This window comes from Streptomyces sp. 7R007 (assembly GCF_054850255.1).
The window spans coordinates 56,244-170,524 of record NZ_JBTWMV010000014.1; the positions used below are offsets into that span (position 1 = coordinate 56,244).

Here is a 114,281-nt window from a genome sequence, read left to right on the forward strand (position 1 = left end):
GCGCGCCGGGCTCGGCCGGCCAGGTCGGACGCACGAACTGCGGCTCGGTCTGGAAGGACAGGCCCGTGCCGCCCTCCGGCGGCGCGATCATCACCCAGTCCGGTTCCGACTCGCGCACCTCCCAGCCGAACAGACGACGGTAGAACGCCGCCAACTCGTGCGGGTCGGGGCAGTCGAGGACGGCCGCGGACAGGCTGTAGCGGGGGCGTGTGTCCATCCCACCAGGCTAGTGCTCCAATGCGGTTCGTGATCTATCCAGCAGGTTCGCCGGCGGACCGCCGTTTGTGGTGACTGCGTCGGGCTGTCGCCCGGCGGGGTCTGCGCCAGGTGCACCAGTGCAGCAGCCTGGTCGCTGACAGGGCCGGCGGGGTGAGGACGGCTGCGAGCAGATGATGGATCTCCGGGACGGTCAATTTGATCGGGTCGTGGCGGGCGGGGTGGCGCGGTTCGACGGACGTGGCTCTTCCGCTCCGCCTCCGACAGCAGCCCGGACAGATAGGCACGGGCACTCGCCCTCGGCTCGACTCGGCCGAACCGTCCCGCGATCCGGGCCATGACCTGGTCGAACACCTCCCGCCGGCGGGCAGGGCCTACGCCATGGCCCGCGGCCACCGCGCGATCTTCGTTTGTTCACACACCAACCGATGATCACGCGGTGGCCGCACCCGTTCCCAGCCGGGTCCACGACAAGATCGCGAAGTCACACTGGAGAGCCAACGGTGCAGCAGACCGTATCGACATGGCGGTTGACCTGCGTGGACGTGGTTTTCGGCACACACGGCCGGGAACCGTTCGAAACGCAGCCACCCGCCGTTGTACATGGTCCCGTGCAGGTCATGTGCTCCCAGACGGATCGTTGGGCGCACTCACCGCGTTCGTGACTCGGACACCGACTGTGTCATCACGAGGCGATGGTGCTCTGGGCGACGCTCCTTGTCACCAGTCGCCGACTGACACAGACGCTGCCGAGCGGAAACGGAAACCCGAGGCCAGCTCAGGTTGTGATGATGAGCTTGCCGCCCTTGGAACCGGTGCGGCGCTCGAACTCTGCAAGGGCCGGGATGGCACTGCCGAGCGGCACCACGCTGGCAATCGGAATCCGAAGGACTCCCTCTTCGGCGGCCCGCACCATCTGCTCGACATCGGCCCGGTCCGGGTTGGCGACCAGCACCTCGTAGGGCCCTGGCAGGGCGGCTCGCACGAACTTCGCCGGCGCGGGCCGGATGTCGACGATGTGGCCGCCGGGCTTGACCATCGTTTTTGCCGATTTGAGCGGCAACTGGCCAGAGGTGTCGAGGATGACGTCGAACCGCCGGGCGTAACGGCTCGAATCGAAGTCGAACTCGACGATCGGAGAGAGCCCGAGGTCGTGAGCCTCCTGCACGGCGGTGTCACGGCAGCTGCCGCCGACCGAGGCACCCATCATCATGGCGAGTTGGACGGCCGACCGGCCGACCGCGCCGAGCGCGCCGGCGACGAAGACAGACTGCCCAGCCTTCAGCTTGCCTTTCTTGGCCAGCGCCAGGTACGCGGTGATGGCGGGCGTCGGGAGTGCGGCGGCCTCATCCCATGACAGGTTCCTCGGTTTCCGCACGACCGACTTCTCCTCGACGAGAACCATCTCGGCGAACGCTCCGGCCGCCTTGATGCCCGCCGCCCCGATGACCTCGTCACCGGGGCGAACCTGGGTGACATCGTCGCCGACCAGCTCGACGATGCCGGCGAAGTCGTGCCCGAGTGCCCGAGGGAACTTGCGGCCAGTGACCATTTTCAGTCTGCCCTGGCGGATGCCGATGTCCATCGGGTTGAGGGCCGCCGCTTTGACACGGACCAGGACCTCGCCCCTGCCGGGCCGAGCCGGCGTGAACTCCTCCAGTCGCAGGACTTCGGGGCCGCCGTACTCGTGGTACTGGATGCGCTTCATGTCGCCGTCCTCCACTGTTGATGTCTCCCAGTGACATCAACTTAGCGGGAAGGGTGCGCCATGAACATCCCCAACGGGGTGATTAATGTCTCTGAGAGACATGGTTAGTGCGTGACGTTGAGTGCACGTAGCGCGGCCGTTGTCTCGGCGATGATCAGCGGCAGGGACCGCGACTCGCCGTCGGCCAGCCACTGCGTGAACGCCGTCCTGAAGATGAGGACGCCGGACTCGGCCGCGAGGGTGGCCGCGAGGTCGGCAACGCCCCGTGCCCGCATCGCGTCGCCGACGCTGCGGGCGAGGACGGCGAACTTCTGGCGCTCCCGCTCCAGCAACGCCGGCTCCGCATCGATGATCGCCTGGCGCGCCCGCGCCTGCTCTCTGGGCACATGCGCCAAGGTGTCGGCCGCGCGGGCCAGCGCCAGCCCGACGAGCCCCATCGGTGACTCGCCGGGGGGCGCCTCGGTCACCCCGGCGACCAGATCGGCTTCGATCTGGTCCTGACCGGCGAAGAAAACGTCCCTTTTGTCGGGGAAATGCCGGAAGAAAGTCCGGCGATTCAGTCCGACAGCTTCCGCGATCTCCGCTGCCGTCGTCCGCTCGAATCCCTGCCGAGTGACCAGTTCCAGCGCTGCGTTCTGCAGGCGCGCCTGTGCGTCAGGTTCCCATCGAGCCACGCGTTCCTCCACCCCGACCTTGATGGCACTCCGAGACATCGTACGTCGGATCAGGATGACCGCAGGTGAGGGCGTGCGGCACGCCATGAGGCTGGCCGTGCTTGCCCCGCGTTGATCCTTGTCGGAGGCCGCCGCGGGCAAGCTGCCCGGGCGCGGATCAGCACCCGGCCGCGGACCCGCCCGCCGACGCGGAGAACGATCGAGCGGAGGACGATGGAGTCGTGGGCGAGCAGCACGAGGATCAGGAGCACGGCGCCGAGCCGGCGCGGCCGCTACCGACCGAGGCGTGCCCGGAAGATGGCGGCCGGGCTGCACGAGGCGATGGACGACGTCCCGCTTCTGTGCATGGGGTATGACCTGCACAACACGCGGCGCGGCGACTGGTGGGACGAGGAGGGGCCTGAGATCAGTCGGCAGGAGTGGAAGTCCGCCGTTGCCGCCGGCCCCGATCTGGTCGTGCAGCCCATCCCCGAGGGCCGGCCTGCTGACGCCCTCTCCTCGGCTTTGATGACAACGCGACCGGACCGGAAGGACGGGATCGAGGTGCTGGACTGGGACGAGGGCCTGGTGAGCGCCAAGAACGCGGGTGACGTGTTGATCGCCAAGATGTGCGAACTCGCCAAGCGCTAACGTTCGACCGAGCCATGGCGGGGATTGCCGGCCGGTTCCGCCGGGTCGAGGCATGGGCGACGGCTCGCGACTACCTGCTGGGACTACTCTCCAGCGTCGAGCGCAAGAAATGCTGGCGGCCGGCCGAGCAGGCCGGCCACGCCCGCCCCGGGCCGATGCAGCGCCCGCTGTGAACCGCACGTTGGAGTGCCGATGACGTCCGCGACGACGTCGGTGCCGTCGGCGGGGGGCCGGTGGCGTGTGCTGCTCCGCTTGGACCTTGCGCACCGGTTCGACGACGTCCCGTGTGCCCGCTTGACGTTGCTGGGCGATAAGAAACCCGCGGGTTGGGGCGCCGTCACGAGCGCCGCGATACCGCCGCCCGCACCAGCGGAACCTCCCAGGACCCGAATCCACATACTGAGGACCCCGTTCCGGTTCCAGGCCGAAGTAAGGTGGAATCCCGTGTCGCGAACGCGCCGAGCACCAGGAGGCGGAATGTTCGCCAACTCGTCGGCGCTGGCGGCCGGAAGGCGTCATTCGGTCGGACGGCGCTGGGATGGAACCGTCCTCGCCGTGGGCAATACTGCAGCCGGCGAATGTCTTGTCGAGCGATGGGAAGACGTCGTCGCGGTGGCGGCCGGCAACGTCCATACCGCGACGAACACGGGCAGGTCTCATACGGTGGGACTCCGGTCGGACGGCACGGTGCTGGCGACGGGGTGGAATGGCGATGGGCAGTGTGATGTCGCCGGATGGCGAGGCGTCACGGCCGTGGCCGCGGGCTGGCGCCGCACGCTCGGGCTACTCGCGGATGGCCGCGTGCTGGCGGTTGGCCGGAGTTCGGAAGGACAGTGCGACGTGCGGTCCTGGCGGGAGATGGTCGTCCTCTCGTGTGGTGACTGGCACTCGGTCGGCATCCGGTCGGACGGTTCTGCACTGGCCACGGGGAACAACCGACGAGGGCAGTGTGCCGTTGAGGGGTGGCGTGGGCTTGTCGCGATTTCGGCCGGGTATCTGCATACCGTCGGTCTCAGAGCCGACGGGCGGGCGGTAGCGACCGGGGAACGGGCAACCGGGGCGTGCGAGGTCGGCGAGTGGGAAGACGTGGTGGCGATCGGCGCCGGCAGTTACCACACCGTCGGGGTCACAGCGTCAGGACGTGTCCTCGCAGCGGGAGACAACAGCTACGGACAGTGTGAAGTCAGCGATTGGCGCGAGATGGTCGCCGTGGCGGCCGGTTCGACGCACACCCTTGGCCTGCGTGCCAACGGCACAGTCGTGACCGCAGGGAACAATGCCGACAGACAGTGTGAAGCAGATACCTGGTCCGGAGTCCGGATTCCCTAGGCCCCAGGCCGCGCCAGCGCGACCTGACACGCCGTCATTCCCGGTTCCCTGCTGACGGATTCGCGAGGGCGGTTTGCCGCTGGGGGGCGCAAGAGTGCCGCACACACTCGGATGAGAATTGAGCGTTTGCCATCCGCTACCGCTGGGCCCCCTGGAATGTCCGGCTGAAACGGTCGAAACCTGACAGGGCGTACAACGCCACACGCCTCCGAATTCCGGACCGCGACGTGTTTGCGTTAGAGCGCACATCAACTCCTAGGTTCGGCAGCATGCGATACGTCAAACTCGGGAAGACCGGCCTGGAAGTCTCCGCCATCGCCCTCGGTTGTATGAGCTTCGGCGAGCCGGACCGGGGCGGCGAGCCCTGGTCGCTGGGCGCGGACGCCAGCCGGGACATCATCAAGCAGGCCCTTGAGGGCGGCGTCAACTTCCTCGACACGGCCAATGGGTACAGCGCCGGAAGCAGCGAGGAGATCGTCGGCCAGGCGGTCAGGGACTTCACCCGCCGCGAGGAGGTCGTTCTCTCCACCAAGGTCTGGATGCGGATGCGCCCCGGCCCGAACGGCGCCGGGCTGTCCCGCAAGGCGATCTTCGCCGAGCTCGACGCCTCCCTGAAGCGACTGGGGACCGACTACATCGACCTGTACCAGATCCACCGCTGGGACTACGACACCCCGATCGAGGAAACCCTCGAGGCGCTGCACGACGCGGTCAAGTCCGGGAAGGTCCGCTACATCGGGGCCTCTTCCATGTACGCCTGGCAGTTCGCCAAGGCCCTGTACCTGGCCGACCTGAACGGCTGGACCCGGTTCGTGTCGATGCAGGACCACTACAACCTCATCCACCGGGAAGCGGAGCGGGAGATGATCCCTCTCTGCGCCGACCAGGGCATCGGCATGATCCCGTGGAGCCCGCTGGCGCGGGGCAGGCTGACGCGGGCCCGGAACACCGCCACGGCGCGTGCCGGGACCGACGCGGGCGGCAAGATCCTCTACCGCGACGAGGACCAGGCGGTGGCCGACCGCGTCCATGAGATCGCGGGCAAGCGGGGCCTGTCCCCGGCCCAGGTCGCCCTGGCCTGGGTCATGCGCAACCCGGTGGTGACCTCGCCCATCGTCGGGGTCACCAAGGCGGCCCAGCTGGCCGACGCGCTGGCCGCGGTGGACGTCGAACTCGACGAGGACGAGGCCGCCTACTTGGAGGAGCCCTACCAGCCGCACGAGGCCGCCTACTTGGAGGAGTCCTTCTACAAGCGGCATCCTGTGGCGGGCTCCCGGTAGTCCCGGCCACCGCCGGGCTTGCGACTCTGTCGGGCGGCCGACCTACGCCGAGTCCGTCGTCCGCACTGTCGGGGAGAAGCATGACGAGCAGATTCACCGAGCTGACCGTTGACTGCCATGATCCGGAAAGGCTCGCGGCCTTCTGGTGCGAGGTCCTGGACTTCAAGGTGATCGACCGGAGCGAGGACAAGGTCGAGATCGGCTCCTGGGTGCCGACCGTGGAGGAGGTCCGGGCCCGCCAGATGCCGCCCACCCTGATGTTCATCCGTGTGCGTGAGGGCAAGACCGTCAAGAACCGGCTTCACCTCGACGTCAGCCCGATCGACAGCAGCACCGAGGAGGAGGTGACCAGACTGCTCGGTCTCGGCGCCGTCAAGGTGGACGTGGGCCAGGGCCCGGACCGGAACTGGGTGGTCATGGCCGACCCCGAGGGCAACGAGTTCGACGTGTTGCGCAGCTTGGCACCGCAGGATGCGGAGTCTTGAGGGTTCACGTCGTGAACGTTGGCCGTCGCCGGAAGCGGCAACAGCCGTTGTTGCCGAGGGGATGGGCGGAGCTCGTGTAGCCGGGCGGGGCGGGCGTGTTGTTCTGTTGACGCGGCGAAACGTGCGTGTAAAGCTCATGGGAGCGCTCTCCTGAGTCGCCGTAAGAGTTCGGGGAGCGGTGTGTTCTGCATCCGTATCGGGCTGCCGAGGCCGGCGTATTGTCGCCTCGGGTCGTCAACGGGGGATTGAGCGCTGTCATGGCCTTACCCGCACGCCAGGAACACCACGAAATCCACGCAATCCACGAGATGCATGACGTCCGCGCGTGTCACCACCGATCGCGGGCGGGCTCCTTTCCGGTACTCCCCTCGCGTGGCGGCCTGACCGCGATCGCCGGCAGAGCGATGCCACGCCACACAGACGCGTCCGTTCACGCGATCTGACGTTCAGCGGCGAGACCCCGACGCCCGCCTCCAAGAGCGCCGTCGAGAGGTCCTCGCATGCGCCTTCACGGTTTTGGTGCCCCCACGAACTCCCGGATCTGCCGGAAGGGTCGGTCAACTTGTCAGGCTTACCTGTCATTCGCTGTGCGGTCATCGGTACCGGCCGCAGGATCGTGGACGACTACATACCGGCGCTCGCCGGCCTGTCCTCCCGTGTCGAACTGGTCGCGGCATGCGACGTGGCCCCGTCGGCGGAAGCACGCCTGATGGAGGCCGTGGCGGACCACGGGTACGGCACGCGCCCGCGGTTCTTCACCGATCATATGTCCTTGCTGGACTCGGTGGACGTGGACCTCGCCGTCGTCGCCACGCCCCACCACACGCACCGCGAGATCACTCTGCAACTGTGCCAGCGCGGCATCCCGGTGCTGAAGGAGAAGCCGTTCGCGCTGTCGCTGGCCGAGGCCCGCGAACTGACGGCAGCCGTGCGCGAGCACGGCGGCCATCTGCGGCTGTGCGTGCAGCGGCGCTACCACCCGCTGTACCGGCGCGCGAGGGAAGCGCTGCAACGCATCGGCGACGTCCGGCATTTCGACGCCTGCTATCAACTCAGCACGGACGCCTACCGGGCCGGATGGCGGGCCAGCGCCAAGACGTCGGGCGGCGGGGCGATCATCGACATGGGGTACCACCTCATCGATCTGCTCCACTGGTTCTTCGGAATGCCGTCGCTCGTGTACGCGAGCGCGGCGCCCAAACTGATCCCAAGCGCCGACTACGACATCGAAGAGACAACGCTGTCGACGCTGAGCTATCCCAACGGTGTCACCGGAACCCTGCGTCTTTCGCTGTGTGAGTCGAAGAAGAGCGAACTGATCCGCGTCTACGGTTCCGGCGGATACCTCGAACTCACCCGGGACCGCCTCGAACGCTACGACCGCTCGAACCACCTGGTCGAGCGGGTGACCGGCGACCGTTCCTGGGACTCGGCGTCCGGCGTGCTCGAAAGCACCCTGGACCACCTGTCCGACCCGCACGTCACCGCACGCGAACTCGAGGACGGCGTGCAGGTCACCGCCACCATCGAGGCGCTCTACCGCTCCATTTCCCAGCAGACCTCCGTACGACCGCTGCACGAGGAGACTGAGGATGCCCGCTTCGGATCTGGCCATCGACGGGGGACAGCCGGTACTGGACCGGCCGACGGCGTATCCATGGCCGAAGCGGCGCTCGGAGTGGTCTGAGCGCGTCCTGAGGCAGCTGGAGAGCGGCAAGCTGTCACTGTACGACCGCTCGGGTGTGGTGGCGGAGTTCGAGGACGCCTGGTCGGCCGCCCACGACCTCCCCTACAGCCTGGTCACCAACTCCGGTACGGCCGCGCTGCATTCGGCGTTCTACGGCATCGGGCTCGGCCCCGGTGACGAGGTGCTCTGCCCGTCGTACACCTTCTTCGCCACCGCCGCCTCGCTGTTCCAGCTGGGTGCCCTGCCGGTGCTGACGGACTGCCGGCCCGACGGCTCGTTCGACCCGCAGGCCGCGGCGCCGCTGGTCACCGCACGCACGAAGGCGGTCGTGATCACCCACATGTGGGGGTTGCCGTGCGACATGGCCGCCGTGGTGGCGTTCGCCGAGGAGCACGGGCTGGACCTGGTCGAGGACTGCTCGCACGCGCACGGCGCGACCTACCGGGGGCGCCCGGTGGGAACCTTCGGCGCGGCGGCGGCCTGGAGCCTGCAGACGCAGAAGCTGGTGGCCGCCGGCGAGGGCGGGGTGCTGGCCACCCGCAGCCGCGAGGTCTACGACCGGGCCCAGCTGCTGGGGCACTTCAACAAGCGGGCGATGAAGGAGATGGACCCGCAGGGACCGCTGTATCCGTACGCGGTGACCGGGCTGGGTCTGAAGTACCGGGCGCATCCGCTGGGGGTGGCGTTCGCGGTGGGGCAGATCGCCGAGCTGCCGTCCTGGATCAAGGGCAAGCAGGCGTTCGCCGAAGAGATCGCGGAGCTGTTCACGCGGATCGAGGGGGTCACGGCGCTGACGCTGTCGACGCCGGAGCGGACCTCCGCGCACTACGCGCTGCTGTTCGACGCCGATCCGGACCGGGTCCCGGGCGGGCGGGACCGGCTGGTGGCGGCGTGCAACGCGGAGGGGCTGGAGGACGTGGACATCCCCAAGGCGACGTCGCCGCTGCACACGTTGCACTTGTTCCGGCATCCGATCTCGCCGGTGACCACCTACGAACGTCCGTGTGTGCGCACGGAGTTCCCCGTCGCCGAGCGGCTGGCGGCGCGCACCTTCAAGATCTCGGTGCCGTGTGCCCCGGCGGGCTTCGAGGAGGAGGACGAGCGATACATGGACGCCGTACGGGCCGTCGCCGGGAAGGTCGCCGACCGGCTGGCGTCCGGGGCACGGGTATCCGGGGCGTCCGCGTCCGAGACGCGCCGGGAGTCCCGGTGAGCGCCCTCTCGGCGGGCGGTGGTCTCAAGGACGCCTCGGCGTCCGCGCGGGTCATCGGCTCGACCACGCGCAAACGCGCCGGGGCGGTCCTGGACGCCGGCGAGATCGCGGGCATCGTCGCCGACTACGTCGCGGGCCGCGTCCCGGACTACCAGATGGCGGCCTGGCTGGCGACGGTCGCCTGCCGTGGGCTGTCGACGGCGGAACTCGTGGCGCTGACGCGGGCGTACACGGCCGGCGGCGGGCGGCTGGACCTGAGCCGGGTGGACGGACCGGTGGTGGACAAGCACAGCACGGGCGGTGTCGGGGACACCACGACGCTGATCGTGGTGCCGGTGGTCGCTGCCTGCGGTGTGCCGGTGGCGAAGATGACCGGCCGGGCGCTCGGCTTCACCGGGGGCACGCTGGACAAGCTGGAGTCGATCGCGGGGCTGCGGACCACGATCCCGGTGGCGGAGATCGTGCCGATGCTCAGTGCGGTCGGCATGGTCCTGACGGGCCAGAGCGCGGATCTCACCCCGGGCGACGGCGCGACGTACGCGCTGCGCGACGTCACCGGCACGGTGGAGAGCATCCCGCTGATCGCGGCGAGCATCATCAGCAAGAAGGTGGCCGTACGAGCCGACGGGCTGGTCCTGGACGTCAAGACGGGCGCCGGGGCGCTGATCCAGGACCGGGATCGCGCGGCCGAGTTGGTGCGCACGATGCTGGCGCTGGCGGCGGAGTTCGGGCTGAGCGCGCGGGCCGTGCTGAGCGACATGAGCCAGCCGCTCGGACCGGCGGTGGGCAACGCGCTGGAGATCCGCCAGGCGCTGGCCGTCCTGCGCGGCGAGCGGGTTCGGGGGCTGTGGGACCTGTGCGCGGTGGTGTGCCGGCTGATGCTGCAGAGCGTGGACCCCGCGCTGAGCGACGAGCAGGCCCAGCCGAGGATCGACCGGGTGCTCGACGACGGATCGGCGTACGAGATGTTCGTGCGGTGGGCCGTCGCGCAGGGAGCGGACGCCGCGGCCCTGGAGGCGGAGCGGCTGCCGTCGGCCGGACGCCGGCTGGAGGTGACGGCGCCCGAGCCGGGCTGGGTGACCGGGATCGAGCCGCGGTCCGTGGGGCAGGCGAGCCTGCTGCTGGGCGCCGGGCGGCTGACGTACGACGCGCCCCTGGACCACGGCGCCGGCGTGCTGCTGCACAAGCGGGTCGGGGACCGTGTCGGCCGGGGCGACGTCCTCGCGGAGCTGTGCTACGACGGCGGGGATGTCGCCGGGGCGCGGGCGCTGCTGGAGTCGGCCTTCCGGATCGGTGACACGGCGGTCGAGGCGCCGCCTGCCGTCCACGAGGTCTTCGCGCCGGATGCGCGGCAGGTCCTGGCGTCGGGGACGGCCTGAGATGCGCGGAGGTGCCCGATGGGGGGCCGCCTGACCGGCCGCGGGCGGGCGGCGCTCCGCGAGGGGCAGGCGGCGCTGCGGCGGAGCGCGCGGGGGCGGCAGATCGGCGAACTGCGGCAGATCGTGGGGCTGTTGCCGGCTGCCGGGCGTGGACCGGTGGCGGCGACGGTGGTGTGCAACGTGCTGCTGGGCGTGCTGCCCGTGGTGTTCGTGGTCGGCAGCAGCGTGATGGTGGGCCGGGTGCCCGGCGCCGTGGCCGACGGGGCCGGTACGGCACGGTGGTCGGGGGTGCTGGGGGCGTTCCTGGTGGCGTCGGCCGCGTTCACGGCGCAGCAGATGCTGGCCCCGGTGCAGAGCGCGCTGGGCGAGCTGGTCGCGCGGCGGGTGGACGGGGCGCTGTTCGGCCGGATCATCGAGGCGTCCCTGCGCGGGCCGGGCATCGGGCCGCTGGAGGACCCCCGCCTGCTGGAGCGGCTCGGCGAGGCGCGGCGGGAGCTGGAGAGCGGCGGTGACAGCCCCGGGAAGGCCTGCGCCGGCCTGCTGCACCTGCTGACCCGGGTGGTCCAACTGGCGGGCTGCGCGCTGGTCGTGGGGTTGTGCTTCTCGTGGGTCGCCGCGGTGGCGGTCTGCGTGGTCGTGCTGGCGATGCGGCACGGGCTGCGACGCGGACTGCGGGGACACATGGCCAGCTGGGCGTCGCTGACCGGGCGCCGCCGGGAGGAACGCTATCTGCGGGAGCTGGCCACGAGCACCGCCGCGGCCAAGGAGATCCGCGTCTTCGGGCTGGCGGGCTGGCTGCGCGACCGGCATCGTGCGGTGGCGCTGGAGTGGATGGCGCCGGCCTGGGCGGAGCGCCGCCGGCTGCTGCTGTGGCCGTATCTGCGCTACACCGCCTTCGGCCTGGCCGTCACGGCGGCGGTGCTGGCGGCGGTCGCGGCCGCGGGAGCGGAGGGCGTCACGCCGACCGGGCTGGCGCTGGCGACGCAGTCCGTGCTGATCGCGGTCCGGCTCGCGGAGTTCTACCCCGAGTCCGACATGCAGATGATCCTCGGCATGAACGCCCATCACGCGCTGACCCGGTTCGAAGAGGGCCTGCCCCCTCCTCCGGCGCGGCGGCAGCCCGCCGGCGGCGCACCGGCGAAGCCGCTCGTGCCGCGACGGGAGATCGTCTTCTCCCAGGTCGGCTTCGGCTACCCCGGTCAGCAGCGGCGCGTCTTCGACGGACTGGACCTGCGGATCGAGGCCGGCAAGTGCACGGCGATCGTCGGCGCCAACGGGGCCGGGAAGACCACGCTGATCAAACTGCTGACCCGGCTGTACGAGCCCGGCGAGGGCCGGATCACGGTGGACGGCACGCCACTGGAGCGCTGCCCGGTCGAGGTGTGGCGCTCGGGGATCGCGGTCGTCTTCCAGGACTTCAACCGGTACGAGACCGACGCCTGGGACAATGTGGGCTACGGCGCCGTCGCCCACAAGGACTCCGCCGCGGCGCGGGAGGAGATCCGTACGGCGGCGCGGGAGGCCGGCGTGGCGGACGCCCTCGAGGCGCTGCCCGGCGGCTTCACCACCCCGCTGGCCGGGCATCTGACCGGCGGCACCGGGCTGTCCGGCGGCCAGTGGCAGCGGGTGGCGCTGGCCCGTGCCCTGTTCCGGCTGCGGCACGGCGCCGGAGTCCTCGTCCTCGACGAACCGACGGCCAGCCTGGACGTACGCGCCGAGGCCCGTTTCTTCGAGGAGTTCGTACGTCCCGGGGTGACCACGGTGCTGATCTCGCACCGTTTCGCCACCGTACGGCACGCCGACCACATCGTCGTCCTGTCCGGCGGCAGGGTGAGCGAGCAGGGCACGCACGACCAACTGATGCGCGCGGACGGCCAGTACGCCCGCATGTTCCGGCTCCAGGCCCACCGTTTCGCCGACGAGCGCCCCCCGTCCGCCGTGCCGGGGGCGCGGTGACGAGCACCGGCCTGTACCGGGCCTCCGCCGACCTGCTGCGCATGTGCTGGCGGCACAGCCCCGCCAGGACACTGACCGCGCTCGGGCTGATGCTGGCCGGCGGTGTCGCGATGCCGCTGGCCGGGCTGGGGCTGCGCGGGCTGTTCGACGCGGCCCAGCGGGGCGCGACCGGGCAGGCGGTGGCCCTCGGGGCACTGGTCGCCGTCCTGCTCCTGGCGGCGCTGACCTGCCGGCACTTCGCGCACATCGCCTACTTCGAACTGGCCGAGCTGAACATGCTCCACTACGGCGACGAGTTGATCTTCCTCGCCAACGGCACCGCCGGCCTGGACGCGCACGAATCCCCGCGCCGCGCCGACCTGTTCACCGTGCTGGAACGGGAGGTCGCCCAGACCCGCAACACCCTGCAGGCGCTGCTGTCGCTCGCCGGACTGGGCTGCGGGCTGCTGCTCACCGTGGTCGTGCTGGCGCTGCTGCATCCGCTGCTGCTGCTCCTGCCGCTGGCCGCCGTACCGCCCCTGCTTGCCGGACGGTATGCCGAGCGGCTCATGGACGACGCCAGGAGCCGCGCCGCCGAACCCGCCCGGCGGGCGCTGGGACTGGTGCGGCTGGCGACCGGCGCCTCCTGCGCGAAGGAACTGCTCGCCTACGGGCTGCAGGAGGAGGTGGGCCGCAGCCACGCGGTGCTGTGGGAGCGGGCCGGTGGCGTCCTCGGGCGGGCGGAGGGGCGGGCGGCCGCGCTGCGCGCGGTGAGCCAGCTGGTGTTCGCCGTCTGCTACGTGGGCGCGGTGCTGCTGGTGCTGCGTCAGGCGGTCGCGGGACGGCAGACGGTGGGGGACGTGGTGCTGGTGGTCGTGCTCGCGGCACAGGCCAACACCCAGGTCGCGCAGACCGTGGGACTGGTGCCGGATCTGCAGCGGCTCACGGGCGTGGACCGGCGGCTGCGCGCGTTGCGGGAGGGCGTGCAGGCCGGGCCGTCGGAGGCGACGGCGGCGCGGGAACGGCCGGCGCACGACATCGTGCCCGCGCCGCGGCGATTGCGGGACGGCATCACGCTGAGCGGAGTGTCGTTCGCCTACCCGGGCGCCGTCCGCCCGTCCCTGCGGGACGTCGATCTGCGGCTGCCGGCCGGCTGCGTCGTCGCGGTCGTCGGCGAGAACGGAGCGGGCAAGTCGACGCTGGTGAAGCTGTTGTGCGGGCTGTACCGGCCGACCACCGGGAGCGTCCTCGTGGACGGCGTCGACCTGCGGCTGATCTCTCCGATGGAGTGGCGGGCCCGTACGGCGGCGGCCTTCCAGGACTTCGTCCGGTACGAGTTCACGGTGCGGGAGGCCGTCGGGGTGGGCGACCTGCCGCGCATCGACTCGGAGGAGGCCGTGGGCACGGCCCTGGGGCGGGCGCGCGCGGCCGGTGTGCTGCGGGCGCTGCCCGACGGGCTGGCCACCCACCTCGGCCGAAGCCACGCCGACGGCACGGAGCTCTCCGGCGGCCAGTGGCAGAAACTGGCGCTGGGCCGGGCGTTCATGCGGGACGGGCCTTTGCTGACGGTTCTGGACGAGCCGGCCTCCGCTCTGGATGCCGAGGCGGAGCACGCGCTTTTCCAGCGTTATGCCGCTCAGGCCGAAAGGTCGGCGGCGGACGGCGGGATCACCCTGCTGGTTTCCCACCGTTTCTCCACCGTGGGAATGGCGGATCTCATTGTGGTGGTCGCGGACGGCCGGATCGCGGAAGCCGGGGACCATACGACGCTGCTGAAACGCGGTGGTCTGTACGCGGAGCTGTACACGCTTCAGGAACGCGGCTACCGATGAATATGACCGGAACCGATCCCTGGTGCGCACCGGGAAAATGTGGTGTGATTTCCGGGTGTCTGACGAAGAGATACTCATCACACGCCTTCATGAGGCGGGATACGCGGCCGAATCGGTGGAGAAGGCCACCGGCGGAGTGGTCGCCATTGCCGGACTGGTGACTTTGGAGGACGATTCCCAGCTCTTCGCGAAAACGCTTCTCGGGCCGGACCGGGACATTTTTCCCGTGGAAGCCGCCGGCCTGGCGGAGCTGCGCGAGACCGGCGGAGTGCTCACCCCGCCGGTGCTGCACGCCTCCTCCCGGTTGCTGGTGCTGGAGAAGATGCAGCCACGCCCGGACGACGACGCGTTCTGGGAGCGGCTCGGCCGGGCGGTCGCCCACCTGCACACCTCGACGACCGCCGAGCGGTTCGGCTGGCACCGACCGGGCTGGCTGGGCCGGCTGCGCCAGGACAACACCTGGGACGCCGACGGATACGCGTTCCTCGCCGAGCGCCGCATCCTGCGCTGGCTGTCGGAGCCCCTGGTCGAGGAGGCGTTCGACGCCACCGAGCGCCAGGCCCTGGAGCGGCTCTGCGCGAGCCTGCCCGACCTCGTGCCGCAACGGCCCCCTTGTCTGACCCACGGGGACCTGTGGCAGGAGAACGTCGTCTCGACCGCCGCCGGAGAGCCGGTGCTGATCGACCCCGCGGTGTCCTACAACTGGCCCGAGACCGACCTCAGCATGCTGTGGTGCTCGCCGCGCCCGCCCGCCTCGGAGCGCTGCTTCGCCGTCTACCGGGAGATCACGGGGATCGACGACGGCTGGCGGGACCGGATGGAGATCTTCCACCTCAGGGAGCTGCTGAGCACCATCGCCCATGACGACGACGACTGGGGCGCCGCCGAGGCCGTACGCAGGATCATCGCCCCGTTCCGGCGCAGCGGTCAGCCGGCGCCGGTGTGAGCGCGGTCCGCCCGCTGCTCGCCCGCACGCCGCTTGGCCTCCCGGGCGGCGTCGTAGGCGCGGAATTGGCGCTTGAGCTCGGGGCCCGTGTCCTGCCAGCCGGGGTAGTCCGCGTAGGCGAGGGAGCAGGGTGCGAAGCGGAACCGGGGGTCGTCCACGTCGATCCTGCCGTCGTTGTCGTCCAGATGACCGAGGAAGCGCTGTGACTCGCCCACGATCGACCGGTGCACCAGGTGCCACTCGCCGGACGAGTAGGCCGCCACCCTTCTGGCCAGGCGGCGCCGTGCGGAGGCGGTCCACTTGAAGTGATGGACCTGGGCGTAGACGTCCTCGACGGGTGCTCCCCGGCCCGTCCAGGCGTAGTGCTGGCCCAGGTCGAGCTCGACCGTGCCCCGGCAAAGCGTGATCTTGGTCGGCCTGCCGTCCAGCAGGGCGAGAGTGAGCCGGCCGGCCAACGGATACTGGCGCCACAGCGGGGCGCCGCCGTGGGGCAGCGGGCCGGTGAGCAGGCCGTCGGCGCTGACCCGGTCGAGGAAGGCGCCTTCGACGAAGTCGTAGCCGTGCTCGTCGCAGAAGGCGGTGATGTCGGCCGGCGGCCGTTCGTAGACGTGGAATTCGTCGAGGTCGGCGACGCACCACCAGTCGTCGGGCCAGGCGCTCATCTGTTTCCGGATGAGGGCGGCATTGAGGTCCTCGTGCCAGGGGGCCACGCAGATGTCGGCGAATGCGAGCCCGGCCTGCCGCATCACGTCCACGGAAGGATCCAGGGCCGGATCGTCGAGGCTTTCCACATGCCGTATCACATGGAAGCTGTCGACTCCCAGCTCGCGGTAATGATCCAGGAAATAGGGCAGCAAAGACACATCGCCGCCCACCACGGAAACCAAGCGTAAAGTCACGTACATCACTTTCTGGCGGTCCGGGGCGCTCTGTCAAGAAGCCGCCGTACGATGCCGTGCGATGTGCGGTGAGGGGAACGCGTGAGCGCGATGACGCGAATAGGATGGTTTCTGGCGCACGAGGAATGGCAGCCGGAGGAGCTGGTACAGCAGGGAATACGTGCCGAATCCGCGGGTTTCGACGCGCTTTTGGTCTCCGACCATCTTCAGCCCTGGACGGACAGCGGCGGAGCGGCCGGGTTCAGCTGGGCGAGCCTGGGAGCGCTGGCCGCGTCCACCCGCACGGCGACGCTGATGACGGCGGCCGTGTGTCCGCTGTTCCGGATGCACCCGGTCCTCGTGGCGCAGGCGGCGGCGACCGTGGGCCGGATCTCCGGGGGCCGCTTCGAACTGGGGCTGGGGATGGGGCAGGCGGTCAACGAGCTGCCGCTGCTGCCCGCCGCCGCCCTGCCGCCGTACCGGGAGCGGCTGGCGCGCACCGAGGAGGCGCTGCGGCTGATGGACGCGCTGCTGGCAGGCGCCGAGGCGGACTCCGAGGGGCCCCATTACCCGGTGTCGGCCATGCGGCTGCACAGCCCCCCGCCCGCTCCGGTGCCGCTGCTGCTGGCCGCGTCGGGACCGAGGTCGGCGCAGGCCGCCGGACGGCTGGCGGACGGCGTGATCACGTCGGTGAAGGAGGTCGGCCACACCCGCCGGACGGTCGTGGACGTGGCCCGGCGGGCCGCCGCCGAGGCGGGCCGCCGGCCGCCCCGGATCGTTCTCACCTGCTTCCTCGTCCTCGCCCGCGACGACGAGGAGGCGTGGGAGGCGTTGCGGCCCTGGCGCGGCATGCGCACCCCGCGCCGGATGGAGGAGAGCAGCCCGCGCCGGCTGCGCGAGGACGCCGACGCGCTGGGCCGCGAAGGCGTCCTGCGGCGGTTTCCCCGCTACGGCGATGTGGCCGCGGTGGTGGAGCGGTGCCGGGAGATCATCGACGGCATCGCCCCCGACGTGCTGGCCCTCCAAGTGGCGGCCGTCGACGGGGGCGAGGCGGTGAAGCGGCTGAGCGAGGTGCCCGCCCGGCTGCGGAGCTGATGCGGTGATGGGCAGGGGCCCGACGGTGCGAGGGGCCCGGTTGCGGGGCTTGCGGCGGCTACTTGCCCAGGGCGGCGAGCAGTGCCTCTTCCGTCCGTTCGGCCATCTTCTGGAGGGTGAAGTGAGAGAGCACCTGTTCACGGGCCCGCTCGCCCGTACGGTGGCGCAGCGACTCGTCGGAGAGCAGCTCGACCAGGGCGCCGGCGAGGTGGGCGGGATCCGGGGACGGCACCAGACGGGCCGCCAGGGGGTCGCGCACCAGCTCGTCGATGCCGGGGAAGTCGCAGGTGAGCAGGGGCCGTCCGCAACTCATGGCCTCCAGCATCACCAGGCTCAGCCCTTCCCCCGAACTCGGCTGCGCGACGACGTCGGCGAGGGCCAGCACCTCCGGCATCCGGTGGAAGGTCACCCCGCTGTCGATGCGGACGACGTCGTCCAGGCCGAGCCGGCCGATCTCCTCCCGCAGCGTGAGGGGGTAGTCGCCGGAGGAGGAGCTGACGGCGCCGGCGATCAGCAGGCGCGTGCGGGGCAGCCGGGCGTGGACGGTGGAGAAGGCCCGGACGAGTTCCAGGATGCCCTTGCGCGGCTTGAGTTGGGCCGCGCACACGACGACGAGATCGTCCGGGCCGTACCCGTAGTGCCGGCGCAGCTGGTCCGTCTCCCGGTCCGGGCGGAATCTGCCGGTGTCCACGCCGTGCGGGATCAGCCGCGTGACGGCGGCCGATCCGTGCCGGCGGGCCCGGTCGGCGTAGTTCCCGGCGCAGGCGAGCACCAGCGAGGGGCGCAGGATCTCGTGGACGACGCGCAGCCGGGCGACGCCGAGGGCCTGTGCCTCGGGTTCGTGCTCGTGGAAGGTCGCCACCCACGGTATGTCCCGGTCCAGCGCGATCCACTTGCCGGGCAGGGCGGCGTCCAGCGTGTTGGTGAAGACCAGATCCGGCCCGAACTCCTCGGCGCAGGCGGCCAGTTCGGGCGCCAGCGAGAAGGCCATCTGCTCCCACAGCACCTTGCTGGGGTCGGCCAGCAGGTCCCGGTAGGCGGTGAGGCGGCGGACCGTCACCCCACGCGGGTCGCCCTCGACGGGCCGTCCGGAGGGGTCGTCCCGCGGTGCGTCGGTCACCAGCATGACGTCATGCCCCCGGGCGGCGAGCCCTTCCGAGATCACATGCGCGTAGGTCTCCGCACCCCCGGTCGTGGGATGGAAGCTGGAGGCGATCATCAACAGTCTCATGTCACTCCGTTACCACCGGTGTCGTCCCGCACCGAGCATGCCCCTCGCGCCACAACCTCACGCCGACTCACATCCCGTTCGCCATCGGGGAGTTGCCGTTCTCGGCCACGGCGCCACCACGCGCACGTGGTAGTGAGGTACGGGCCGCCGAGCGGCGTGTTTCTCCCCGTCCGTCCCGTACGAAGGCGAGGTCACCCTCGATGATCAGTGACGACCTTGACGCCGGCCGCGCCGCCGGTGCTTCCCTCACCCAGTGCCAGGAGTTGACCGGGGCGTTCCGGCGCCGCGCGAAGATGCCGGTCACCGCCGACGTCGCGCTGCTCGACGCGTGCGCCGAACTGGGGGAATTGAGCGGGGCGTACCTGAAGAACTGCGGTTACGCCCCTTCGGGAGGCGGCGTCCCCCCGTCGGACCAGGTGCGCGCGGAGTTCGGCGACGTGCTGTTCGCCCTGCTCGGCTTCGCGGACGCGGCCGGGCTGGACGCGGGGGCCGAGTTCGCCGCGACGCTTGAGCGGTACGAGAAGCGGTTCGCCGGCGGGGCGGGGGAGCGGCATGGGTGACTACCACGTCCATCTGCACCCGCACACGCCCCGCCCGGACAGCCCGCCACCGGGCGTCTATCCCAAGGGGCACGTCGACGCCTACGTCGAGCGGGCCCTGTCGCGGGGTGCGCGCGAGGTGGGCTTCACGGAGCACATGCACCGCTTCGTGGACCTGGAGCCGGTCGCCGCCGGGTTCTGGAACACGGGTGAGTCGGCCGATCTGTCCGAGCGGTCCCGGCGCTACTACTACGACGAACTCAACCTCCGTCTGGACCGCTACACCGAGGCCGTCCTCGGCGCCCGGGACCGCGGGCTGCCGGTGCTGCTCGGGCTGGAGGTGGACTTCCTGCCCGGGCGGATGGACAAGATCCTCGACATCCTCGCCGCCTACCCCTTCGACTACCTCATCGGGTCCGTGCACTGGATCGGTTCCTGGGCCGTGGACCACGACGGGATGACGGACGAGTTCGAACGGCGCGGCGTGCGGCGGTCGTACGAGGACTACTTCCGCCTGGTCGCGGACCTCGCCGAGTCGGGCATCGTGCAGGTGCTGGCCCATCCGGACGTGGTGAAGAAGTTCGGCCACCGCTGCGAGCAGGAGCCTGTGGACCTCTACCGCCGGGTCGTCGACGCCGCGCGGCGCGGCGGGGTGGCGTTCGAGGTGTCCAGCGCGGGGCTGCGGTACGAGGTGACGGAGCCGTACCCGGCGCCGACGCTGCTGCGCATGTGCCACGCGGCGGGAGTGCCGATCACCCTGGCCAGCGACGCGCACTACCCGGACCAGGCGGCGGACCGGTTCCGCACACTGGTCCGGTACGCCCGCGCCGCCGGCTACCGCGACCGGCTGAAGTTCGACACCGGGGGCGGGCGGGCACTGGTGCCGCTGCCCGACCCGGACGACGACGAGGACTGGCCGGGGGTGGAACGGGGCTGAAGGCGGGCCCGGTTGAGCGCGGGTGCGTCGGGGCCGTCGGACGGCAGCACCCTCCTGGACCACGGGGCGTCGTGGCGGGGGAACGTCACTGTGTAGCGGCCAGCCCCTGCCGTACGGCACGGCGCACCACGGGGGTCAGCACGGCGGCGGCCGTCGCGAACAGCGGGCGCGGTACGCGGTTGCGTAACGCGCCCAGCGCCATGGTGCCCACCGCGCGCCGTCCCACCCGGGTGTCCAGGCCCTCGCCCGACGGGGACGCGCCTGCCGCCGCGGCGCAGACGCCGAGTCCGAACGCCGCGATCCACAGCTCGGACAGCAGGTGATCGCCGATGAGCCGGCGCGCGTGCCCGGCATCCGGTTCGCGGCGCAGGGCGTTGCCGGCCAGACGCAGCACGTGGTCCGCGTCGTGACCGAGATCCGCGAGCGCCGTGAGGGCGGGCACCTTGCGCCAGCCTTCGTCCGCCGACGGGTCACGGAACCGGAAGTAGGCGCCCGGCTGGCCCCACCAGGACAGTACGGGCACCGCGTCGATGCCCGTGACCGCCCGCCGCAGGTCGACGCCGGCGAGGGAGGTGGCGCCCGCGGTCCAGGCGGTGGCGCAGCGCATGCCGTGACGGCCGTTGCCGGTCAGGCTGGCCCCGTCGCGGTGCTCCACCGCGTTCGGTACGGCGACCAGCGGGGTGACGCCGGCCGACTGCAGGCAGCGGCGCAGGGCGACATCGTCGGGTTCGTCCCCGGCGAGTGCCTCTGCCAGCCGTTCGCCGACGTCCTTCGCGAGGGCCACCGGCATGACGACGGCCTGTGTCGGCACGTAGTTGTCGACGACCTCGGCCCACCCCGCCCCGCACAGGGCCGCGACGCGGGCCACGGAGGCGGTCCACGACCCCCACTCCACGAAGAGGGACGCCACACCGTCCTGGCGGTGCTCGATCAACTGCTGTAACAGGTCGAGAAAGTTGGCGGTCAACCGCACGTCGTCCTGGAGCACCAGATGGTGGGTGGCCCAGGGTGCCGCCGCGGCCCACGCCTTGCGGGCCGACCGCAGCGAGCCACGCTCCCCCTGTGGTCCGCTGTCGCACACGATACGCAGGTCGAGGTAGGGGTGCTCGGCTCGTAGCCGCCGGGCCATGTCCAGCCGCAGCTCGTGGGTCATGACCGCGATGGAGATCCGCCAGTTCCGCTCGGGCACCTGTCCCGCCTTTCCACGAGTGAAGGACACCGGAAGGGCGACGAGTCAGCGACAGCCCACCACCCCACCCGGTTCTTCCATCCCCTGAACCACGGCAATCCCCGCCGTGGTGTCCGGGCCGGCACAGCCCGGTACGCGGACCTCGCCGCCCGCCCCACCGCACGCTGTGGGGCGGGTCGTCCCGGGAAAGCGGGCGGCCGGTGGTGACGCCGTGGCCGTCATGTCCGGTCCGTGTCGAGGTGGAGAGCCAGGTGGGGGCAGGCCGCGACTGCCCTGCGGGCGTGGGCGAGCAGGTGGTCGGGCACGTTCCGGTTCGTGATGACGGGATAGCCCCATTCGTCGAGGTGGATCAGCTCGGGGAGCAGCTCGCCGCACAGGCCCTGCCCGGTGCAGGCGATGCGGTCCACGCGCAGGGTCTTGGCGGGGGTCATCGCCAGGTCTCCGGGGGCATGGCGGGTGGTACGGCGATCAGCGGTGACCGGCGGCGTGCGGCAGGGCAGGCGCCGTGGGCGAGGTGGTGGCCGACGTCGTCGGCGAAGACGCGCAGGGCGGAGGCGGCCAGGCGGGCGGCACCGTCCGGGTGGCGGCAGGCACCCCGGTTGGGCAGCAGACCGGTGCGCCTGTGCAGCCGGGGCAGCAGGTCGGCCTCGGCCCGCCCGGCGGCCAGCGCGGCGAAGTCCTCGGCCACGGCGGGCAGTCCGAAGCGGCAGGGTCCGCACTGGCGGGCGCCGTGGGCGGCGAGGTAGGCGAGCATGTGCGCCGTCTCGCGCAGCCCGCACACCGAGTGCGGAAGCGCGATGAGCACGCCCGCACCGGGTGCGGCGCCCAACGGGGCCATGTCGCGCCGGGTGAAGGGGGTGTACGTGTGTTCCGCCGGGAGCCAGGTGCCGGCGAAGCCCCCGGTCAGGACCGCTCGCACGGGCTGGGTGGGACCTCCGGCGCGGTTGAGGATCTCGGCGACCGGGGTGCCGAGCGCGACCTCCTGCACGCCGGGCGTGGCGACGGCGCCGGAGACGGTGACGAGTGTGGTGCCGGGCTCGTGCTCGGTGCCCGCCTGCCGGAACCAGCCGGGGCCGTGGCGGGCGATGAGGGCGAGGTGGGCGAGGGTCTCGGCGTTGTGGACGAGGGTGGGGCGGCGGGCGACGCCGCGTTCGTGGGCGGGCGGCACGCTGCCCTGAGGGCGGGCGGGTCCCCCGTTGAGCCAGCGCATCAGCGAGGTCGACTCGCTGGATACGTAGGCGTGCGGAAGGGCGTGCAGGCGCAGTCGCACCCGGTCGAGGTGGGCGTGCCGTCGTTCCTCCAGGGCCGCGCTCAGCTGCCGGTACTGGACGGTTCGGGTGCGGGGCAGACACACGTGCACGGTGTCGGCGTCCACCGCGAGCGCGGCCAGGACGGCGCCGTCGAGGACGAGGTGGGGTGCGACGGCGAGCAGGAACTGGTCCTTGCGGCTGGCGGGTTCGCTCTCCATCGCGTTGACGACGACCACGGCCCGGCCACCTCCTCGTCTCGCCACAGCCCGCAGTTTGCGCGCCGTGGGGAAGCCGGCGCCGCCGCGGCCGGTGAGTCCGGCCGCCTCGACGGCGTCGACCAGTGGCATCGACGTACGGCGAGGGTGTGCCGCGACGGGTGCCGGTCCGTGGCGTCGGAGGTGATCGGCGAGGGTGGCGGGCGCCCCCGTTGCGCACCAGGCGGACAGCAGCCGGACCGGGGCAGCACCGTGCGGGTGGGGCGTGCGGTGCTCGGGCGCGAGGGGTACCGGGGCTGAGGAGTTCATCGTCCGCCTCCCAGGAGGATCGTCGTGGTGGCGGCACGCTGGGCCCAGCCCGGCTGCAGCGGCCCGGCGGCGAGGAACGCGGTCAGTACCACGGGTACGGCCGTCACGGCCGCGGCGGCCCCCAGGCGTGCGAGGACCCGTCCCGGACCGGCCGTCGCCAGTCGCCACCACACGGCGGCGACCGCCGACGCCAAGCAGGCGGCGTACAGCCACAGTTGGAGGGGGAGCCGGATGTCGGTGCCGGTCCCGACGCCGTGGAAGAGGGCGGCAGGCCAGGCGGCGTGGGCGAGCCGATGCACGGCCTTCCAGCGGCGCACCCCCATCCGCAGCCGCAGCACGCTGGTGACCAGCACCGCGAGCAACAGGTCGAGCGCGGCCGTACCCAGTCCGAGCCAGAGCGGCCGGTAGGAGGCCCCGAACGGCACCACGGACACCGCCCAGCTCAGGTGGACGAATGGATCGAGCACCGCTGTCAGCACGTGCACGGCGAGGAACACCAGGGTGAGCAGGGACAGGTTGCGGTGCAGCAGCCCGATCTCGAAGCGACCGATCCGCCGAGGCGTGGCCCGCCCACCGGACGCGATGCCGAGCACCACGGTGGCGGTGAGCAGGATCAGGGCGACACTGCCGCCCGCCCGGCTGGCGTACCACAGGGGGCTGCCGGTCACGGCGAGCGTCGTCATCGCGGGCCTGCCGGGGTGGTGGTCGTGCTGCCGGCCGGTGCGGGGGCGTGGGAGTCGGGCGGCCAGCCGCCGACGCGGACGACGGTGCCGTCGAATCCGGTCAGCCGGGCGGGCAGCGCGGTGTCCCGCAGCCAGTTCAGGGCCCGCTCACCGAGCACGATCACCGCCGTGCTGATGGCATTGGCGTCCACGCAGGTGGCGGCCGCGACGGTGACCGTGCGCCACACGGGTGCGGCACACTCGCCGGTGGCCGGGTCGACGATGTGGTGCAGGACCCGTCCGCCGCGCCGCCAGGTGCGCACCCGGATGCCCGAGGTCGCCAGCGCCCCTGCGGTCACCGCCACCGCGGCACCGCCTTGGGGAACGGGCCGGGCATGGTCGTCGGCGACAGCGATCCGCCAGCCGCCCTCAGGCGCCGGTCCCGCGGTCGCCAGGTCACCGCCGAGGCTGACCAGAACACCACAGCCGGTGACTGCGGCGGCCTGCCGGGCCGCACGGTCGGAGGCCATGGCCTTGGCGGTGGCGCCCAGGTCGAGGCGGGTGTCCGGGGGCAGGCGCAGCCTGCGGGTGCGGGGGTCGAACGCGATCTGCCGCCAGCCGGGCGCCGGTCGGGCCACGGGGACGGGGCGGGCGCCGGCGGACGACAGGGAGGCGAAGGTGCGGTCGTAGCCGAGCGCGATCACGGCGCTGCCCACGGTCGGGTCCACGGCACCATCGGTGAGACGGGCGGCCCGCAGCGCGGCCTGCAGGGCTTCGGCGAAGTAGGCGCTGACCGTCGTGGTGGCGCCCGCGCTCACATTGACCCGCGTGAGCTCGGAGTCGAGCCGGAAGCGGCTGCAGGCGCGGTCGACGGTGGCGAGTTCGGCACGCAGCGCCGCTTCCGCGGCCGGCAGGGCGCTCGCGTCGGTGACCAGCAGCGCGGCCGTTGTGCCGAGGGCCGGGAAGACGACCTGAGACGGGGGTACCGGGGTGCGCGGCGTCATGACGCCCCCGTCGTGGTCTGCGGCTGCTGCTGGGTCGCGGTGGGCGGCTGGGCCGGGGGCTGCGGAGCCGGCCGCGTGACCACAGCGCCGCCCTCCTCGTCGTCCTCCCCGTCGTCGTGCCCGTTCGGCTGCGCGCGTCCCTCATCGTCCTGGCCCACCGCGGTGGCGGTGGACGCCGCAGGGGCGTGCACCGGTGCGTTCGCCGGCGCGGGGGCCGCCGAACCGCCCGGCAGCACATGGGTGTAGACGCCGCCCAGGGCCGCCGCGCCGGCTGCGGCCGTGGCCGCGATCCACAGGGCGGTGCGGCGGCTGCGGCGCAGAGCGCGGTCGCGTGCGTGCGAGGAGAAAGCGGGGGCGGGTGTCGGCGGGAAGTCGTCGGGTGCGGCGGCCATGGCAGCGCTCCTGGAGATCGGCGGCCCGGATCGGCTGTGTCCCCTCCAGGCTGTCCTCAGGGCATCCTGGAACTTCCATGCGTGTCCTTCAGAACCGGTAAAGATCTCCGCGTCCCGCCTCGCTCGGGCCCGCTGTGTGGCCACGGGGGCAGATCCAGTACGACGGTCAGTCCGCCACCGGGGGAGTCTTCCAGGCGCGCGGTGCCGCCGTTGGCGGTGACCAACCGGTGCACGATGGCCAGCCCCAGGCCCGTGCCCCGGGCGTGCGGGTTGCCGAACCGGCGGAAGGCGACCGCCTTCGCCGTGTCCGTCATCCCCGGTCCGTCGTCCTGCACGGAGAGGCGGACCCGGTCGCCTGCCGCACGCCGGTCGACGGTCACGCTCCCGCCGACGGGCACGGCCTCCACGGCGTTGGCGATCAGGTTGTCGAGGATCTGCTCCAGGTGACCCGAGCCCAGCGCGACGGTCTGGGCCCGCCCCGCGGACACGGCGGTCAGCCGTACGTCACGTTCCTCGGCGACGGGCGACCAGGCGGCCACCCGCTCGGCCACCACGTCGTCGACGCGCACCGCGGTCGGGCGCGGGGTCGCCTGCTCGGCACGCGCCACTGCCAGCAGCCCGTCGACCAGCCGGGACAGTCGGGCGATCTCCTCCTGCGCGGCGGCCAGTTCCTGGGCGGTGTCGCCCTCGCTGCCCGCGGCCAGGACGTCAAGCCGCAGCCGCAGCGCGGCCAGTGGTGTGCGCAGCTGATGCGACACGTCGGCGATCACGGCCTGGTGTCCCTGCACCAGGGCTTCCGTGCGGGCCGCCATGGTGTTGAAACTGGTGGCCAGCCGGCGCACCTCGGGTGGTCCGGGCCCGACGTCGGCCCGCTCGTCGAGGGCGCCCTCACCCAGTCGGCGGGCGCTGGAGTCCAGCGTCGACAACGGACGGCAGACCCAGCGGGCCAGCCGCACGGACAACAGCGCGGAGGCGGCCAGCCCTGCGGCGCCGATGGCGGCCGACCAGCCCCAGATGGCGGCGATACGGGCGTTGAGCGGGTCGGCGGAGCGGGCCAGGACGACGGCTCCGGCGGGCCTGCGCACCTCACCGGCCGGTTCCGCGGCCAGCAGCCGTCCCTCGTTCTCCGGTGGCTCCGGCTCCTGCCCGCGCAGCACGTCCGTGACCAGTTCCTGCGCCTCCTCACCCTGGGCCGCGGTACACGGCGTACTGGCCACCACGCGCCCGCGGGCGTCGTACACCGCGGCGCAGTCCCCCGCCCGGGCCGCGCGGTCCAGCTCCCGGCGCATGACGGTCGGCGATTTGTCGTCGGAGAGGTGCTCCTCGGCCGCCGCGGCGATCACACGGGTGGCCGCCCGGGTGCTGTCGCGGTAGGCGACGCGCTCCCGCGCCGTCATCGACACCGCCAACGGGACCACCGCCAGCACCAGCAGCACGGACGTCAAGGCCAGCAGCGTCCAAGTGACCCGGCGCTTCACGACCGCTCCTGCGGCTCCTGCACCGCTCCCAGCCGGAACCCCTGCCCGTAGACCGTCTCGACCAACCCCGGCACGCCGAGCTTGCGGCGCAGTGCCGCCACGTGCACGTCCAGCACCTTCGTCGGCCCGTACCAGTGGGCGTCCCAGGCCCGCTCCAGGATCTGCTGCCGGGTCACCACCCGGCCCGGGTCTGCTGCCAGGCACTCCAGGATGCCGAACTCCTTCGGCGTCAGGGCCACTTGGCGCCCGCCGACCGAGACCTGCCGGGTCCGCAGATCCAGCGCCAGCGGCCCGTGCCGCAGGATCTCCGGTCCGGCCGGGCGCCGGCGACGCAGCACGGCCCGTATCCGCGCCAGCAGCTCGGCCAGCCCGAACGGCTTGACCAGGTAGTCGTCGGCGCCCTCGTCCAAGGCCACCACCCGGTCGGCCTCCTCACCCCGCGCGGTCACCGCGATGATCGCGGCATCCGACCGGGCGCGGAGCCTGCGGCACACCTCGACACCGTCGATGTCCGGCAGCCCGAGATCCAGCAGCACGACGTCGGGTGTGGGCGCGGTCAGGGCCGCCCGCCCGGTGCGGACGTCCTCGGCCGCGTATCCCGCCTGCCGCAGACCGCGCACCAGGGACTCCGCGATGCCGCGATCGTCCTCCACGACCAGCACGCGGTTCTCCCCGGCAGCCCCCTTGGTCTGGGCGTCCATGCGTACCGCCCCCCTCTCGGCTGAGGGGATCTGCTCCGCTGACTCTCCCAGGCTGCGTCGGCGCCCGGCGCCGACGGTAGGGGCCAACCGTCCCCCGTCGAGAGGAGCGTTGGGGTTGCGGTGCGTCCTGACGTTGGCAGGCGGTGGGGTCTCGCGACCAGCTCAGGCTGAGGTCACAGCAGTCGGTCGACCAGCCCGTCCACGTAGTCCGGGGTCAGCGGGCCCATGCCGAACAGGACTCGGATGTACATCGGAGCCAGTACGTGGTCCAGCACGCCGAACGCGTCGGGTGCGTGCTCGCCGCGTTCGCGGGCGCGGTCGAGCATGGACTGCAGTTGGCGGCCGCGTTCGGCGAGGAGGTCGTCGAGTGCCTGCATGCCCTGCTGGCCGTTGCTGGACAGCGCCACGGCCAGACGCAGCAGGGCCAGGCCGTCCGGTCCGGTGATCTCGCGGGCCACGTTGGCCGCGTAGGCGCGCAGGTCGCCGGCCAGACTGCCGGTGTCGGGCATCGGTGACCGTGCGTTGAGGCGGGTGAGCACCACGTCGGTGAGCAGGGTTTCCAGGCTGCCCCACCGGCGGTAGATGCTGCTGTCGGCCACGCCGGCGCGGGCCGCGACATCGCCGACGGTGAACTTGCCGTAGCCGCGTTCGCTGATCAGGTCGGTGACGGCCTGGTGCACCGCCGCGCCGACACGGGCGCCGCGCCCGCCGGGTCTCCGGGCTCGTTGTCGCTCCTCCACGCTCCCACCTTAACGCAGTTGGGGCTTGCGTTTACGTGGAGGGTCTCTTTACAGTCGCCTAACGCAGCCGAGAGCTGCGTTAGGCGTTCCTAGGACCTCCAGGCGAGAGGAATCCCCATGGCTGCATCGCCTGCGGCTGTAGACGGTCGATCACACCGGGCCGTGCTGCTCACGGTGACCTGCTTGGGCCAATTCATGGTGCTGCTCGACAACACGATCGTTGGAGCAGCGCTGCCCGACATGCAGGACCGGCTGCACACTCAACTGACCGGTCTGCAGTGGATCGTCGACGCGTACGTGCTGCTGGTCGCCATGCTGCTGTTGTCCGGCGGCGTGTTCGCCGACCGGTTCGGCCGCAAGCGGGTGTACCTGGCGGGCGCGGCGGTGTTCACCGCCGCATCGGCGCTGTGCAGCCTCGCGCCGTCGGTCGGCTGGCTGATCGCCGGCCGGATGCTGCAGGGCATCGGGGCATCGGCGCTGAGCCCCGCTTCGCTGGCCCTGCTCGCCGCCGCCTACCCCGCCGCCCAGGAACGCATCAAGGCGATCGGGCTGTGGGCCGGGTTCAGCGGAATCGGCCTGGCCGCCGGTCCCGTGGCCGGCGGGATACTGGCAGACGCCTTCGGCTGGCCCGCCATCTTCCTCGTCAATCTGCCCATCGGCGTGATCCTGCTGCTGCTCGGCCTGCGTCACCTGGACGAGTCCCGCAATCCGAGCGCCCCGGAGATCGACGTCCCGGGAACGGTGCTGTCCGTTCTGGCGGTGGGGGCACTGACCTACGGGCTGATCGAGGGCGGAGCTCGCGGCTGGACCTCACCGGTGATCCTGGGAAGCCTCGCCGCCGCGGCGATCCTCCTCGCCGCTTTCGTCGTCGTCGAAGCGCGTCGCCGCGCACCGATGCTGCCGCTCCGGCTGTGGCGGCAGAGGCTGTTCACCGTGTCCAACACCGCCATGATCGTGGTGGGGTTCGCGCTCATGGGCTCGTCGTTCTTCTTCTCCCAGTTCTTCGTGTCCGTCCAGGGCAGCTCGATCCTGCGTGCCGGCCTGCAGACGCTCCCCGTCTCCCTCGCGATGGTGGTCGTCAGCCCGTTCGCGGGCCGGCTCGCCGCCCGGTACGGCTTCCGCATCGTGGTCACCATCGGCCTGGCCCTGGCCGGAGGGGGGCTGCTGGGGCTGGGCATGGTGCACGCGGATACCGGTTACGGGAACGTGTGGTGGCGGCTGGGAGTCGTCGGCATCGGCTTCGCCCTGACCCTGTCCCCGCTGACCGGCGCCGCCATCCAAGCGGTCAGCCCGCAAGAAGGCGGCCTCGCCTCCGGCATCAGCAGCACCACCCGGCAGATCGGCGCGGTGCTCGGCGTGGCGGTACTCGGAGTCGTCGTCCGCGCCCGGCAATCCGACGGCGCCTCGTTCGAGACCGGCCTCGGCAGCGCCTTCGCCGCTGCCGGCATCGTCACTCTGGCCGCCGCGGTGTTCACCGGCCTGTGGCTGACGAGGTCCAAGCCCGCGCGCGCCTCGACGGCGCCGCACCGATCCAGCGATGCAGAAGCGGTCACCTCGACGAGCGAGGCGTCCTGAGATGGCTCGCTGCGCAAGGGCAGGCCATCGCGAACGGCTGCTGCCTCTCCGGGCCCGCTCATTACAGGGGCGATCCAGCTTCGGCCCCGAGCAGCGAGTGTTCGTTCAACGCCACCCAGGTGCCGGGTGCGGACACCGGTCGCAGTGACAACCGTCGGGCCAGTTGATCGGCCGATCCTCCGAATGCCGCGTGGTTCTGGACCCGACTGGTGTCGGAGCGAGGCACCGGCCGACGCCAGAGGGTCGGGCCGGCCAGGAAGAGCCGTCGAGGCGTGGAGTGGCAATCGTACGTGTGCGTTGCGCAGTTGGGGCGGCCGTACCAGTCAGGCCCGCGGAGCGTCACTGCCCGCGGGCCGGGAGGCGCCGGGCGCCAGCGGGTCCGGCGGGGGCACGGACGGCAGGCCCGCCGCGCCAGTGCGCAGCCGCTCGAAGACGAGGTCGAAGGTGAAGCCCGCGGTGAAGCCGAGCGGAATGGTGAAGAACAGCAGCCGTCGCACGTCCAGATGGTCGAGGAGGGTGGGGACGGTCAGCAGCTGGGAGGCGACGTAGAGAAGGACGCAGACCAGCCCGGCACCCAGCCCCCGTACCGCCGCGCGCCCCCAACGCACGTCGCTCTCGAAGGAGTTGCGCAGGATGGCGCCCGCGGCGGAGGCCACCAGCGGGGCGCCCACCAGGATCAGCAGATCCAGGGCGCCTGCCTGCTGCGCATTCCGGGCCGTCACCAGGGCCGCGAGGGAGGCCAGCATGCACACGGCGGCCACGGCGAGCCCCCTGGCCGACCGCCTGGCCGCCATGCGTTCGCCCCGCGCGCGTTCCGCGAGGGCGCGCAGTCTGCGTTCCCGCTGTCTGAGCAGGCAGGCGATCAACCGGGAGGCGGACGCCGAGGACCAGTTGTCGCCCATCAGGCGGATGTCGGAGTCGTCCGCGTCGTTGCGGACCTTGTCGAAGTTGATCCACACCTGGCCGGCTCCGCCGCCGAACGCGGCCACCGTCACCAGCGGCAGTCGCTGCGCCAGTGCGATGATCCCGGCCACCCGGGTGGACTGGCCGCCGCCCATCAGCAGTACGCCGTCACAGCTGAGCAGGGTGTGATAGAAGGCCACCTCCCACTCGCCGCTGCTGTCGCGAAGGATTTCCAGGCTGGCGTGGGCGTCTGGTGCCAGGCCGAAGTCGACGTCGCTGTGGCGTGGCGGGAAGGCCGCCACCCGGCCGGGCTCCGCCTCGGTGCAGGCGTCCGCGTACCCGGCGACGACATCGGTCTCGATGTACTCGGGGCTGCTGGAGAAGACGGCCAGATCGCAGCCGGCCCGGGCGAGTTCTCTGCCCAGTTGCCGACAGGCCTCGGGAGCGCGATCGGCGGCCTTGAGTGGGTGGGAGAAGGTGCGACCGGGATCGGTGCTGCCGATGACGGCGATGAGAGGACGCGCGGACGGCGGCGAAGTCATGTGCCAGTCTAGGCAGTTGCCCCTGATGTGTCTCGACTGGTTCTGCTGATGTGTCTCGACGGGTTCAGCGGGGTTTCGCCGTATTTCTTGGCGTTCGAGGTGTAGCCGAAGGCGTGCGGGGGGATGGGTGAGCCGACGGTGGGGAGAAGTGATGGCAGGCGTCAGCCGGATACCGGCCTACTTCAGTCACAGCTACTGGGCAGAGGACCGGGAGCTGAACGAGCACTTCTGGCACCTCTTCTGGAACGAGGGCTTCACCTTCGCGGTCGACCCGAAGACCAACCCCCTCTCGCCCACCCATCTGGAACTGATGATGGATCAGAGTGCCTGCTTCGTCGGGGTGGTGACGCACCGCCAGGAGGAACGCCGGTATCGCGCCTCGCCCTTCATGGTGCACGAGCACGATCTCGCGCTCCAGGCGCGGAAGCCCAGGCTCGTGTTCATGGAGACGGGCGTGTCGGCCGGTTTCTTCCCGGTGGCCGACGAGCAGCGCATCGTGTTCAACCGCCGCAAACTCCCCGACGCGGCCGAGGTGAAGCCCGCGATCGCCCGCCTCGCCGGCCGCAGCGGTCCCGCCGGAGGCGCCGCCAAAGGACTGCTCGGCACGGTCGGACTGATCCTGCCCGACGACCCCGCCTACCGGGCCGCCGAGCCGCTCATCCGGCGTGCGGTCGAGGATGTCGGATACCGCCCCCGCACGATCAGCCTCGAATTCGAGGACCTCTTCGAGTTCCTGCTCGCCGTCGACGGATGCGACTTCATCGTCGTCGACGTCGCCTCCCCGCACGCGGTGCCCTGGGTCTTCCCCGAGCTGAGCGGACGCTTCCGGCCGACCCTCAAACTCATCCACGATCCGCCCGACGGCCGGTACGTGCCGCAGCCGTCGAAACTGGTGAGCGGAGCCGCCCTCCGGGCGGCCGAGCCGGCGGACCGCATCACGGTGCACTGGAGCGATCCGCAGGAACTCGCCGACCGCCTCCAGGACTTGGTGGCCCGCTTCTACCAACCACGGCTGGAGTTCGAGACCTACGAGGAGGGCGTCGGATACTTCCGCAGCCTCGGCCGGGCACAGGGCAGCATCTTCCTCAGCAACGCCCGCGGCGACGACACGCTGGCTCAGCGCGTCGGCCGCAGCCTCGAACTGCACAACCTGTCGTACTTCCACTACCTGCGCCGCAACACCATCGAACTCGGCGCCGACTGGCGCAGCCAGCTGTACGCCAACGTGGCCGCGTGCCGGCTGTTCCTGCCGCTCATCAGCCGGCACTACTGGGAGAGCGAGTACTGCCGGGAGGAGTACGAGATCGCCGAACGTCTGCGCGCCGACGGCCGGTTGGTGATCCTGCCGTACTTCCTCGGCCCCGGAGTGGCACGCCAGGTCAGCTTCCAGGGCCGGGCCATCGGCCACCTCTCCCAGGACGAACAGGTCGCGGTCATCAGCCGTGACGTCGACAACGCGTTCGTCGAGCGCCGCCGACTGGAGGAGCACGGCGTCACAGCAGCCGAGCAGGGCGCCAGGGCCGGCACGCCCGCCCCGGGACGCCGCTGCGACATCGCGCTCGTCACGCTCCTGCCCGACGCCTTCGAGGCGCTGCGCCGCCATCTGGAGACCGCCGGTGCGCACACCGAGACCGCACTGCACGGCACCGGCTGCGCGTGGCTGCGCACCAGCGTTCAGGCCGTGGGCCGCAGCAGCGCCTACGAGGTGGTGGTGGCCCAGCCGTGCGGCGGCCGCGACGGGGTCGCCAACGCCGTCGCCGCCACGATCGAGGAGCACCAGCCCGAGACGGTGGTCTTCGTCGGGGCCTGCTGCGCCCTCGCCCCCGACCTCGTGCCCGGCGACGTGGTCATCTCCAACCGGTTGCACGGCTACACCTACGACGAACTGGAACGCAGCTGCCTGCCCCGCCCCGACCGCAGCCACCTGGCGCACGAAGGGGTGGCCGCGCTCGGCGACAGCATGCGCCTGAACTACACCTACTGGACGGAGAAGGTGTACGAGCAGCCACCCGGCGGTCCCCGCAGCACCGCACCGCGTGTCGTGGTCGGCCCGATCGCCTCGGGGGACGCGACCGTCGGCGGCAGCGGGGACCCGGCCCTGCGGCCGGTGACCGGCGCCTGGCCGGGGCTGGCCGCAGTCGAACTCGAAGGCGCGGACGCGGCAGCCGCCGTCACCCAGACCCGCCGGGGCGGCCGGACACACGTGTCGTTCTCGATGGTGTGCGCGGTGGCCGGCACCACCACCGACGGCATCTCCGCCAACTCGACGCGACCCGAGCAGGAGAAAGCCTGGAAGCACTACGCAGCCGACGTGGCCGCCACCCTGGTCCTGGAAGCGATCCGGTTGGCATGGCCCAGTCCGCCCAGGAGAGCCGGATGACACGACGGGACAGGCGGCAGCCGTGGACGCCCCCACCGCCCAGCACGGTGGACGTGAAGATCCCCGACAGCCTGCACGCCCTGATCGAGATCCTCGCCGAGGAAGCCCACAACAACTGGGCCCGGCAGCGGCTGTCGGAAGGCTGGCGGTACGGGCGCCGGCTGAGCCGGCGACGCAAGACGCACCCCCTGCTGGTCCCGTACTCCGCGCTCACCCACGAGCAGCAGGAGGCGGACCGGGTGGTCGCCATGGGGTCGGTGAAGGTCATCCTCCGCCACGGGTACACCCTCCAGGAGCCCGCCGACCGGTGAAAGGGGCGCTCCATGACGACCATCGCGGTGACCGGGCACATCGACCTGACGGCGAAGACCTCCGCCTTGGTGCGTACCGCCCTGGACGAACTGCTGCAGCGTTACGCCGCCGACGGGGAACTGGTCGGGGTCTCCTGTCTCGCCCGGGGCGCCGACTCGGTCTTCGCGGAGGCCGTACTCGCCGCCGGCGGCCGGCTGGCCGTCGTCATCCCCTCCCGGGACTACCGGCGCGCCCGGGTGCGGCCCGAACACGCGCCCGTGTTCGACCACCTGGTCCAGGCCGCCCACGACGTCGTCGTCCTGCCGATCGAGACCGCCGGCCGGCAGGCGTACGAGGCGGCGAACCGCGTCCTCGTGGAACGCGCCGACCGCCTCGTCGCCGTCTGGGACGGCACTCCGCCCACCGGCAGAGGAGGCGGCACCGCCGACACCGTCCTCGAGGCCCGGGCGGCGGGCGTCCCCGTCGACGTGGTCTGGCCCGCCGGAGCCGAACGTGCCCACCGGGAACACCGCGAGGGCGCCGACGGCGGGCGCGGGGCTTCAGGGCGCGTTGCGGAGGCGGACCACAGCTGGTCGGGCAAGAAGCTCTGACGCATTCACTCCTCGGCCACGACGTACGCGGGCCCTCGAATCGAGGGGGTTCGGAAAGACCGGGCTCAGCCTCGTCAACGCGGCAGGCAGGCACGTGCGCAACAGCGGCTCTGCTTACGCGGGTTGGTGAATCCACAGGCGTCGAAAGCGTTGTGCAGCGCGTGCCGCCGGCCCTCACCTGCCGTACGCCGCAAGGTGACGCGACGAGCTCTCGGCGAAGACGGCACAGTCGAGCCCTACCCCAGCTTCCGCAGCACTTGGGCGACGTTGTTCCGGTACGTCCGCAGTGCCTGCAACCCGGCGGCGTAGCGGTCACGGTGCCGGACGATGTCCGCGGCCTGTTTCCGTGCCCGGACGGCGTGCCAGAGTTCGACCGTATGGTGGCGGCGCTTGCAGATGACGTCGGCCGCGGCGGTGGCCCGCTCCCGCGGCGTATGCCGGGTGTTGCCGTCACTGCCCCGCTGCCAGGCGGTGTCCGTGTACGCGGCCACGGGGTCGCGATAGCGGGTGAACCCTTGCGCTGCCACGCAACGCGACCACACCTTCCACGCTGCACGCAGACGCGGATCGCGCTTGACGGCCTGGTTGATCTCGGTCGCCCGTGCAGGTCCGTACAGCCAGTCGCGCTTGACGTCGATGCCGCGCATCAGCCGTCGGCTCGCCTGCGCGCTGCAGGAGGGGAAGTCCGCATACTCGGCGGTGGTCATCCGGCGGCCCGTCGGTCGCGGAGTCCGGAACTTCGCCGGGTCCCAGCCGTAGCCCCAGCGGCGGGCGGCGGCGAGATCCAGGACACCGTAGTCGGTGCCGACCGCGGTGACGACGACGGGATCGCTGGGATAGCGCGGGTCGAGCGGGAAGTCCGGGTGGCCGTGCTCCGCCATGCACTGCCGGACCAGCAGCGCCGATGCCCGCTGCGATCGCTGGTGGTCCTGAGATGTGTAGTCGTAGCGGTCGGCCGGGAGGGGGCCTAGGTCCGACGTCGTACGGATGATCTCCGGCCGGCCTGAACCGGAGACACACATCGCTGCCAGCATCGCCACGACCGCAAGTCGCCACCCCCGCCTTGTCATGCGCACGGATGGTAGCGAACCGCGTGAAGGAGCCGACCAGGCCCCCGGTGTATTCAGCGGCGGTCGGTTGTGGCGGGACCGTGCCCCGACCGAAGCCCTGCGGTGGTGAAGCGGACCGCCGTACGAGCCCTCACGGGCGGACCGTGAGGCCGTCCAGGGTGAGGTCGAGCAGGCGCTCGGCTTGCTGTCGGTGTTCGGCGCCCGCGGAGGTGAGGGCGATGCCTTCCAGGGCGGCGCCGATGTCGGTGGGCTGGATATCCGTGCGGATCGCCCCGGCGGCGGTGCAGGCGTCCATGAGTGAGGTGATGGCGGCCTGGATCATTTCCCGGCTGTGACCATAAGGGTTGCTTCCCGTCGCGGCGATGGCGCGCAGGGCGTCGATCATGCCGTGCTTGGCGGTGACGTAGTCCAGGAAGAGGCGTGTCCACGCGCGCAGGGCCTGTGCCGGCGGCTTCTGCGCGAGGAGAGCGGGGGCGGCATCGCACAGGCGGGCCACCTCGTTGCGGTAGACCGCCTCGATCAGGGCCTCGCGGGTGGGGAAGTTGCGGTACAGGGTCGCACTGCCCACGCCTGCCTCCTTGGCGATGCGTTCCAGGTGCGCGTCCAGCCCCTCCGTCGTGAAGACGCGTACAGCGGCCGTGAGGATCTTCTCCCTGTTCCGCCGTGCGTCAGCCCGCAGCGGCCGAAGCGTTCCATCGGTCATCCGTGCTCGCCGTCCCCTCTTCGAAGCCCACCGAACTTGCTAACTGGAGGCGCCCCCACTTAGGGTGAGCGTAACTGGGGGCGCCTCCGGTTTTTCACTCTAGGTCACTGCACGGACCTGCGCGCCCTCCAAGAAAGGAAGCCGATCATGTCGGGTATCCAGGGCAAAGTCATCGCGATCACAGGTGCCAGCAGCGGCATCGGCGAGGCGACCGCGGCCTACCTCGCCGAAAAGGGCGCCCAGCTCGTGCTCGGAGCCCGGCGCGAGGACCGACTGAACGCCGTCGTGGACGGCATCACGGCGAAGGGCGGCACCGCCACCGGCGTCATCGTCGACGTCAGGCGCCGCGGAGATCTCCAGCGCCTGACGGATACGGCCCTCAGCCAGTTCGGTCGGCTCGACGTCCTCGTCTCCAACGCAGGCACGATGGCCGTCTCGCCGTTCGACGACCTGCGCCAGGATGACTGGGACGCCATGGTCTCCACCCACATCACCGGCCTGCTCAACGGCATCGGGGCCGCTCTGCCCGTCTTCCGCCGGCAGCGCTTCGGCCAGTTCGTCAACGTCGGCTCCACCGCGGCCTACGTCGTCAAGACCCCTCAGGGGGTCTACGCGGCCACCAAGACGGCGGTGAAGGTGCTGACCGAAGGACTGCGCCAGGAGTCGGGACCGGACCTGCGCGTCACCCTCGTCTCACCCGGCTTCACCCATACCGAAGGCATCGGCAAGGGAGCCGGCCCTGAGATCGCGGCCGCGATGACCCGGCAGCGCGACGAGATCGCCATGCCGCCCTCGGCGGTTGCCTCCGCCATCGGCTACGCCATCGAACAACCCGACGGCGTCGACGTCAGCGAGATCGTCGTCCGCCCGACCGTGCAAGCCTGAGAGCGGCGAGCCGGCGAGTTCATGGTGCAGTTCCTCGCCGCCGGCGAACTCCACACGAGCTGGACCTACGACGGACTGCGCACCGCCGACCCTGAGCCCGCCGAGCGCACCGCGTTCGACAGGGCGGCACCGTACGGCACGGCCAGGGCTGCACCCTGCGCGTCAGTGCCGCCGGGGGCGCCGTTCGGCGTGTGGGGGTCTGGCGCACGCCCCCTGAATGCGTCCGTGCGCCGCACCGCGGCGGCTGCGTACTGCGCCGTTCCGCTGCTCGCCACTTTCCGCCTCGCCTAGCGTGCAGGGACGTCTCCGGGGAATGGCGCGTCGGTGGCCCCGACGGAGACGGTTCATTGTCCGTGCGCGGGGGGAGCGACTGGTGACGCACGCCGAATTCGGCCCGGGAGAACGCAAAGAAGCCGCCGGAGGCGGTCCGGGCGGGCTGCGGGCCGACCGCTCGGTCATCTCTCCCGCGCTGTACGAGCGTATGGACGCGGGCGAGTCCGTCCTGAGAGTGATCTTCGATCTCAACCCTGACTACCCACGCGGACTGACCGGTGCGGCATCCGAGGTCGGCGTACTGCTCGGTCAGGCCGCCATCGAGTTCGGCAGGCTCGATCCCGAGGCACAGCCCCGTACACCGCACGACCTGGGCGGGCCGTACGTGGCCGCTCTGCTGTCGCCGACGGCGCTGCTGTGGGTCGTGCGCCGGGATCTGGAGCAGGCGGAGCGTGACGACTGGAGCCTGCGTGCGATCCGCAGAGTGTGGCCCGACTTCGAGGTCCATCCGTTGCTCGACCGGTCCCTGGCGACGATCAAGGCCGATGCCGCCCGGGCGGCCTTCGCGGCGGCCGGTGCGGGGATCACCTGGGCGGTCGTCGACTCCGGTATCGACCACAGGCATCCCCACTTCCGCACGTGGGGCAACCTCGACCTGCCGCCGCACGTGGAGCACGTCGACTTCACGGGCGAGCGTTCCCCGCTCACCGACGACGTGGGGGTCGGGCACGGCACGCCGGTGGCCGGCATCATCGGAGGCGAGGCACGCGGCGGACAGGGCGGTCCGCTGCGCATCCGGCGCACCCTGCTCGACGGCGACCGCGGCATCGACCCGAAGGCGGAGACGCTGGAGCACATCAGCGGCGTCGCGCCGCAGTGCAAGCTGGTCTCCTACAAGGTCTTCAGTCCTCGCACCCCGAGCAGTGTCAGCACGGTCCTGGCCGCGTTGGCACACATCCAGCGCGTCAACGACCAGGGCCGCAACCTCCGTATCCACGGCGTCAATCTGAGCCTCGGCTACCCCATCGACCCGGACTGGTTCGTCGGCAGCTACTCGCCCCTGTGCACCGAGGTGGACCGGCTCACCCGCTCCGGCGTCGTCGTGGTGGCCGCGGCCGGCAACACGGGCCTGGTCAGGCTGAACTCGGTCGGTGGTGGTGTGGCTGGCACACAGGGTGCCTTCGGAGCGCAGCTGACGATCACGGATCCGGGGAACGCGCGCTACGCCCTCACGGTCGGCTCCACGCATCGCGAGGCACCGCACACCTATGGTGTCTCCTGCTTCTCAGCGAAGGGCCCCACCGGCGACGGCCGGCTCAAACCCGACCTCGTCGCGCCGGGCGAGCGGGTGCTGTCCGCGGCGAGTCTGCGCCCCCAGCCCGACGAGAAGGACTGGAACGACCCCGCGTACACGGAGTTCAGCGGCACCAGTTTCGCGGCGCCCCACGTCTCGGGCGCCATCGCGGCCTTCCTGTCCGTGCGGCGGGAGTTCATCGGACAGGTCGACCGGGTGCGGGAGATCTTCACTGCTTCGGCGGTGGACCTGGGCCGGCTGCCGGAGTTCCAGGGGCACGGCCTGGTCGACCTGATGCGGGCGCTGCAGTCCGTATGAGCGTAAGCGATGCCCGAATGCGGGGGAGTGGGGTGGATGACGGGCGCACTGGGCGGTTTTCCCTATACGGCGCTACGGTTCGACGCCGCCGGAACCCTGGTGCCGGACGCCACCGGTCTCGGCGTCGACGGCCTGGCCGCGTGGCTGGCGGCGGGCGAGGCCACCGACGTGGTGGTGCTGTCACACGGCTGGCGCAACGACGCCCGCACCGCGCACCGGCTGTACGACTCCCTGGCGGCCTCCGCCCGGGCCGTGCTGCCCCGGGTGCCCGGGGCGCGGGAGCACCGTATCCACCTCGTCGGTGTGCACTGGCCCTCGCAGCGCTTCGCCCCGGTGACCGACGCGTTGACGCAGCCCGCGTCCGAGGCGTCGGCGGGATGGCTGCCGCGCAGCAGAGGGGCCCGTCCCGACGAGGTGCGCGCGGGATACGACCGGCTCATGGAGACGCTCGGCCCAGAGGCGCGGGCGGACGCGCCGGACGGCACGACGCTGGCCTCGGCGATCGAACGGTCGTCGTCGGCACGGGTACGCCTGGTGCGCTGGGTCCAGAGCCTGCTGCCGGGCGGGCAGGCACCGGATGGCACCAGGAACGGCGCGTGCGCGGCCGACGACGAGGACGGACGGCTGGCCGCAGCCGACCCCGAGGACGTGATGCGCAGGCTGTCCTGCGACGTCGTCGCGGCCGCCGACGAGGAGGCGGACGGCACGATCGGCCTCGGCGGCGGGGTGAGCGGCCGTCACGGACGCGCCGCCGTGCGGCTGCTGGACGTCGCCACCTACGCCGTCATGCGCGAGCGGGCCGGGCGCATCGGGGCCCGGGGGCTGGCGCCGGTGCTGGCCCGTCTCCACGACAGGGTGCCCGGCTGTGCCGTTCACCTCGTGGGGCACAGCTTCGGAGCACGGCTGGCCGCCGCGACGGCCCTGGCCACGGCCAACGGCGGGCAGGTGCGCTCCCTGTGCCTGCTCCAGGCCGCGTTCTCCCACTACGGACTGGCCCGTCGCTGGGACGGAAGCGCCGACGGGGCGTTTCGCGCGCTGGTCGGCCGGCGTCTGGTGGGCGGACCGATCCTGGTCACCCATACGGCCAACGACCGAGCCGTCGGCTACCCGTACGCGGTGGCCTCCCTCCTGCTGGGGCACGTCGGTGTCGGCTTCACCGGACCCGAGAGCACCTACGGAGCCCTCGGGCACAACGGCGCGCGGCGCACGCCGGAGGCCGACGACCTCACGCTGCTGGGGGTGGGCGAGCCGTACGCCTGGCGGCCGGGCCGAGTGCACAACCTGCGCGCCGACGCGTACGTCCGCGGTCACCACGACGTGTCGGGACACGAGGTGGCCCACGCCGTCCTGAGCGCGGTGACGGCATGACACGGCAGTGCGCCGTCCCGCTCTTCGTCAACTTCTACTCACCGGGGGGTCGGTGGTCTTGGCCGGTTTGTCGCAAGCGTTGGGGTCGGGGGAGGCGGGCGTGGTCAGCGGGCGCTGGGGCGGCCGCCCCGATCGGGCCGTCCTGGGAGGCCGGGTGATGGTCCTGCCCGGTGAGCGGCTGCATCTGGTCTCGCTGGGCATGCGCTCCGCCGAGTGCGAGGTGCAATGCCGTACGCAGGACAGGGCCGTGCTGCGTGTCATGGCCCGGCTCACCTTCCAGGTGGGGCGCAACGGTCAGGACGTGCTGGAGTTCTTCCGCAACTTCGGCGAGGACGGCGACACCCTGACGCCGCAGGTCGAAGCGGTCCTCACCCGGCAACTGCAGGCCGTGCTGGAGACGTTGTCAACCGAGCAGGCCGAGCTGGGCTCGGCCCTGATCACCGAGCGGGCGGGCGGGCTGATCGCCGCCGACTTCGCCTGTGTGGGGCTGCGCCTGGTGTCCCTGGGCGTGGACATCGTCCTCCCGGACGGCTACGAGAGCGCCCGCGCCCGGCAGTTGACGCTGCGGCAGCAGATCGAGACCACCCGCCTCGACATCCACCAGCAGGACCTGCTGCACGCGGCCCAGGTGGAGCGCGAGAAGCGCGAGGCGAAGGCCCGCGCGGATCAGTGGCGGTACGAGGAGCGCCAGCGCATCCAGACCTCGATCGAGCGGGTCGACGTGGACCGTCACCAGCGCGAGGCCGACCGGGAGCACCAGTCGGCGCAGGCGCGGCTCGCCGCCGAGCAGCTGCAGCAGGAGTACGCGGTGCGCAGCGAGTACGAGCAGATCATCCTGCGAGCCGAGCTCCTGAAGAAGCTGCCGCAGGTCCTGGAGGCGCAGGGCAAGCTTCTGCCCGAGTTGCGCACTTACATCGGCGGTTCCGACAAGGAGGGCCTGCCGGCGCTCATCAAGGGGCTTGCCTCGTACGGGCTGCCGATCATGGAGGAGGTCCGCAAGATCTTCGACCAGACCCCCGCCGGGCAGCGTCCGCTGGAGCAACGGCGCGAGGATGATGCGGAGCCGCCCGAGCGGAGCGGGGAGGATTGAGCAGTGATGCCGGGCTGTCTCGGCAACGACCCTGCGGGGCGTGCGAGGCGCGTCCGGCCGCGTGCGCCTGTCGAGGGCCGGGCGGCCCTACGAGGTGCCCGGCCATCGGCGCCCGCCCAACCTCCGTACGTGTAGGCGCCGTTGGGGTGCCGCGGCCGGTCGGTGCCGTCAGGCGGCCTGGGACGTCTCGTGCCGCCAGAAGCCCGAGAAGAAGATGCGCTCCTTCGGCAGGCCCAGCCGGCGCAGATGTCGGCGCCCTTCCGTGGCGAGCGTCGACTCGCCGACGACGAAGGCGTAGCCGGCCTCGTCCACGGTGGTGTGACGCAGCAGTTCGCCGAGGGCGCCGGTGCCGGGTACGGAGGTGCTGTCCTCGCGGACGATCCAGGTGACGGACATTCCGGCCGGTGCGTCCAGCGTGCGCCGGTCGCCGGCTGTGGGCACCTCCTGGATGAGGCGGCCGACGGTGTCGCGCGGCAGGGAGCGCAGGATGTTCGTGGTGGCGGGCAGTCCGGTCTCGTCGGCGACGACGAGGACCTCGGTGGCGTCCGCCGGGCAGTCGAACAGCACCCCTTGGTCCAGCAGGGCGAGCGCGTCGCCGGGCCGGGCGGCGCAGGCCCAGATGGCGGCCCCGCCCTGCGGTTCGCCCGAAGGGCCGTGGTGCACGACGAAGTCGATGTCCATCTCGGCCGCTTCCGGGCGGAAGTCGGCCACCGTGTAGTTCGCGCAGTGCGGGCGATCCCGCTCGGGGATGGCCAGATAGGGCTGCCACCACCGCGTTGCGGTGAACTGCGGTAGCCGCAGGACGTGTTGGTGCGGCAGTTGGAGGAAGAGCCGGAACCAGTGGTCGTAGCCCATCCATGCGAACTCCGCGAGTTCGTCGCCCGTGACGGTGACGCGGTGGATGGACGGGGAGGTTCGCTCGGTCCGTACGACCTCGGCCCGGAACATCCTCGGGGTGCGCGGCATCAGCCGGTGGATCTTCGCCATGCGGGAAGGTTCCTCACTTCGGTCAGACCCCCAGGCGTTGGAGGTGATTAGGTTAGGCTAACCTAATCTCGTGAGTTCTGGTGAAGAGACAACCGAGCCCTCCCGCTCCCGTGGCCACGCCCTGACCGCCCGGGGCGTGACCGTGTCGTACGACGGAACGGACGTCGTGCACGACGCGGCCCTCACGCTCCGGCCCGGACAGGTGACCGCGCTCGTCGGGCCCAACGGCAGCGGCAAGTCGACGCTGCTGCGCACCCTGGCCCGCTTGCAGCGCGCCCGCACCGCCACCCTCACCCTCGGCGACGAGAAAGCCGCCGCCACCGACGGACTCGCCCTGACGGCCCGGGAGTTCTCACGCCGGGTGGCGCTGCTGACGCAGGGGCGCCCCACCCCGAGCGGCCTGACCGTGCGGGACATCGTCGAGTTCGGCCGCTTCCCCTACCGCGGGCGCTTCGGCCGTACGGACGCCGACGGCGCGGCGGCCGTACGACGGGCCCTGGCCCTGACCGACCTCGAAGCTCTCGCCGAGCGCGGAGCGGAACACCTCTCGGGCGGCCAGCTCCAGCGCGTGTGGCTCGCCGGCTGCCTCGCCCAGGACACCGGAGTGCTTCTGCTCGACGAACCCACGACCTACCTCGACCTCCGCTACCAGGTCGAACTACTCGATCTGATAAGGGACTTGGCGGACGACCACGGCATCGCCGTCGGCGTCGTCCTGCACGACCTCGACCAGGCCGCCGCCGTCGCCGACCGGATCGCCCTGCTGCACGCCGGCCGCGTCGTCGCCGACGGACTGCCCGCGGACGTACTGACCGCCGAACGCCTCACCGCCGCCTACGGCATCCGCATCGACGTCGACACCGACCCCCTCACCGGCCGCCTGCGCACGCGTGCGATCGGCCGTCACCACGCACGCACCGAAAGGCTCAGCACCACCTCATGAGACGCTCCCTGATCACCCTCGCCGCGACCGTGTCCGCCGCCGTGACCCTGGCCGGCTGCGGCACGACCGAGCCCGCCGCCGACACCTCCACGCCGAGCGCCAAGCGCATCACCCTCACCGACGCCAGCGGCGCGAAGGTCACCCTCGACGGGCCCGCCGAGACGGTCGTCGGCACCGAATGGAACGTCGTCGAGAGCCTTCTCACCCTCGGGGTCGACCCGGTCGGCGTCGCCGACGTCAAGGGATACAAGACCTGGGACACCGCCGCCCCGCTGACCGGCACGCCCAAGGACATCGGCACCCGCGGCGAGCCCAGCATGGACACCATCGCCTCCCTCTCCCCGGACCTCATCGTCGCCACCACCGACCTGCCGGCCTCCGCCGTCAAGCAGCTGCGCACCATCGCTCCCGTCCTCCAGGTCCGTTCCGCCGACGCCTCCGACCAGATCGGGCAGATGGAGAAGAACCTGGACCTCATCGCCCAGGCCACCGGCACCACGGCCGAGGCCCAGAAGGCGGAGAAGTCCTTCGACGCCAAGGTCGCCGAGGGCAAGAAGGCACTCGCCGACGCCGGGCTCGACGGACAGGAGTTCGCCTTCGCCGATGGCTACGTCGCCTCCAACCAGGTCTCCATCCGCCCCTACACCAGCGGCTCCCTGGTCGGTGCCGTCAACGCGGCGATCGGGCTGAAGAACGCCTGGACGGTCAAGGGTGACGCCGACTACGGCCTGGCCACCACCGACGTCGAAGGCCTGTCCGGTCTCGGCGACGTGCAGTTCGCCTACATCGGCAACACCAGTGAGTCCGACCCCTTCGCGAAGGACCTCGCGAAGAACGCGGTCTGGAAGGGGCTGCCGTTCGTGAAGAAGGGCAACGTCCACCGACTGCCCGACGGCATCTGGATGTTTGGCGGCCCCCGGTCGATGGAGGCGTACATCGACGCCGTCGTCGACGCCCTGACGAAGTAGCGCCATGGCCGTCACCGCGCCAGCCCCCGCCACCGACTCGCCGGCCGCCGCCACCAGGACGGGCGCGGTCGCGGTGACGGCCGTGCTCGTGCTCCTGGTCGCCTCCCTCGCGGTCGTCGACATCACCCAAGGGACCGCGTCCGTCGACGCCGCCCAGGTCTGGCAGGCCCTCACCGGCCGTGCGGAGGCCGGCGACGCCTCCGTCGTGATCGCCTCACGCCTGCCCCGCATGACGGCCGGCCTGCTGGTCGGCGCCGCGCTCGGCATCGCCGGCGCGGCCCTGCAGGCCGTCAGCCGCAACGTGCTCGCCGCCCCCGACACCCTGGCCGTCAACGCCGGTTCCTATCTGGCCCTGGGCCTGCTCGGTGTCACGGGCGTCTCGCTGCCGCTGCTCGCCTCCTCCGGCGTCGCCTTCCTCGGCGCCCTCGCGGCCGCGGCCATCGTGCTGTCCCTGTCCGGCCTGGGCACCGGCACCGTCCGCCTCGTCCTCGCCGGCAGCGCCCTCACGCTCGGCCTGACCTCCGTCACCCAGGGGCTGCTTCTGCTCTTTCCCGAGCGGACGAACGGGCTCTACCAGTGGAGCCAGGGCAGCATCAGCCAGAACGGCTTCGACGGCGTCGTACAGATGGCGCCCGTCGTCACCGTCGCCCTCGCCGGACTGCTCCTGACCGCCCGCCGCGTGGACGCCCTCGCCCTCGGGGACGACGCCGCGTGCGGACTGGGCGTCCCGGTGCGCGCCACCCGGATCACGGTCGTGGTACTGGCCTCCCTGCTCGCCGCCGCGGCGGTCACCCTCGCCGGGCCCATCGGCTTCGTCGGCCTGTGCGCCCCCGCGCTCGTCCGGCCGCTGGCCCGCCGTGTCCGGCTCTTCGTGCGGCTGCGGGCGAGCCTGCCCGTGAGCGCACTGGTCGGCGCCGGTCTGGTGCTCGGCGCGGACGTCCTGCTGCGCGCGACGGTCCCGCCCGAATCGGCCGTCGCCGTGCCCACCGGCGTCGTCACCAGCATCGTCGGTGCGGTCTTCCTCGTCGTCATGGCACTGCGGGTGCGTGACTCGGCGGCGGCGAGCGCCCCGGAACGGCTGCGCATCCCGACCCGGGCGGTGTTCCTTACGACGGTGGCCGTGCTCACCTGCCTCCTGGGCGCGGTGATCATCTCCGGGGTGCTCCTGGGCGACACCAAGCTGCTGCTGGGGGACGTGGCGAACTGGGCGCGGGGCACGGCCGTGCAGTCCGTCTCCTTCGTCCTCGACACCCGCGTCCCCAGGGTTGCCGCCGCGCTCCTCGCGGGGGCCGCGCTGGCCCTGTCCGGCACCCTGGTCCAGGCCGTCACCCGCAACCCGCTCGCCGAACCGGGCGTCCTGGGCGTCTCCGGCGGAGCGGCTCTCGGCGCGGTCCTGCTCGTCACGACCGTCTCGTCCGCCGGTTCCTGGAGCGTGGCCGGCGCCGCCTTCGCGGGCGCCGCGCTCACCGCGGTCGTCGTGTTCGGCCTCGCCGCGCGGGGCGGGTTCGGGCAGCACCGGCTGGTCCTCGTGGGCGTCGGCGTGTCCGCCGCGACGAGCGCCCTCACCAGCCTGTTCATCGTGCTGACGGACCCGTTCAACGCGACGAAGGCCCTCACCTGGCTGTCCGGGTCCACCTACGGACGCACGCTGCCGGACGCCCTGCCCGTCGCGACCGCCCTCGCCCTGGGCATCGCCCTGGCCGTCGTACGACGCACCGAACTCGACCTGGTCTCCCTCGACGACGACACACCCGCGCTGCTCGGTCTGCGCCTGGCACCGGCCCGGCTGGGCTTCCTGGCCGTCGCCGTCCTGCTGAGCGCCACTGCGGTCGCCGCGGCGGGCACCATCGGCTTCGTCGGCCTGGTCGCCCCGCACGCGGCACGCGCCCTGGTTGGTCGCCGCCACGCACGGGTCGTCCCGGTGGCCCTGCTGCTGGGCGCGGCGCTCGTCGGCACCGCCGACCTCCTCGGCCGCACCGTGATCGCACCCGCCCAGCTCGGCGCCGGACTGATGACGGCCGTGATCGGCACGCCCTACTTCCTCCACCTCCTCCTCCGCACCCGCCGCTGACAACCGTGCCGGTCAGGACCGGGCCCAGCGACACTGCGGTCGTCGTATCGGACTCGCCTTCCGACTGATCGCCTCGCCTGCGCCTCGCCGCCGCATCACAAGCCGCGCCTTCGCACGTCATCGGCGATCGGATGGCCTGGGGCAGGGACGCTGACTCGGTCGACGGGTAAGGCGCCGACGTGCTCTCCCCGTTGCACGCGCGGACGTGTGGCCCCTCCGGTCCAGCAACTCGGTACGGCGCGGCCCGGTCAGCATGTCGGCGTGAAGACGCGGCCATAGGCGGGCTCCGTGAAGTCCGGTCTCCGTGGGGACATCACGCCGGGCGACGCGGTCCACAGGAGGGGCGTCAGGTCGGTCAACGCGGTCGGGGCCGAGTCGGCCGCGCGCACGTCGTGTCCCGCCCTGGGTGCGGATTACCGGGTAACAGAGGTCCGCCCGCCACTCTCCGGATGTGACGGTCGCAGGAAGCGGCGGACGGACCGGAACTCCGCAGGAGGAGCATCCATGGCCCACGATGACATATCCCGGATGCCGGACGGCACCGGCCGCGCCGTGACGTTCACGCTGCCGCGGGCGGCACGGGCGGTGTCGGTGATCAGCACCAGCGGTCTCGTCCTCGCCATCGCCGACGGTCGTTTCGCGCACAACACCGCCGGTTTGTGGGCGGTCGTCGTACTGGACGTCGCCGGCATGGCCTACGACTTGGTCGACCGGGCGCTGCGGCGGCGCTGAGCCGCGGCAGCGCCCAGGCCGTCATGGCCGGGCGGTCGCCACACCGAAGTCCGGCCGCACGGCCAGCCATTCCGCCACTGTGGGACGCCACACCGGGTCCCACAGTCGGGGCAGATAGGGAGCCCCCGCCGCTCCCGCCGTGCGTCGGATGTCCCCGGCTCGTCCCGGCAGGTCCCCCGCCGGGGCACCGAGAGACACCGCGGCGTCACCGGCAGCCACGGCGAGTGCCCACATGCGCGTGCCCAGCGCGTCGGGCCCGGAGCCCGGGCTGGTCTCGTCCAGGCTCCGGGCGGCGTGCACCCCGAACCGCACCCAGTCCTGAAGGGCGTCGCGGTTGCGGACCGACCAGTGCAGACGCAGGGAGGCCAACTGGCGGACGGCTCGCCGCTCGTGGGCGGCCCGTGTGGCGGCCCGACCCAAGCGGGGGCGGCGCACCATGGTCGGATCGAATACGTCGACGATCATGTCCGCCGGATCCAGGGCCTGTGCCAGGGGACTGAGCAACGCCTCACCCCGGAGCTTCCTTCTGCCCGGCTCCGGGGACGGCATCAGCCCGCCCCGTGCCACTGGCAAGGGCAGGGACGGGTGGTATGCGCGAAATCCCAACCCCTCCGACCCGGCTTCCCGAGGCCCTGGTTCCACCTCCACCCGTAGCAGCACTTCGCCGTCCGCGTCGTGCGTCCACCAGCTCACCGTGTTCTCCGCGGCGCTGAGCACCCGCGCCGGAACCTGCTCCCAGTCGACGCTGCCGATCCAGCGGCCGGCACCGGAGCGGGCGGTCTGGACCCGGACCTTGGGCAGTATCCGCTCCTCGGGGCAGGACATCCGAATCCCGGACTCCCGCAACGCCGCCTCCTCCTGGGCCAGTTCGAGCAGCCGTGCGTGATGCGGATGGCCGTCGAGCAGGCAGGCGGCCGCCAGCAGGGAGTCCATGACCGCCTCGGCGACCAGACCGTCCGACACCTGCTGCGGCGACCAGCGGCGCAGCAGTTCGACGAGTGGCAGCAGACGGTCGGCCGACCTGCGCAGGCATGACTCCGCCGCCGTGTGCGCGTCCGGAACGATTCCGTCGAGGTCCCACAGCAGACCTCCCGCCTCCAGGTCGAGGAGCGCCGGATCGAGTGGGTCGGGCGACCAGTTCGCCAGCCAGCGTGCGGTCGTCAGCCGCGCCACGGCCGTGTGGTGCGGTCCCGGAGTCCACGGCGTGTCGGCCGACCGGACGGTGAAGTCCACAGGGTCCTGTCGGGACACCGTCATGGCCTGTGCCCCGGCCAGTGCCATCCGCGCGGCGTCTACGGCCTGCGCACCGTAGACGCCCGTCAGCCAGTCGGCGGCCTCGGCGAGGTGGTCCACCTCCGCGTACGGCGGGGCGTCGGGAGCGAAGGGGTCGGTCACCAGAATCCCGCCGGCCAGCTCCAGGGGCGAGTAGAACGGCCGCTCCTGCAGGGGAGGACCGAGCCGTACGGTGCCGACCGTGTCGATGCGCACGGTCACTGTCGTGGTCATGGTTCCGGGTCCTCTTCTCGGTCCGACCAAAAGGTCTCGATGACGTCGCGGGCCTCTTCCACGGTGGGCCGTACCACCGGCCTGTCGCCGTCCGCCAGGGAGTCGGCGTAGGCCTGAAGCGCCTTGTGCCACCAGCTGCGGACGGCCTCGCCGCTCTGGCTGGTGAGGAACCAGCGGACCAGTCCGTAGGCGCCGCCGTCCGCCAACGAGGGGTCCGTGCCGATGTGGTGATCGAACACTGACAGGACCACATCCCGAAGGCGCAGGGTCTGAAGCGAGTCGTGGGTGGCCGTGGGGTCGCCTGCGGCGGGGTCCTCCAGCTCCCGTTCGCCGAGCCTGACCATCTCCGGCTCGTCGGGGGCGTGCCCACCGGAGCCGGCCTCGCTGACGAAGGAGCGGATCGCGCTGCCGACGAGGTCGATGCAGCGCTCGGGGGAAGCAGGCATCCTGCGGACTTCACCGGTGTGCAGCCTTGGCCACAGCCGGGGCACCACATGGACCGGGGCGGCTTCCAGTTCCTGGCGTGCGCGTCCATGCAGTCCACCCGGACGGCGCATGCTGTAGGCCATGAAGTCGTCCCTGACGATCGCGTCGATCAGCTTCTCCATGCGGCGAGGCAGCCGGTGCCCGGGTGACGGGCGCGCCGTCAGCCGCTCGTCGATGACGGATGTGTTGACCGCGTATGCCAACTGCACTCCCAGCGCGAACGCCGACCGCCGGTCGTCGCTGGACAGACCCAGCGGCTGACACATGCGTTCCGCTTCGGCCAGGGCGACGTCGAGTGTGGTGCTGCGGCGGAACTCCTCGCTCGCTTCCTCCGGGTTCCGGAAGACCGCGCTGCCGAGCCGCTGCCTCAGTGACCGATCGAGCGGGCGCGGCAGGGGCGCACCTCGGCCCGTGCGCCGCTCGGCCACACCCGGCCGGGGCGGGACGGCTGACTCCGAGAGCCCGGAGGCTTCGGCGTCGGTCAGCAGCCGCTCCCAGGGCCGGGTCTTGACGTAGGCCTCCCACAGTGCGTTCACGTCGCTGGTGACGTCGGAGTCGAGCAGTTCGTTCAGGGCGCGCTGGTGCGCCGGATCGGCTGTGCGCCCGGGGGTGGGCGTGTGCGGGGTCCAGTGATCGTCCACGACCGCGCGGAGCCGCTGGACCACGGCCGGGTCCGCCAGCAGCTTCTCCAGCACCGCGTACTTCGGGGGCGGCTGGTCGTGTGTGCCGGACAGCGGCATGACCGCACGGTCGCACTGCTCGGGGGTCGGGGGCCGGTCGCCGTCCCACTCCCTGGCCCATCGGTACAGCGTCTCCTCGTACCGCCAGACGGCCACGCCGGCCCGGCGGCAGGCCTCCCGCAAGCAGGGCAGGACCAGGCCGTCCTGCAGCACTTCGGGTAACAGCCCGCCCACGGCGTCGGCCGCTTGGTCCATCTCCCTCCGGTCCCCGGACTTCTCGCGCAGCACCGACCGCAGCTCGGGGTGCTTCTCCCTGAGCCGGGGCACCAAGTAGCTGCCCGCAAGGCGTTTGTTGACCACGCCCTTCGACACCCCGCCCAGCGGGTGGATCGCCTGACGTGCCTCGCGTGGCAGCCGCAGCCAGCCCCGGGTCAGCGCCTCGGCCAGACTCCCGGTCACGGCGTCCCCCTTCCGTCCCGGGCTCCCAGCCCGTTGAGTTCCAGTGCCGTCTCGGCCAGAGCTCGCAGGGCCCGCACGGTCGTGCGCACCTCGTTGAGGTACCTCGTCGGTGTGAACGGCTGGTGCAGGGCGGGCGCCCGGTCCGTCACGTCGCCGCCGACGGTCTCCACCTCCACGTCGTGCGGGAGGGCCAGCATCCGGATCGCGGTGAAGTGCTGCATCGGCTGGTAGATCGGCGTGGTGACGAGCAGCAGTCGCGCACCGGGCTTCAAAGAGGCCATCCGGCTGGCGAAGAACGCGTACGTCTCACCCGTGTGGGCGCGGCGTTCCGGGGCGGTGGAGGGTGCGGCGGCCACGCGTACCGACAGCCCCCCGGCGGTACGGTAGTGGCGCACTCCCCAGGTCAGGCCGGGAAGGCGGGCGGGGTCGGGGGAGGTCTCGCCTTCCTCGCGCTCCGGGTCGCCGAGGCCGAACGCAAGCCGGGTGCCGAGGTCGAGCGCCTGGTACTCCTCGGTCAGCTCAGGGTGACCGAGGCGTTCGGCGAGGACGGACTCCAACTCGTTGGGGTCCTTCGCCTCCTTGGCGAACGGCCGGTGGCCGCCCAGCGCGGTGACGGCCCCGGCGGTCACGGTTCCCTCGGAGATGAGCTGAGCGGCGTAGGCGGGGCGGTTGAAGCAGGCCCGGATCAGGCCGCCGAGCATGAGCACATGGTCGTACTCCCGGCGGCTGGGCGGCAGTGTGTCCCGCAGGCCGAGGGCGGTGACGGCGGCCAGGGTGGTGTCGGCCTGCTCGGGAGTCATCGGCAGTTCACCGGCCTGGTGGCGCTCCTCGTCCGCCAGACGGGTGTTGACGCTCCCGGTGAACTCGAAGAGCCGGTCGATGCGCTTCAACAGGGTGTCCGGCGTGCCGGCCAGGTCCGCGGGCTCGCCCCCGAAGGCGCCGACCAGCGCCCGCATGGCGTCGGAGGAGAGATAGGCGTCGATGTCGGACACCAGGTCCTTGCCGCTGCCGGGCAGGGTGGGCCGGGAGAATACCGAGGTCATGGGTGTTTCCTTTCCTGGGGTGCGGGGCCGAAGCGACCGTCGCCGGACTCTTTCCGGTAGACGCGGTAGAGCCTCTGGGAGGCGTCGGGCACACGTGTGGCGTCCCGGGCCAGCTGCTGGGCGTCGAGGCGGGCCAGGGCTGCCTTGGCCAGAATGTCCAGGCTCTTGAGGACGTTGCCCTCGACGGTGACCACCAGACTCTGCCGCACCTCCAGTGCCTCGCGGGCATGTCGCAGGGCGTCCATCAGGCACTGGACGCGTTCTGCGGGCGTGACGTCGTCCTGCAGCACGGCGCGGTAGAAGTTCACCAGCGCGAGGCCGTGGACGCAGGTGATCACTTCCTCCAGGTGCCGCGTGTGGTAGCGCAGTTGGCGGATGTTCAGGACGTCCTGGTAGTGGGCCTCGGCCGCGTCGAGGTGTGCGCGGGGTGGACCGTGGGGGTCCGCTTGCGCCAATGCGATCTCCAGGCCGGCGAGGTTGAAGCGGCTGCGGTCCACGTCGGGCGAGTCCTTCTCGGTGAGCTCGGCGCGTTCGTCCGCGCTGTGCCGCAGTAACCGCTCGGCCTCGCGGAGCAGTTCCAGCCGTTCGCGTGCCGGCAGGTCCTCGGCCCTGGCCCGCTTACGCAGCAGCAGGCCGTGCATCGCCTCGGCGCGGGAGGCGGCCAGCTGTTCGGGCCGGCCCGCCCCGGGGACGTCGCACAGGGTTTGCGCCTCGATGGTCCAGGCGATGGCCTCTTCGACCGTGCCCCACCTCGATGCGCCGTGGGCGTTGTGCACGGCCCGGGCTTTGCCGCGCAGACAGTCGGAGCGCATGATCCGCCACTCGGCGTCGGCGCCCGCCCCGCCGTCCGCGCCGGCATGCTCAAGGGCCTTGTGGAAGCAGTACGTTGCGGCGTCCGTGTCCTGCCGCTGCACCAGCACCCCGAGCGCGTGCAGGTTGCGCAAGGCGTCCCGCCCGAAGGGCGTGCCGGCCAGCAGGTCGGCGATGCGCTCGACCTCCCTCGTGACCAGGACCAGATCGAAGGGCGAGGCCAGGACGGTCCGTTCCGCCGGTGCCGGTCGGGCGGCGTGCGTCGCGGCGAAGAGGTTCCGGTACAGCGTGCCCACCAGTACCGCGGTTTCCGCGCCGGAGTGCCGCGCGGAGTGATCCTGGATCGCACCTCGAAAAAGCCGGTGCATGGTGGCCTGACCACCCGTGAAGTCGATCAGCCCGAGGTCGTGCAGCCGGTCCAGGGCGGCCCGCACCTCGTGCTGGGGACCGTCGCCCGCCTCGCCGCCTTCCATCGCCAGCGTCAGCAGCGCCGGGCTCAGTCCCGAGGACGGCAGCCAGGCCATGGCGGTCGCCAGCCGGCGCTCTGCGGACGCCGGGTCCCGCAGCGGTCCGCTCGCGGCGCCGTCCGCTCCAGCGATCACGGTGGACCAGATGGCCGCGGGCACCTCCTCGACCCTGGTGGGCAGCGTGGCGGCGGTCTTCCACCAGGCGAGGCCGGCGGTGCGCAGCAGGCGGGCGCTGGCCTCCAACAGCAGCGCCCGCCCGCCGATCAGATCCAGGGGAGCGTCCTCCGCGTCGAGGAGTTCCCTGGCGTCGTCCGCGTCCAGCGGGGCCACGTGGATGTGGACAGCGTGCGGGTTCGGCAGCGCGGAACCGGCTGTGTCGCCCCACTCCGGCCTGGTGGTGGTGACGACCACCAGCTGGCCTGCCGTGGTGGTCTGCGGGAGACGGAGATCCTTCGGTTCGACCTCCACGTTGTCCAGGACGACCACCCACGAGGCCTTGGTGGCGCGGAGTCGTTCCAGCGCCAGGGCCGCGTACCCCGAGCGGTCGCCGCTGTCGCGGTCCTGGGCGCTCAGTCCTCGCTCGTCGATCTCCGCGTCGCCGAGCGAGGCCGTCAGGGTCCGCTGGTCGACGGCGTCCAGGAACCATCCGCGCCCCTCACCGGCCCGCGCCGCAAGATGGTGGGCGAGCATGCTCTTGCCGACGCCCTGCGGCCCGTGCAGTACCACGGTTCCACCCTGCGCCGCGGCCTTGCGCAGGTCCTCGACGAGCGCACCGCGCCCGGGGAACTCAAGGAACGGCGGCCGGGGCGGGAGACGCCGATGGATCGCGGCCCTGGACTCGTCGCGAACCATCGGCAGGGGGTGCACGTTCTCGTCACCCTCGGCGTGCAGGGCCACGACGTCGACCATGCGGACGGTGTCGTGCTCCGCCTCCAGCAGCGTCGTGCCCCTCCTGCACGCTGTATCGAAGTCCGCGTTCTGGCCGTGACAGGCGTACACCGCGTCGACGGCTGTGCCGGCCGTAAGCCGCAGCCGTTGGCCGTAGGTGCGGAAGACGCCTCGCTCGTGGTCGGGGACCGGGGTCACCGGTGGCCGGGACATCTCGTCGTCCGCCGCCGCGGGGTCGGTGTGTACCAGCAGGATGGCGTGGCCCTCCAGGACCGTCACGTACGGCCGCAGACCGGCCGCCTCGCACATGGCGGCGAGCATGAGTGTCAGGTCCAGGCAGGTGCCCGAACTGCGGTCGACCTCGTGCGGGTCGCGGATGCGCTGTTGGGCGCGGGCGCTCCAAGGAGCGTTGTTGTAGGGGATGTTCTTGCGCTGCAAGCGCGTATAGAGCCGTTCGAGCAGCTCCAGTGGCCTGCCGTCCCAGCGGTGCGCCTCGTGCTCCAGCAGGTCGAGGTCCCACAGCGCCTGGACGCTGACGTAACGGGCGAGCAGGCGGTGGCTGTCCGGTGTGCTGTCCGGATGCCACTCCGGCCACTCGGTCACCGTCGGGATGGCACCCGCGGGCGTGGCGCCCTTCGGCATGGGTCCTCCCGCAGGTTGGTCCGGCGTCATGTTCTACTCCCTCCTCCGTTCCCAGACCTGCCGGGAGGATCAGTCCCGTGTCCTTCCCGGGGAACGGCGTCGCCGGGGCCAGATTTCCCCAAGGCCAGCCCGCTTCGGACGTCGGATCCGTACGCTCGTGTCACCATTTCTGTACGGGGGCCGAGGGGGACCGGTGACCTACACCAGGGAGGAACGCGAGCGGCTCAGAACCGCGTTGGAGGGCTGCCGGGCCGCGCTGGCCGCGGCCGGCCGGCCTTGTGGCGACAGTGCGCTCGCGGCTGCCCTCAACTACAAGCCGGAAACCGTGCGGAAGTACATGCTCGGCGACCGCATGCCCCCGCCCCGTTTCGTACGCGCGCTCGCGGAGTTCGCCGGAGTGAGCCCGGCGCGGGTGTTCGCGGACATCGGCTGGCTGCCCCGCCATGAGGCGCTGACGGCCGCACCGTACGAGCGGCCGTCCGAACTGGCGGCGGCGGTCTCTGCGATCAGTGGGGTCGAGGCGTATGTACGGCGTCTTCCGCAGGCCCGGCTCCCCGCTCCGCTGCGTGCCGTGGCAGCGCTCTACGACGACCGCCGGGCGGCCGTGCGGTTCCGAGCCGACGTGGCGCACGTCGTTTCCGGAGAGGACTACGCCTTGGCTACGGCTTTGGTGAGCGAGTTCCGGCTGACCGACGGTACTGAGCCGCTGTCGTGGGAGGACCTGAAGGAGCGCGCCCTGCGTGCCGGCTTCGCCGGCCGGTTGACGTACCACCCTTCGGACGCAGACCCCGGCGCCAGACACGGCCGGGTCCGTGCCGAGTTGGAGATCACCGTCGGTGAAGCGCTGCGTGCCGCGGGGGAGTACAGCTGGCAGGGCGAGCCGGGAACCTCTCTGTGGGCCCCCGTTGCCGCGCAGTGGCCAGGACACCTACTGGTCCAGAACTGTCTCAGCGACCTGCACCATCCCGCCGCCTCCCCTTGGCGGGGCGCCGATCGACGGCCGCTGGTCGTGATCGGCGCCGTCTGGTCCGCCGCGTACACCGCCGCTCTGGTCGCCGGCGCGCTGGGGTGGGAGTACGTTCCGGTCAGTTCGGCGACCGAAGTGCACAGCGGCCGGGTGGTGCAGGGCGATCCCCTCGACCGCAGGTCTGGCCGACTGCGCGGCTGGGCTGTGACGGCACGCCATATCGAGGAACTGCAGCGGCTCGGTCGTCCCTGGTCCGCGGTAATCCTGGTCCGGCCCTACGTGTTCGCCGAGGACCGGCACTACGGCCGCATCATGCTGGATCTGCTGCGGGACACGTGTGCACGGGTGCTGTACGTTCGCCCGTCACCCCGTTACCTCGACTGGTGGGCGGCGCGTCGGGAGCTCACAGCCGTCGACCGGACGCCGACCGGGGTGTGGCGGGCCGGTATCGATCGTGCCCTGCAGCGTGTCGAGGACGTCCTGGCCGTGCGACGCGGTGGCGCCGGGGTGGCGGGGGACGGTGACTTGCTGCTGGCGCTGCCCGATCCGCCATCCGATCCGTCCCCGGCGGACCCGCGGTTCCCGGGCCGGCTGGTGGACGATCAGTTTCGGTGTGCGTGGCGGACCTTGGAGTGGCTTGACCAAACCGCCAATCGGGGACGGCGGTCCCTCTTCGCCGAACTGCGCCCGTCAGCGCTGGGCGACCGAGCGGCTCAGGTGCAACGCGACCTCCTCGCCGTCCGCGATCTGCGCGCCCTGTGACGGGCCGACGGACCTCTTGCTGAGAAGGCGGCTTGCGGCGCTGCACTGGGACGGCATGCCGCGACGAGCGTCTCCAGTCCCGTCCGAACCCGTACGGTCACCGACTTGCCACCCCCGGACCGACTGCCTGCGCCAACCAGATCCGTTGCGTCTTCGCTCGCATCTCGAACACGCCTCAATGAACTGATAAGACGCTTGCTTTCGGGCTGTGGGAAAAAGCGTCATCCGGGTCTTCGGGGCCGATGGCGTCGTGTGGGGCGTGAGTGTCGTGCCGGCTGGTCTCGATCACGGTGATTCCCCCTTCTGGCCATTGATCGACCGGAACTTTAGGGCGCGTGGCGGACGAGCAGCCGGTAGATTGCACACGGATGCGGACAGTGCAATAAAGACCGTTGCATGGGGGCATTCTGTGGTAAACGCGGACCGCGGACGGCCGTACCGCGGTGCCACCCCACCGGCGAGCGGCTGCAGGCTCTCGGCGCGGCACCGCACGGCATGGCTGTTACGGGTCAACCGGCTGTACGGCGCCTGTGCTGAATGGGCGACCAGGGCCTACACCTTCGCCGCCGCCTTCCGCGGTGGATGCTGGCCGCACTGGGCCGATGCAAGCAAGATCTCCCGGTGGGAGACCGCGGTGACCGAGGTTCCCTACCTCGCCGTGCGCCGCTATGAGGAACTCTTGGCGTTGCCGCCCGATTATCTCAGCAGCGCCATCGACACCTTCAACCGCTATCTGTCCCCAGGCGTAGGCGCGGTGTCGACGCGCGTCTTGCTGGCGCGTCCGCCGCGGCACCTGGCCGCACTCGCCTCCCGGGTGGACGACGTGCTCGACGCGGTGACCGGCGACGACGCCGTAACCGGCGCCGACTGGGACGGGCTGACCGCCTTTCTCGCGGCCCGTCCCGGCCTGCGGCTGCGCTCCGGCGACTGGTCGGCCGTCACCCATCGCCTGCTCACCGAAACCGTCGTTTCAGACGGGCGCGCCTGGAGGCAGCGTTTCGAGGCGTTCAACCGCCTGCTGGAGCACCCCTCCGGCGGCCGGGCGGCCGTTGCGGCGCTTGCCGACTGGGCCGCCGACCCGACCAATCAGGCCTATATCGAGACGGTGTGCCTGCTCGACGGCAGCGCCCATCCCGACGCGGCCCGGTCGGTCCTGGCCCAACTGGCCGACCCCACCAACGACGACGCCCGTTACGGCGCCCTGCTGGCCTGCGTCCGCAAGCTCAGGTACGGCCACTTCCGGCCGGAACAGGTCGGGAAGGTCGCCGGGCACGCGGCCGAATTGCTCCGGGAGACCGGTGCGCGCTTCCACGACACCCGGGTCCTCGCGGGCTCCGTCCTCGATCTCGCGCGCTCATGTGACACAGGTGAGGTGCCGGACTCCCTGCGTGCCCCGGTGCGTGGTGTCCACGCCGGGGGCCCACCGCCGGAGCCCCTGGCGCCGGAGACTCGACGCCACCTGTCGGTGCTGGTTGCCCGGATCGCCGGTTCTGCCGTGTCACTGATGCCCCGACAGACGGACCGCTTCCACGACGCGACCCTGCCGGTCCTCCTGGAGGAGGCCCTCGCCGACCCGGTCTTCGACGTACGTTTGCACGCCCTGCTGCTGCTCTACGCCACCCCCTATCGGGCTCCGCTCGCCGCGGCCGTGAGCCGGGAGCTCACCCGGCTGGGTTTCGGTCGCGACACCGAGGCCGCCGTCCGGCTGTTTCATGCCTTGGGCGTCCTCGGCGGATCCCGAGAGCGCCCCCAGATCGAGCGGGTGGTGCTGCGCGGCGGTGTGCCGGCCGCCGTGGCGGACGCCGCCGCCCGGGCGCTCGCGCACATGGGAGGCCGCAGTGGCGACGACTTCTGGACCGCAGCGCTGTCCCTGCACGGAACTGCCGCCCGCGCGGGCAGTGACCTCAGCGTCCGTGTCCTGGGCGACCTCGTCTACGCCCTCGGAATAGGCGGCGATCGCCTTTGGGTGCGACTTCTCGCCGACGACGAGCGCCTGCCCTCGACACTGCGCGCCCGGGCCCGCTGGTGGACCCGCCTGCCCTCATACGTCTCGGCACTTTGAGGTCCGCCGTCACAGCTCGTCAGATACTGGATCAAGGTGGGACGCATGTGGCGATGAACTCACTCGTGATCAGTGGGACTTACTCGGTGAGCTGATACCGCCTGCCTTCCAGGGCGGCCACACGTGCTGCCCTCGCCACCACGCCGAGCCCAAGCCCTGGCACGCACGAACCGGCGGCTCTCGCGACAACACCGCATGTTCCGGCGCCAGGGTCAGGTTCGCCAAGGCGGTGTTCTCCGGCCGAACACTCGCGGGCCGCCGCGCAGGAACTCGCGCGCCTCGTCGGCGACGAGGTGTCCGAACGCGCGGCGCAGGAGGTCAAGTCCCTGTCGGCCCATGCAACCCCTGGTGTTGCAGGCCCTGTTGACGTCGTGCCGGCGGTCACTGAAGGGAAGCGCTCAAGGACGAGTTCACCGACCGGGGGTGACCTCGCCGGCCCGCCGCACGCGCGCGATGCCCCAGCCGGTCAGCGCCGCGGCGATCACGGTGAGCGTCAGGCCGCCGACTGTCACGGCGTTCTGGAACTGCGCGGTCTGGTGCGCGCTCCAGTGGGGCGTGGCGATCGAGCCGGTGAACAGGGCCGCGAGGATGGTGCCCGCGATGGCGATTCCGGTGCCGGAGGCGACTTCGGTGGCGGTGTCGGTGAGGGCGGCGCCGATGGTGGTGCGGCTCTTGGGCAGGCCGTTGAGGACGTTGGTCGCCGCGACCACGCCGACCACGCGCATCCCGGCCGCCACGAGGGCGAGGGCGATCGCGACGAACACATAGCCGAAGCGGCCGAACAGGCCGTAGACGGTCAGGCCCGCGACGACGGTCGCGGCACTGAGCCAGGCGGCGCGGCTCGGGCCGACGCGGCGCAGGACCGGCTCGACGAAGGCGCCGCCCGCGATGAGGACGACGACCTGCGGCAGCAGGCCGAGGGCGGCGAGGCCGGGCTTCCAGCCCCAGGCGAACTGCAGGTGGAGGGTCACGAGGTAGCCGAGGCCGGCGGTCGCCAGGCCCGCCGCGGCCTTGAAGGCCAGGCCGCTGGCGACCAGCGGGTGGCTGACGAGCTTGAGGTCGAGCAGCGGGTGAGTGGCCGAGCGCTCGCGCAGGACGAACAGGGTCGCGGCAATGATCGCGGCCGCGGTGGCGGTCCACGGGGTCCACGAGCCGGCGCCCGCGTTGACGAAGAGCGTCGGGGCGACGAGCGCTGACACGATCGTCGCCGTGCCCAGGACCGCACCGGCGATGTCCGACGGGTCGCGGTGGAGGTCCGCCGGGTCGTCCGCGGTGATGCCGTAGCGGATGCCGATGATCGCGAGCGCCGCGATCGGGACGTTGACCAGCAGCAGGACCTGCCACGGCGCGATCGCGAGCACGAAGCCGCCGACGGTCGGGCCGATGGCCAGGCCGACCAGGCCCACCGTCGAGATGAGGGTGATCGCGCGGACGCGGAGCCGCTCGTCGTCGAACAGGCGGAAGGCGAGGGCCATCGACCCCGGCGTGGTCATGGCGGCGGCGACGCCCATCGCGGCGCGGACGGCGATGAGCTGTTCGGCGCTGGTGACGAACGCGGTCGCCAGGCTCGCCGCGCCGAGCAGGACCAGGCCGACGAGCATGACGCGGCGGCGGCCGAACCGGTCGGCGATCGCGCCGAAGGCCAGCATCAGGCCACCGAAGACGACGGCGTAGGCGCCGGTCACCCACTGCAGGGCGGTCGTCGATGCGTTCAGGTCGCGGCCGATCGTGGGGAGCGCGACGTTGAGGATCGAGTTGTCGAGCATCTCGAAGAGGAAGACCGCGGACAGCCCCGCGAGGGCGATCCACGCCTCCCGCAGCGAGCGGGGAGCGTCGGCCGGTGCCGGGGACCGGACCATGTTCTGCGTGCTCATGGAGGGCTCCTTTCGGGAGAGATACGGGCGTGATCTGGGCGAACGTCGTTCGCGACGAACAGTGTTCGTTACGAACAGTGTACGTTAGACTGGGTCGCGTCTCCAACCGGGCAGGTCACGCCGCCCGTCGCACCCCGAACCGGAGGTCCTGGTCAGATGCCCCCCGCCACTCGCAAGCGCTCCACCCGCGACCGCCCCGCGAAGGCGCCGCTGAGCCTGGACGCGATCGTCGACGCGGCCTTGGAGCTGCTGAAAACCGAAGGTCTGGAAGCGGTCACGATGCGGCGCGTCGCGGCAGCCCTGGACACCGGCCCCGCCTCGCTCTACGTCTACGTCGCCAAGCGCGAGGACCTGCTGCGCGCGATGCAGGACCGGATCGTCGCCACCGTCGAGCTCGAGACCCCGGATCCCGAACGCTGGCGGGAGCAGCTGCACGCACTGCTGGCGCGCATGAACCAGGCGCTGGCCGCCCACCCCGGGATCGCCGCGACGACGCTGGCCGAACCGCTGACGACCGAGTCGACGCTGTGCTTCCTGGAGAACATGCTGGGGATCCTGCTCGCCGGATCGATCGATCCGCAGGACGCCGCCTGGGCGGCGGACATCTTCACGACGTTGGTGTCCCATGCGGCCATGGAGGCCGACGCGCGGCGTTCGGATCGCCGTGAGGACGCGGGCCAGATCTACGAGACCTTCATGGCCTTGCCGCCGGACCGCTTCCCGCTGATCACGGCCCACGCCGACCGGCTCGTCGCGGGCGACGGTCAGCAGCGGCTCCGCGTCGCCATCGACGTGGTCATCGATGGGCTGCTCACGCGGGCGCGCTAAGGCGTGTTCGAGGTGTTGATCTTCGTTGAGCGTGATCTTCGGATGGCTCGTGGAGACCTGACGGACCAACAGTGACTGCGCTTGGAGGCGGCGGGTTGCCGTAGGACCGGGTCGCCCTGGAGAAGCCGCAGATCAAAGCCGATACCGCCGGGCATGTCGAGTGGGGTGTCCGTCGACTCCACGATCTGCCGGGCCCACCAGCACGCCGCCGGGGCCGGGAAAACTCGTACGGCCGAGGAGACGGCCGTGTCGATCACCGCTGAGACCATCGCCCACACCAACCGCGGCGCACTGGCCCCGTCCACGGGCCTGGTAGGGAACTCCGTGGCCTTCCCACCTCACCCTCGAAGACATGGCGAGCAGCTGGTGCAGCCCGCAGCCCGCCGCTGCTGAGGCGAAGCCCCAATCCCGTAGGTCTGATCACGTGGCTCGTCTCGGCTACGGTGTTGGTGATCCGGTGCTGGCCGAGGAGGTGGGACGTCACGTGGCAGAACGGGGCGCGGGGCGCGTGGGCGCGGTATCGGCTCGGCGTTCTCCGGGGCGGCCGCCGGTGCCGTTGGAGCGCATTGTCGCCGCAGCACTGGAGATCGTCGACGAGGAGGGCTCCGATGCTCTCTCGATGCGCTCGCTGGCCCAGCGTCTGGGCTCGGGCACGGCGACTCTGTACCGCCACTTCGACAACCGGGCGGCTCTGGTCGCTCATGTCGTGGACCGCATGTTCGGCGTCGTGGAGCTGAACGGCGAGCAACTCCTGGCGATGGGCTGGCAGCAGGCGATGCGGACGGTCGCGCACACCATGTTCGACGCCTTGGCCCGCCACCGGAACGCGGCGCGCCTCCTCGTCGAGCAGGTACCGCTGGGACCGAACGCCATGGCACTGCGGGAGCACTGCGTCGCGGTGCTGCTCGACAGCGGCTTCCCTCGGCGAGTGGCCGCTTACGCGTACGCGACCCTGTCCCGCTACGTCCTCGGCTTCGCCGTACAGGACAACGGGCACGGCGGCGCAGGGCAACCCGGCGACGCACAACTGGCGGACGTCTTTCGGCGTGTGGATCCGGAGCTGTTCCCGGCCACTGCCACCGTCGCCGGGGTGATGCCGGTTCCCATCGAGGACGAGTTCTCCTTCGGCCTCGAACTTCTGCTCAGCGGACTTGCCCGCCTGCGCGATGAGGTCTGACCGAGCGAGGTGATCCATCGGGCGAGTCGGGTGACGTGGCCTGTGCGAGCCTTGCTTGGAGGCCGTCGAGGATCGACCGCAGCCCGAAGGACATGGAGGGGCCGGGGGTGGCCGCGAGGGCGGCGCCGGTCGCGAACGTGACGATGCGCGGCCAGGAGCCAGGGGCGCCGGAGGAGCATCGCATGCAGGTCGTCGGCCATGGTCAGGAGGGCGGAATCACCGCGGCGGCGCTCTACTGGCACGTCAGCAGCAGACACGAGGCGACTGCCGAGCTTTCGCATGCTCAGGTTCTCGATGCCTCCCTCGTCCAGGAGGACGATGGCGCACTGGACGATCTGTTCCTGGTGCAGAGTCCGGCGCGGCATCCCCGCGGTAGCCGACATGGAACGCGGTGGGTCAGGTGGGCGAGTCGGCAGGGCGGATGTTGCGCAGCAGCCGCTCTGCGGACTCCTGGAGTTGGTCGTTGAGCGCGTCGAGGCCCGATATGCACAGGGCGTGGTCGCGTTTGCGCCAGACGCCGGCGATCATCACGGCTTCGATGTTCGCGATGTCGGCGTGCAGGACCGTGGCGACGGGGTCGTGCGCCGGCCACAGGTTGAGTGCCCGGGCGTCGACGGCGACCAGGTCGGCCTGCATGCCCACCTCGACGCGGCCCACACGGTCGGCCAGGCCCAGTGCCCGGGCCCCTTCGACCGTGGCCCAGGCCAGTGCCTGCTTGGCGGTGATGGACGGCGTGTTGGCGTACGTGCCGGTCGCCTGCCGGTGCTGGGCGTGGTCTAGACCGCGCTGGTGGGCCAGGGCGATGCGGGCGGCGGTGAGGAGCTTGCCGGGCACGGCGGTATCGATGTCGGTGCCCAGGGAAGGGGCCGCGTCCCAACGCAGCAGGGACCCGGTGACGGGGGTGCCGTGACCTTGGCCCAGTTCGTTCTCCGGGGTGGTGGTGAAGGTGGCGCCCGCATCGACGAGCGTCTTGATCCAGTCGTCGGGCAGTCCGGCTCCGTGCACGATGTTGGTCAGGGGACTGAACAGACCGGCGGCGCGTAGGGCTTCCCAGCCGGGTGAGGGTTCGCCGCCGCTCTGGTGCATCGAGAGGACGAGACCGCGGTCCGCGCCGGCGCGGAAGTCGACCACTGCGGTCTCGGCGGAGGAGTATTGCGGCCCCTGGAGGGCCATGCCCAGGGTGAGGAGGGCGTGGTCGCGGACGGGACCGTCGAGCAGCCGGTCGATCTCGGCGAGCGGGTGGGGGATGTCCGGCGCCCGGTAGGGCGTGCCGTGCAGGAAGACGGCGCGGATCCCGGCCCGGATGAGTCCCTCGACGGCGGCGTCGGCGTGTTCGGGTGTCAGGGCGTTGTGACACCAGTCGCCGAGGGTGGTCGTACCGCAGTTGATCTGGTTCAGGGCGCCGGCGAGGTTGCTGATGTACATGTCGGCCGGGGTGTAGTGACCGACGTACTCGCCGTGGAGGTGGGTGAGGTACTGCATCAGCGTCCAGTCGGCGCCCACGGAGCGCAGCGCGGTCTGCCAGGTGTGCAGGTGGGCGTTGATCAGGCCGGGGATGACGATGCGGCCGGAGAAGTCGACGACGTCGGCGCCGGGCGCCTCGATGTTCTCGTCGAGGGCGGCGATGCGGTCGCCGTCGACGAGGATGTCGATGTGTTCGCTGTCGGGCCGGTTCGGGGCCATCGTGACGACCTGCGCTCCGCGCAGCAGGACCCGGCTCATGCCGTGGCCCCGTGAGCGGGGCGGAGGTGGCTCTGGTGGAACATGGTGCGGCTCCTTGCCTACGGCGTCATGGCGCGTGCGGCGGTTTGCGTGGTGGTGAGGAAGTCGGATGTGGCGATGTGCCCGATGTAGCCGTCGGGTCGGATCAGCAGGAGCGTGTCGCCGGCGAGGCCGTAGACCCGCTCCCAGGTGTCGGCCTCGTCGCCGACGGCGGCTCCGTCGGCGACGGCCGGATCGACGGTGAGGCGCCTCAGCTGTGCGCCCGCCGTCGGCCAGGTGAGTCGCCGGAGGTCTCGGGCGGCAGCGGGGCCGTAGGCGACGGCGGTGAAGTGTGGTCCGCGCAAGGCGTCGAACAGCCGGGTGGTGCCGCCGTCGGTGGTGCGCAGTCGGGCGTCCGGGGCGCGGTCGCCCACCCGCAGTGTCCGGGTGCGCATGCCGTCGGCGGGGGCGAGCGGGCCGCCGTAGTAGGTGAGGGCGAGCTGCTGCTCGTCCATGCCTCGCTTCATGCTCGAAGGGTCGAGCTTGGCGATGCCACCCCACTTGTCCGTGGACAGTCCCAGCACTCCGGCGGCGATCGGCTGCCGCTCGGCCTCGTAGGTGTCCAGCAGCGTCGCGTCAGCCCCGGCGAGGACCTGGCCGAGCTTCCAGCCGAGGTTGTAGCCGTCCTGTAGACCGGTGTTCAAACCCTGGGCGCCGGCCGGGGTGTGCACGTGTGCGGCGTCACCGGCGAGGAAGACCCGCCCACGGCCGTAGCTCTGCGCCAGGCGGATGTTGGGACGGAACACCGACGTCCAGCGGATGTCGTGCAGGTGGATGCGCCGGTCGTGGGTGCGGGCGTGGATCCGCCGGAGGATGTCGTCTTTGTGTGTCGGCGCTTCCTCGTCCGGCGTGAGACGGATCATCCACTGGAACATGTCGCTGTCGGGGAGCGGGCAGGCGCCGATGAACCTGCCGCTCCGGCCGGGCCACATGTGCCACCGGTTGCGGGCCAGACCGGTCACCGAGGCGTCGACGATGAGCATCCGGTCGCTCTCGTCCGTTGTTCCGACGAAACGGACACCTATCTGCTTGCGCACCGCGCTGGAGCCGCCGTCGGCGCCCACGACGTAGCGGGCGACGATCTCCTGTGTGCCGCCCGGCGCCGTCACCTTGGCGGTCACCGTGTCCTCGTCCTGCGTCAGGTCGGTCAGTTCGCTGCCGAACTCGATCTCGCACCCGAGCGCGCGGAGCCGGGCGTGCAGGGCGCGGTCGGTGCGGAACTGAGGGATCAGCCAGGTGTTGGGATAAGGAACGTCCGAGGTGGGCTCCTTGCGGGGGAACATCGTCCACGGCACGGTGAGGGGTCCGGCGTGGAGCGCGAGCTTGGGATAGGTGCCGCCGCCGGCCAGCACGTCGTCGAGGGCGCCGAGGTCTTCGAGGACTTCGAGGCTGCGGGGCTGGACGCCCTTGGCGCGGGAGCCGTCGAAGGCGTGGGGAGCCCTGTCGACGATCCGTACGTCGAGTCCTCGCCGTACGAGGTCGATCGCCACGGCGCAGCCCGAAGGACCCGCACCGACGACCAGTACGTCGATGACCTGCTGGTTGTTCACGAATCGAGCCTTTCGCTGCGCGCGGCCACGAACGGGACGATCTGGTCGGCGACGTCGCGGGGCCGTTCGAATGGCGCCATGTGACCGCATGCGGGAATCACGTGATGGTGCTTCGGCTTCAGCAGGGTGCGCGCCATGCCGAAGTGGGTCAGTGGCGTGATGTCGTCCTCGGCGCCCCACAGGAGCAGCGTCGGGATGCCCAGTGCCCCCGTCTGCCGGAAGAGGTCGTCCCGGCCGGAGAGGGGCAGGTGCTGCAACGTGTCGAAGAGCGCGTACAGCGAACCCTCGAAGCGGAAGGCGTCCAGGACCATCTCGGTGAGCCGCGCGCCGAGTTCGGGGTCGCGGACGTTGTGCCCGAGATGCCCCCGGAGTATCTGCGAGCCGCGCCGCCGGGCGACGACGCCGGCCAGCAGGTCGCTGCGCAGCAGCCGGTGCGGGGAGGTCGGTTTCGGTTTCGCGAGACCGGCGGGTCCGACGAGGGTGAGGGTGGACACCAGCGAGCGGTACTGGGCGGCGTGGGTCATGGCGACCAGCGCGCCCATGGAGGTGCCGACGAGGTGCAGTGGCCGTGCGCTCAGACCGAGGCGGTCTGTCAGGTTCACCAGCTGCCGTGCGAACAGCCTCTCGCCGTAGCGCGCCCGTACCCGGTCCGAGTAGCCGCGGCCGTACGCGCTGAAGGTCAGCGTCCGCAGCCCGCGGGCGTGCAGTTCGGTGACGAGGCCGTCCCAGTAGAACAGGGGAATGGTCAGTCCGCCGGCCATCACGACCACGTCCCCGTGTGCGGGGCCGGTCAGTTCATAGTGCGTGACGCCGTCGGAGAGCTCGATGAAACTGCCGCGCAGGGCCGGCCGCGTGTCGGCGGTGAGGCAGCGGTCCTCGCCCGCTGCGACGAAGTACTTCATGAAACGGGCCTCCTGGCCTCAGTGCGTGGCGGTGTCGGCGGAGGGCCCGAGGAACTTCGCGATCGCGTCCGCGACCCACTGCGGTTCCTCTTCCGGCAGCAGGTGACCGCCGTCGGGATGCACCAGTTCCTCGGCGCCGGGGATGTCGCGGGCGAAGTGCTGGCCGTCGATGCCGTGGCTGCGCAGTACGAGCGTGGGCACCGTGATGCGGGGAATCTGTGCGCTGCGGTCGGGCTGGTCGGTGTTGCAGAAGTCGACGAAGGCCGAGCGGTTGCCGGGTCGGCTCATGAGCTGGTGGGCCCGGTCCACCATGGCATCGTCCACGATCGTGGAGCGCGGGCCGACGTTCGAGCGCAGGTTGCGTTCGATGGCGCCACGCGGCATCACACGCCGAAGCAGAGGGCGCAGCAGCGGATTGCGGGTCAGGCGCATGCCCGTTGGCACCGCCTTCTCCGGGTATCCGGTGGCATTGACCAGCACCAGGCCGGTCAGCCGCTCCGGGTGGTCCAGCGCGAGGTTCCAGGCGATGTTGCCTCCCAGTGAGTTGCCGGCCACTGCGTAGCGCGGCACCCCCAGCTCCTTCAGGAAGCCGGCCACCGTAGCGGCGTAGGTCGGGATGCGGTAGTCGCGGTCCTTGCGCGGGCCGGTCAGGCCGAACCCGGGCAGGTCGGGGCGGATGACGTCGAACGCCTCTGACAGCAGGTCCACTGCACGGTCGAAGTGCTGAAGCGACGAGGCGCTGCCGTGCAGCAGGACGAGTGCAGGGCCGCGACCAGCGCGTTTGTAGTGCATGCGCAGACCGTCCACCGCGACGAACCGGGAATCGGGCTGGGGCTGTGACCACGTGCTCATAATGGATACACTGTTGCCGATAAGGTCTTCGTGTCAAGGGGGGTGTCGGGGAGGTACGGCCCTCGGGGCCTGCGACGCCGATCGCGCACTGCGGCAGCACCCGGGCCGGGCGGGGGGCGAAGCCGCGGGGCATGCCGGCCTCGGTGTGGCCTCGGCCCGTCGGTCTGTGGCCAGTCGGTACGTGCGCGGTTCGACGATGCGCAGGGATGCAGCTGTTCGCCCGCGAGCCCCGACCGACGACGCCTGCGCGGAGCGCTCAAGGACGTGCGTGCAGACTTCGGCCGCGCTGCCGAAGCGGGACGACACCTGCGCAATGGGCGCGAGACAGGCCCTGCTTCAGCGGCAGCACCTCGGCCACCGCGCCCCAGCGCCCGCCCTGCTCGGCGGTGAAGGCGCCCTGGGGCCAAGGACAGGTGACGGGCACGGTTGACGCCGCGAACGATTCCGCATGGCGACGTCCGCCAGCAGGGCGTGCTCGCTGTGGGGGACGCGGCAGCGTTGACCGCGACGATGACGGGCATCCCCTGATCGACCACCGTCGATGTCGGTCACGAACCGGTCGCGGAGCTCTCGGACAGGGCACGAAGGAAGCCGGCGTGCGTCTCGCCGGTGAAGGCGGCCGGGCCGCCACCAGTGAGCCCCTTTCCAACGGCGCTGTGTCACGGACATCTGGTAGACCCTGGCTATGACGTTCTTGGCGGTGGTCGAGGGTGATGTGCGCGGATGGCGCATCGATCGGGATGCGCCGACAGACGCCATGCGTGCCTGGCAGCCAGAGAACGAGATCGACTCCATACACCGCAGCGATCTGCGGACCCTGTCCTGGCGCCGTGCCAACCCGGCTGACGCCCGGGTACCGCTGGCCCGTCTCGGTTGCTCGAAGCCCGCGGCCTGGTCCGCGGAAGGCCGAAGCCGGCGGGAGGGCGGCCAGGCGTGCCGGCACCGGCGCACCCTCCGCTGGGTGACCGACCTGAAGACGGTGACCCGACGCCAGACGGCGGAGATCTTCCTCGTCGTCACCGATGTCGTCATCGACCCGCCCCACGCCGCCGTGCGCCGGCTCCTCACCGGTGAGCGTGAAGTCCCCGCCGCTTTGGAAGACATCGTCGAGCGCGTCACCCGGTCACAGCTGATCCCGGTTGCGACGCAATGAGTGCGCCGCACCGGCCTGCTGGGCAGCTCGTGGAGAAGCGCGGGCTTCTCGCGCACGGGGATGGCGTGGCGCCGCACCATCACGCCGAAGGGCAGTTGCTGTACCCCTCGGCGGGGGTTCTGGCCACCACGACGAAGCGCGGCACCTGGATCGCCCCGGCCAGCCGGGTCGCGTGGACGCCGCCGGGTTTTGAGCACTACCACCGCGCGTACGGGCAGACCGAGGTCCGGGTGGTGGAAGTGTCCGGCGTGCTGTGCGCGTCGCTGCCGGATGAGCCGAGGGTGTTCGCGGTGTCCCCGCTGCTGCGGGAGGCGTTGCTGGTGCTCACCGGTGGCCGCGAGCTTCGGCCGGCGGCACGCGACCGGCTTCGCGGGGTGGTCGTGGACGAGTTGGTGGATGCTCCCGAGGAGGCGCTGCACCTTCCGGAGCCGGCAGATGATCGTCTTCGTGCGGTCACGGACCTGCTGCATGCCGATCCCGCGGCATCGTCGACGTTGGCGGAGCTGGGGCGGACGGTCGGGGCCGGCGAACGGACGTTGAGCCGTCTGTTCCAGACCGAGCTGGGGATGAGCTTCCACCGATGGCGGAGGCTGCTGCGGGTCCAGCACGCGCTCATCAGGCTGGCCGAGGGGGAGGGCGTCATCGATACGGCCGCGCGGCTCGGGTGGGCCAACCCGACCAGCTTCATCGAAGCGTTCACCGCCATCGTCGGCCAGACTCCCGGGCGGTATCAGCTGGAGGTGCGTCGCAGGGAACGATGACCACCGCAGCTTGGCGGGTTTCCGGAACATCCTGTCGACCTGCTGGTACCAGGCGGCCCGGGCGGCCGCTGACCATGGGGGCATGCAAGCAAACCGATCAATGTCAGAAGCGGACGAGCACACCACCGTGGTGATCGTGGGTGCGGGAGTCGCCGGGCTCGCGCTCGGCAATCTCCTGCTGCGACGGGGAATTGACTGCGTCATCGTGGAGAAGCGGAGCCGCGAATACGTCGAGCAGCGTCAGCGGGCCGGGGTCATCGACACCCGGGCGGCGCGCATGTTCCGGGCGTGGGGCCTCGACGAGCGAGTGGTCGGCGGCGTCCCGACCGAGCCGGTGCTGAACTTCCGCGTCGACGGCCGAACGCTCGCCCTCAAGCTCGACGCGGACGACCACGGCGACGGGCGGTTCTGTCCCCAGCAGGTTCTGGTCCGCAACCTCATCGAGGTGTTCCTCGCCGATGGCGGAGACCTTCGCTTCGACGCCGAGGTCTCGCTGGGAGACATCGCCGGGGACGAACGCCCTCTCGTTCGCTGTCGGGACAGAGCGGGCGCGACGAAGGTGATCGGTTGCGAGTTCGTCGCCGGTTGCGACGGCGACCGTGGCGTCAGCAGGGCCGCCATTCCCGGCGAGGTTCTCACTCGCTACGCGCACGAGTACGGATACGCATGGCTGACCGTCCTGGCCGAGGTCCCCGCCAACCATCAGTCCATGATGGCGCTCCACCCGCGTGGCTTCGCCGGACAGTTCGCCCGCGGTCCGCACGCGAGCCGCTTCTACCTTCAGTGCCCCCTCGACAGTTCCGCGGCGCAGTGGACGGACGAGCGAATCTGGGACGAGCTCCAGACCCGCTTCGGTGAACCCGTGGCCGTCAGGGGACCGATTGTCAGCACGAACCTCGTGCCCTTGCGCGGTGTGGTGTACAGCCCCATGAGCTACGGCCGGCTGTACCTGCTCGGGGACGCCGCCCACATCGTGCCTCCGATGAGCGCGAAAGGAATGAACCTGGCCCTGCACGACGCCGAGGTGTTCGCCAACGCAGTGATCCGTTATCGGCAGGACGACGACGCGAGCCTGCTCGACAGCTACTCGTCGACGTGCCTTCGTCACGTGTGGAACTACCAGGCGTTCGCCACGTGGTGGACCGAACTGGTGCACAACGCCGCAGACGCATCGCACCAAGGGGAGTTCCGGCACCGGATCGCCCGAGCGGATCTTGCGCGGTTGTTCGAGTCCGGCTCGGCGAACCGGCTGTTCAGCGAGTTCATCGCCGGGCTGCAATGATGTCCTGGGGCGAGGCGAATACGGGCCCCCGCCGCCGCTCGCCTGCCGGGTGGAGTCGTCGACGGTGGCGTCCGCGAGGAGCCTCCCACGGCCGATGACCACCAGACGGTCGGCGATCAGCGCGGTCTCGCTCCCGTCAGGTGCGAGGAGAGCATCACCGTCCAGGGGCGGCCGCGATGCCGGACCGCTGGCCCATGCGAGCGAGGAGGCCCCCGCCCGCTTGCCGGTCACGCTGGCCAGACCGGCCAGTTCGAGGATCTCTTCGACCCGGCGGCGCACCGTTGGGGCCGAGGAAGCCGGTGACCTCACCGGGCTTGACGGTGCAGTTCACATGGCCGACGACGGTCTTGTCGCCGTACCGTGTGGTCAGTTCACGCGCTTCGATCATGAGTGTGCGACGGGAGACACTTCGCCGCCCGAGTGGTAGCGCGGTGCCACTCGGGCGCAGGTCACCGGTACGCCTCGGGTATGACACGTGCCGGCGGGTGTGCGTCGGCCTTCGGCCCCATACCGGTGAGCCAAGGGCATGCACCGCCCTGTCCGCGCTCTTGAACGCCGTGACCTCTGGCTTTGCGGTTCTGTGGGCCGACATGGAGGTCTTCCCCAGTCCCGAACTTCCCGGGGTGGCGGAATCGTACGAGTGACCGGTCAGGGTGCCCCGGGTCGGTGGTGCGGCGCTGGGCGGCCGCAAGACCGGTTTCGCCGACGGGTGGTTCCACAGCATCCTCTCGGCGGGTTCCCGGGCCGTTGACCTGGGCTTCCCAGGTCGCGCGGCAAGGATCGGCGACGTCCTCCGCCGCTCGTCGGCGTACGGACTGACAGCGGACTCCCCGTCAATTCCCAGCGAGCTCCCCGCATTTCCCCTGGCGCACCGGTCAGAGTCGACCCCGGCGCACCACAAGGGTGTGGGCGCGACCGGGAGCCGCCCCACCGACCCCCACCGCCCGAGGAATCATGACGCACACCAGCAGCAGTCCCCCCACGGCTCGGCGTTTCCAGCCGGCGCAACGGACTGACGTCCCTGGCTCGACCGCCACGCACTCGCCGACCGTCGAGATCGTCATTCCCGTCTACAACGAGGAACGGGCCCTGCCCGGCTGCATCCGCACCCTCCATGCCCGGCTGCGCGATCAGTTGCCGTACCCCTGGCGGATCACCGTGGCGGACAACGCCAGCGTCGACCGTACCCTCGCCGTGGCCCGTGAGCTCTCCGAGGAACTGCCCGGTGTCGGCGTCGTCCACCTGGAGCGCAAGGGGCGCGGTCTGGCGCTGCGCACCGTCTGGGGAATGAGCGATGCCGACATCGTCGTCTACATGGACGTGGACCTGTCCACCGGCCTGGACGGACTGCTCCCGCTGATCGCGCCGCTGGCCAGCGGTCACTCCGACCTCGCCATAGGCAGCCGCCTCGCCCCCGGCGCTCGCACCGTGCGCGGCCCGCGTCGTGAGCTGATCTCCCGCTGCTACAACGCGTTGATCCGGCTCACCCACGGCGCCCGTTTCAGCGACGCCCAGTGCGGGTTCAAGGCGGCCCGCACCGACGTGCTCCGCCCGCTGCTGGCCAGGACCGAGGACGACGCCTGGTTCTTCGACACCGAACTGCTGCTGCTCGCCGAGCACAACGGCCTGCGCATCCACGAGGTCCCCGTCGACTGGGTGGAGGACGTCGACACCCGGGTGGACGTGGTCGGCACGGCCGCCGATGACCTCAAGGGCCTGTGGCGCATGGCCAGGCTCAAGGCGTCGGGTGCTGCCCGCGTCCCGGTGCCGCGCCGCCCCCTGCCCGCCGCGGAGCACCCGGACGCCGTCCTGGCCCCGGACACGGCCCGCTCCCAGCTCGCCTGGCAGATAGGCTGCTTCGTCCTCATCGGCATCGCCTCGACCGCCGGACAGGCCCTCCTGTACTGGGTGCTGCGCGGCTGGTGGCAGCCCGCCGTGGCCAACTTCGTCTCGCTCCTCGTGCTCACCCTGCTGAACACCGAGGCCAACCGCCGCCTGACCTTCCGCTACTTGGCGGACGGTGTCGGGGCGGGACGGGCCCACCTGGGCGCCGGTGCCCTGTTCGTCGTCGGCTACCTCGTCACCTCGGCCGCGGTCCTGGTCTTCCGCGACGCCGTGCCGGACGCCTCCGCGGCCGCCGAGACACTCGTCCTCGCCGCCTCCTCGGTCCTGGTGACCGCCCTGCGCTTCGTGGTGCTGCGACTGGCCGTCTTCCGGCGCCGTGCCTGATGACCTCCTACTTCCCGAGAGCGAATCCCACCATGACCCCCACCACCGAGGCGCACGCGCACCGCGTCCTGCGTCTCCCCGTCACCAGTCGTGCCCTGCCACGCTGGGCGGCCCCCGCCGCCCTGGGCGCGATCCTGCTCCTGTCCGCGCTGCTGTACGGCTGGGCCCTCGGCTCCCTCGGCTGGGCCAACAGCTACTACTCGGCCGCGGTGAAGTCGATGGGCCGCGACTGGACGAACTTCCTGTTCGGCTCCTTCGACCCGGCCGGTGTCGTCACGGTCGACAAGCCGCCGGCGGCGCTGTGGCCGCAGGTCGTCAGCAGCAAGATCTTCGGGATGCACGGGTGGGCGCTGGTCCTGCCCCAGGTGGTGGAGGGCGTCGCCGCCGTCTTCGTGCTGCACCGTACGATCCGGCGCTGGGCGGGCGAGGGCGCGGCGCTGCTCGGCGCACTGGTGATGACGCTGACGCCGATCACCGTCGCCATCAACAGGGACAACAACCCCGACACGCTGCTGGTGCTGTTCCTGGTCGCCGCCGCCTATGCGCTGACCCGTGCCCTGCAGACCGGCTCGGGCCGGCGTTCCACCTGGTGGCTGTGTGCGAGCGGGTTCCTGATCGGCTGTGGCTTCCTCACGAAGATGATGGCGGCCTGGATGGTGCTGCCCGCCCTCGCGGCGGCCTGGCTCGTGGGTGCGCGGGGGACCTGGCTCGCCCGGATCGGGCGGCTGCTGATCGCCGGCGGCGTGTGCGCGGTGTCCTCGCTGTGGTGGGTGGTGATGGTCGCCTGGTGGCCCGGCGAGAAGCCGTACATCGGTGGCAGCACCGACGGCGGGGCCTGGGACCTGGTGACCGGCTACAACGGGCTCGGCCGGATCTTCGGCGAGAGCCCGGGCGGTGGTGGCATGGGCAACTTCGGCGGCGGCTTCGGCGGCGACGCCGGGCTGCTGCGGCTGTTCAACGACCAGGTGGCGGGGCAGATCAGCTGGCTGCTGCCGGTGAGCGCGGTGGCCTTGGTCGTCGCGGTGGCCGGAGCCGGCATGCGCCGGCGCGGCGGCAGCTCGGCGGGGGAGGCACTGGCGGGTTCCGGGTGGGTGCTGTGGGGGACGTGGCTGGTGGTGTGCGGGCTGGTGTTCTCCACCCAGCAGGGGATCTTCCACCCGTACTACACGACCCAACTCGCCCCGGCCGTCGCCGCGTTGACGGCCGGTCTGGTGACCGCGCTGGTCCGGGCGCACCGGGCCGGGGCGCGCTGGGCGCTGCCCGTCGGCGCCGGGACCGTACTGGTGACCATCGTCTGGGCCGTGATCGTGATCCGCCGGGAGCCGTCCTGGCACGGGTGGCTGGCCTGGGTGGTGCTCCTGCTGGGGCTGATCGCCGTCGGGCTGCTGGTGGCCGCGGGGCGGGCGGTCCGGCTTCTTCCGGTCGCCCTGGGCGGCGCGCTCGCGGCGGTGCTGCTCGCGCCTGCCGCGTGGGCGGTGAGCGTGCCTGGCGGGTCCGGGTCGGCGATGGGCGGAAGCAACCCGACGGCCGGGCCGGCGACCATGTCGTTCGGCAAGAGGAACGGTGGCACGTTGCCCGAGGGCCTCGGCGGCCGCGGAGGATCCGGCATGCCCGGCGCTTCCTCGGGCGAACTGCCCGAGGGTATGCCCTCGGGCATGCCCACCGACATGCCCGGGTTCCCGGGCCGGACTGGCGGCGGTTCGGGCTCCGCCGGCGGCTCCATGCCCTCCTTCCCCGCAACCGGCGGCGGCAGCGGCTCGGGCGGCCGACGCGGCTTCGGCGGACCGGGCGGTGCTACGACGCTCACCTCCGAACAGCGCAAGATCCTCGACTTCGCCACCGCGCACTCCGGCGGCGCCCGCATCACCCTCGCAGTGGACGGGGGAGCTCAGAGTGCGGCCACGTTCATCCTGAACAGCGATGTCACGGTCATCGGCATGGGCGGCTTCAGCGGCACCGACGACGCACCCTCCGTGCGGCAGCTGCAGAAGTGGACCAAGGACGGCGAACTGCGCTACGTACTCGGCTCCGGCTCCGCCGGCGGCATGGGCGCCATGATGGGCGGCAAGGACAGCGCCGCCTCCCAGCGGTCGACCTGGATCACACAACACTGCACCAAGGTGCCCGCCAAGAAGTACGGCGGCACCAGCAGCCCCGACGGCAGCGGCTCGGAGGAGGGCGGCATCATGGGCCTCACCGGCACGACCTTGTACGACTGCGCCGCCAAGTAACCAGTACAGCAGCGGCAGAACGGACGACACCGCACCATGCCCGAACCGCCCGCCGCCCCGGCCCCGTACCGGCTCCTGGTGGTCGAGGACGACCCCGGTATCCGCATGCTGCTGGAGTCGGCGCTGCGGCTGTCCGGCTACGTGGTCGCCGGCGCCGCCACCGGACGGGACGCCCTGCGCGACATCGAGGGGCTGCGCCCCGACCTCGTCCTGCTGGACGTGATGCTGCCCGACCTGGACGGCTACGAGGTCACGCGCAGTCTGCGCGCTGCGGGTGTGCGAACGCCGGTGCTGTTCCTCACGGCCCGCGGTGAGGTCGCCGACCGCATCGCGGGCCTCGCCGCGGGCGGCGACGATTATGTGACCAAGCCGTTCAGCATCGAGGAGGTGCTGCTGCGCATCCGCGCCATCCTGCGCCGCACGGATCCCGAACACCCCTCCGACGCGGAGAGCGCCGACAGCGGGATCCTGCGCTTCGCCGACCTGGAGCTGGACGAGTACGCGCACGAGGTGCACCGGGCCGGCGAGTACATTCCGCTGTCCCCGACGGAGTTCAATCTGCTCGCCTACCTCATGGAGAACGCGGGCCGGGTACTGAGCAAGAGCAAGATCCTCAACCATGTGTGGGGGTACGACTTCGCCGGCGACGGCCGCATCGTGGAGACCTACGTCAAGTACTTGCGTCGCAAGATCGACCGCTTCGACCCACCCCTGCTGCACACCGTGCGCGGCGTGGGCTACTGCCTGCGGCTGCCTCGCGCCGGGGCGGACCTGTGATCCGCAGACGCCCCTGGTCACTGCGCGGCCGCCTGGTGTGGGGCGTCACCCTGCTCGCTGCGGTCGCGGTCCTCACCGCACAGGCCATCGGGTTCCTGGTGCTGCGCTCCTGGCTGCTCAACCGGGTCGACCAGCAGCTGACGGAGTTCGTCCTCCCGAGCCGCGCCCTCGCCGGTGAGGCGGTGCTGCTCACCAGGCCGGCCGTGGACTCGGCCACCCTGCCCTCGGACTTCCGGATCACTGTCTACGACGCCTCGGGTGAGGAGCGGGGAACTCTCGGCGGTGGGACGAAGCCGGGCCCGGCGCTTCCGTCCGACACCGGCCGACTCCACCTGGAGAGGGGGCGTCAGGCCACCGTCCCGGCCGAGTCCGGCGACGGTCACTGGCGGGTCCTGTGGAAGGACGCCGAACCAGGCGGCACCACGTTCGTGGTCGCCCTGCCCCTCGACACCGTCGAGGGGGCCACGTCGAAACTGCTCGCCCTCAACCTGGCCGTCTTCGCCGTGGCCGTGGTCGGGCTGATCGCCGTCGGCCGGTGGGTCGTCCGCCTCGGCCTCCTGCCGCTGACCCGGATGGAGCACACCGCTCAGCACATCACGGCGGGAGATCTGAGCGTACGGCTGCCCGACACCGACCCGCGCACCGAAACCGGCCGTCTTGGAACCGTACTGAACGACATGCTCGACCGCCTCCAACAGGCCCTGCGCCAACGCGAGTTCTCGGAGGCCCGGCTGCGTCGCTTCGTCGCCGACGCCGGACACGAGCTGCGCACCCCCCTCACCTCCATCCAGGGCTTCGCCCAGCTGGCCCTGCGTCACCCGGACCGCCCCGCCGCACAGCGCCGGGAGGCCGACGAACAGGTCGCCAGGAACGCCGAGCGCATGAACCATCTCGTCGACGACCTGCTCCTGCTGGCCAAACTCGACCAGGAACCGGCCTACCGCACCGTCCCCGTCGACCTGCTCTCCCTCGCGGCCGACGCGGTGAGCGCTGCGGCCGTACGGAGCGGGGGCGAGCACCGGGTGACGCTCAGCCCGCTCGACGCGAAGGCCGGTGACGCCGGAAGCCGCGAACTCGAGGTCGTGCAGACGGTGGGGGATCCGGACCGTCTGCTCCAGGTGGTGAACAACCTGCTGTCCAACGCGCTCGTCCACACCCCGCCGGGCACTTCGGTCGACGTACGCGTGGGTAGGGTCCGCGCGGGGGCGACGACAGGAGGTACCGACTGCCCCGGCCGGGCCGGCGGTTCGCCGCCGCTGACCACGGGCACACCGGTCTGCGTGATCGAAGTCGCCGACCAGGGGCCGGGACTGCCGCCGGAGGAGGCCGAGCGGGTCTTCGAGCGCTTCTACCGCGTCGATCCCTCCCGTTCCCGTGACCATGGCGGCAGCGGGCTCGGCCTCGCCATCGCCACGGCGATCGCCCAGGGCCACGGCGGCCGCTTGGAGGTCGATACCGGAGTGGGTGCCGGGTGCACCTTCCGCCTGGTGCTTCCGGTCAGGGACTGACTGGCAGGCGGGGTCTGGCTGGAAGCCCTCGGCAGGGGTGAGGCGTTGCAGGGACCGGTCGCCGAGGCGGTGGGCAGCCGTTCGCCGATTTCGTTCCCTGCGATCCAGACCTTCTGCGCGAACTCCGCCTCAGCCTCTGGATCGACGCCCGAAGCGAGGGCAGGGGTCGACTTCGCGGCGGGTGACCGAGTAGCCGAGGCGGCGGATCTGGAGCGAGGCGTTCCATCAGGGTCTCGACGTGGGTGAGGGTGGCAAGGGTGAGGCCATATCCGTCCGGACGGCCGCGGCATTCTCGCCGAGCCGCTCAGGTGCCGCGTCGAGCGTGGCCTGGGAACGGCCGGTGATCTCCGCCTTGCACCAGCAGCTCCGCCAGCGCGAGGCCCATACCGCGGTCGCTCCGTTCCATCATCAAAAACATGTCGATTTATCTGGATGGCGCCGTTCATGAAGCGAGTCAGCCGAGGGCTTCGATCTTCATGTCGCCTGTGGTGACCGTGCGGATGTGATCGCTGGCGAGCAGGTCGTGCGGATTGCCGAGGTCGACGGCGCTGACCTCGTCGAGGCGGGCCAGCTGGGACGGAGTGAGGTCGACCTCCAGGGCACCCAGGTTGTCCTCCAACTGCCCGACGGTGCGGGCGCCGATGATGGGTGCCGTCACGCCCGGGGCGTTCAGGGTCCAGGCCAGTGCGACCTGGGCGGGGGTGCGGCCCAGCTCCGAGGCCACCTGCTTCACCGCATCGGCAATGGAGAGGTTTCGGTCGGTGACCCATCCCAGGGCGACGTTGAGGCTCTTGCGGTTGCTGGCGGTTTCGCCGACAACGGACCCCGCCTGGTTCTGGTCCTCCCGGCTGTACTTGCCGGTGAGCACCCCGCCGCCCAACGGGGAGAAGGGGACCACGCCGAGTCCCATCTCGCGTGCCATCGGGATCAGGTCACGCTCCGCGGTGCGCTCGATCAGGCTGTACTCGGTCTCCAGCGCGACCAGTGGCGACCAGCCGCGCAGGTCTGCGATCGCCTGCATGCGCGACACCTGCCAGGCCGGGGCACTGGAGATCGCCACGTACAGCACCTTGCCCTGCCTCACCAGGTCGTCCAGACCCCGCAGGATCTCCTCCACCGGCGTCCTGAAGTCCCATACGTTCACGTAGAGAAGATCGATGTAGTCGGTGTTCAGCTGCCGCAGACTGGCTTCCACCGACGCCAGCATGCTCTTGCGGTGGGTACCCCCGGAATTCGGGTCACCGGGCTGACGCAGCGTCGAGTACTTCGTCGCCAGCACCATCTTGTCGCGGTCGGTGCGGGCGAATTCGCCGAGCAGTCGCTCGGAGCTGCCGTTGGTGTAGGTGCTGGCGGTGTCGAAGAAGTTGCCGCCGAGCTCGGTGTAGCGGTCGAAGAGCTTGCGCGCCTCGTCGCGCTCGGCGCCCCAGCCCCACTCGGTGCCGAAGGTCGCCGTGCCCAGCGCGAGCGGTGAGACCTGGAGTCCGGAACGGCCCAGCAGCCGGTAGGTGTCGAGAGTGAGTGCCATCGCGTTCTCCTGTGAGGTGCGGTTCTTGGCGTACGAGAGGTGCGGATTGGTGGTCGACTGGCCCGGGTTTTCAGGCGCCGAGCCCGTAGCCGCCGGCCACGGTGATGTCCTGGCCGGTGAGGTGGCCGGCGGCGTCCGAGGCGAGGAAGGCGACTGCTTCCGCGACCTCCTGGCTGGTTCCGAAGCGCTCGGAGGGGGGCTTCGAGCGCATGGCGTCCCGGCCGCTCTCGGGCGCCCTCAGCTTGTTGAGCGCCGGGGTGTCGGTGGCCCCGGGACTCACGGCGTTGACGTGAATCCTGCGCGGGGCCAGTTCGAGCGCGAGCGGGGGCAGCATGGCCGGCACCGTGCCGCGTGCAGCCGCCCCCACCATGGCGCCAGGGGTGCCACGACGGGAGCCGATGCCGACGGTCAGCACGATCGAGCCGGCGTCAGCGCCGACATCAGGCGTCGGTGTCGGAGAGCACGCGCCCGTCGGATCGGACGACGAGCACGCCGCCGGGGAGCTCGGACTGCGCCCGCGCGAGGGACTGGGGATTCTGCGGGGTGACCGCGACCTGGTAGCAGCGGGCGTGCAGCAGCTCGGCCGTCGCCCTGCGATCGCCGGTCGTCTTACGGTGATGACTGCTGTAGGCATGGCAAACCTTTCGTCGCTGAAGCAGCAGGCGCTAAGACTTCAAAGCGGGGAGGTCCCCGTTTGTCTCACCGTACACTGAACCGGGGACATCCCCGAATCGTTTCCGAGCCTCACCCGACACTCACGATCACGAAGGTCATGACACCTCCACGCAGCACCCTGCGCGCCGACGCGCAGCGCAACCGCGAGCAGCTCATCGCCATGGCCGCCGAAGCCTTCGCGTCCGGACGCGCGATCTCGCTGGACGCGATCGCCAAACGCGCGGGAGTGGGGAACGCCACCCTGTACCGGCACTTCCCCACCCGAGAGGATCTGGTCGAAGAGGTCTACCGGGACCAGATCCGGCCCTTGCGCGAAGATGCGCGCACACTGCTGGCTACGAAGCCGCCCGCGCAGGCCCTCCACGCGTGGATGCTCCGCTTCGCCGACTGGGCCGGTGAACGACGCGGCATCTGCGAGGCCCTGGTCGCCATGAGCGCTTCCGGCCGCTTCGGCACCGGACCGGTCTGCGACGAGGTCCAGCAGATCCTGGCGATGGTGCTCGAGACCGGCGCCGCAGCAGGAGAACTGCGCAGCGACATCGACCCGGTCGAGGTGGGCGGCATCCTCGCCGGTTTGCTCTCCGTGGCCGGCGCGCCCGAGCAACGCCCCCAGCTGAACCGCATGCTGGACGTCGTCGTCGACGGACTCAGGCCCCGCTAAGCGATACGCCAGTGCTCCGGCGAGGCGTCGGCCTCTGCCGTACGGCACGGCTGCGGCTGTGGCGGTCGTGGCGCCTCAGGTCTTGGTGAGCACCGTTGGGATGCTTGCCTACGTTCGGCTCGTTCCCCGCCTCGCGACCGCCCGAACGGCTCGTCAGGTGTTCCTGCCGTCGCCGCTCAGCGGGGATCACCGAGGTGGATCCAGAAGCCGCCAATAGTTGATCTTGGAGGCGTCGGCGCTTCCGGCGGGCGAGCGTCGACGCAGTCGCCCGACATGGCGGCGAACCGCCGGTGACTCGACCACCATGTCCCAGCGCGCCCCGTGCGCGGCGACGACGCCCCCGAGCCATTCCGAGGCGACCGCGACGAAGTCGGCGGAGAGCACGGACTCCCGGTAGATGTCGGCGAGATGGCCGGCCTGGGCCGGGTCGCCCAATGTGCTCGCGACGCCTTCCGGATCGAGCCGCGGTACCCATCGACGCCGTGTACCCCCTCGAACAGGTCCAGGACGCCTACCGGCACGTCCAGCGACGCCACACCCGGGGAAAGATCGTCCTCAGCCTGGTGCCGAAGGCGGAACGCGTCGCCACGGCCAGGGCGCTGCGCAGGAAGGGCGCCCCCTCCGCGCACTGACCCGTCGGGCGCGCTGCGCGGAGCGGGCCGGGCAGTTCACCCGATCGGCGCAGACTGGCCCCGCCTGGACCGGGCACCAGGACCCTCACTCCGGGCGCGGTACTCCTGGCGCGTTCCGGGGTGTGCGGTGAGGACGTGCCGCAGTCATCCCCGAGCGGCTGCGGCACGTCCCACCCACCGATGGGCCCCTTGTCCAACTCGCCACCGTGGCGTGCAACATGCCGACCTTGCTCCGCGCCCGCGCTCCTGCCGGCGTCATACAACTGCGGCGGCACCGCCGCACCTCGACGCCCAACCCGTGCCCGATCGGGCGCGTGGGCGCGTCGGACATCGTGACTGTCATTCCAGGGTGCGTATGTGCTCACAGCCCAGATGGCTGACCGTGCGCCGCAGTCGGCTGCCACTCGGCGAAAACCGATCGACCAGATCTTCGGCCACGGAATCGGCCACCGAATCGAGGTTCCAGTAGGCGGCACCCGCCGAGGCGTGTTCGGCCTGGTTCTGCCATCGTACGGGGACACCGTACGCGGCGACCCGTCGCCGTCCACCCCCCTTTGAGGCCCCACTGTGAGAATCCGACCTTTGCTGTTCCTGCTTTTTGTCATCCCTGTCGTCTGGGGAGCGGTCCTCCTCGTCTCCGCGGTCACCGCCTCGGACACTGTGATCTGCCCAGGGGAGAACGTGGGGGCGGACGGCGAGGAGCGCCCCGGTCCCATGCGGCCCGGAGACCGGAACTGCAGTGTGCTGGTGGGGAACAAGGCGGTGGCCGTGCGGACGTACGAGTTGCAGCAGAATGCGCAGCGCGTGGAACGGCAGGAAGACCTCGTGCACGGCTTCCTGTACCTCGCCTACGGGATCGTGGGCGTCGCCTGTGCGCGTTTCGCCGTCCACGGGCAACGCCCGGCAGACGCTTCCTGAGACGCTTGCCGGGCGAGTCGCGCGGGCGTTGCGGAGTGCCCGCCTGCGCGTGGAGACCATCCTGTCGCGTACGGCTGGGCGGGCGGTCCGCGCCAACTACCCGATAGAGCGGCCCCGTTGCCGGAAAGGGAAAATGCGCTCCCCTCGGCCTCCCAGCCCTGACCTCGATCGCGGAAGTCGGGGTCATCAGCGGCTCGGGTAGGCCGTCGGTGCCGTTCGGTTCGGGTGGGTGTCGTTCCTGGGTGTGATTCTCCCCGGTACATCACGGCCTGGGTGTGCGCAGGCGTACCGGCAACGATGCTGTCGTGCCCGCCGGGAGGCGGAACGGGAATTCGAACGTCCGGCCAAGGAGAAAGGCTCATGACTGACACGCACGACGCACCGGTGTGGCTGGTGACAGGCTGCTCCAGCGGCTTCGGCCGCAGCATCGCCGCCCACCTGCTGGACGAGGGCAACCGGGTGGTGGTCACCGCACGCAGGACCGACTCCGTCAAGGAACTGGGCGACCGGGGCAACGCTCTCGTACTGCCCCTGGACGTCACCAGCCAGGGCAGCGTCGAGCAGGCCGTGCGCGAGGCGGAAGCGCACTTCGGCCGCATCGACGTCGTCGTCAACAACGCCGGCATCGGCTATTTCGCCGCCGTCGAGGAGACGCCGGCCGACATCGTGGACCGTCTCTTCGATGTGAACTTCCACGGCGTGGCGCGAGTCATCCACGCCGTACTGCCGGGCATGCGCGCCCGTCGCTCCGGCACCCTGGTCAATCTCACCTCCATCGGCGGCCTGGTCGGCCACCCCGCCGTCGGCTACTACTGTGCCGCCAAGTTCGCTGTCGAGGGCCTGTCGGCCAGCCTGCGCCACGAGGTCGAACCCCTGGGCATCAGGGTGATGACCGTCGAGCCGTCGGCGTTCCGCACCGACTGGGCGGGATCGTCACAGGAGACGCAGCACCCCATCCCCGACTACGACCAAACCGCCGGCGCCGCCCGCCGCGCCTACCACGCCTCCGTCGGCAAGCAGGCCGGCGATCCCGACCGCGCCGCACGCGCCCTGCTCAAGGCCGTGAACGCCGACGTACCGCCCCACCATCTCCTGCTCGGCGCCGACGCATACGACGCGGCCACTGCCCAACTGGCGCACCAGGCCGAAGAGTTCAGCGCTTGGGAGGACGTCACCCGCAGCGCCGACTTCCCCTCGGAGGGATGACGCCGACCGGGCACCTGCGCCTGGTTCGTCCGCGCGCAGTTCGTCCGGGGCGGCTCACCGGCGCCCCGGGCGCGCCAGCGACCTCCGCGAGTCGCGTGCCACCGACGCGGCACGGTCACGCGTCATCACCCCTGATCGCACAGAATGAAGAGAGGAAAGAGATCATGTCCCGATTCGACGGCAGGGTCGCCGTCATCACCGGCGGCGGTACGGGGATCGGACTGGCCACCGCACGACGCTTCCTCGGCGAGGGCGCGTCGGTCGTCATCTCCGGACGCCGCAAGGAACGCCTGGAACAGGCCGCGGCCGGCATGCCCCAGGAGCGTGTGCTGACCTTCCCCGCCGACGTCTCCGTCCGTGCCCAGTGCGACGCCCTCATCCAGGCCGCCGTCGACCGCTTCGGCCGTATCGACACCCTGGTCAACGCCGCCGGCATGAACCTCGTCGGCACCGTGGAGCAGACCAGCGACGAGGACTGGGACCGGTGCGTCGGCGCGGACCTGTCGAGCGTCTTCTACACCATGCGCGCCGCCTTGCCCCACCTGCGCGCCACCAAGGGCTCGATCGTCAACGTCGGCTCCGTCTCGTCGCTCGGCGGGGGTTGGTCCCACGCGGGCTACAACGCCGTCAAGGCCGCCGTGGCCAACCTGACCCGCTCCGTCGCCTGCGACGAGGGAAAGAACGGCGTGCACGCCAACACCGTCTGCCCCGGCCTGACCGTCACCGAGATGGTCGACACCATCATGGCCGACGACGCACTGCTGGAACGCGCCTGGGACCGCATCCCGCTGCGCCGCGCCGCCCAGCCCGACGAGGTCGCCGCGGCCATCGCCTACCTCGCCAGCGACGAGGCGGCCATCGTCACCGGCGTCGTCCTGCCCGTCGACGGCGGGCAGACCTGCACCGACGGCGGCCCGGAGTGGGGCAAGTAGACCACCGACTCAAGAAGGCCCCGCCCGAAGAACACCGTCGTCCGTCCCGGCGACTGTTCGGCCGTGCGGTGGCCTTCGGCCGCTGCGGAAGGGACGAGGAGCGCGCTGGTGCTCGGGCGCAGGCGTTCTTCCCGGGGAGGGGCCGCACACCCAGGGGTAGCGCCAGCGCGAAGCTCCAGCGTCGCGTCCACGTTCGCCCATTCGCCTGCTCGGCGCTGTTCCACATCGGCCACTGCCCCAGGGGCACGGCGCCTGGCTGACCGCATTCCGATCAGGCGGGCCGGGCCACTGGGGCCTTGCCTCGTCCCTGTCGGGTGCGGCGGCCGGCAGCCCGAGCCCGGACCGCGTCGGCCTGTAGTGCGCAGGCACCAGCACACGTATGCGGCTGGTGCGAGGGCACCAGGGGAAGTCGGCGGTGGGGGACGATGCCCGCGCAGGGCGCCGCGGGCGAGTGTGGGAGGCGCGCGCATCTCGCGCATTCCCCTTGCCTGGCAGCGTCTGGAGTGATCAACAGGTGGCTCATGGAACGTCCACACCCGAAACCGTCGTGTCCTTGGACCGGATCGGCAGATGGCCCCTGGGTGCCCTCGGCATCCTGGCACTGGCCCTGGGGACCTTGCAGTCAGTGGTGGAGCCCGCGCTCCCGCTGCTCCAGCGGGAGTTGGGGGTCAGTAATGCCGAAGGGGCATTGGTCGGCAACGCGTTACTCGTCACCGGCGCGGTCGTCACGCCCGTCGCGGGGAAACTGGGCGACCGCTACGGCGGAAAGCGGGTGCTGGTCCTGCTGATGGCAGTGGTCTCGGCCGGTGGTCTGCTGTCCGCAGCGGCGCCGAACCTGCCGGTGCTGCTGCTTGGTCAGGTGTTGCAGGGCGCCATGGTGGGTGCACTGCCCCTTTCCTTCATCCTGGTGCGCAAGCACCTCCCGGGGCGGCAGACACAGGCGGCGATCGGGCTCGTCGTCGCGCTGTTCACGGGTGGCGCCATGGTGGCGATGCTGTTCGCCGGACGGATCGCCGAGGGGATGTCCTGGCATGGGATGTTCGCGATACCGGCCATCGTGATCATCGCGGCCACGTTGATCGTGGCACGGGCGATGCCGCATGATCCACCGATCGACCCGGACCGCGGGATCGACTGGCCTGGCGTGCTTCTGCTGAGCGCCACGTTGCTGACCTTCATGCTCGGGCTCGTGAGGGTGACCAGCGACGGCGGCCTGTCGCCCCTCGCGGTCGGCGCCCTCTCGGTGGGCGTGGCCGGTCTGGCGACCGGGTGGGTCGTCGTCGAGCGCCGGGCCGCCGCGCCGATGGTGGATCTGCGGATGCTGGCCGGGCCCGCCGTGCGGAACGCGTTCGTGTCCACCTTCGCAATCACCATCAGTTCCGGCATGGTGATCTTTCTCCTTCCGCAGCTGTTCGGGATATCGGGCGACGGATACGGCTTCGGCGCCAGTACCACCGACATCGGGCTGTTCCTGCTGCCCGGCACCATCGCAGGGTCGGTGAGCGACTGGGTCGGCGGGATCGCGACGCGGCGATTCAGTCCGCATGCGGTGGTCGTCGTAGGCACCGTCGTCACGGCGGCCACGATGTTCGCCCTGGCGGCGCTGCACGAAGCGTCATGGCAGCCGGCCCTGGCCAAGGTGCTGACCGCGTTCGCCGCGGGCATCGGTACGACGGCGTTGCTGGCCGGCACGGCCACCGCCGTCGACGCCCGGGACACCGGCATCGCCACCAGCCTGCTGGTGGTGACCCGTGTGATCGGCGTTGCCCTGGGCACTCAGCTCGCCGGCGTGATCCTCGACGCCGGGGTGGACCCGCAGACGGGCCTGCCGGCCGAATCGGCCTTCGTCGCAGGGTTTGCTGTCGCGGGCCTGGCCGCCGCACTGTCCCTGCTCGTTGTCCGCACCTCCACGAAGGGAGCCCAGGCATGACATCCAACGGTGTGTCGGTGGGCGTGAGTTCACGCGTGGAGCGCGAGGTGCTGGTCTCCGGGGCCGGCATCTGCGGTCTCGCGCTCGCCTATTGGCTGTGCCGGGCCGGTTGTGCGGTCACCGTGGTGGAGAGGGCCGGTGCCTTGCGCGACGGCGGTTATCCGATCGACATCCGCGGTACGGCGATAGAAGTGGTCCGGCGGATGGGGATCCTGCCACGCCTGCGGGAGGCACACATCGACTCGCGCCGCGTCACGTTCCTCCACGCCGACGGCAGCGAAGTAGCCTCGCTCACCCCGAGCGCCGTGGCCGGCGGTGTCGAGGGACAGGACCTCGAGATCCCTCGGGGAGATCTGGCCGCAGCCCTCTACGCGCTGGTCCGGGGCGACGTGGAATTCCTGTTCAACGACTCCATCGACACCCTCGACCAGTTGCGGCAAGGCGTCGACGTCACGTTCCACAGCGGGCTTCAGCGCACGTACGACCTGGTGGTCGGCGCCGAGGGCATGCACTCACACACCCGGCAGTCCCTGTTCGGGCCCGAACAGCAGTTCCACCGCTACCTCGGCTCCTGCTTCGCCCTCTTCACCATGCCGGCCACCTTCGGGCTCTCCCGTGAGGTCATGATGTGGAACGCCCCGGGGAAAGCCGCGGCGCTCTACGCCGTCGGGGACGACGAGCAACTGCACGCCTTCTTGAACTTCCACCTCCCTCAACCACCCTTCGACGCCCTGCGTGATCCGGCCGCCCAGCGGAACCTGGTCGCCCGGGCCTTCGCAGGCGCGGGGTGGGAGATTCCCGGCATGATCAAGGCCATGCGCGAGGCGGATGACCTGTTCTTCGATACGGCCGGTCAGATCCGTATGCCGCACTGGTTCCGGGGACGGGTCGCGTTCGTCGGTGACGCCGCGTACGCACCCTCCTTCCTCACCGGGCAGGGTTCGAGCCTTGCACTGGTCGGTGCCTACATGCTCGCCCACGCCCTGGCCGCGCACGAGGATCACACGGCGGCCTTCACCGCTTACGAACGCGGCGTCCGCGACTTCGTCGCCATGAACCAGGCACTGGCCGACAACGGCGCGGCCACGCTCTTTCCCGCCACGGCGCGGGCTTTGGAGCAACGCAACATGAGGCTGCGCACCCTAGCCACCCTGCCCTCTGCGCCGGCACGGCCGGCCCACTCGGCCCTCACGCTGCCGGCCTTCGGCCAACCGATGTGATGCAGCGCCCTTGGGGGCCGGTGAGGCTGAGGTGGGAGCGGGTGGCAGCGGCCCCGGCAGGGTGTGCGCGGTCGGCTGCGCGGGGCCGTCGAACGTCCCGGCTCGCGCTACGAAAGGCGGTCGGTGTCGATGTGCGGAGCGGCGCGGACCAGGCCCGTCTGATAGGCGATGACGACGAGTTGTGCCCGGTCGCGGGCCTGCAGCTTCGTCATGGCACGCTGCACGTGGGCGCGGACGGTGAAGGGGCTGAGGAACATCCGCTCGGCGATCTCCTGGTTGGACAGGCCTGTCGCGGCCAGGGCCACCATTTCCCGTTCGCGCGGGGTGAGTGCGGCGAGTCGTTCGGGGTGGCGTGGCGGGGCGTCGTCCGGTGTGGCCAGGAAACGGGCGACCAGGGAGCGGGTCGCGGCGGGGGAGAGCAGTGTGTCGCCGTCGGCGATCGTCCGGACGGCGTTTGCCAGTTCCTCGGCCCCGATGCCCTTGCCGATGAAGCCGCCGGCGCCCGCGCGCAGCGCCTGAGCGACGTACTCGTCGGTTTCGTAGGTGGTGAGGATCAGGACGCGGCAATCGCGCAGGTCCGGGTCCGCGCAGATCTCGGACGTGGCGGCGAGCCCGTCCACCTCGGGCATGCGGATGTCCATGACCACCACGTCCGGCCGCAGATGCCGGGTGAGTCTGACCGCCTCCCTGCCGTCGGCGGCCTCGCCGACCACGGTGATGTCGTCGGTGCTCTCCAGCAGCATCCGGAAGGCACCGCGCAGGAGCGCCTGGTCGTCGGCGAGCAGTACCCGCAGGGTCACGACGCCTCCCCTGCCGCGCGATCGCCGGCCGGCCGGTCTGTCATGCGTCCGTTGCCTGTTGGCCCGTTTTCTGACGTCCCGTCTGCCATGTGTCCGTGGCCTGTCGGCCCGTTTTCTGACGTCCCGTCTCTCATTCGTCCGTCGCCCGTCCGCACGTCGTCTGTCGCTGCGCCGGCTCTCTGCCCCGCGATGGCTGGTGCCCCGTCAGTCGTCTGCGGCGCGTCCTGGCCGGGTGGGAGGGGCAGTTGGGCGCGGACGAGGAAGCCGCCCTCCGCCCGGCTGCCCGCGGAGAGGTGTCCTCCGACCGCGGTGGCTCGTTCACGCATGCCGATGAGACCGTAGCCGGGCGGACGGTCGACGGCCGCGGGCGCGCTCCGGCCCGTGGGAGGGGTCCCCGTCGCAGCGGCCATGTCCTTGCCCTCGTCGGTGACGGTGAGGGTCACGCGATCGCGGTTCCAGACCAGGCGCACCTGGGCGCGGTCGGTGCCGGCGTGTTTGGTCACGTTGGTCAGGGCCTCCTGGAGGATGCGGTAGGCGGTGAGGTCCACCCCCGGCGGCAGCGGCCTGGCCGTGCCCTCCTGGTGGATAACGACCTCCAACCCCGCGCGGCGGAAGGATTCCAGGAGTGTGGGCAGCCGGGCCAGCCCGGGCGCCGGTTCGGCGGGCGCGGCCGCGTCCCCGGACTGACGCAGCAGGCCGACCGTGGCCCTCAGGTCGTCGAGCGCGTGGCCGGTGGTCTCGACGAGCTCCTTCAGGCTCCGGCGGGTCTGCTCGGGACGGGTGTCGAAGAGGTGGGCGGCGACCGTGGCCTGCGCGTTGGCCAGGGTGATCTGATGGGCCACCAGGTCGTGCAGTTCCCGGGCGATGCGCACACGTTCCTCGGCCACTCTCTGGCGCGCCTCCCGCTCGCGGGTCTCCTCGGCCCGCCGGGCCCGTTCCTCCACGGCCGCCAGGTAGGCCCGCCGGTTGTGCACCGCGTGCCCGAGTACGCCCGCCACCAGCGGGAACGCCGCCACCGCCCCCAGCCTGGTCGCGTCCTTCCACGACAGGGCGCCCAGCAGGGGAGTGGAGGCGACGAGCAGGGCCGCGGAGGTGAGCGACACCGCGCTCGCCGCGTACCGCTGGGTGCGCACGGTGAGCGAGTAGGCGGTGATCACGGCGGGGGCCACGATGAGCGGACTCAGCAAGAGCCCCGCTGCCGGTGCCAGCATGCCGCTGACGGTCGTGGCCACCAGGGCGGCCAGGGGAGCGCGGTGCCGCACCGGCAGCACCGCGCACGAGACCACGGCGATGACGTAGGCGGCGGCAGGCGGTGCGGACAGCCCGCGGCCGTCGTCCGACAGTGCGCCGCCGAACAGGCAGAGCGCGAACGCCGTCGCGATGATCGCTGTCTGCGGCCACCACGTACCGAGTGATCGCCGGCCACCACCCCCCGGGTTTGTCGCATTGCCGGCGCTCCCACCGGTGCGCGTCCCGCCGCCACCCGGCGTGCCGCCCGTCTGCGTCATGGCCTGCTCAGTCCCGGCCCACGGGGAGCCGCCGCACCGCCGCTCGCGGCCCGGCCGCGGTGGCCGGGACGTGCCCGCTCAGTGCCTCGCCCTCGATGTCCACATTCGGCAGCACGCGCTTCAGGATACGGGGCAGCCACCAGGCCCGGTGGCCGAGCAGTGCCAGGACCGCGGGTGCGATCGCCATCCGCACCACGAAGGCGTCGAAGGCGACGGCGGAGGCCAGGCCGACGCCCATCGTCTGGATGGTGGGGTTGCTCATGCCGACGAATCCGGCGAACACGCTGATCATGATGATCGCCGCCGCGGCCACCACACGTCCGCTGTAGCGGAAACCGCTGACGATCGCCGCGCCGGGGGACGCGCCGTGGACGTATGCCTCCCGCATCCGGGTGAGGAGGAACACCTCGTAGTCCATGGCGAGGCCGAACACGATGCCGATGATGAGGATCGGCATGAGGGACATGACCGGTCCGGTCTGCTCGATGCCGAGCAGGTCTGCCGCCCAGCCCCACTGGAAGACGGCGACCAGGACACCGAAGGCGGCACCCACCGACAGCAGGAAGCCGAGCGCGGCCTTGACGGGGACCAGGACCGAGCGGAAGACCACCATCAGCAGCAGCACGGCCAGGCCGATGACCACCGCCAGATAGGGCAGGAGGGCGTCGGACATGGCTTCGGAGATGTCGATGTTCATGGCGGTGGTGCCGGTCACCAGGACGTCGGCGCCGGTGTCGGCCTCGACGCCGGCGACCGCGCCGCGGATCGCGTGCACCAGGTCCTTGGTCTCGGCGCTGTTCGGCGCGCTGTGCGCTACGGCGGTCAGGACGGCTGTGTCCTTGGCCGGGCTGAGCACCGGCTCACCGACCGACGCGACCCCGTGCACCCCCCGTACGGTGCTGACGACGAGGTCGGTCGCCGCGCCGGGGTGAGGAGACTTCGACGTGTCGACGACCACGGTCAACGGGCCGTTGAAACCAGGCCCGAAGCCTTCCGACAGCAGGTCGTAGGCACGGCGCTGGGTGGTCTGGACCGACTTGGACTCGTCGCCGGGCAGCCCGAGTTCGAGATGCAGCGCCGGCAGGGCGACGGCCCCGAGGCCGAGTACGGCAGTCAGCAGCACGCCCACCGGCCGGCGCAGCACGAACCGCGCCCAGCGGGAGGCGAGCCCGGGCCGGCCGGCTGCGCCGACTTCCCGGTGTGCAGGCCCGTTCGCCGGCCGGGTTGCCTTGCGCAGGGCGCGGGGCAGGACCCGCCGGCCGAAGAGGCCGAACAGGGCGGGGACCAGGGTGAGGGCGACGAGTACGGCAAGGGCCACGGCTCCCGCGCCGCCCATGCCCATCTTGGTCAGCTCGGGGATGCCGACGACCCCCAGCCCGACCAGGGCGATGAAGACGGTCGCGCCGGCGAAGACGACGGCGGATCCGGCCGTGCCCACCGCCCGGCCGGCGGCCTCCTCCGGCTCGCTGCCCCGGGCGCGCTCGTCGCGGAAGCGGGAGGTGATGAAGAGTGCGTAGTCGATGCCGACCGCCAGTCCCAGCATCAGGGCCAGGATGGCGACGGTGGACGTCAGGCCCAGCGCGGCCGCCAGCGCGGAGACCAGGCCGAAGGCGATGGCCACCCCCAGCAGGGCGGTCAGCAGCGACAGCCCGGCCGCGACGAGCGACCCGAGGGCGAGCACCAGGACCACTGCCGCCACCGCCACGCCGATGAGTTCCGTCGTACCGCCTGGTTCGTCGTCCGCATCCAGGGCCGAACCACCGATGTCCACGGTCAGTCCCGCATCCCGGGCCTGACGCGCGGCCTGTTCGAGGGCGTGCTTCGTCGCCCCGCTCAGATCGACGGTGTCCGCGCGGTAGGTGATCGTGGCGTAGGCGATGGTGCCGTCGTCGCTGACGGCGCCGCTGCTGTAGGGGTCGGTGATCGACTCCACCTGCTCGCCTGCGTCGAGGGAGTCGAGCGTGTTGTCGATGACCGCCTTGTTCTGCCTGGCCGTCACCCGCTGTCCGTCGGGCGCCTGGAAGACCAAACGGGCCTCGGCGCCCTGGGAGTTGCTCTGTGGGAAGCGCTCGTCCAGCAGGTCGAACGCCTTCTGCGACTCGGTGCCGGGCATGGAGAGGTCCTCGTCCTCGCCGGCCGGTGCGACGGCGGCGGCGACCACGGCCAGGAGCAGGACGGCCAACCACGCACCCCCCACGAGCCGGCGTCGCCGGAAGGCCCAGCGTCCGATCCGGTAAAGAAACATGGCCACTTGTCGATCACTCCAGACACCGTCGGGCAAGGGAAAGGCGTGAGATACGCGAGATGCGCGCGCCGTTCCACAGTTGCCTTTGACGCCCCGCGCGGGCATCGTCCGCCGCCGCCGTCCTGCCCTGATGCGTTCGCACCAGGTGCTCAGGTGTCCTGGTGCGTACGCACCATTGACCGCTCCATGGGTTCACGACCCGCATCTCCTCTGCGAACGCGGTGAACGTCGGCACGCGGCCCCGTGCGGCATCCACGCCGGGTTGCCGCCGCGGGGAACATGGCCGGATCTGCGCCGTACCCATCGGGCCTGCGTGCCCAACTGGCAACCGTGCGCCGCGCCGGGATCTTCGCCATGCGGCCGTTCGTGGAGTGCGGCGGGGTCCTCGGAGTTGAGGGCGGGTGCGGGGAGGGCCCCCGTGCGCTGGAAGCTGCCGCAGGTTGGCGACCGATCGCTTCGCTGCACTCACCGCCGAGGGTGACAGCGAGGGGCCGCTCGTCCTCGACGATGAAGCCGCTGGCTGTCAGGAGCGGGCCCCGGTCGGCGTCGTGGTGCGGAACGTGGGCGGTGTGGAAGCCGTCGGTCGCGGCTGGGGGCTCTTTGACGTCAGGCCGGGTCGCCGGGGCGTTGGCGGGCAGGGAGAAGGCGAAGTCCGTGAGCTCGACGCCGGTCGACAGGCCGCCGCGGGCGCGCGGCCGGTGGTGGGCGTCGAGGTCGCGCCTGCACGGTCCGTGCACGCCGTCTCACGGCGCGAGCCCGGACCGCGCCGACTCGGTTCGGGCTCGCGCCAGCTCTCAGGTGGTGCAGGGCATTGCGCGGGTCATCTCGCCGTAGCTGCATGAGGCGTCATCACTCACGCGAGCAACGGGCTTCGGGGTCTGACATGCAGGAACCGCCGGACGCTCACAGCCGCTGGGAAGTGTCAGAAGTCGACCGGAAGGGTGTCGGGGAGGATGCGCGCGAGATCGTACGCGACGGGATTCAGGTCGGCGGCCATGAGCAGCAGGCGCAGCGGCTGGCGGCGCAGGCCCGTCACCGTCCTGCGGTGGGGCGGGGCGTCTGCGGAGTGCTCGAAGAGGAGGCGGAGGCCGGCGGCGTCCATGAAGGCGGTCGCGTGCAGGTCGAACACGACGTCGCTGATGTCCGGCGGGAGTGCGGCCACGGCTGCCCGCAGCGGGGGCAGGGTGTCGGCGTCGATCTCGCCGTGCGGGATGATCCGGGCATGGGTACCGTCGGTGACGGTGGTGATGTTCATGCTGGGCGCGTCCCCCTTCCCGGGGGTCGATGAGCCCAACGACGCGCCGCCCTGCTGGGAGCGGACGACGAAGGCCGGGGCCGGGTGCCCGGAACGGGGACAACGCCCGACTTCCCGAAAGAGCGGCTGCCCCGCAGGGCGAGCCGGTCGGTCTCGTGTCCGTTCACCGTCCCACACTCCTGTTCGCACTGCGATACCCGAGGGCGACTTTCGGGCAAAGGCCCGGTGCGGGGTGACTGATCGAGCTTTCCGGTATAGCCGACAACATCGGCGATCAGGGAGGGCTCTACGACGGACGTGTGGCGTTGCGGGCCGTGTCCATCCTGCGCCGACGAGACGGTGTGGGCGGTGGCCGGTGCGCCACTGGGCGGGACGCTGCCGGGAGGGGGTGCCGGGGCGTTATCGGGCGCCTGTGGTGGGCGGTTGGGGATGGCTGGGCCGGGCGGTGGGTCGCAGTCCGTCCATCAGGAGGTTCAGCAGGCGGCCGGCGGTGGCGTCGTGCCGGGGCGGTGGGGCAACGGTGAAGATGCCGATGAGCGCGGCGGCGATGTCGTCGGCGGTGACGTCGCTGCGGAGGTCGCCTGCCGCGCGGCCGGCGTCGAGGATCGTGGTGATGGCCGTCAGCAGCTCGGTTCGTGTCTGTCCGTGGGTGATCTCGCCTGATTCGATCATCGCGAGGAGGGTGTCGAGCATGCCGTTCTTCGTGGCGATCCAGTTCCCGAACAGGTCCATCCAGCGCCGCATCGCCACGGCCGGGGAGTGTTGACCGAGGAGGTCGCGGGCGCCGGTGGTCAGCCGTGCGACCTGGTCTTGGTAGACGGCGTCGACCAGTGCCTCGCGGGTGGGGAAGTGCCGGTAGAGCGTGGCGATGCCGACCCCCGCCTCACGGGCGATCGCGCGCATCGACGGCTCGGCGTCGGCCGACATGAACACCCGGGTGGCCACGGCGAGCAGCTGGTCGCGGTTGCGGGCCGCGTCCGCCCGTGGCGGGCGGGCTTCCCTCTGACCCGAAGCGGATCGCGCTCCGTTTGTGTTACGGTCCTTCATGTAAACGGAGCATAGTCCGTTTCGGTTGTGTTTCCCTCGGCACCAAGGAGGCCGGCGCACATGCAGGCACCAAGCACGCAACCGCCCGCAGGCAGCAGCAGAGCGGTCCTGCTGGAGTCCTTCGGTGGCCCGGAGGTTCTTCACGTCCGCGAGGTTCCCGCGCCCCAGGCCGGCCCGGGACAGATCCGGGTGCGGGTGACCGCGGCCGGCCTGAACCCGATGGACTGGATCATGACCGCTGATGCCGACACCGCCGCCCGGTTCGGCCTCGGCCTGCCGGTCGGGTTCGGGACCGACTACGCGGGTGTGGTCGACCAGGTGGGCGACGGGGTCACGGACTTCGCACCCGGCGACCGGGTGTTCGGGGGTGCCCTGTCCCGCGCGGTCGCCGACTTCGTGGTGGTCGACTCGGCCGGACAGAGCGCGGCGAACGAGGTTCACCACACACCTGACGGCGTCGACGACCGCACCGCCGCCACCCTCACGATCGCGGGCCGCACGGCATCCGCCGCCCTCGCCGCCATCGACCCCGGCCCGGACGACACGGTGCTGATCGGCGGCGCCGGCGGCGGAGTGGGGGTGTTCGCCGTCCAGTTGGCCCGGATCGCAGGAGCGCGCGTGATCGGGACGGGATCGGCGGCATCGGCCGATCACCTGCGCGCGCTGGGAGCCGAGCCGGTCGCCTACGGCGACGGCCTGACCGACCGGGTCCGCGCGCTGGCTCCCGGCGGCGTCACTGCCGCCATCGACCTGCACGGGGTGCAGACCGTGCACGCCGCACGCGAACTGGGCGTCCCGGACGGCCGCATCTGCACCATCGCCGCACAAGTCGACGGCGTGGCGGCGGCCAACGGCGCGCACGCTGCGCCCGGTGCCCTGGAATCCATCGCCCGCCTGGTCGCGGAGGGCCGGCTGAGGGTGCCCGTCTCGGCGAGCTTCCCGATCGAAGAGATCCGCCGCGCGGCCGAGCTCCAGGCCGCCCGGCACGTACGCGGCAAGATCGTCATCGACCTCCAGCCGTCCTGACCCGTCAGGCGCAGGGTGCCGACGGGCCCAGCCCTGCGCTGAGCCGACCGCGAGATAGCGGAGGGCACCGTGGCCGCGCGTCCGGTTCCAGCCGACCGGAAGCCCCTCCGGTCAACCGTCACGGGGGAGGAGCGGGACAGGGAGACGGCAGCGGGAATGCCGACCGGGCCGACTGCGTTGTGCAGGGCGTGGTGGTGAAGGGGACAGTGTCCCCGGGCCTCATCTCTCGCCTGCAGGGACGATCGTTCGGCTGAAGCCCTGCAGAGCCTTTCGCCGCGCAGGCGACCGCCCTTCACGACCACGCCTTCTTGCACGGGCGGCCCCGGACAGTTCCCACGGTCCGGGGCCCCGCCCATGCCGGACACACCCGGGGCCTGCTCAGTGGGCGAGCGGGGTGGCGGCTTTCGGCGGAGATTTGCGGAGCTACCGTTGTAACAATTACTGTTACGAAGAGATCGGGGGCTTGGAAGGTGAGGTCCGAGGTGAGCGCCAACAGCAGGCTGACCATCGCCGCGCATGCCCTGACGTGGATAGGGCTGTATCAGCGTCGCGGTCATGCGGTCGCCACCTCCGAGCAGATCGCGACGAGCGTCAACACCAACCCGGTGGTGATCCGCCGCCTTCTGTCCGAGCTGCGCAAGGCGGGCCTCGTCGAGTCGCGGCGAGGTGCGGGAGCGGGCTGGATGCTCTGCCGGGACCTGGCGTCGATCACTCTGCTCGACGTCCATGAGGCGATCGCCGCCGGGCCGGTCTTCGCTCTGCATCCCTCGACGCCTGACCCCGAGTGCGTCGTGGGTCACGGCATGGGGCCGGCGCTGGCTTCCGTCTATGACGGGGTCGAGGCCGCCGTGCGCAGGGAGTTGGCGAAAACCACTCTGGAGGACGTCCTGCGGGACGTACTCGCCACCGCCTAGCCCACCCCTGCTCTCGGTGGTGGCACGTTTCCGCGGCCGTAAATGTAACAAAAATCGTTACGTCAGAGACGCGACGCACACCCACCCACCACAGACACCACAGACACCACAGACACCACAGACACCACAGACACCACAGACAAGGACAGACGCCATGACCACAGACACCCAGACCTCACGGGCAGTGACCGAGCAGTTCGTGGAACGCCTCGGCAGGCAGGACCAGGACGGCATCCAGGACCTGTTCGCGGCAGACATCGACTGGTACGTCCCCGGCAACGACGCCCTGCCCTGGACCGGCCGCCGTACCCGCCGGGAGGACGTCGCGGCGTACTTCACCACGATGTGGCCGCACTTCGTGCCCGGCAAGAGCAAGGTCGTGCTGGAGCGGATCATCGTCGACGGCGGTGACGTGATGCTGCTGGGGGTCTTCACGCACACCGTCGCAGCCACCGGCAGGGAGTTCACCACTCCGTCGGCCATGCACCTGGTGGTCGAAGGCGGCGAGATCGTCCGCATGCACCTCTACGAGGACACGCTGAGCGTCGACCAGGCGTTCAGCACGGACTGAGGACGAAAACGGATCAGGGGCGTCCCCCGCACCCCGCATGACGCCTGCGATGATCCCATGCCGCAAAGAAGATCACCTGGGACGCCGGCGCCGGCTGGTTCAGGCCGGCACGCGGGCGGCGAGGATGGCGACGTCGTCGGCGTGGTCGGCGGCCAGGCCGGTGAGGAGCTCGTCGCAGAAGATCTCCAAAGGCTCGCGGGCCAGGGCGGCGGCGTGCTGCCGCAGCCGGGTCAGGCCGGCTTCCAGGTGCTCGCCGCGGCGCTCGATCAGGCCGTCGGTGTAGAGCAGTACGGTCGAGCGGGCGGGCAGCATTTCGGTGGCGTGCGGGCGCGGCTCATCGGGGTCGACGCCCAGCAGCAGGCCGTGGCCGCCGGTGAGGTAGCGGGTGTCGCCGTCATGGGTGATCAGCAGGGGCGGCGGGTGTCCGGCACTGGAGAACTCCAGCATCCACCTGCCGTCCTCGCGCTCGCCGAGCAGGCCGTACAGGCAGGTCGCGGTCGCGTGCGGGTACAGGGTGTGGTGGGCTGCGTCCAGACGGCGCAGGATGCTGCCGGGAGGTTCCTGGCGGTCGCAGCCGATGCCGCGCAGCATGTTGCGCAGCTGGCTCATCGTGATCGCCGCCCGCAGGTCGTGTCCGGTGACGTCCCCGATGATCATCGTGGTGTGGCCGGTGGGCAGGGTGAAGCTGTCGTACCAGTCGCCGCCGACTTCAGCGGTGGCGGCGGCGGGCGTGTAGCGGGCGGCCAGCCGCAGCGGGCCCGCCTCCGGCAGCGGAGGCAGCAGTGAGCGTTGGAGGCGTTCGGCGATGTGCTGGGTCTCCCGGTGCAGCCGCGCGTTGTCCACCCCCAGCGCCATCCGGTGCGCCAGGTCCTCCACCATGGCCAGGTCACTGGTGGTCAAGGGCGCCCGCTGGGCACTGCGGCCGACGGTCACCGCCCCCAGCACCTGCCGGCGCGCCCGCAGCGGAGCAACGACCGCCGTATCCGTGCCCAGCTGACTGAACAACTCCAGCTGGCGCGCATGCAGCGGATCCGCCGCCTGTGCGGGGGAGGGCATGTCCGCGGACGTGAGCAACAACGGCCCGGCCCCGGCCAGCACCCTGGCCAGCGGTCCCACGGGCACCTCCGGAACGGGCGGCAGCGCGCCGGTCAGGCCCCCGAACGGCAGCATCCCGGGGTCGTGATGTACGACGCTGACACGGTGCGGTCGGCCGTCGTCCTCGAGCAGGTCCACCGCGACCCAGTCCGCCAGCTGCGGCACCAGGATCCGGCACACCCGGCGCAGGCCCTTGTGCGAGTCCAGCGTGCTGGACAACGCGGTGGTGGCTTCCGCCAGCAGCGTCAGTCGGTCCAGCGCCCGCTGCACCACATCATCGACCTCGAAATCCTCCACCGTCTCCGCCTTCCCCGCCCAGCGCCCCCTGCCACGTCCCAGGCACGCACGATGTTCGGATGCCGCTCAGATCCGGACGGCACCTGCGCTCCACGCGAGGCCCGGCAGGGGCACAGGCCACGCCCGGCCTGCGGCCGGCACCGAGTCGTTCCTGCTCACCTCGCTGCCGGGCATGGGCGAGGTGCCGATCATGACCTGCGGCGGTGGCCGTCCGGGGAGAGTTCCCGCTTGATGCTCACCGCGTCGTGACGTCGTGGGCGGCGCCGTCGGTGATGGCGTGGAGTTTGTCGGGGTTGGCGACGTTGTGGATGGCGGTGATGCGGCCGCCGGCGTCGAAGTCGAAGGTGACGGTGGCGATCACCCGGTCGGGGGCGCTGAATACGATGCCAGGGCCGCCGTTGATCTCGGCGAGCGTGGCGCGCATGTCGGCGGGATGGACGCCCTGGTAGGTGACCGTGCCGATGGCCGCGAACCAGGAGGCCACCGTCTGTGCGCCCACGACCGGCTGGAGTGCCTGACGGACCTTGCCGCCGCCGTCGGTCCACAACGTGACGTCCGGGGACAACAGCTCCATCAGGGTGTTGATGTCACCGCCGGCCGCGGCGGCGAGGAACCGCTCGGTGACCTCGCGCTGGCGCGAGCGGTCGGCGGCAAACCGGGGCCTGCGGGCCCGCACCGGCTGTCCGGGTGAGAAGGGGCTTTGGCGCGCCTTCTGGTTGCGGGTGGTGATGTTGCCGAGGGCGTCCGCGGCGACGAGCAGCGCACCACCCGCCCGGGCAGCCTGCACAAGCGACCGGCGGCAGTGCCATCGGCGACCCGGAGCCTGACCGTCCGTTCCGTGCCCGGCTCGGCTAAGACGCCGGCCTGTCCGGTCATGCCCACCCGCTGACCGTCACCGGCAAGCGCCATCGGCCCCGCACGGCCGACCCGTGCCGGGACCGGCTTGCTCCGCCTGCGTGTCGGGGCCGGAGTTCATCTCCCCGGTCCTGACGAAACGACGATTCCGCTCGTTCGCGCCTTGGCGGGCGCCCCCGGTCAGATCCGCCAGGAACGCAGTGCCTCGGCCACGGCGTAAACGGTCAACCGGCTGTCGCGGATCTTGCGGACGAGGTCGGAGAGGGCGCCGTAAGGCGGGTCGATGCCCTCACCGGACTGGCCCATGTACTGCGCGGCGACGAACGCGCCGAAGAGGCTGTTGCGGTGGGGGAGTGGTTCGAGCCGCACGATCGTGTGCAGGAGCGCGGCCGCACGCCAGGCGGGATCGGGATCGGACGTCTGCAGGGTCGGCATCTTCGTCTTGTGCCGGGCGACGGCGGCGACCAGCGCCGAGTAGTCCGACACCGTCACGTCTTCGTGCCCGAGGGCGGCTTCCTGGACGTCGAGCAGCCAGGAGACATCGATATACAGGACCATCAGGCAGCCGTGACGTCGCCGCCCCGCTGAGCGGGCGGGACCTCATCGGGGAAGGCCTGGTCGAACTCGCCGCGCAGCCTGTCGGCCCAGACCGTGGCACCGGCCACGAACTGCCTTCGGTGCATCTCCCGCACACCGAGGTCGTGCAGGTACTGCTTCAGGCTCTTGCCCTCGGCGGCCGCGGCGGCGCGTACGCCTTCCATTTCCTCGTCGGAGAAGGACACGTTCAGTGACGGCATACCCTTAAGGTACCTGGTTGGTACCTAACGCCGCCACCCCGGCCCGCAGCCTCTTACCGCTGCCTCGCCGCGACGGCCGTCCTCCGGTTCGTGTCACTCCCGGGGAATTCGACGTTTCGATCGACAGCCTTGATATGGGTATCGATTTCATTCTTCAGTGGGCCGTGGACCCGGTGTCGTTCGAACTCGTACTTTTCGATGCGGCAGCTTCTCCGACCTGCGGACGGAAGTGATGGACGAGATACACCTGGCACGTTCCCGCCGTTTCATCGTCACCAGCGTGTCGTCGGACGCCCACATGTGGAACCTCGTCTTCTTACAGCTGTTGCTGGAGGAACGGGGTGGGGAGGTGATCAATCTCGGCGCATGCGTCCCGGACGACGTGATCCTGGCCGAGTGCCGCAGACACCGCCCGCGCGCGCTGATCGTGAGCACCGTCAACGGCCACGGCCACCTCGACGGACTCCGGCTCATCAGGCAGATCCGCAACGACCCCGAACTGGCCGATCTGCGGGTGGTGATTGGCGGGAAACTCGGCATCCGCGGAGCCGAGAACGCGCGGTTCGGTGCCGAGCTCGTGGCCGCCGGATTCGACGCGGCATTCGAGTCGGAGGCCGGGCTCGCCGAATTCGACGCCTTTCTCGGAGCGCTGGAAGAACGTCCTTCCCGTGAACTGACGATATCGGGAAGGGGAATGTGAGATGAACGCCGCACCTGTGTCCGTACCCGTACCCGTACCCGCCACCCCGGCGCTCAGCCGCTTCTCGCGTTACGTCCGGCGCAGCCATGAACAGGGCCGGCTGGTGGTGCAGCCGCGGATGGGATTCGCCGACACGGCGACCATGCGCCGGGGCCTTGAGGCCGTCAGAGCCGTGCGCGGCGCCTCCGTCGGAACCGTCACCGTCGACAGCTACACCCGGGTCAACGACCACGACTCCGCCCGGCGGGCGCTGGAGCGGGGGGACGACCTCAACGGATATCCGGTCGTGGCCCACGGCGAGGAGGAGACCCGGCGGCTGCTGAGCGGTGTGGCCGATGACGACTTCCCCGTCCAGTTCCGCCACGGCTCCGCCCTGCCGAGGCAGCTTTTCGGCACGCTGGCCCGCGTCGGCGCGGACGCCACCGAGGGCGGGCCGGTGTCGTACTGCCTGCCCTACAGCCGCGTTCCGCTGCCGCAGGCCACCCGAGCCTGGGCCGAGTGCTGCCGCATCCTCGCCGACCGGCCGCAGCCGATGCACCTGGAGAGCTTCGGCGGCTGCATGCTCGGCCAGCTGTGCCCGCCGAGCCTGCTGATCGCGCTGAGCGTTTTGGAGGGGATGTTCTTCCGCGAGCACGGCATGCGCAGCATCTCGGTCAGTTACGCGCAGCAGACCAGCTTCGAGCAGGACCTGGAAGCGCTGGCCGCACTGCGCCGACTGGCCGCGCAGTGGCTGGGGGACGACGCCGACTGGCACGTGGTGCTCTACACGTACATGGGTGTCTTCCCCAAGACGACGGTGGGCGCCTACCGGATGCTGGAGGACAGCGTCCGCCTCGCGGTGCGCAGCGGCACCGAGCGGCTGATCGTGAAGACCGCGGTGGAGGCGTACCGGATCCCCACCATCGAGGAGAACGTGGACGCCCTGGAGTTCGCCGCCGCGGTGGCGGCCGACGAGCGTCGCCAGGCGCCGGCCGGGCGGCGGATCGCGCAGACCGGCATCTACGAGGAGGCGCAGCGGCTGATCACCTCGACGCTGCACTTCGGCGACGACATCGGCTCCGCGCTGGTGGGCGCCTTCGCCCGCGGGCACCTGGACGTGCCCTACTGCCTGCACCAGGACAACGCCAACCGTTCGCGGGCCGCCATCGGTCCGAGGGGCACCCTGCGCTGGTGCGAGCCGGGAGCGATGCCCGTGGCCGCGTCGGGCGGGCCCGGCGCCGCGGTGACCGCGCGTTCGCTGATCGACATGCTGGGCTACAACGAGCGCCGCTTCGACCGCGAGGAGCTGGTCGGCGCGGCGGTGAGGGGGTTGCTGTGACGACCGTGGTACGCAAGGACGTCGCGACGACGCTGGACGCGGTGCGCGAGCGGGGCGCCGTACGGGCGGTGGTCAGCCAGGGGATCCGCGGCCTGTCCATGCCGGACGGCAGCGGATCGTGGAGCGGTCTCGACGCGGACATCGCCCGGGCGGTGGCCGCCGCGGCGCTGGGCGATGCGGCCGCGGTGCAGTGGCTGCCCACGGACCCCGCCCAGCGGCTGGCCCGTCTGGTCTCGGGCGCCGCGGACGTGGCCACCTGCAACCTGTCGTGGACGCTCGGCCGCGAGGCCGCCCATCCCGTGCTGTTCTGCGGGGTCACCTGCTACGACGGGGAGGGTTTCCTCGTCCGTACGGCGGAGGGGATATCGAGACCCGAGCAGCTCGCCGGGTGCCGGGTCGCCACCCAGGCGGGCACCACGACCGCGGACAACCTGGCGGCATGGTTCGGTGCGCGCGGCCTGCAGGTCGAGGCCGTCGCCTACGCGACCCCCGCCGAGGCGCTGGCCGGTTACGCGGACGGCACGTGCGCGGCCTACGTCCTGGACCGCATCGCGCTGGCCGGCGCACGGGCCACCCTGCCGCGCCCGGCGGACCATGTCGTGCTGGAGACCGCCATCTCCCGTGAGCCGATGGCACTGGCCGTCCGTGACGACGACCCGGGGTGGTTCCGGGTGTGCCGGTGGGTGCTGCAGTTCCTCATCGGCGCCGAGAACGCCGTACGCGAGGGCGGCACGGCACGCGCCGCGGCCGACCTGGCGGACCGGCACGGTCACCTGCTCGGCCTCGGCAGAGGCTGGGCGCACCGGGTGCTCGACGCCGTCGGCACCTACGGCGACATCTACGAGCGCAATCTGGGGCCGGCCTCCGGCCTGGACGTCGGCCGGGGCGCCAACGCCCTGTGGGGCGAGGGCGGAGTGCACTATCCGCTGCCCCTGCACTGATCCGCGTCCAGGGGGTTTCGCCTGCTCAGGGGCCCCATCGAGAGCCTTGATGCGGGCATCGAATTCGTTCCCCAGCAGCGCGTGGACCAGGCCGCACCCAAGCTCGTAGGTTCGTTGCACCGGCTGGGGCCGGCCCGAATCCCGGCCCCACTCTCTGCCAGACCTTCCCCTCCGAAGCAGGAGTATGTCATGGGCACATCAGAAACGCGTCGTCCGGAGACGCGCGGCGCGATCGAACTGACGGCGGCGATGCTGCTGTCGGGCACCATCGGCGTCTTCGTCGTCGAGTCCGGCGCCTCGCCGTTCAACGTGGTCTTCTACCGGTGCGTGTTCGGCACCCTCTTCCTCGGCCTGTACTGCCTGGCCCGCGGGTTCTTCACCGACCACGGCTTCACCCCGAAGAAGCTGGCCCTGGCCGCGCTCGGCGGCGTGTTCATCGTCTTCAACTGGGCCTTCTTGTTCGAGTCCTACGGCAAGACGTCGATCTCGGTGGCCACGGTCGTCTACCACACCCAGCCGTTCTTCGTGGTGCTGCTCGGAGCCGTACTGTTCAAGGACCGCATCACCGCCCACAAGGCGGGCTGGCTGATCGTCGCCTTCCTCGGGCTCGTCCTCGTCTCCGGCATCTCCTCCTCCGACCTCTCCAGCGACAGCACCTACCTGGTGGGCATCGGCTACGCCCTGCTCGCCGCCCTCTTCTACGGCCTGTCGACGATCATCACCAAGCGTGTGAGCGGCGTGAAGCCCCACCTGGTCGCCCTGGTCCAGGTCACGCTCGGCATCCCGCTGCTGCTGCCCTTCACCCAGCTCGGCCAGAGCGCGCACTTCGGCAGCGGCTGGGCCTGGCTCGCCGGCCTGGGCTTCATCCACACCGGCGTGATGTACGTGCTGATGTACTCCTCGTACCAGAAGCTGCCCACCTCGAAGATCGCCGTCCTGGCCTTCGTCTACCCGGCCGCCGCCATGGTCTGCGACTGGGCCGTCTACGGACACCACGTCACCTGGGTGCAGGCGCTGGGCATCCCGCTCATCGTCGCGGCCTCCCTGGGCATCAACCTCGGCTGGCGCCCGCGTCTGCGCCCCACCCCCGCGCAGCCCGCCCAGGCCGCCTCGCTCCAGCCGGCCGCCGCGTCCGGCAAGCGCACCACCGCCTGATCCCGCCCACCGTCTGACCCACCGTCCGGGCCCGCCCACCGTTCGGGCCCGCCCACTCTCCCAGCCCCCCACGCCGCCCGACGCTCATGCCCGAGCCCGTCTGAGAGGACCCCTCGCCATGCCCCGCGTCACCGACCCGAACGCACCGCGCATAGCCGTCGTCGGCGCCACCGGAGTCGTCGGCACCACCCTCCTGCAGCTCATCGCCGAGCGCGGCTTCCGCTACCGCGACCTGCACCTGGTCGCCTCCGCCCGCTCGGCCGGCCGCGAGATCACCGTCGAGGGCCGCCCCCACCGGGTGCATGACCTGGACGGCTTCGACTTCTCCGGCACCGACGTCGCCTTCTTCTCCGCCGGCGCCCGCGTGAGCACCACCTTCGTCCCCAAGGCCGTCGCCCGAGGCGCCCTGGTCATCGACAACACCAGCGCCTTCCGGATGGACCCCGGCACCCCGCTCGTCGTTCCCCAGGTCAACGCGCACGAACTCGACGGGCGCCCGGACAGCGGCATCATCGCCAACCCCAACTGCTCCACCATCCCCCTGGTCCGCCTGCTGAAGCCGGTCCAGGAGCGCTGGGGCATCCGGCAGGTGGTGGTCAGCACCTACCAGGCGGCCTCCGGCGCGGGCTACTCCGGCATCGACGAACTGCGCGCCGGCGCCCGCGCGGTCCTCGACGACCCCGACAGCACCGGCGTCACCGGCACCTTCAGTCCCTCCCTCGCCTTCGACGTCATCCCCCGCATCGACCGCCTCCTCGACAGCGGCTTCACCTTCGAGGAGCAGAAGATGCTCCAGGAGTCCCGCAAGATCCTCGGACTCCCGCACCTGGACGTCACCACCACCTGCGTGCGCGTCCCCGTCGCCAACAGCCACTCCGAGGCCGCCTGGATCGAGTGCCACCAGCCCGTCGACCGGGCGGAACTGGTCCGGCTGCTCGCCGCGCAGGACGAGGTCACCGTCCACGACCTGGAAACCCCCGGCGCGTTCCCCACCCCGCGCACCGCCGGCGACCCCAACCGCGTGCACGTCGGCCGCGTCCGTGTCGCAGAGCACAACCCGCGCGGCTTCTGGCTGTGGATCGTCGCCGACAACGTCCGCATCGGCGCCGCCCTCAACGCCCTACAGATCGCCGAGGCCCTGACCGAGCGAGGTGTGCTGTGAGCGACTACGCCGTGTTGAAGTTCGGCGGCTCCACCTTCCCCGACCTCAACGCCTACGCCGATCTCGCCGCCGCCCTGCGCCGTCGGGTCGAGGAGGAGCAGCGGCCGATGGCCGTGGTGGTCAGCGCCATGCCGGGCGAGACCGAAAAGCTGCGCGGCATGCTGCACCAGGCCAACCCGCAGCCGGAGGACGCCACCGTCGCCGGGCTGCTCACCCTCGCCGACACCGTCAGCGCCCACCTGATGGCCACCGCCCTGCACCGCGTCGGCCTCACCGCCACCGTGCTCGCGGGCCACCAGCAGGGCCTGGTCACCGACAGCACCTTCATGTGGGCCAAGGTGGCGCGGCTGGACGCCGCACCGCTGCGGCGGGCTCTCGACGAGTATCAGATCGTCCTCATCCCCGGCGGCCAGGCGGCCGACGCGCAGGGCCGCCCCACCTGGCTCGGCAAGAACAGCTCCGACCTGTCGGCCGTCCTGGTCGCCGCCGCCCTCGGCATCGACCGGGTCGAGATCCACTCCGACGTCGACGGCATCTACAGCGCCGATCCGAACCTGGTCACCGGCGCCCGCCTGATCCCCGAGATCACCCACGACACCGCCGCGCTGATGTCGCTGTACGGGGCGAAGGTCTTGCACCGCAGGTCGGTGCGGACCGCCAAACAGCACGGCATCACGTTGGTCTGCCGCCACAACCGGGCCCCGTTCCGCGTCGGCACGGTCATCGGCGGCGACGGCGGACCGGCCGCCGGTGTCGTCGCCAACACCAAGTCCACGATCCTCGCCTACGCCACCGCGGCCGACGCCGACCTCGCCCACAGCGTCTTCCACACCGAAGGAATCGACACCGTACGCCTGGAGGACGGCCCGCACCTCATGGTCGTCGGCGGCTACCTCGACATCGACCGCTTCCACCGGCTGCACGACCTGCCCCGGGCACGGTCCGTGGGCATCCCGGTCACCGAGATCACCGGCAGCCGGGCCACCACCCACATCGCCGCCGACGCCGAGCAGGCCCGCTGGCTCGCGCAGAAACTCCACGACGCCCTGCCCGAACCGGACGAGCCGGCCGTGGGGCTGCGCGCCCTGTAAGTCACTTTCACCCTGGAAGGAGATATCACGATGACCGCGACCACCGTCGAGAGCAGCACCTCCGCACCGCAGACCCTCGATGTGATCGAACTGCCGGACGGCGTGCGCGACTCCATCGGACGAGCCCTGGCCGCCGAACCCGATCCGACGCGGGACATCGACCGGGCCATGGCCCGCTACCACCAGATCTTCGCCACCCTGCCGATCGAACTGCTCCAGCGGATCCTCGACTTCGGCCGTCACAACGACACCCCGGGCGTGGGCTACGTCCGCAACCTTCCCACCGACCCCGAACTGCCCGCCACGCCGGCCAACGGCGGCCCGGCCACCGACAAGAAGACCTTCGTCGCCGAGGGCGTCCTGCTGGGTCTGTCCGGGCTGCTCGGCGAGCCGGTCGGCTTCCTGACCGAGAAGAACGGACAGCTCGTCCACGACGTCATCCCCGTCGAGGGCGGCGCGATGACCCAGACCAACCAGGGCTCGACCGTCTTCCTCAACTTCCACAACGACATCGTCCACGACGCCATAGGCCGCTACGACGTCAGCAACCCCGACTTCCTCGTCCTCAGCTGCCTGCGCGCCGACCACGACGGCGTCGCCGCCACCCACTACGCGGACGCCCGGGACATCGTCAGGGCCCTCGACTCCCGCACCCTGGAGCTGCTGCGCAGTCCGCTGTTCCGGCTGAACGCCCCCGGCAGCTACGTCCGCGACGTGGCGGGCGGCAAGGAGGTCCTCTCCGACCCGGTCGCCATGATCAGCGGGCCCGAGCAGTTCCCGGAGATCTCCTCCTCCGCCAACGGCGTGCGCGCCCTGACCACCGCCGCCGAGGCCGCCCTGGACCGCCTGCAGGCCGCGTGCCGGGAGACCGCCCACCAGGTCCACCTGCGCCCCGGTGAGGCCCTGCTGATCAACAACCGCAAGGGCCTGCACGCCCGCACGCCGTTCACCGCCCGCTACGACGGCGCCGACCGCTGGCTCCAGCGTACGTACGTGCGCCGCAGCCAGTGGACCATCCGCTACCGGCAGACCGACGGCGACCGGCGCGTGCACCACTGATCCGCTGCGGCGGTGGCGTCAAAGGAGGGCCGGGCGACCCCGGCCCTCCCACCCGTTCGCTGTGCCAGACACCAGGAGAAGGATCACCATGGACGTCATGACGGCCGTACTGAGCCGCCGCAGCGCACACGATCTCGCCGAACCCGCGCCGAGCGACGAGGAGTTCGCCCACCTGCTGAGCGCCGCCGCCACCGCCCCCGACCACGGCAGGCTCCGCCCCTGGCGGTGGATCCTGGTGCGCGGAGAGGGACGTACGGCCCTGGGCCGCTGCTTCGCCGACCACAGCCCGTCCTCGGACGCGGAACGCCACCGCACCGAAGCCAAGACCCGCCGCGCGCCCCTGCTCGCCACCCTTGTCTTCACGCCCGCCGCCGGCCACCGGGTGCCCGAATGGGAGCAGTTGGCCGCCACCAGCGCCATGACGGGCTGCCTGATGCTCCTGCTGCACGCCCGCGGTTACGGCAGCATCTGGCGCACCGGCAGATTCACCGAATCCGCCGACGTCCGCCGGCTCCTGCACCTGCGGGCCGGCGAACGCCTGCTGGGCTGGCTGTACATCGGAACGGCCAAGGAGGCACAGCCGCACCGGCTGCGGATGCCCGACGACGTCAGCGACCGGATCACCGTCTTCGAGCCCGAACCGGTGACCGTCTAAGGCTCGTCGCCGGGCGGACGCATCACACGATCGCGGCCAGCGGCTGTTCCTCCTGCATCAGCCGCACCGCCTGGTCGATGAAGAGTTTCAGTTCCCGCGACAGCCGTCTGCCGCTGCGCCACGCCAACTGGGTGTACACGGCGAACGGAACGTCCCAGGGCAGTGCCGTCAGCTCGCCCTTGTCCACTTCCGCCGCGACGGTCACCAGCGGAAGCAGCGCGATCCCCAGCCCGGAGATCACACCCCGCTTGATCGCCTCGATGGTGCCGAACTCCAGGAACGACACCGTCTCCGCCCCCCGAAGCTCCTCCTCGAACAGATCCCGGTAGGCACACCCCGCCTCGGTCGCCAGGATCGACGTCGTCCGAAGATCGTGGAGGGACACCTGTACGCGTCCGGCCAGCGGGTGAGCGGGGGAGGAGACGAGCACCAGCGGCTCCTGGGCCAGCACGACCGTCTCCAGGCCCTGGTGCCGGGTCTCCTGCTCCATGAGGAATCCGATGTCGAAGGTGCCCTGTCGCAGCGCGTGGCAGGTCTCGGCGCACAGGCTCGGGCGCAGCGACAACTGCACCTTCGGATACCGGTGGTGGAAGAACTCCAGCAGCGGCGGCATCCGGTAGGAGGTGATGCTCTCCATCGTGCCGATGGTCAGGGTTCCCGCCGGGCCGTCGCCGCCGGCCACGTCCGCCCGCGCCGCCTCGGCCAGCTCCAGGATCTGCTCGGCGTACTCCAACAGCTTCTCGCCGGCGGGCGTCAGCCGGATCCGCCCACCGAGCCGGTCGAACAACTCCGTCCCCAGCGACGACTCCAGGGAACGAATCTGCGTCGTCACGCTCGACTGCGCGTAGCTGAGTTCCTCTGCGGCGCGAGTGAAGCTCAGCAGCGTCGCGACCTTCTGGAAGGTCACTAACTGACGTATCTCCATCCGTTCATCCCTTTACGATGTGAACGAAACGCCGGGAGGATGATGCCTTCAACGCACACCTCCACGCAGCACCCGCAAACACGACAAAACTATAAATAGATTATCAGTCGTAACAGCGGGTGACGTGATTTCTGTCACCAACCAACAAAGACCTGCACACGCGGCGCGCGTTCACCAGCTGATCAGGACGAGTTCGATGGCGAATCCCGGTCCCATGGCGGCGATGAGGCCGGGCGTGCCCGAGGGCGGGGGGCTGTTCATGGCCGTGTGCAGGACGTGCAGGACGGAGGCGGAGGAGAGGTTGCCCTTGCCGGCCAGGGACTGCCTGGTCGCGTCGAGGGCGTGCGGTGGAAGGTCGAGGGCGCGTTCGACGGCGGTGAGGACTTTCGGTCCCCCGCCGTGCACGATCCAGGTGGTGACCTCGCGGGGGGTGAGGGCGTGCCGGCCGAGCAGGCCGTACACGGCCTTGGGCAGGTGTTCCTCGGTGAGGGCCGGCACGTCGGAGGAGAGCAGGATCCGCAGGCCGTGCGAGCCGATGTCCCAGCCGAGTACCTCCTCGGTGCCGGGCACCAGGTGACTGTGGCTGTCCACGAGTTCCGGCCCGGCCTCCCGGTTGCGCGAGGCTCCGCTGGCCACGACGGCCGCCGCGCCGTCCCCGAAGAGACTGCCGGCGACGATGTTGGCCATCGACGTGTCCGTCATCTGGTAGGCCACGGAGCACAGTTCGACCGAGAGCAGCACCGCGGTGTGGTCGGGGTGAGCGAGCAGATAGTCACGCAGCCGGGCGAGTCCCGCGGCGCCGCCCGCGCAGCCGTTGCCGAACAGGGGGATGCGCCGGACGTCGGGGCGCAGGCCGATCCGGTGTGCGAGTCGCGCTTCGAGTGACGGCACCGCCAGTCCGGTGACGGTGGTGCTGATCACGGCGTCGACCTCCTCCGGCCGTACGCCCGCCGCCTCCAGTGCGTCGGTGAGCACCTGCTCGCCCAGTTCCAGGGCCGTCTGCAGCCAGACGCGATTGGCGTCGGTGAAGTCGGTGAGCGCGCGGAGTTCCGCCAGCGGGCGGGCGAAGTGGCGGCTGGAGACACCGGCGTTGGACTGGATCTTCCGCAGCATCAGTCTGCCGGTCTCGGACTGTCCCAGCGTCGTACCCGCCAGGGCGGCCATGATCTCCTCCTGCCCGAACCGGAACGGCGGTACGGCGGAGCTGATCGCCGTCACCCGCGGTCCGGGTGCGCTCGGCCTCCCGTCTCGCTGCGCTGTCATCGTCTGAGCTGTCGGCACTCGCTCTGTCCGCCCTTTCTGCTGACTGCGTGTGATGGTGGCTGTCCGGTGGGCTATCCGGTGGTGAACAGCAGGACCGCGTTTTGGCCGCCGAAGCCGAAGGAGCAGTTCAGCCCCGCGCCCGCGGGCACCGGGCGGGGCCGTTCGGCGACGATGTCGAGTTTGTGGGGGCCGTCTTGTCCCGTGAAGTTGGCGACCGGCGGCACCGTGCCGTGGCGCAGGGCGAGGACGGTGTACGCCGCCTGGATCGCCCCGGCCGCCCCCAGCGCATGGCCGATCACACCCTTGGCGGCTGTGACGGGCGGGACGTCGTCGCCGAAGACCCGGGTGAGCGCGGCGGCTTCCGCCGCGTCGTTGAGCGGGGTGCCGGTGCCGTGGGCGTTGACGTGCCCGATGTCCGCGGGGCGGCAGTCCGCGTCCCGCAGCGCGGCCGTGATCGCCCGGACGGCGCCGTCGCCGTGCGGATGCGGTGCCACCGGGTGGTGGGCGTCGGCGCTGGCGCCGTAGCCGCGCAGCACGGCCAGTGTCCGGGCGCGGCGGGCTCGTGCGTCCGCGGCCCGTTCCAGAACGAGCACGGCGGCGCCCTCGCCGAGGACGAAGCCGTCGCGGTGCGCGTCGAAGGGCCGGCTGGCCAGTTCGGGCCGCTCCCGGCGCCGGGACAGTGCGCGCATCCGGGTGAAGCAGGTGGCCGTCATCCGGGACCTGGCCGATTCGCTGCCGCCGGCGAGCACGAGGTCGCAGGTGCCGGAGCGCAGCAGGTCGCGTGCCACGCCCAGCGCGGTCGTGCCCGAGGCGCAGGCGCTGGCGGTGGTGAAGTTGGGGCCGCGGGCACCGAGGTCGATGGCGACCTCGCCGGCGGCCATGCTGGGCACGCTGCGCGGCAGGGCGAGCGGTGAGACCCGCTCCGGCCGGTGTGCGCCGAGATGGCCGAACTCGGTGGGGTAGGTGCTCAGGCAGTTGGATCCGACGCCGAGGACGACGCCGGCGCGCTCGCCCAGCCCGTCGGCCTCGTCCAGCCCCGCATGGGCGACGGCCCGGCGAGCGGCGACCAGGGCGAACTGGACGAACCGGTCGACGCGCCGTGCCAGTGGCCGGCCCAGCTCCGCCACCGGGTCGAAGCCGGTCACCGGGCAGGAGAAGTCCACGGGCAGCCCGGTGAGTTCGGGATCGTGGGCGGCCATCGAGCGGCCCCGGCACAGGGCCGCCCAGTTGTCCTCGAGCGTGTGTCCCGCCGGGGTGACCAGGCCGAGGCCGGTGACGGCGATGTCAGCGCGCATGGCGTGCCGCGGCGAAGGCACGGGCGGCGTCGGCGAGTGTCGAGGCCGGGGAGAGGTCCAGGGTGTCCTCGGGCAGCACGATCCCGAACTCTTCCTCCGCCGCGACCACCAGTTCCATCAGGGCCAGTGAGTCCACGTCGAGGCTGGCGAAGGTGGTCGTCGGCGTGAGGTCGCCGGGAGGGGCGGTGATGCTGAGATGGTCGGTCAGCAGGGCCATCAGCTGTTCGGGCAGCGCGTCCTGTGGCGCTTCGGTCATACCTGTGTCTCCTGCACGTGTGCCGCGTGGGTCATGTCGGTGCCTCCTGGTGCCGTCCCGGGCCGGCTGCGGGGGTGCGGCCGGCGTTCATGCGCTCGAACAACTCCCGTGCGCGGGCCGCCCGCGCGGTCAGCCGGTCCACGTGTCCGGCGAGCGAATCCCGTGCCTGCTCACCGGCCGGTCCCAGGCCGGGCAGGGACATCACCTTCAGCGCGCGCAGCAGCGGAACGACCACGCACTCCAGGTGGACGTCGAGGTTGTAGATGCCGGAGGCCGCGATGCGCGCGGCACGCGCCCGGAAGCCGGGGATCGCCGCGCCGGGCATCGCGAAACCGTCCAGCACGTCCGCCACAGCGGTCAGGGTCGCGTCGGGGAACAGCGCGAGCGCGTCGGCGAGCAGCCCCCGGTAGAAGAGCATGTGCAGGTTCTCGTCCGCCGCGATCCGCGCCATCAGCTGCTCGCCGGCGGGGTCCGCGCAGGCGGCCCCCGCGTTGCGGTGCGCCTGCCGGGTCGCCAGTTCCTGCACGGTGACGTACGCCAGCGAGTGCAGGAGGGTGGGCAGATTGGTCTGGTAGCCGGTGCCGACGTGCCGCATCCGCAGGTCCTCCAGCGCGACGGGGTCCACGGCGCGGCGGGCGTGGACGTAGGCGCGCAGGGCCGAGGCGTGGCGGTCCTCCTCGGCTGTCCACCGGTGCACCCAGGTGCCCCAGGCGCCGTCGCGGCCGAACCGGGTGGCGATCTCGAAGTGGTAGCTGGGCAGGTTGTCCTCGGTCAGCAGGTTGACGACCAGGGCGTCCCGCACGGCCTGGGGCAGTTGCGACTGCTCCGGCGCCCAGGCCATGCCGTGCAGCGGGCCGTCGTAGTCGCGTGCCGCGCTCCACGGCACGTACTGGTGCGGGAGCCAGTCACGGGCCGCGGCCAGATGCCGGTCCAACAGCCGTTCCACCGACGGCTCCAGCTCCCGTAGGACGCGTGCCTCCTGCGCAGTGACCTCAGCCATCCCCCGGTTCCCTCTTCTCCGCCTCGCATGGGTCATGCATGGTGCGCCGAGCTGTGTAACGTGCCCGGACGGCCCGGGAAGCGATCTTCCACCCGTTCGACGGACGCACGGGGACGTAACGCGCCGGTGATCACCCAGCAGGGGTACGTCCTGGTCCGGTTGGCTGCGGGCCGGTGCCCGTCTGGCATGCCGGACGTCGGTGTCCGGGCCGGACGGGCGTCAACGCGAGCCCCTCGACGTGCCGCGTTCGCGGGAGGGTCACCCGCGCCGTGGCGCGCGGCCACTAGTCCTTGCCGGGTGATCACCTCAGCTTCCCGCTCCGGGCCGCCCGCCGTCCCCCCGTCCTTCTTCCGCCGCGCCACGCACCGACGAGGAGTCACCGGCCGATGACCACGACGAGTGACTCCCGTGCCCCGGAGCACGAGGGCGAGGACCCGGGCGGCGCAGGGCCGGCCGGGGTGGTGTCGGCGATGTGCCTGGCGCTGGCACTGGTCACCGCCTCCATGTCGGCCCTCAATCTCGCTCTGCCCGAACTGGCCGTCGGCTTGTCCGCGTCCACCACGTCGCTGACGTGGATCGTCGACGGATACGCGGTGGCGCTGTCCGGCCTCGTCCTTCCCCTGGGGGCCCTCGGCGACCGCCTGGGCCGCCGTGCTGTGCTGGTGGCCGGTGCGGTGCTGTTCGGGGCGGCAGCCCTGGCCGCGTCGGGCGCCTCCGACACGACCGCGCTGATCGTCTGGCACGCGGTGATGGGTCTCGGGGCTGCCATGATCATGCCGGGCACCTTGTCGACGATCACGGCGGTCCTCACCCCGGCCCAGCGGCCGAAAGGCGTTGCCATCTGGTCCGGGTGCGCGGCGGCCGGGGTGATCATGGGGATGCTGGTGTCGGGTGCGCTGCTGGAGTGGTTCAGCTGGCGGGCGATCTTCGTCGCCAGCGCCGTGGCCGCTGCGGGCGCCGCTGTCGCGGCACTGGTCCTCGCCCCCGAGACCAGGGACGCGGACGCGCACCGGCGCCGGTTCGACGTCGCCGGCGCGGTGTGCACCGCTCTCGCGCCCGGAGCCCTGGTGTATGCGCTGGTCGAGGGCAACGACGGCGGCTGGGGCCGGGCCCGCGTCGTGGGCGCGCTGGCTGTCACGGTGCTGGCCGCCGTCGCGTACGTCCTGCTGGGGCTGCGCGCCGCACACCCCATGCTGGATCCCCGGCTGTTTCGTATCCGCAGCTTCAAAGCCGGAGCCGTGACGATCGCGGTGCAGTTCATGGCGGTGTTCGGCTTCTATTTCGTCGGCCTGCAATACCTCCAGCTCGTCCTCGGCTACAGTCCGCTGAAATCCGCGCTGGCCCTGGTGCCGGTCGCGCTGGTCGTCGTGCCCACCTCGCAGACGACTCCGTACCTGGTCGGCCGCCTCGGCATGCGGACGGTCATGGTGGGCGGGCTGCTGCTGCTCGGCTCCGGACTGGTGGCGCTGTCCCTGCTCGGCGCGGGGTCGGGGTATCTGCCCTTCCTCGGCAGCCTGGTCCTGGCCGGTTTCGGGATCGGTACGACGGGCGCCGTCGGCACGTCGGCCATCACCGGTGCCCTCACCCGGGACCAGCAGGGGGTGGCGTCCGCGGTGAACGACGTCACCCGCGAAGTCGGGGCGGCCATCGGCATCGCCCTGGTGGGGTCGGTGTTCGGCAGCCACTACCGCTCGGCGCTGCCCGACGTCTCGCGGCTGCCCCCGGTCGCCGCGGACGCCGTACGGCGCTCCCCGGCCGGCGGTCTGTACGTCGCCGAGCGCATCGGCCCGGAGGGCACGGCACTGGCGTCGGCCGTCAAGGACGCGTTCATGACCGGCATGTCCGCGGCGCTCAGCACGGTCGCAGTCGTCCTGGCCGTCGCGGTCTGCTTCCTCCTGCGCGCTCCGAAGGAGCCTCCCGTGCCCGACTAGCCCACACACCGGGCACATGCGCCCCAGGCCATCACCAGGCTGGGCCCGCACCACCGGTGCGGCGCCCGGCGAAGGCCGCACCCCGATGTCTTCCACCTCGGCACCATTCGGGTGAAAGGGAAGGTGAGGAAGGGGAAGACCGCCTCTACGGTGCGGCCCACGTGCTCGAATGTGTGGGCGCCGCCGCCCGCCGGAGACGGGGAGACCTGCTGATGACAACGCCCGAGACCGACGTCCTCGTCGTCGGCGCCGGACCGACCGGTCTTGCGGCGGCGCTCCTGCTGGGCCGGGCGGGAGTGCGGACGCACGTGGTGGCGCGGCACCCCGGACCGGCCCGGCACCCCAAGGCCCACATCCTCAACGCGCGGACGATGGAACTGTTCCGGCAGTGGGGTCTGGCCCCGCCGGTGAGCGAGGCCGCGCTGCCACCCGAACTCGGTCTGGGCGTGGGCTTCGTGACCCGGATGGCAGGCCGGGAGCTGGGCCGCATCATGGCCGACGACGACCCGGCGGTCCTGGAGGGGATGCTGACCCAGTCCAGCGAGATCCTGCGCTCGTGTCCGCAGGACGTGCTGGAACCCCTGATGCTGCGGGCCGTCGAGGCCCACCCCACTGTGACGGTCGGGTTCGGCACCGAAGTGCTGAACGTCGAACAGGACGGCACCGGTGTCACGGCCACCGCCCGGTCGGCCAAGGACGGCACGCTCCACGCCTTCCGCTCCCGGTTCCTGATCGGGGCGGACGGAGCGGGCAGCACGGTGCGCCGCCGGACGGGTATCCGCGCACCCCGGCTGCGTTCGTCGGGCCACATGATCGGCGTGCACTT

98 protein-coding genes and 5 pseudogenes (2 of these 103 cut by a window edge) are annotated in these 114,281 nt (G+C 71.3%); 58 read left to right on the forward strand and 45 right to left on the reverse strand.

Going from position 1 to position 114,281, the window contains the following annotated elements; genetic code table 11:
• The 3 genes from ACYF6T_RS19920 to ACYF6T_RS19930 all read right to left on the reverse strand — a co-directional run.
• Positions 1–217: the 5' portion of a VOC family protein gene (locus tag ACYF6T_RS19920; protein WP_461698133.1), read on the reverse strand. Its footprint begins 215 nt before the window's first position; 217 of the gene's 432 nt are visible here — the first part of the coding sequence; its start codon is at positions 215–217; its stop codon lies beyond the left edge, outside the window.
• Between the two features lie 777 nt (positions 218–994).
• Entirely contained in the window at positions 995–1,924 is a 930-nt protein-coding gene (locus ACYF6T_RS19925) for an NADP-dependent oxidoreductase (protein WP_461698134.1), read from the reverse strand.
• A 104-nt stretch (positions 1,925–2,028) separates the two neighbouring features.
• On the reverse strand, positions 2,029–2,598 hold the full coding sequence (locus ACYF6T_RS19930) for a TetR family transcriptional regulator (protein ID WP_461698135.1): 570 nt from the start codon (positions 2,596–2,598) through the stop codon (positions 2,029–2,031).
• A 297-nt stretch (positions 2,599–2,895) separates the two neighbouring features.
• Here ACYF6T_RS19930 and ACYF6T_RS19935 point away from each other — a divergent pair, with 297 nt between their 5' ends.
• The 11 genes and pseudogenes from ACYF6T_RS19935 to ACYF6T_RS19985 all read left to right on the forward strand — a co-directional run bounded on the left by ACYF6T_RS19935 (position 2,896) and on the right by ACYF6T_RS19985 (position 15,314).
• The gene (locus tag ACYF6T_RS19935; RefSeq protein WP_461698136.1) at positions 2,896–3,228 is read left to right on the forward strand and encodes a hypothetical protein; all 333 of its coding nucleotides are present in this window, start codon (positions 2,896–2,898) and stop codon (positions 3,226–3,228) included.
• A 14-nt stretch (positions 3,229–3,242) separates the two neighbouring features.
• Positions 3,243–3,398 (forward strand): annotated as a pseudogene (locus ACYF6T_RS19940) (IS701 family transposase); the annotation flags it as partial.
• Positions 3,399–3,705: 307 nt separating this feature from the next.
• Entirely contained in the window at positions 3,706–4,557 is an 852-nt protein-coding gene (locus tag ACYF6T_RS19945) for an RCC1 domain-containing protein (RefSeq protein WP_461698137.1), read from the forward strand.
• A gap of 269 nt (positions 4,558–4,826) precedes the next feature.
• Complete coding sequence (locus ACYF6T_RS19950) at positions 4,827–5,837, forward strand: aldo/keto reductase (protein WP_461698138.1); 1,011 nt, start codon at positions 4,827–4,829, stop codon at positions 5,835–5,837.
• An 80-nt stretch (positions 5,838–5,917) separates the two neighbouring features.
• Positions 5,918–6,322, forward strand: coding sequence for a VOC family protein (locus ACYF6T_RS19955; protein ID WP_461698139.1), 405 nt, complete (start codon positions 5,918–5,920; stop codon positions 6,320–6,322).
• A gap of 325 nt (positions 6,323–6,647) precedes the next feature.
• Entirely contained in the window at positions 6,648–8,009 is a 1,362-nt protein-coding gene (locus ACYF6T_RS19960; protein WP_461698140.1) for a Gfo/Idh/MocA family protein, read from the forward strand.
• Positions 7,915–9,222, forward strand: a complete 1,308-nt coding sequence (locus ACYF6T_RS19965; protein ID WP_461698141.1) for a DegT/DnrJ/EryC1/StrS family aminotransferase — start codon at positions 7,915–7,917, stop codon at positions 9,220–9,222. Before ACYF6T_RS19960 ends, ACYF6T_RS19965 begins: the two co-directional genes overlap by 95 nt.
• Positions 9,219–10,601, forward strand: a complete 1,383-nt coding sequence (locus ACYF6T_RS19970; protein WP_461698142.1) for a thymidine phosphorylase — start codon at positions 9,219–9,221, stop codon at positions 10,599–10,601. Before ACYF6T_RS19965 ends, ACYF6T_RS19970 begins: the two co-directional genes overlap by 4 nt.
• Positions 10,602–10,619: 18 nt before the next feature.
• Positions 10,620–12,557: an ATP-binding cassette domain-containing protein gene (locus tag ACYF6T_RS19975; RefSeq protein WP_461698143.1), complete on the forward strand. Its 1,938-nt coding sequence runs from the start codon at positions 10,620–10,622 to the stop codon at positions 12,555–12,557.
• Positions 12,554–14,368: an ATP-binding cassette domain-containing protein gene (locus ACYF6T_RS19980; RefSeq protein WP_461698144.1), complete on the forward strand. Its 1,815-nt coding sequence runs from the start codon at positions 12,554–12,556 to the stop codon at positions 14,366–14,368. Before ACYF6T_RS19975 ends, ACYF6T_RS19980 begins: the two co-directional genes overlap by 4 nt.
• A 37-nt stretch (positions 14,369–14,405) precedes the next feature.
• The gene (locus ACYF6T_RS19985; RefSeq protein ID WP_461698266.1) at positions 14,406–15,314 is read left to right on the forward strand and encodes a fructosamine kinase family protein; all 909 of its coding nucleotides are present in this window, start codon (positions 14,406–14,408) and stop codon (positions 15,312–15,314) included.
• Here ACYF6T_RS19985 and ACYF6T_RS19990 read toward each other — a convergent pair.
• Complete coding sequence (locus tag ACYF6T_RS19990; RefSeq protein ID WP_461698145.1) at positions 15,296–16,192, reverse strand: glycosyltransferase family 2 protein; 897 nt, start codon at positions 16,190–16,192, stop codon at positions 15,296–15,298. The genes ACYF6T_RS19985 and ACYF6T_RS19990 overlap by 19 nt on opposite strands.
• A 111-nt stretch (positions 16,193–16,303) precedes the next feature.
• On the opposite strand from ACYF6T_RS19990, the gene ACYF6T_RS19995 reads away from it, so the two are divergent.
• Entirely contained in the window at positions 16,304–17,287 is a 984-nt protein-coding gene (locus tag ACYF6T_RS19995; RefSeq protein WP_461698267.1) for an LLM class flavin-dependent oxidoreductase, read from the forward strand.
• Positions 17,288–17,345: 58 nt separating this feature from the next.
• Here the strand turns inward: ACYF6T_RS19995 and ACYF6T_RS20000 are convergent, their stop codons facing one another.
• On the reverse strand, positions 17,346–18,518 hold the full coding sequence (locus ACYF6T_RS20000; RefSeq protein WP_461698146.1) for a glycosyltransferase family 4 protein: 1,173 nt from the start codon (positions 18,516–18,518) through the stop codon (positions 17,346–17,348).
• Positions 18,519–18,718: 200 nt separating this feature from the next.
• Between ACYF6T_RS20000 and ACYF6T_RS20005 the strand changes: the two genes are divergently transcribed.
• Together ACYF6T_RS20005 and ACYF6T_RS20010 are read left to right on the forward strand one after the other, a co-directional pair.
• Positions 18,719–19,078 carry a hypothetical protein gene (locus ACYF6T_RS20005; protein WP_461698147.1) on the forward strand — a complete coding sequence of 120 codons (360 nt, stop codon included), beginning with the start codon at positions 18,719–18,721 and terminating at the stop codon, positions 19,076–19,078.
• A complete protein-coding gene (locus ACYF6T_RS20010) occupies positions 19,071–19,994 on the forward strand; it encodes a histidinol-phosphatase (RefSeq protein ID WP_461698148.1) in 924 nt (307 codons plus the stop codon). Before ACYF6T_RS20005 ends, ACYF6T_RS20010 begins: the two co-directional genes overlap by 8 nt.
• A gap of 85 nt (positions 19,995–20,079) precedes the next feature.
• Here ACYF6T_RS20010 and ACYF6T_RS20015 read toward each other — a convergent pair whose 3' ends face one another.
• The 9 genes from ACYF6T_RS20015 to ACYF6T_RS20055 all read right to left on the reverse strand — a co-directional run bounded on the left by ACYF6T_RS20015 (position 20,080) and on the right by ACYF6T_RS20055 (position 27,934).
• Positions 20,080–21,183, reverse strand: a complete 1,104-nt coding sequence (locus tag ACYF6T_RS20015; protein ID WP_461698149.1) for a hypothetical protein — start codon at positions 21,181–21,183, stop codon at positions 20,080–20,082.
• Positions 21,184–21,401: 218 nt separating this feature from the next.
• Positions 21,402–21,614, reverse strand: a complete 213-nt coding sequence (locus tag ACYF6T_RS20020; RefSeq protein WP_461698150.1) for a ferredoxin — start codon at positions 21,612–21,614, stop codon at positions 21,402–21,404.
• Positions 21,611–22,780: an NADH-ubiquinone oxidoreductase-F iron-sulfur binding region domain-containing protein gene (locus ACYF6T_RS20025; protein WP_461698151.1), complete on the reverse strand. Its 1,170-nt coding sequence runs from the start codon at positions 22,778–22,780 to the stop codon at positions 21,611–21,613. Before ACYF6T_RS20025 ends, ACYF6T_RS20020 begins: the two co-directional genes overlap by 4 nt.
• 173 nt (positions 22,781–22,953) lie before the next feature.
• Positions 22,954–23,640 carry a ferric reductase-like transmembrane domain-containing protein gene (locus ACYF6T_RS20030; RefSeq protein WP_461698152.1) on the reverse strand — a complete coding sequence of 229 codons (687 nt, stop codon included), beginning with the start codon at positions 23,638–23,640 and terminating at the stop codon, positions 22,954–22,956.
• Entirely contained in the window at positions 23,637–24,623 is a 987-nt protein-coding gene (locus tag ACYF6T_RS20035) for an FAD:protein FMN transferase (protein ID WP_461698153.1), read from the reverse strand. Before ACYF6T_RS20035 ends, ACYF6T_RS20030 begins: the two co-directional genes overlap by 4 nt.
• Entirely contained in the window at positions 24,620–25,015 is a 396-nt protein-coding gene (locus tag ACYF6T_RS20040) for a hypothetical protein (RefSeq protein ID WP_461698154.1), read from the reverse strand. Before ACYF6T_RS20040 ends, ACYF6T_RS20035 begins: the two co-directional genes overlap by 4 nt.
• Positions 25,016–25,071: 56 nt before the next feature.
• Positions 25,072–26,493, reverse strand: coding sequence for a sensor histidine kinase (locus ACYF6T_RS20045; protein ID WP_461698155.1), 1,422 nt, complete (start codon positions 26,491–26,493; stop codon positions 25,072–25,074).
• A complete protein-coding gene (locus ACYF6T_RS20050; protein WP_461698156.1) occupies positions 26,490–27,194 on the reverse strand; it encodes a response regulator transcription factor in 705 nt (234 codons plus the stop codon). Before ACYF6T_RS20050 ends, ACYF6T_RS20045 begins: the two co-directional genes overlap by 4 nt.
• Before the next feature lie 173 nt (positions 27,195–27,367).
• On the reverse strand, positions 27,368–27,934 hold the full coding sequence (locus ACYF6T_RS20055) for a TetR/AcrR family transcriptional regulator (RefSeq protein WP_461698157.1): 567 nt from the start codon (positions 27,932–27,934) through the stop codon (positions 27,368–27,370).
• 117 nt (positions 27,935–28,051) lie between these two features.
• Between ACYF6T_RS20055 and ACYF6T_RS20060 the strand changes: the two genes are divergently transcribed.
• Positions 28,052–29,509 (forward strand): MFS transporter, encoded by a 1,458-nt coding sequence (locus ACYF6T_RS20060; protein WP_461698158.1) that lies wholly within the window; start codon positions 28,052–28,054, stop codon positions 29,507–29,509.
• A 323-nt stretch (positions 29,510–29,832) separates the two neighbouring features.
• Here ACYF6T_RS20060 and ACYF6T_RS20065 read toward each other — a convergent pair whose 3' ends face one another.
• On the reverse strand, positions 29,833–30,954 hold the full coding sequence (locus ACYF6T_RS20065) for a hypothetical protein (protein WP_461698159.1): 1,122 nt from the start codon (positions 30,952–30,954) through the stop codon (positions 29,833–29,835).
• A 151-nt stretch (positions 30,955–31,105) separates the two neighbouring features.
• On the opposite strand from ACYF6T_RS20065, the gene ACYF6T_RS20070 reads away from it, so the two are divergent.
• The 3 genes and pseudogenes from ACYF6T_RS20070 to ACYF6T_RS20080 form a co-directional block, all read left to right on the forward strand.
• A complete protein-coding gene (locus tag ACYF6T_RS20070; RefSeq protein WP_461698160.1) occupies positions 31,106–33,334 on the forward strand; it encodes a TIR domain-containing protein in 2,229 nt (742 codons plus the stop codon).
• On the forward strand, positions 33,331–33,645 hold the full coding sequence (locus tag ACYF6T_RS20075; protein WP_461698161.1) for a RyR domain-containing protein: 315 nt from the start codon (positions 33,331–33,333) through the stop codon (positions 33,643–33,645). Before ACYF6T_RS20070 ends, ACYF6T_RS20075 begins: the two co-directional genes overlap by 4 nt.
• 12 nt (positions 33,646–33,657) lie before the next feature.
• Positions 33,658–34,140 (forward strand): annotated as a pseudogene (locus tag ACYF6T_RS20080) (hypothetical protein); the annotation flags it as partial.
• A 332-nt stretch (positions 34,141–34,472) separates the two neighbouring features.
• Here the strand turns inward: ACYF6T_RS20080 and ACYF6T_RS20085 are convergent.
• A complete protein-coding gene (locus ACYF6T_RS20085; RefSeq protein ID WP_461698162.1) occupies positions 34,473–35,306 on the reverse strand; it encodes a hypothetical protein in 834 nt (277 codons plus the stop codon).
• 130 nt (positions 35,307–35,436) lie between these two features.
• Entirely contained in the window at positions 35,437–36,009 is a 573-nt protein-coding gene (locus tag ACYF6T_RS20090; protein ID WP_461698163.1) for a TetR/AcrR family transcriptional regulator, read from the reverse strand.
• 147 nt (positions 36,010–36,156) lie between these two features.
• Here ACYF6T_RS20090 and ACYF6T_RS20095 point away from each other — a divergent pair, with 147 nt between their 5' ends.
• From ACYF6T_RS20095 to ACYF6T_RS20110, 4 genes are all read left to right on the forward strand, one after another.
• Positions 36,157–36,894: an SDR family oxidoreductase gene (locus ACYF6T_RS20095; RefSeq protein WP_461698164.1), complete on the forward strand. Its 738-nt coding sequence runs from the start codon at positions 36,157–36,159 to the stop codon at positions 36,892–36,894.
• Between the two features lie 373 nt (positions 36,895–37,267).
• Positions 37,268–38,779 (forward strand): S8 family peptidase, encoded by a 1,512-nt coding sequence (locus ACYF6T_RS20100; protein WP_461698165.1) that lies wholly within the window; start codon positions 37,268–37,270, stop codon positions 38,777–38,779.
• Positions 38,780–38,815: 36 nt separating this feature from the next.
• Positions 38,816–40,147: a hypothetical protein gene (locus tag ACYF6T_RS20105; RefSeq protein ID WP_461698166.1), complete on the forward strand. Its 1,332-nt coding sequence runs from the start codon at positions 38,816–38,818 to the stop codon at positions 40,145–40,147.
• Positions 40,148–40,199: 52 nt separating this feature from the next.
• Positions 40,200–41,237, forward strand: coding sequence for an SPFH domain-containing protein (locus tag ACYF6T_RS20110; protein WP_461698167.1), 1,038 nt, complete (start codon positions 40,200–40,202; stop codon positions 41,235–41,237).
• 168 nt (positions 41,238–41,405) lie between these two features.
• On the opposite strand, the gene ACYF6T_RS20115 is transcribed toward ACYF6T_RS20110, so the two are convergent.
• Entirely contained in the window at positions 41,406–42,224 is an 819-nt protein-coding gene (locus tag ACYF6T_RS20115; RefSeq protein ID WP_461698168.1) for a siderophore-interacting protein, read from the reverse strand.
• Between the two features lie 70 nt (positions 42,225–42,294).
• Between ACYF6T_RS20115 and ACYF6T_RS20120 the strand changes: the two genes are divergently transcribed.
• The 4 genes from ACYF6T_RS20120 to ACYF6T_RS20135 all read left to right on the forward strand — a co-directional run bounded on the left by ACYF6T_RS20120 (position 42,295) and on the right by ACYF6T_RS20135 (position 46,938).
• Positions 42,295–43,167, forward strand: coding sequence for an ABC transporter ATP-binding protein (locus ACYF6T_RS20120; RefSeq protein WP_461698169.1), 873 nt, complete (start codon positions 42,295–42,297; stop codon positions 43,165–43,167).
• Positions 43,164–44,135 carry an ABC transporter substrate-binding protein gene (locus ACYF6T_RS20125; protein ID WP_461698170.1) on the forward strand — a complete coding sequence of 324 codons (972 nt, stop codon included), beginning with the start codon at positions 43,164–43,166 and terminating at the stop codon, positions 44,133–44,135. The genes ACYF6T_RS20120 and ACYF6T_RS20125 overlap by 4 nt, the downstream gene beginning before the upstream one ends.
• A 4-nt stretch (positions 44,136–44,139) precedes the next feature.
• Positions 44,140–46,206: an iron ABC transporter permease gene (locus tag ACYF6T_RS20130; RefSeq protein ID WP_461698171.1), complete on the forward strand. Its 2,067-nt coding sequence runs from the start codon at positions 44,140–44,142 to the stop codon at positions 46,204–46,206.
• Positions 46,207–46,710: 504 nt separating this feature from the next.
• On the forward strand, positions 46,711–46,938 hold the full coding sequence (locus tag ACYF6T_RS20135) for a hypothetical protein (protein ID WP_461698172.1): 228 nt from the start codon (positions 46,711–46,713) through the stop codon (positions 46,936–46,938).
• A 21-nt stretch (positions 46,939–46,959) separates the two neighbouring features.
• Here the strand turns inward: ACYF6T_RS20135 and ACYF6T_RS20140 are convergent, their stop codons facing one another.
• From ACYF6T_RS20140 to ACYF6T_RS20155, 4 genes are read right to left on the reverse strand one after another with little or no spacing between them, the layout of a single operon-like run.
• Complete coding sequence (locus tag ACYF6T_RS20140; RefSeq protein WP_461698173.1) at positions 46,960–48,444, reverse strand: hypothetical protein; 1,485 nt, start codon at positions 48,442–48,444, stop codon at positions 46,960–46,962.
• Positions 48,441–50,069, reverse strand: a complete 1,629-nt coding sequence (locus ACYF6T_RS20145) for a hypothetical protein (protein ID WP_461698174.1) — start codon at positions 50,067–50,069, stop codon at positions 48,441–48,443. The genes ACYF6T_RS20140 and ACYF6T_RS20145 overlap by 4 nt, the downstream gene beginning before the upstream one ends.
• A complete protein-coding gene (locus ACYF6T_RS20150; RefSeq protein WP_461698175.1) occupies positions 50,066–51,112 on the reverse strand; it encodes a hypothetical protein in 1,047 nt (348 codons plus the stop codon). The genes ACYF6T_RS20145 and ACYF6T_RS20150 overlap by 4 nt, the downstream gene beginning before the upstream one ends.
• Positions 51,109–53,919, reverse strand: a complete 2,811-nt coding sequence (locus ACYF6T_RS20155) for a hypothetical protein (protein WP_461698176.1) — start codon at positions 53,917–53,919, stop codon at positions 51,109–51,111. Before ACYF6T_RS20155 ends, ACYF6T_RS20150 begins: the two co-directional genes overlap by 4 nt.
• Positions 53,920–54,112: 193 nt before the next feature.
• Between ACYF6T_RS20155 and ACYF6T_RS20160 the strand changes: the two genes are divergently transcribed.
• Both ACYF6T_RS20160 and ACYF6T_RS20165 read left to right on the forward strand, forming a co-directional pair.
• Positions 54,113–55,648 carry a hypothetical protein gene (locus ACYF6T_RS20160; protein ID WP_461698177.1) on the forward strand — a complete coding sequence of 512 codons (1,536 nt, stop codon included), beginning with the start codon at positions 54,113–54,115 and terminating at the stop codon, positions 55,646–55,648.
• A 634-nt stretch (positions 55,649–56,282) separates the two neighbouring features.
• Positions 56,283–57,710 (forward strand): hypothetical protein, encoded by a 1,428-nt coding sequence (locus tag ACYF6T_RS20165; protein ID WP_461698178.1) that lies wholly within the window; start codon positions 56,283–56,285, stop codon positions 57,708–57,710.
• 410 nt (positions 57,711–58,120) lie between these two features.
• On the opposite strand, the gene ACYF6T_RS20170 is transcribed toward ACYF6T_RS20165, so the two are convergent.
• The gene (locus ACYF6T_RS20170) at positions 58,121–59,584 is read right to left on the reverse strand and encodes an MFS transporter (protein WP_461698179.1); all 1,464 of its coding nucleotides are present in this window, start codon (positions 59,582–59,584) and stop codon (positions 58,121–58,123) included.
• 156 nt (positions 59,585–59,740) lie between these two features.
• On the opposite strand from ACYF6T_RS20170, the gene ACYF6T_RS20175 reads away from it, so the two are divergent.
• The 3 genes and pseudogenes from ACYF6T_RS20175 to ACYF6T_RS20185 all read left to right on the forward strand — a co-directional run bounded on the left by ACYF6T_RS20175 (position 59,741) and on the right by ACYF6T_RS20185 (position 61,589).
• The gene (locus ACYF6T_RS20175; RefSeq protein ID WP_461698180.1) at positions 59,741–60,412 is read left to right on the forward strand and encodes a TetR/AcrR family transcriptional regulator; all 672 of its coding nucleotides are present in this window, start codon (positions 59,741–59,743) and stop codon (positions 60,410–60,412) included.
• A gap of 104 nt (positions 60,413–60,516) precedes the next feature.
• A pseudogene (locus tag ACYF6T_RS20180) lies at positions 60,517–60,640 on the forward strand (IS5/IS1182 family transposase); the annotation flags it as partial.
• A 322-nt stretch (positions 60,641–60,962) separates the two neighbouring features.
• On the forward strand, positions 60,963–61,589 hold the full coding sequence (locus tag ACYF6T_RS20185) for a TetR/AcrR family transcriptional regulator C-terminal domain-containing protein (RefSeq protein ID WP_461698268.1): 627 nt from the start codon (positions 60,963–60,965) through the stop codon (positions 61,587–61,589).
• Positions 61,590–61,985: 396 nt separating this feature from the next.
• Here the strand turns inward: ACYF6T_RS20185 and ACYF6T_RS20190 are convergent, their stop codons facing one another.
• The 4 genes from ACYF6T_RS20190 to ACYF6T_RS20205 are packed head-to-tail and all read right to left on the reverse strand — an operon-like array spanning position 61,986 to position 66,654.
• Positions 61,986–63,311, reverse strand: coding sequence for an amidohydrolase family protein (locus tag ACYF6T_RS20190; protein WP_461698181.1), 1,326 nt, complete (start codon positions 63,309–63,311; stop codon positions 61,986–61,988).
• Positions 63,312–63,370: 59 nt separating this feature from the next.
• Complete coding sequence (locus ACYF6T_RS20195) at positions 63,371–64,900, reverse strand: FAD-dependent oxidoreductase (protein ID WP_461698182.1); 1,530 nt, start codon at positions 64,898–64,900, stop codon at positions 63,371–63,373.
• Positions 64,897–65,802 carry an alpha/beta fold hydrolase gene (locus tag ACYF6T_RS20200; RefSeq protein ID WP_461698183.1) on the reverse strand — a complete coding sequence of 302 codons (906 nt, stop codon included), beginning with the start codon at positions 65,800–65,802 and terminating at the stop codon, positions 64,897–64,899. The genes ACYF6T_RS20195 and ACYF6T_RS20200 overlap by 4 nt, the downstream gene beginning before the upstream one ends.
• Positions 65,803–65,820: 18 nt before the next feature.
• Positions 65,821–66,654 (reverse strand): alpha/beta fold hydrolase, encoded by an 834-nt coding sequence (locus tag ACYF6T_RS20205; RefSeq protein WP_461698184.1) that lies wholly within the window; start codon positions 66,652–66,654, stop codon positions 65,821–65,823.
• A gap of 685 nt (positions 66,655–67,339) precedes the next feature.
• Here ACYF6T_RS20205 and ACYF6T_RS20210 point away from each other — a divergent pair.
• From ACYF6T_RS20210 to ACYF6T_RS20220, 3 genes are all read left to right on the forward strand, one after another.
• Positions 67,340–67,807 (forward strand): hypothetical protein, encoded by a 468-nt coding sequence (locus ACYF6T_RS20210; RefSeq protein ID WP_461698185.1) that lies wholly within the window; start codon positions 67,340–67,342, stop codon positions 67,805–67,807.
• The gene (locus ACYF6T_RS20215; protein ID WP_461698186.1) at positions 67,804–68,568 is read left to right on the forward strand and encodes an AraC family transcriptional regulator; all 765 of its coding nucleotides are present in this window, start codon (positions 67,804–67,806) and stop codon (positions 68,566–68,568) included. The genes ACYF6T_RS20210 and ACYF6T_RS20215 overlap by 4 nt, the downstream gene beginning before the upstream one ends.
• 100 nt (positions 68,569–68,668) lie before the next feature.
• Positions 68,669–69,850 (forward strand): 4-hydroxybenzoate 3-monooxygenase, encoded by a 1,182-nt coding sequence (locus tag ACYF6T_RS20220; RefSeq protein WP_461698187.1) that lies wholly within the window; start codon positions 68,669–68,671, stop codon positions 69,848–69,850.
• Between the two features lie 27 nt (positions 69,851–69,877).
• Here the strand turns inward: ACYF6T_RS20220 and ACYF6T_RS20225 are convergent.
• Positions 69,878–70,238: pseudogene (locus ACYF6T_RS20225) on the reverse strand (P-loop NTPase family protein); the annotation flags it as partial.
• Positions 70,239–70,804: 566 nt separating this feature from the next.
• Here ACYF6T_RS20225 and ACYF6T_RS20230 point away from each other — a divergent pair.
• Genes ACYF6T_RS20230 through ACYF6T_RS20245 form a run of 4 tightly spaced genes read left to right on the forward strand, consistent with a single transcriptional unit; the run spans position 70,805 to position 76,595 of the window.
• The gene (locus ACYF6T_RS20230) at positions 70,805–72,079 is read left to right on the forward strand and encodes a bifunctional glycosyltransferase family 2/GtrA family protein (protein WP_461698188.1); all 1,275 of its coding nucleotides are present in this window, start codon (positions 70,805–70,807) and stop codon (positions 72,077–72,079) included.
• A gap of 32 nt (positions 72,080–72,111) precedes the next feature.
• Positions 72,112–74,310: an ArnT family glycosyltransferase gene (locus ACYF6T_RS20235; RefSeq protein ID WP_461698189.1), complete on the forward strand. Its 2,199-nt coding sequence runs from the start codon at positions 72,112–72,114 to the stop codon at positions 74,308–74,310.
• 36 nt (positions 74,311–74,346) lie between these two features.
• The gene (locus ACYF6T_RS20240) at positions 74,347–75,087 is read left to right on the forward strand and encodes a response regulator transcription factor (protein ID WP_461698190.1); all 741 of its coding nucleotides are present in this window, start codon (positions 74,347–74,349) and stop codon (positions 75,085–75,087) included.
• Positions 75,084–76,595: a sensor histidine kinase gene (locus ACYF6T_RS20245; protein WP_461698191.1), complete on the forward strand. Its 1,512-nt coding sequence runs from the start codon at positions 75,084–75,086 to the stop codon at positions 76,593–76,595. The genes ACYF6T_RS20240 and ACYF6T_RS20245 overlap by 4 nt, the downstream gene beginning before the upstream one ends.
• Positions 76,596–77,049: 454 nt before the next feature.
• Here ACYF6T_RS20245 and ACYF6T_RS20250 read toward each other — a convergent pair whose 3' ends face one another.
• Both ACYF6T_RS20250 and ACYF6T_RS20255 read right to left on the reverse strand, forming a co-directional pair.
• Positions 77,050–78,120 carry an aldo/keto reductase gene (locus ACYF6T_RS20250; RefSeq protein WP_461698192.1) on the reverse strand — a complete coding sequence of 357 codons (1,071 nt, stop codon included), beginning with the start codon at positions 78,118–78,120 and terminating at the stop codon, positions 77,050–77,052.
• Between the two features lie 70 nt (positions 78,121–78,190).
• Positions 78,191–78,754 carry an SDR family oxidoreductase gene (locus tag ACYF6T_RS20255; protein ID WP_461698193.1) on the reverse strand — a complete coding sequence of 188 codons (564 nt, stop codon included), beginning with the start codon at positions 78,752–78,754 and terminating at the stop codon, positions 78,191–78,193.
• Between the two features lie 138 nt (positions 78,755–78,892).
• Here ACYF6T_RS20255 and ACYF6T_RS20260 point away from each other — a divergent pair, with 138 nt between their 5' ends.
• A complete protein-coding gene (locus ACYF6T_RS20260; RefSeq protein WP_461698194.1) occupies positions 78,893–79,456 on the forward strand; it encodes a TetR/AcrR family transcriptional regulator in 564 nt (187 codons plus the stop codon).
• Positions 79,457–79,642: 186 nt separating this feature from the next.
• Here ACYF6T_RS20260 and ACYF6T_RS20265 read toward each other — a convergent pair whose 3' ends face one another.
• Complete coding sequence (locus tag ACYF6T_RS20265) at positions 79,643–79,891, reverse strand: hypothetical protein (protein ID WP_461698195.1); 249 nt, start codon at positions 79,889–79,891, stop codon at positions 79,643–79,645.
• On the opposite strand from ACYF6T_RS20265, the gene ACYF6T_RS20270 reads away from it, so the two are divergent.
• The 6 genes from ACYF6T_RS20270 (at position 79,891) to ACYF6T_RS20295 (ending at position 86,294) form a co-directional block, all read left to right on the forward strand.
• Entirely contained in the window at positions 79,891–80,088 is a 198-nt protein-coding gene (locus ACYF6T_RS20270; RefSeq protein WP_461698196.1) for a zinc-binding dehydrogenase, read from the forward strand. The two genes, ACYF6T_RS20265 and ACYF6T_RS20270, sit on opposite strands and share 1 nt — an antisense overlap.
• A gap of 582 nt (positions 80,089–80,670) precedes the next feature.
• Positions 80,671–81,006 carry a hypothetical protein gene (locus ACYF6T_RS20275; protein ID WP_461698197.1) on the forward strand — a complete coding sequence of 112 codons (336 nt, stop codon included), beginning with the start codon at positions 80,671–80,673 and terminating at the stop codon, positions 81,004–81,006.
• Between the two features lie 360 nt (positions 81,007–81,366).
• On the forward strand, positions 81,367–82,212 hold the full coding sequence (locus ACYF6T_RS20280) for an oxidoreductase (RefSeq protein WP_461698198.1): 846 nt from the start codon (positions 81,367–81,369) through the stop codon (positions 82,210–82,212).
• A gap of 164 nt (positions 82,213–82,376) precedes the next feature.
• Positions 82,377–83,144, forward strand: coding sequence for a meso-2,3-butanediol dehydrogenase (gene budC / locus ACYF6T_RS20285; RefSeq protein ID WP_461698199.1), 768 nt, complete (start codon positions 82,377–82,379; stop codon positions 83,142–83,144).
• A 547-nt stretch (positions 83,145–83,691) separates the two neighbouring features.
• Positions 83,692–85,074, forward strand: a complete 1,383-nt coding sequence (locus ACYF6T_RS20290) for an MFS transporter (protein WP_461698200.1) — start codon at positions 83,692–83,694, stop codon at positions 85,072–85,074.
• Positions 85,071–86,294, forward strand: coding sequence for an FAD-dependent monooxygenase (locus ACYF6T_RS20295; protein ID WP_461698201.1), 1,224 nt, complete (start codon positions 85,071–85,073; stop codon positions 86,292–86,294). The genes ACYF6T_RS20290 and ACYF6T_RS20295 overlap by 4 nt, the downstream gene beginning before the upstream one ends.
• A gap of 107 nt (positions 86,295–86,401) precedes the next feature.
• Here ACYF6T_RS20295 and ACYF6T_RS20300 read toward each other — a convergent pair whose 3' ends face one another.
• The 5 genes from ACYF6T_RS20300 to ACYF6T_RS20320 form a co-directional block, all read right to left on the reverse strand.
• Positions 86,402–87,094: a response regulator transcription factor gene (locus tag ACYF6T_RS20300; RefSeq protein ID WP_461698202.1), complete on the reverse strand. Its 693-nt coding sequence runs from the start codon at positions 87,092–87,094 to the stop codon at positions 86,402–86,404.
• Positions 87,091–88,602 (reverse strand): sensor histidine kinase, encoded by a 1,512-nt coding sequence (locus ACYF6T_RS20305; protein ID WP_461698203.1) that lies wholly within the window; start codon positions 88,600–88,602, stop codon positions 87,091–87,093. The genes ACYF6T_RS20300 and ACYF6T_RS20305 overlap by 4 nt, the downstream gene beginning before the upstream one ends.
• A 7-nt stretch (positions 88,603–88,609) precedes the next feature.
• Positions 88,610–90,853, reverse strand: a complete 2,244-nt coding sequence (locus ACYF6T_RS20310) for an MMPL family transporter (protein ID WP_461698204.1) — start codon at positions 90,851–90,853, stop codon at positions 88,610–88,612.
• A 916-nt stretch (positions 90,854–91,769) separates the two neighbouring features.
• Positions 91,770–92,102 carry an STAS domain-containing protein gene (locus ACYF6T_RS20315; RefSeq protein WP_461698205.1) on the reverse strand — a complete coding sequence of 111 codons (333 nt, stop codon included), beginning with the start codon at positions 92,100–92,102 and terminating at the stop codon, positions 91,770–91,772.
• A 399-nt stretch (positions 92,103–92,501) separates the two neighbouring features.
• Entirely contained in the window at positions 92,502–93,149 is a 648-nt protein-coding gene (locus ACYF6T_RS20320) for a TetR/AcrR family transcriptional regulator (RefSeq protein WP_461698206.1), read from the reverse strand.
• Between the two features lie 60 nt (positions 93,150–93,209).
• Here ACYF6T_RS20320 and ACYF6T_RS20325 point away from each other — a divergent pair, with 60 nt between their 5' ends.
• The 3 genes from ACYF6T_RS20325 to ACYF6T_RS20335 all read left to right on the forward strand — a co-directional run bounded on the left by ACYF6T_RS20325 (position 93,210) and on the right by ACYF6T_RS20335 (position 95,660).
• A complete protein-coding gene (locus ACYF6T_RS20325; RefSeq protein WP_461698207.1) occupies positions 93,210–94,175 on the forward strand; it encodes an NADP-dependent oxidoreductase in 966 nt (321 codons plus the stop codon).
• 482 nt (positions 94,176–94,657) lie between these two features.
• Positions 94,658–95,089: an Rrf2 family transcriptional regulator gene (locus ACYF6T_RS20330; protein WP_461698208.1), complete on the forward strand. Its 432-nt coding sequence runs from the start codon at positions 94,658–94,660 to the stop codon at positions 95,087–95,089.
• Positions 95,090–95,243: 154 nt separating this feature from the next.
• Positions 95,244–95,660 (forward strand): nuclear transport factor 2 family protein, encoded by a 417-nt coding sequence (locus ACYF6T_RS20335; protein ID WP_461698209.1) that lies wholly within the window; start codon positions 95,244–95,246, stop codon positions 95,658–95,660.
• Positions 95,661–95,759: 99 nt separating this feature from the next.
• Here the strand turns inward: ACYF6T_RS20335 and ACYF6T_RS20340 are convergent, their stop codons facing one another.
• The 4 genes and pseudogenes from ACYF6T_RS20340 to ACYF6T_RS20355 all read right to left on the reverse strand — a co-directional run bounded on the left by ACYF6T_RS20340 (position 95,760) and on the right by ACYF6T_RS20355 (position 98,704).
• A complete protein-coding gene (locus ACYF6T_RS20340) occupies positions 95,760–97,052 on the reverse strand; it encodes a PP2C family protein-serine/threonine phosphatase (protein WP_461698210.1) in 1,293 nt (430 codons plus the stop codon).
• A 235-nt stretch (positions 97,053–97,287) separates the two neighbouring features.
• Positions 97,288–97,731, reverse strand: a pseudogene (locus tag ACYF6T_RS20345) (sigma-70 family RNA polymerase sigma factor family protein); the annotation flags it as partial.
• Between the two features lie 356 nt (positions 97,732–98,087).
• A complete protein-coding gene (locus ACYF6T_RS20350) occupies positions 98,088–98,465 on the reverse strand; it encodes a toxin Doc (RefSeq protein WP_461698211.1) in 378 nt (125 codons plus the stop codon).
• Complete coding sequence (locus tag ACYF6T_RS20355; protein WP_461698212.1) at positions 98,465–98,704, reverse strand: hypothetical protein; 240 nt, start codon at positions 98,702–98,704, stop codon at positions 98,465–98,467. The genes ACYF6T_RS20350 and ACYF6T_RS20355 overlap by 1 nt, the downstream gene beginning before the upstream one ends.
• Positions 98,705–98,936: 232 nt before the next feature.
• Here ACYF6T_RS20355 and ACYF6T_RS20360 point away from each other — a divergent pair, with 232 nt between their 5' ends.
• The 8 genes from ACYF6T_RS20360 to ACYF6T_RS20395 all read left to right on the forward strand — a co-directional run bounded on the left by ACYF6T_RS20360 (position 98,937) and on the right by ACYF6T_RS20395 (position 106,785).
• Positions 98,937–99,404: a cobalamin B12-binding domain-containing protein gene (locus tag ACYF6T_RS20360; protein ID WP_461698213.1), complete on the forward strand. Its 468-nt coding sequence runs from the start codon at positions 98,937–98,939 to the stop codon at positions 99,402–99,404.
• A 1-nt stretch (position 99,405) separates the two neighbouring features.
• On the forward strand, positions 99,406–100,722 hold the full coding sequence (locus ACYF6T_RS20365; protein ID WP_461698214.1) for a methylaspartate mutase: 1,317 nt from the start codon (positions 99,406–99,408) through the stop codon (positions 100,720–100,722).
• Positions 100,719–101,663 carry a transporter substrate-binding domain-containing protein gene (locus ACYF6T_RS20370; RefSeq protein WP_461698215.1) on the forward strand — a complete coding sequence of 315 codons (945 nt, stop codon included), beginning with the start codon at positions 100,719–100,721 and terminating at the stop codon, positions 101,661–101,663. The genes ACYF6T_RS20365 and ACYF6T_RS20370 overlap by 4 nt, the downstream gene beginning before the upstream one ends.
• A 189-nt stretch (positions 101,664–101,852) precedes the next feature.
• Positions 101,853–102,818: a DMT family transporter gene (locus ACYF6T_RS20375; protein WP_461698216.1), complete on the forward strand. Its 966-nt coding sequence runs from the start codon at positions 101,853–101,855 to the stop codon at positions 102,816–102,818.
• A gap of 118 nt (positions 102,819–102,936) precedes the next feature.
• On the forward strand, positions 102,937–103,980 hold the full coding sequence (locus ACYF6T_RS20380) for an aspartate-semialdehyde dehydrogenase (protein ID WP_461698217.1): 1,044 nt from the start codon (positions 102,937–102,939) through the stop codon (positions 103,978–103,980).
• The gene (locus ACYF6T_RS20385) at positions 103,977–105,071 is read left to right on the forward strand and encodes an amino acid kinase family protein (protein WP_461698218.1); all 1,095 of its coding nucleotides are present in this window, start codon (positions 103,977–103,979) and stop codon (positions 105,069–105,071) included. Before ACYF6T_RS20380 ends, ACYF6T_RS20385 begins: the two co-directional genes overlap by 4 nt.
• A gap of 30 nt (positions 105,072–105,101) precedes the next feature.
• Positions 105,102–106,130: a TauD/TfdA family dioxygenase gene (locus tag ACYF6T_RS20390; protein ID WP_461698219.1), complete on the forward strand. Its 1,029-nt coding sequence runs from the start codon at positions 105,102–105,104 to the stop codon at positions 106,128–106,130.
• Between the two features lie 88 nt (positions 106,131–106,218).
• Positions 106,219–106,785 (forward strand): nitroreductase family protein, encoded by a 567-nt coding sequence (locus tag ACYF6T_RS20395; protein ID WP_461698220.1) that lies wholly within the window; start codon positions 106,219–106,221, stop codon positions 106,783–106,785.
• A 22-nt stretch (positions 106,786–106,807) separates the two neighbouring features.
• On the opposite strand, the gene ACYF6T_RS20400 is transcribed toward ACYF6T_RS20395, so the two are convergent.
• From ACYF6T_RS20400 to ACYF6T_RS20420, 5 genes are all read right to left on the reverse strand, one after another.
• Complete coding sequence (locus ACYF6T_RS20400; RefSeq protein ID WP_461698221.1) at positions 106,808–107,710, reverse strand: LysR family transcriptional regulator; 903 nt, start codon at positions 107,708–107,710, stop codon at positions 106,808–106,810.
• Between the two features lie 171 nt (positions 107,711–107,881).
• On the reverse strand, positions 107,882–108,973 hold the full coding sequence (locus tag ACYF6T_RS20405; RefSeq protein ID WP_461698222.1) for a type III polyketide synthase: 1,092 nt from the start codon (positions 108,971–108,973) through the stop codon (positions 107,882–107,884).
• A 71-nt stretch (positions 108,974–109,044) separates the two neighbouring features.
• Positions 109,045–110,268, reverse strand: coding sequence for a beta-ketoacyl-[acyl-carrier-protein] synthase family protein (locus ACYF6T_RS20410; RefSeq protein WP_461698223.1), 1,224 nt, complete (start codon positions 110,266–110,268; stop codon positions 109,045–109,047).
• Entirely contained in the window at positions 110,258–110,524 is a 267-nt protein-coding gene (locus ACYF6T_RS20415) for an acyl carrier protein (RefSeq protein WP_461698224.1), read from the reverse strand. The genes ACYF6T_RS20410 and ACYF6T_RS20415 overlap by 11 nt, the downstream gene beginning before the upstream one ends.
• Positions 110,525–110,555: 31 nt before the next feature.
• Positions 110,556–111,524 carry an acyl-ACP desaturase gene (locus ACYF6T_RS20420; RefSeq protein WP_461698225.1) on the reverse strand — a complete coding sequence of 323 codons (969 nt, stop codon included), beginning with the start codon at positions 111,522–111,524 and terminating at the stop codon, positions 110,556–110,558.
• Between the two features lie 386 nt (positions 111,525–111,910).
• On the opposite strand from ACYF6T_RS20420, the gene ACYF6T_RS20425 reads away from it, so the two are divergent.
• Positions 111,911–113,455 (forward strand): MFS transporter, encoded by a 1,545-nt coding sequence (locus ACYF6T_RS20425; RefSeq protein ID WP_461698226.1) that lies wholly within the window; start codon positions 111,911–111,913, stop codon positions 113,453–113,455.
• 212 nt (positions 113,456–113,667) lie between these two features.
• Positions 113,668–114,281 carry the 5' portion of an FAD-dependent monooxygenase gene (locus tag ACYF6T_RS20430; RefSeq protein WP_461698227.1) on the forward strand. 1,129 nt of this gene lie beyond the right edge of the window, so 614 of the gene's 1,743 nt are visible here — the first part of the coding sequence; the start codon lies at positions 113,668–113,670; its stop codon lies off the right edge, out of view.

Coding starts and splice junctions, on each gene's coding strand:
- ACYF6T_RS20025 (WP_461698151.1), bottom strand. CDS start 22,780: ATGCCACTGGTCGACGCCGTCGAGGCGGCCGGACTCACCGGCCGCGGC.
- ACYF6T_RS20075 (WP_461698161.1), top strand. CDS start 33,331: ATGACACGACGGGACAGGCGGCAGCCGTGGACGCCCCCACCGCCCAGC.
- ACYF6T_RS20280 (WP_461698198.1), top strand. CDS start 81,367: ATGACTGACACGCACGACGCACCGGTGTGGCTGGTGACAGGCTGCTCC.
- ACYF6T_RS20320 (WP_461698206.1), bottom strand. CDS start 93,149: ATGAAGGACCGTAACACAAACGGAGCGCGATCCGCTTCGGGTCAGAGG.
- ACYF6T_RS20230 (WP_461698188.1), top strand. CDS start 70,805: ATGACGCACACCAGCAGCAGTCCCCCCACGGCTCGGCGTTTCCAGCCG.
- ACYF6T_RS20205 (WP_461698184.1), bottom strand. CDS start 66,654: ATGAGCACGTGGTCACAGCCCCAGCCCGATTCCCGGTTCGTCGCGGTG.
- ACYF6T_RS20255 (WP_461698193.1), bottom strand. CDS start 78,754: ATGCCTACAGCAGTCATCACCGTAAGACGACCGGCGATCGCAGGGCGA.
- ACYF6T_RS20425 (WP_461698226.1), top strand. CDS start 111,911: ATGACCACGACGAGTGACTCCCGTGCCCCGGAGCACGAGGGCGAGGAC.
- ACYF6T_RS20400 (WP_461698221.1), bottom strand. CDS start 107,710: ATGGAGATACGTCAGTTAGTGACCTTCCAGAAGGTCGCGACGCTGCTG.
- ACYF6T_RS19945 (WP_461698137.1), top strand. CDS start 3,706: ATGTTCGCCAACTCGTCGGCGCTGGCGGCCGGAAGGCGTCATTCGGTC.
- ACYF6T_RS20295 (WP_461698201.1), top strand. CDS start 85,071: ATGACATCCAACGGTGTGTCGGTGGGCGTGAGTTCACGCGTGGAGCGC.
- ACYF6T_RS20130 (WP_461698171.1), top strand. CDS start 44,140: ATGGCCGTCACCGCGCCAGCCCCCGCCACCGACTCGCCGGCCGCCGCC.
- ACYF6T_RS20035 (WP_461698153.1), bottom strand. CDS start 24,623: ATGACGCCGCGCACCCCGGTACCCCCGTCTCAGGTCGTCTTCCCGGCC.
- ACYF6T_RS20060 (WP_461698158.1), top strand. CDS start 28,052: ATGGCTGCATCGCCTGCGGCTGTAGACGGTCGATCACACCGGGCCGTG.
- ACYF6T_RS20240 (WP_461698190.1), top strand. CDS start 74,347: ATGCCCGAACCGCCCGCCGCCCCGGCCCCGTACCGGCTCCTGGTGGTC.
- ACYF6T_RS20115 (WP_461698168.1), bottom strand. CDS start 42,224: ATGGCGAAGATCCACCGGCTGATGCCGCGCACCCCGAGGATGTTCCGG.
- ACYF6T_RS20155 (WP_461698176.1), bottom strand. CDS start 53,919: ATGCCGAAGGGCGCCACGCCCGCGGGTGCCATCCCGACGGTGACCGAG.
- ACYF6T_RS20200 (WP_461698183.1), bottom strand. CDS start 65,802: ATGAAGTACTTCGTCGCAGCGGGCGAGGACCGCTGCCTCACCGCCGAC.
- ACYF6T_RS20175 (WP_461698180.1), top strand. CDS start 59,741: ATGCCCCCCGCCACTCGCAAGCGCTCCACCCGCGACCGCCCCGCGAAG.
- budC (WP_461698199.1), top strand. CDS start 82,377: ATGTCCCGATTCGACGGCAGGGTCGCCGTCATCACCGGCGGCGGTACG.
- ACYF6T_RS20325 (WP_461698207.1), top strand. CDS start 93,210: ATGCAGGCACCAAGCACGCAACCGCCCGCAGGCAGCAGCAGAGCGGTC.
- ACYF6T_RS20360 (WP_461698213.1), top strand. CDS start 98,937: ATGGACGAGATACACCTGGCACGTTCCCGCCGTTTCATCGTCACCAGC.
- ACYF6T_RS20020 (WP_461698150.1), bottom strand. CDS start 21,614: ATGACCCCCGCCAAGACCCTGCGCGTGGACCGCATCGCCTGCACCGGG.
- ACYF6T_RS20365 (WP_461698214.1), top strand. CDS start 99,406: ATGAACGCCGCACCTGTGTCCGTACCCGTACCCGTACCCGCCACCCCG.
- ACYF6T_RS20375 (WP_461698216.1), top strand. CDS start 101,853: ATGGGCACATCAGAAACGCGTCGTCCGGAGACGCGCGGCGCGATCGAA.
- ACYF6T_RS20065 (WP_461698159.1), bottom strand. CDS start 30,954: ATGACTTCGCCGCCGTCCGCGCGTCCTCTCATCGCCGTCATCGGCAGC.
- ACYF6T_RS20050 (WP_461698156.1), bottom strand. CDS start 27,194: ATGGACGCCCAGACCAAGGGGGCTGCCGGGGAGAACCGCGTGCTGGTC.
- ACYF6T_RS20270 (WP_461698196.1), top strand. CDS start 79,891: ATGTGCTCGCGACGCCTTCCGGATCGAGCCGCGGTACCCATCGACGCC.
- ACYF6T_RS20395 (WP_461698220.1), top strand. CDS start 106,219: ATGGACGTCATGACGGCCGTACTGAGCCGCCGCAGCGCACACGATCTC.
- ACYF6T_RS20095 (WP_461698164.1), top strand. CDS start 36,157: ATGTCGGGTATCCAGGGCAAAGTCATCGCGATCACAGGTGCCAGCAGC.
- ACYF6T_RS19925 (WP_461698134.1), bottom strand. CDS start 1,924: ATGAAGCGCATCCAGTACCACGAGTACGGCGGCCCCGAAGTCCTGCGA.
- ACYF6T_RS20105 (WP_461698166.1), top strand. CDS start 38,816: ATGACGGGCGCACTGGGCGGTTTTCCCTATACGGCGCTACGGTTCGAC.
- ACYF6T_RS20000 (WP_461698146.1), bottom strand. CDS start 18,518: ATGAGACTGTTGATGATCGCCTCCAGCTTCCATCCCACGACCGGGGGT.
- ACYF6T_RS20215 (WP_461698186.1), top strand. CDS start 67,804: ATGAGTGCGCCGCACCGGCCTGCTGGGCAGCTCGTGGAGAAGCGCGGG.
- ACYF6T_RS20405 (WP_461698222.1), bottom strand. CDS start 108,973: ATGACAGCGCAGCGAGACGGGAGGCCGAGCGCACCCGGACCGCGGGTG.
- ACYF6T_RS20305 (WP_461698203.1), bottom strand. CDS start 88,602: ATGACGCAGACGGGCGGCACGCCGGGTGGCGGCGGGACGCGCACCGGT.
- ACYF6T_RS19985 (WP_461698266.1), top strand. CDS start 14,406: ATGTGGTGTGATTTCCGGGTGTCTGACGAAGAGATACTCATCACACGC.
- ACYF6T_RS19935 (WP_461698136.1), top strand. CDS start 2,896: ATGGCGGCCGGGCTGCACGAGGCGATGGACGACGTCCCGCTTCTGTGC.
- ACYF6T_RS20040 (WP_461698154.1), bottom strand. CDS start 25,015: ATGGCCGCCGCACCCGACGACTTCCCGCCGACACCCGCCCCCGCTTTC.
- ACYF6T_RS20260 (WP_461698194.1), top strand. CDS start 78,893: ATGACACCTCCACGCAGCACCCTGCGCGCCGACGCGCAGCGCAACCGC.
- ACYF6T_RS19995 (WP_461698267.1), top strand. CDS start 16,304: ATGACGCGAATAGGATGGTTTCTGGCGCACGAGGAATGGCAGCCGGAG.
- ACYF6T_RS20380 (WP_461698217.1), top strand. CDS start 102,937: ATGCCCCGCGTCACCGACCCGAACGCACCGCGCATAGCCGTCGTCGGC.
- ACYF6T_RS20030 (WP_461698152.1), bottom strand. CDS start 23,640: ATGACGACGCTCGCCGTGACCGGCAGCCCCCTGTGGTACGCCAGCCGG.
- ACYF6T_RS20420 (WP_461698225.1), bottom strand. CDS start 111,524: ATGGCTGAGGTCACTGCGCAGGAGGCACGCGTCCTACGGGAGCTGGAG.
- ACYF6T_RS20150 (WP_461698175.1), bottom strand. CDS start 51,112: ATGACCTCGGTATTCTCCCGGCCCACCCTGCCCGGCAGCGGCAAGGAC.
- ACYF6T_RS19965 (WP_461698141.1), top strand. CDS start 7,915: ATGCCCGCTTCGGATCTGGCCATCGACGGGGGACAGCCGGTACTGGAC.
- ACYF6T_RS20220 (WP_461698187.1), top strand. CDS start 68,669: ATGTCAGAAGCGGACGAGCACACCACCGTGGTGATCGTGGGTGCGGGA.
- ACYF6T_RS20125 (WP_461698170.1), top strand. CDS start 43,164: ATGAGACGCTCCCTGATCACCCTCGCCGCGACCGTGTCCGCCGCCGTG.
- ACYF6T_RS20355 (WP_461698212.1), bottom strand. CDS start 98,704: ATGCCGTCACTGAACGTGTCCTTCTCCGACGAGGAAATGGAAGGCGTA.
- ACYF6T_RS20090 (WP_461698163.1), bottom strand. CDS start 36,009: ATGACCGATGGAACGCTTCGGCCGCTGCGGGCTGACGCACGGCGGAAC.
- ACYF6T_RS20210 (WP_461698185.1), top strand. CDS start 67,340: ATGACGTTCTTGGCGGTGGTCGAGGGTGATGTGCGCGGATGGCGCATC.
- ACYF6T_RS20135 (WP_461698172.1), top strand. CDS start 46,711: ATGGCCCACGATGACATATCCCGGATGCCGGACGGCACCGGCCGCGCC.
- ACYF6T_RS20190 (WP_461698181.1), bottom strand. CDS start 63,311: ATGAGCCGGGTCCTGCTGCGCGGAGCGCAGGTCGTCACGATGGCCCCG.
- ACYF6T_RS20010 (WP_461698148.1), top strand. CDS start 19,071: ATGGGTGACTACCACGTCCATCTGCACCCGCACACGCCCCGCCCGGAC.
- ACYF6T_RS20005 (WP_461698147.1), top strand. CDS start 18,719: ATGATCAGTGACGACCTTGACGCCGGCCGCGCCGCCGGTGCTTCCCTC.
- ACYF6T_RS20140 (WP_461698173.1), bottom strand. CDS start 48,444: ATGACCACGACAGTGACCGTGCGCATCGACACGGTCGGCACCGTACGG.
- ACYF6T_RS20085 (WP_461698162.1), bottom strand. CDS start 35,306: ATGACAAGGCGGGGGTGGCGACTTGCGGTCGTGGCGATGCTGGCAGCG.
- ACYF6T_RS20235 (WP_461698189.1), top strand. CDS start 72,112: ATGACCCCCACCACCGAGGCGCACGCGCACCGCGTCCTGCGTCTCCCC.
- ACYF6T_RS20390 (WP_461698219.1), top strand. CDS start 105,102: ATGACCGCGACCACCGTCGAGAGCAGCACCTCCGCACCGCAGACCCTC.
- ACYF6T_RS20315 (WP_461698205.1), bottom strand. CDS start 92,102: ATGAACATCACCACCGTCACCGACGGTACCCATGCCCGGATCATCCCG.
- ACYF6T_RS20070 (WP_461698160.1), top strand. CDS start 31,106: ATGGCAGGCGTCAGCCGGATACCGGCCTACTTCAGTCACAGCTACTGG.
- ACYF6T_RS20250 (WP_461698192.1), bottom strand. CDS start 78,120: ATGGCACTCACTCTCGACACCTACCGGCTGCTGGGCCGTTCCGGACTC.
- ACYF6T_RS19950 (WP_461698138.1), top strand. CDS start 4,827: ATGCGATACGTCAAACTCGGGAAGACCGGCCTGGAAGTCTCCGCCATC.
- ACYF6T_RS20335 (WP_461698209.1), top strand. CDS start 95,244: ATGACCACAGACACCCAGACCTCACGGGCAGTGACCGAGCAGTTCGTG.
- ACYF6T_RS20415 (WP_461698224.1), bottom strand. CDS start 110,524: ATGACCGAAGCGCCACAGGACGCGCTGCCCGAACAGCTGATGGCCCTG.
- ACYF6T_RS20410 (WP_461698223.1), bottom strand. CDS start 110,268: ATGCGCGCTGACATCGCCGTCACCGGCCTCGGCCTGGTCACCCCGGCG.
- ACYF6T_RS19955 (WP_461698139.1), top strand. CDS start 5,918: ATGACGAGCAGATTCACCGAGCTGACCGTTGACTGCCATGATCCGGAA.
- ACYF6T_RS20350 (WP_461698211.1), bottom strand. CDS start 98,465: ATGGTCCTGTATATCGATGTCTCCTGGCTGCTCGACGTCCAGGAAGCC.
- ACYF6T_RS20170 (WP_461698179.1), bottom strand. CDS start 59,584: ATGAGCACGCAGAACATGGTCCGGTCCCCGGCACCGGCCGACGCTCCC.
- ACYF6T_RS19975 (WP_461698143.1), top strand. CDS start 10,620: ATGGGGGGCCGCCTGACCGGCCGCGGGCGGGCGGCGCTCCGCGAGGGG.